Below are 115,343 nucleotides of genomic sequence, written 5' to 3'. Positions count from 1 at the left end.
TCGTATAGGCAGAAGAAGTCCCTCGATACCAAACATCATCTTGAACACCTACCCATTGTTTACCATCAAAAATCACTAATGATTGAACTCTTTCACCTTTTGGGGCATCTGCGTGGTACTCGAAGTTTAAATTGTAAGTGTACGGATAACTGCCAGATCCAGTGCCTTCTACGCCATTGTTGAGTGCATTATTTATCGCGCCTTCAAGTGCACGGCGAATAGCGCTGCCTTTTACATCGTAAAAGCCGATAGGAACGGCAAAAGGCAACAGCCGTCCGGCAATGTCTGCCACTGTGATGTTGCCAGGGTTCAAAGAGGTTCGCACGCCACCCGCATTATGAATTGCAAATTGAACGTCATATCCACGTTTGTTTAAACAGTGCAGAAATGATCGGGCAACGGAGGAAGCCAACTCACTCTCACCAAATTCATCGGGAATTCTCACATGACGCTTTTTGGTGTCAACACTAGCAATGACTTGTGACTGTAACTGCCTGACCTGAGGAATATATTTATCGCTCAGGATCGCTTGAGTTTCCGGGTGTTTCTTACAAACCACGACATTCGGTTGACCATGGATGAAGTCGCACGCGGTTTCGAATACATCTTGGTCGAGCTGTTGGTTTAGCGTCGAGTCCCAAAAAATACGTCGACCAAGCAACAGTTCATTTTGTCCACTCAACATCGTTGCTTTACCGTGTTCATCAAACTCAATGACGCAGTGCCCCATTGTCAAAGCATGGAAACCCGCTTGCACCACATAGGTATCATTAATTTTGATACCGTAGGGATCGTCTTGTCCTAACCCTATTGATGAAAAATCACCTTGCAACCGGTGGCTGTGTCCACCAACAATTATACCAATACCTGCGACTTGCTCAGCTAACTCTAAATCACCTTCATAACCTAAGTGGCTCAGAAGAATAATATTTTTTATACCTGATGAATGGATTTGTTTTACGGTCGCCTTAGCGGTTTCAATAGCTGAGTGAAAAGGCGTGTCTGCATCAGGGTTTGCGATGTCGCTCATTTTATCTATGGATAATCCGAAAATCGCGACCCGCTCGCCATGGAATTCTTTAACAATGTATTGAGCGCTCTGTGTATCCGGTTGGTAACTATATACATCCTTGCAATCACTGATACGGTGAGGTTTTTTAAGCGATTCATTGGATAAATCCCAGTTGCCAGCAAGCAATGGGAACTGAGTACGTTGGCAAAACAATGCAACTGGCTCATTCCCCATATCTAATTCATGATTGCCTAACGCCATTGCATCAATCTTTAATGCGTTCAATAAGTCGGCATTGGCTTTGCCTTTAAATAGTGAGAAATACAGCGTGCCTTGGAAGCAATCTCCGGCGTGGAGGAACAACATCCCGTGACCTTGGCGCTGAGCATCATCTCTTAACTGCTCGACTCGGGTTGCGATACGAGAAAAGCCGCCAGCACTGACATAAGGCTCTAGCGTGAGTTCATTGTTTATCTTAAGCTTTAACTGTAATGACGTTGGTTCAAAGTAGGAATGTGTGTCATTGATGTGTGCCAGTTTGATTCTCACTGGCTTATGATTGTTATTCATCTTCATCTTCTCTTTTTTCATTCCTTATAATAATAAGAAGTGAATCATGACAGAATCATGAATTTTATGAAACTGCGATTTAGGATTTCATGTTTAAGTGATCACGATGCTGTCCCCCGGCTTTGAAAGCAAGCCTCGCTTGTAACGGTCTCTATTCAGTAAGAGGCTCTCGTAATTTTGTGAACTGAGCTTAACTCAAAAATTTCGAATTCATATATGCTTAGGAGTAGCAAAATAACTCTCGATAATTCAAATAATTGCAAGGAGGATTGAGATGAGACTAGAACGCATCGAAATCTCCGGGTTTAGAGGCATCAAACGCCTTTCACTCTCTTTTGACGAACTCACCACGCTTATCGGTGAAAACACGTGGGGCAAATCATCATTACTCGATGCCCTTTCCATCGCATTACCTGCCAATGGCTCATTGTATCAATTCAAACTGAAAGATTTTCACGTTGACTACTCAATTTCTCATCCACAAACACAACACTTACAGATCATTGTTTGTTTTAAAGCGCAGGATAAAAACGAAGTAAAAGCGGGACGCTACAGACGCATAAAGCCTACATGGTGTACCAACGAAGATGGTGAGCAAGTCATTTACTATCGTATTAGTGCGTCTCGCGATGAGCATGGCATTAATACAGAGTACGCGTTTTTGGATCATAACGGCAAACCCAAAAAACTTCACCACTCAGAGAAACTCGCTATTGAGTTAATGACACTTCATCCTGTAATCCGACTACGTGACTCCCGACGCTTCCCTGATTTAAACCATGTCAACGGCGATGGTAAAAATGCTCGGATTGAAAAACGAATCAACAACACCTGTCGACGCTTATTGGCCATGCCTGGCCATGTGAATAAAGGTGAGATTCGTAGTAGCCTCGACTCAATGCAAACGCTTGTTGAACACTATTTCGCGTTCAGAAGTGTCAGTAAAGGTAACCCACGCAAACCTCGTGATGGTCTTTTCTATACAAGCCCTTCCTCTGATAAAGGTTTGAGTCAGTTCTTGAAAGAAACCAATGACAAACAAAGCCGCTTGCTCTTAATGGGGTTACTCAATGCCTATCTTCAAGCTAAAGGCCCCACCGATTTAAGGCGCTGTGCGAGACCAATACTGATCATTGAAGATCCAGAAGGTCGACTGCATCCAACTCATCTAGCGAGAGCGTGGTCCTTATTGCAATTGTTGCCAATGCAAAAGATATTAACCACCAACAGTGGCACGTTACTCGGTTCTGTTCCACTGTATTCAATTCGACGTTTAATTCGGCTATCAGACAGAACCATCGCTAAGAGTTTAAACTCAACAAAGTTTGGTCGAGACGAGTTGCGCCGAATTGGTTTCCATATTCGTTTTCATCGTTCAGGAGCATTATTTGCGCGGTGCTGGTTACTTGTTGAAGGCGAAACCGAAGTTTGGCTTTTTCATGAACTGGCTCGTCAATGCGGGTATGACTTGGCTGCCGAAGGGGTTCAAATCGTTGAGTTTGCTCAATCAGGTCTAAAATCACTCATCAAAGTAGCAAAAGAGTTTGGTATTGATTGGCATGTCGTTACCGATGGCGACCCAGCAGGGAAAAAGTACGCGCATGCAGTACGAGCACAGCTCGACCATGATCAGGAAAGGCATCGACTTACGGAATTACCCGACCGAGACATCGAGCACTTTCTGTACAACAATGGGTTTGAACTTTTCTTTAAGGACATCATCAAAGTTCCTCATGACCACCCTATCCCTGCTAAAAAAGTCGTAAATCGTGTTTTGAAAAAACATGCAAAACCGGACTTAGCTTTGGCTATTGTTTCTCATTGTGAAGAGAAAGGCATGGAGTGTATTCCTGTTCTTCTGCGCTGGACACTTAAACGCGTTGTTACCATGGCCAACGGCAATACATGAGTTAGGCGTATTTTGCACTCAGCGTATTGTCTTGTAATACAAAAAAAGCACACCAATTTGGTGTGCTTGTATCAAACATCATTAATTTTGATTAAGGGTATTGAGAGGGATAAAACTCAATACACAGTGGATACCAATAAGATCGGGGGTTCACTACTGTTGTGCTTGCTCAGCAAGCGAAGATGAAGTAGCGGTTGATTTCGTATGCAACCATAGCCCTGTCGCTTTCATTAGATAGCCAAACACACCACCTAGCAACAACGATGGAATAACAAGTTGCCAGTTTCCATCAGCCGCAAATGTTGCGCATGAACCAATAAAAGTACCAGGGATGTACGCGAGCCAAGCCTGTTTAGCTTGAATACACATGAAGAATGCCACAATAGCGGTAATCACATAGCCAATAATTTCCAACCCAACGTAAGTGGAACCGTGAATAATTACCATTGCCCAGAATACGCCTGTCATATTGGTGATTAAGCTGATGCCTAGTCCTTTCAATCCGCTCGTTGGCGCTGCAAAGTAGCTCGTGCAACCTAAAAAACCAGCCCAAGAAAGCAAACCTAAAGAGATGGCGATCCAACCCCATACGCCAGATAAAATTCCAGTAGTGATAGAAATAGCTAAAAGTGTCGTCATGGTAGTCATACCTACTCGGCTATTATCGTACCTATATGGTTCAATAACTGCCTTCATACATTGAAATCAAGGACACATGTTAGATACATCAGCTCAGCTTATCGGTGATATTGATCACAATAAGATATTATTATTTTCACAATTTACATTAAAAGTTTGACGCAACCGATAAATCAACAGATTTAGGGAATAAACCCAACTCATCTCGTAGGCATGTTTAATCAACCTTTAAAGAACTGAAGGCTTCCCTTTCATCATTCGCAGTCCCTCTCTTTTAATGCAGTCGACTAATGGGTTTTCTGCCATATCTGAACGCCATATAAATGAAAGCGTCCTTTCCATTTTTAACTCAGGTACATTTAATGCCACAAGATGACCTGCTTCTATATATCGCTCCACATCTAAATACGGTAAGCAAGTAAGGTACTGACCATTAGCAACTAAACTACGTAATACCGGAACATGTTCATATTCGCGCCACACATCCAAATCTTCAATAAGGTGGTGAATGGAACTATCAAATGTTTTTCGTGTGCCAGAGCCATGCTCTCTTAGTACCCACTTCGCTTGCTCTAACTGCGCAAGGCTAACAGACTGATTACGAGCAAAAGGATGATGAGAAGCTGCGACAACAGTAAGATGATCACGACACCATACTTCTTGGTGTAAACGGTTATCATCACAGCGCCCTTCAATAATCCCTAAGTCATACTTGTAATCTAATACCCCATCAATCACCCCTTTTGTACTTTGTACACCGAGGGAAATACGCATTTCTGGAAAGTCATTATCAATGATACTAATAAGGTCGGGAACTAAGTGCTCTGCTGGTGTTTGACTCGCTCCCATACGAATCTCACCACTCAATAAATGTTGCTCATAGAAGCCCATTTCAATCTGCAATGCGTCTTGTAGCAAGCGTTTTGCTTTTGGTCGTAACCACATCCCCCAATGGGTTAACGCCATTTGCTTGCCTTGCCTCTCAAACAACGGCCTGCCAAGCATCTTCTCTAATTGCGCAAGCGACATACTCGTCGCTGATTGTGTCAAAGCCAATTTTTCTGCGGCTTGGCTTACACTGCCGGTATCTGCAACTGCGTCGAAAACCGCTAATTGCTTAAGTGAGTAGCGCAAAGTGTCCTCCATTATTAGTGGGTATTTCCCAATCCCCACAATTGTTAAAGCATGCCCCAATAAGCAATAGAGTTCATTTTACCTGGCCCCGTAAAGTTATCAATTAATTTGATGAGGTTTCTAAATATTATCAATTTTACCTTACTAACCGTTCTCCCTATTCTGATTACGCGGTTCGGGAACACCGCAAGCCTCAATGGTTTTGAAACCGAAGTCGTTGAGGCTCTTAATAAAAACAACAATTTCATTTTTGAGTTAATAACCAAGGATTTTTTATGCGATTACAAATTAAGGAGTCAATATGGCGGTGACCAGTTCTCAAAATCACCAGTATTTTTCTCCAAAAGAGATGATGGTTGAAGCGGAAAAATTTGCGTTAAGTAAGGCAAACAAAACCAGCAGTATGACATTAAGCCTCGCGATTATGGCCGGCGCGTTCATCGGGTTAGCATTCTTGTTTTACATCACGGTGACCACCGGCAGTACGGGCGCTGGTTGGGGCTTGAGCCGCCTAGCTGGTGGACTCTCATTTAGCATGGGATTGATCCTCATCGTGATCTGCGGTGGTGAATTATTTACCAGCTCCGTCCTATCCAGTATTTCTTGGGCCAATAAACAAATCTCGTTCGGTAAGATGCTTTCGATCTGGGGCAAAGTTTACGTTGGTAACTTTATTGGTGCGATGTTCCTACTTGCGCTGGTTACTGCTGCTGGTCTTTATCAGATGGATGGCGGTCAATGGGGATTAAATGCGCTTAACATCGCACAACACAAACTTCACCACACTCTCATTCAAGCGTTTGCACTCGGTATTCTCTGTAACCTGTTGGTCTGCCTAGCGATTTGGCTGACATTTAGTTCTGCAAATGCAATGACAAAAGCAGCAATGACAATTTTGCCTGTGGCAATGTTTGTCAGCAGCGGTTTTGAGCACTGTGTTGCGAACATGTTTATGGTTCCACTTGGTATTGTTATCGCGAATTTTGCACCTGAATCTTTTTGGGCATCTGTCGGTGTGCCCGCGTCACAATACACAGACCTAAACATTAGCCACTTTATTACCGCTAACTTAATTCCTGTCACGCTTGGCAACATCGTCGGCGGAGCGGTATTAGTTGGCCTTTCAAACTGGTGTATTTTTCGCCGACCAGAACTAAAAGCAGCGAATATTTCTTCTATCACTACAACTACAACACTGTCGTCAGTTAAGGATTTCACCATGAAAAATGCCTCTTTTGTTAAAGACATTATGAACCCAAAACCAATCACCATTCGTGCAGAAACGCCAATTGCAGCCGCGCTGGATGTGTTACTTGATAACAACGTAACTAGCGCACCTGTTGTAGACGTACAAAATCGATTAGTTGGCTTCTTCTCTGCTCACGATGTGATGGTAGAACTATGGTGTGAGGACTACATTCCGGTGAAAGACCAAAAAGTCGTCGACATCATGAGCCGAGATGTGGTCGCAATTGACGCTGGTGATCGCCTCGTTGATGTTGTGGAATTCCTATGTATCGATAAAGAGCAGTTGTACCCAGCGAGCAGTATGGGTATTGCTACTCGCTTGACGTCTTTGTCTCTCGAAGAACGCGCTAAAAGTATCAAAGTAAGTAAGCCACAAGTGCTTCCTGTGCTTGAAAATGGGCAGATGGTCGGGGTGGTTACTCGTACTGAAGTATTAAAAGCACTACGCCCGATTTTTGGTGAGCGTTTAAACCTAGTGGAAAAAAGCGAGTTAGAAACAGCGTAATTCGCTAAACATTTACAACGTTTATTGGCTTTCAATCGCTATCACTGACGGGTTTATCGATGTTAGTGATGTGATTAAGATAATAAAAAAGCGCTCTTCAAGTGAAGAGCGCTTTTAGTGTATCTAAAAGGAACTAATTACTTCTTAATACCTTCGATATGAAGTTCCATATCGACGTAGCTTGAAGCACCCATTACTGGGATGTCAAAGTCAGCAAGCTCTAGGCGAGTGTTGCCAACAAAGCCAGCGCGCTCGCCGCCCCATGGGTCACTGCCAGCACCAACGAATTCAGCCTCAATAGTAATAGGCTTAGTAACACCGTGTAGCGTTAGATCACCAGTTACATCTAGTTTGCCATTGCCTTTATCAACCACTTTTGTGCTCGTAAAGGTTGCTTCACTGTATTTACCAGCATCGATGAAGTCACCACTACGAATGTGTTTGTCACGTTCAGCATGGTTTGAATCTAGGCTGGTTGTATCAACAACAACATTTACTTTTGAGTCAGCAATGTTGTTTTCATCAAAAGAAAAGTCACCAGAAAATGTATTGAAACGACCTTTGATGAAACTGTAACCCAAGTGGCTAACTTTAAAGTTGATTGAAGCGTGAGCACCTTTGGTATCGATGACATAATCTGCAGCTTGCGCACCAAATGGCAGTGCCATAGCGATAGCTAATCCTGTAGCGAAAAGTGACTTTTTCATTTTGAAGCTCCTAACATTTTTCTTAATGTGTTGTCTTTATCGATAAAGTGGTGTTTTAGTGCAGCAATAGCATGTAAGCCTGCAATCAGGATGACTGCCCAAGCTGCATAGAAGTGAATCTCACCTGCAATATCTGATTGGCCTGGGAATAACTCTCCCGCTCCTGGCACGGTGAACCAATTAAACACTTCGATGCCGCGTCCATCAGACGTTGAAATGAGGTAACCTGAAACAAAGATGGTGATCAATAGTAGGTACATGACACCATGCGCTGCTTTAGCAGCAAGCACTTCGTAACGTTTGCCTTCTACCTTTGGTGACGCCGTCACATGTTTCCATACGATGCGTGCCAAAGTTAAAATAGCGAGTAAAATACCGACAGAGCGATGGTAATGCGGCGCAGTTCGATACCATTCGCTGTAATAGCTAAGGTCGACCATCCACAAACCCACTGCAAATAGACCAATAATGCACAGCGCTGATAACCAATGCATCACGCGTGCAGTAAGGTTGTAATTCTTTACCAGTGTATCCATCTCAAGTTCCTAGATATATTCCTAAGTTAATGCTGAGCAAGAAACACTACATTAACCTATTTACGTCATATGAAACAGATTATTTACCATCATTTACATCTAGCCAATGGTACCGTATCTATCAAGTTGTTCGAATTTTTTGAAGGAACTTTAAATCGTTTGTAAAACTGAAACTTACAGCTTAACTTCTTGTTCTATCTCATACAGCTCTTCGGAAACTTCTAACATTCTGCGTTCAACCAGTAACTTAGCATCTTCAACACCCTTGTTATAATAAATTGGTCCTAGTTTTTCTGTAATAAAATCAATTAGAAACTCACTATCGAACTGTCCAATTTCAACATCTAGCTCGTCTTGCATGTAATCTTGAATGGCGGTGGCCAACGCCTCTTTTTGTGCGCGTTCTAGCTTTATCATTTTTTCCCTTTCAAATTTTTGTTCAACTTCTGCTTCTTTCGTGTTGCTCTATTAAAGATTAGACACGGTCATTTGTGAGAAATTTGGTGTTTAGATCAAGAAGTTGCCGAAGTAAATTAGTCTATTCTCAAAAGACTATGCTAACCTTTTGCAGTTCGTTTTGTAATTATTAAGGGATATTCTTTGCTACTCGACCTAGTTATTCAAAGTGTTAATGATTTTCAAGACGACTGTCTTAAGCTGTGTGAAAAGCATTACCCTGCGGTGCATAACCAAGGCATGAGTGAGCATCATCTTGGTCTCGCGTTTTCAAGAAGGATGGAACATACTTTTCGTCACTTTGGATACAACTGCGTGATAAAGCCAATCGAAGTGTTGGATTCTCCAGACCTTCCCCATCACTATCGAATTTCATCCGACATCGGCACTGTCTGGGTTCTGAGTCACCATATGGTCAGTGCCGGAAAATCTTGCCGGGAAAACTTACTCTCATCAATTACGGAATGGCAGAGTGAATATGGCTATGCCTTACAGCCTAATGACCTACTCTTTTTGGTTTGTGATCATTGGATAAGTCGCAGCAAAACGAGCCGAGAATTGCTTCATTGGTGGATGGGGGAACTACCCGATCAGATCAACGAATACACAGAACAAGGAATCACACTGTACACCAGCGAGTCGCAACTCACGCAATCGTTGGACACTCGATTCGGTATTAGCCCTTGTTACATTAAGTTTGGGCATCCTTTACGGCGTTCGAACAAACAGCAGTTAGTCAGAAAATATTTGCAGTTGTATGCCGTACTGCAATGGTAGCATCAAATTGAAGTGCTGAGATTATCAATTATTTCATCAATTTGTTTGATGTCACTCGACAAACCTACCCATCCATTACCATCGTTCTTGCTTGAGTTAATGAGCACACTTAGATTCATTGCCAATGAAATAGAAAAATTAGCGCGATAACGCTGATGTTGAGACATTGATTTAGGTTGTGGTAACAATGATGAGCATCTCGCAACTACTTAGTTGCATCCGGAAACAAGCCGACGGGCAGTATATTGCGAAATACGCGAACTTCACTCTCCGCAGTGTCTTTCAACCCATATATAAGAACGATATTTCCATCGTTGGCCTTGAAGCACTGGTAAGAATTAGCAATGCCAATGGCAACATGGTTAGGCCAGATCAGTTTTTCCAATCCAAAGCGACTCCCACTCAAGATTTGCTCAATGTTGAACGCTTAAGTCGCCTAATCCATATCAAAAATTTCTCTCAGTCTCGCTTTCACACAAAACAATTGTTTCTCAATGTATTACCGGTAGCGGCAGAGATACTAGTCAAAGACATCACGTATAACCGACTGCTAAAACAAACCATTTATGAATCGCATTTGATGAATGAACAAATCGTCATGGAGTTACTTGAATTGAAGGTGGAGGATGAACTCTCTTTGTCTCAAGCTGCTCGGGAGTTAAGTCTTGAAGGATTTAAATTAGCGATTGACGATTATGGCGTCAATGCATCGACAACTGAGCGAGTGAGAAGCGTTTGCCCAGATATAATCAAGATGGATCGCTCTTTATTGCTAAGGTATGAAAACGGTGATTTTAAAGCGCTTAACGATGCATTATCACTCGCAAAAGCGTTATGCTCTAAAACCGTTATCGAAGGAATTGAAACCGAGCATCAACTTCGCTTAATGAAAAAGCTCGGTTTCGATATGTATCAAGGGTACCTACTTGCTATCCCCCAAACGTTAGACGCCTATGAAGAGGCAAAAACAGCCTGACTATGTAAGAACAAAAGTTTGCGCGGTTTAGCGAGAGCTACGTGATTTACCACGATTCTTATGAATCGCCAATTTTGCTTTTAGCTTACGCTTCTCAGATGAACGACTACGACGACGCCCACCCCCATTTTGTTCAGGCTCAACTTCTTCTACAAGACTTGGTTCGAAACCTGCCAGCCATTCTTGGGGTAAGCGTTGATCAAGCAGATTCTCGATAGCTTGCAACAAGTACTCCTCATCTCTACTCATCAGAGAAACCGCCAAACCTGACTTTCCTGCTCTTCCAGTGCGGCCAATTCGATGGACATAATCTTCTGCTTTGAATGGCATATCAAAGTTCACGACTTGTTCTAGCTCTTGAATGTCTAACCCTCGTGCTGCCACATCGGTTGCAATCAAAGCACGTACCTTACCTTGTTTAAATTCATCCAAAGCTCTTTGGCGGGCACCTTGTGATTTATCGCCGTTGATAGAAACCGCTTTGATGCCATCTAACTTGAGCTCTTTCGCTAACTCATCACTGCCTTGCTTCGTTTTTGTAAATACAAGCACTTGCTGCCAATTCCGCGAGCCAATTAAGTACGCTAGCAATTCACGTTTCCGTTTTTTATCCACTGGATAAACCATTTGTGTTACCGTTTCAGCAGTCGTATTTGCTGGTGAAACTTCGACTTCAACTGGCGATTCCATGAGTTTATACGCTATAGTTTTGATTCGCTTCTCAAATGTCGCAGAGAACAATAGGATCTGTTTCTCAGCAGGCAAACGTCGGAAGATGCGCTGCAAGTCAGGCCAAAATCCCATATCTAACATACGGTCGGCTTCGTCTAACACGAGCATACCGGTTTTAGAGATGTTTACGTTACCATTAAACAGGTGATCCAAAAGGCGGCCTGGCGTGGCAATCAAAATATCAGCGCCCTCTTCTAACTTTCTCTTTTGTACGCCAATGCTTGTACCACCATAAACACACACGATGCGAAGTTCTGTTTCTGCCGAGTACTGATTCAAATTATCAAATACCTGCTGTGCAAGCTCGCGTGTTGGAACCAAAATCAATGCTTGAGGTGTGCCGTTAAGTTTCTTTTGCTGAACGGTTTGTATGATAGGTAAACCAAACGCAGCCGTTTTTCCCGTACCAGTTTGTGCAGCAGCAAGTAAGTTTTTTCCTGCAAGGACGTGTGGAATTGACTTTTCTTGCACTGGTGTTGGCGTCACGATATTTAGATTGCCTAGCGTCTCGATTAGCTTTTGTTCGATGCCTAAATCAGCAAAATTAACAGACATGTGTAACCTCATTATTTTTGGAGCGCAGAGTTTACCAGAGCCCCTAAAGCCATACTACTTTTCTATCTCATTGAGTTGAGTCATTAAGCTGTTGCTGAAAATCATACGACTGGCGCAAAACATCTCGATAAAGTGACGAGAACTTCTCTTCTAATTCAGTGTAATCACTTTCAATCACTTTAAATGTTGTGGTTAAGTCTGCCATTCTAGGACTTCTTTGCGACATCCGATGTAGTGCAAATTCTATATTGTCTAGATCTTGATAGGATTGAAGCCATCGGCCATGCCACATTCTGCTGTGGAGCACCAAAAAACGTGGCGGCAAATGTTCATGAACCTCTCGGTTTACTCGCTCGTATGCCGTTTTTACAAAGTGTTCGAGAGACACGGAATGAAAGTCGTTCCAGTGTTTTGCGAGGCAATGATCCCAAAACATATCTAAAGCGATAGGTGCAAAACGTCTCGCAACACCAGTGAAATGAGGCTTACATTCGTTGACGATTGGATGATGGTCAGTAATACGGTCAACAAATCTATGTAATCTGATGCCATTTGAGATATCGCGATCATACAGCTTGCTTGGATCTCCTTTTACGAAGTCTCCAAGCAAGTTTCCCAATAAATGGCTGTTACTGTGTTCTGCGATATGCAGGTGGGCTAGAAAGTTCATTCGACGCCAGTTTTGGCCTCTAGGGCTTGGTGTGACATGAACCTAGTATAACGTCAATTACGACGAGATGAGAGTGTTCCGCTATTCGGCTTCGTTGTCTGAGCCAACGTATTCCGACAAGATAATGCCAATTTCAAGCGCATCTAGCAGCTCTAGGCTCTCATCGTTTTGGTATTGGTCGCTCATTGTGACCTCCTTTATTTTAAGCTCTCTTGCTTTTACTTGCTGACGGCCTGGCTCTTGCCATATCCACATCAGCAACTCCTTTTTATAGTCTTTATATGACACATTCATGACAGCGAGAAGTAAAGATTTAAAAACCTATGAGCATAATCAAAAGTAAACGATTGCAATTAGATTTCATATCCGCTTAACACTTTAGAGAAATGACTCTTTTATCAACATTCATGTCAATTTAAAGATATAACATACTGTTATAGGCGTCCTTAGATCTCATTTCTTAAACTAAATTTAGTATTCGTTACATATTTTGCTGATTAACTTCGCATATTTTGTTTCGATATAGCAATAGATTTGGTCAATATCTTTTATCTCTAATGGAGCTTTAAATGAGAGAAGTTGAGTTTAGAACGATAGACAGGCTGTTTATCAAGATGTCTATCAACGACAAAATGTGGGTTATATTCCTACTATTTTTAGTAGCCCTCACTTCAGTGGCTGGAAGCCGCTACTTCAATGAAATACAACAATTTGAGCAGCAAGCCATCTCGGCGAGCGAAGCGAAGCTTTCTGGTATCGTTGATGCTCAATCAAACCGCGCTACAGAAATTGACGGCGTATCGAAATCGAACCGCGTAAGCGAGAGTTCTTTTGTCGATGGGTCTGTGACCGCTTATGCCAAGTTGCATTCTGGAGAAGTGATTAAGCTGACTCAAAATGTGTCCACACAATACGAATCGTTAAAATCATCAGCTCTATCGTCACTATTACTCAGCTTCTTATGGGTTATTCCTTTTGCCCTATTCTCTTACTGGGTGGCAACGTTTATCGGAGGAGCTCTTTGGGTTTTATATACAACAACCGAAAAAATTGGTGACGGTGACTTAACCTCTCGTCTTGGTTTCCATCCAGGTCGAGATGAATTCGGTACCATCGGCTGTGCGCTAGACAAGTCTATGGATACCTTAAGTGAACTGGTTAATAGTGTTAAAAATAATGCAACGATGTTGAGCGAGACATCTTCTGCATTCGAAAAAGATATGCAGTTGAGTGAAACCCAGATATCTCATCAATATCAAACGCTTGATTCAGTCGCGACGGCAATGGAAGAAATGACAGCCTCTGCAAAGGAGGTATCAAGTATTTCTCAACAAGCAACGACGCAGTCAGACCAAGATGCCCAGAAGATCGAACTAAGCAGAAGCCGTGTACAAAACGTGATTGGCGAGATAGAGACGTTATCTAGCTATATTGAACAAGCCTCTACGTCAGTAACCAATTTAAACGAGAATACGACGCAGATTAATGACGTGATCACAACGATTAACGCCATTTCAGAACAAACTAATCTGTTGGCACTAAACGCAGCAATCGAAGCAGCCCGTGCTGGTGAACAAGGTCGTGGATTTGCAGTGGTTGCCGATGAAGTACGTACATTAGCAAGCAGAACTCAACAGGCAACAGTAGAGATCCAAGCCATGATTGAGAAGCTTCAAATAGAGAGTCAGAACATTGCTTCAATCACCAACCGAACCGTTCAGCAAGCTCAAACCAGCAGCCAGCTTATTGATGAAATCGGCCATGATGTTACCTCTATTGCCGAGTCAGCACGCTCATTAATGGACATGAGCATTCAGATTTCCACATCTGCTGAAGAACAAAGCGCAGTGGCTAACGATATTGCATCGGAACTTTCAGAAATTCGTAGTCAATCAAGCACAATCAGAGAAGTGGCGGAGCAATCTACCGCTGGCGTCGCTAATCTCACGCAAGCCTCCGTTTCTCTTGGTGAGATATTACAACGCTACCGCACCGCATAACGTTGTGGAACTCATGATCAACAAGGGCTCCTTAAGGAGCCCTTTTCTTTAAACCGTGTTCAACTATTACCTTCGATATTTCCTACGACATCCAAGTGGATATTTGAAGTGAATCTCAAGTTCTCGCTGTACCGGATGAAATAATGTTCTTAAACAAAGCGTTCCGCTATGCTTGATCTTGCCAATTCCAATTTGCTGCTGGAAAACAATATGAATAATTACAAAGACACAAAAGACATAGAGAACCTGAATTGCCCACTCTGCCAAGGAGATGAATATCTCATTTCATCGGATGGCGAGAAATTCACATGCGCTGCTTGCGGATTTCATACAAAAAACTTCTCATCTATCCAATGTCTACATCAAACGCCTTACCTACAGTCTAAACTTAAGCACATCCACAGCTTGAGTCCGGTTTGCCATTAGTAGGTCAAACAGAGCAGCCACACAGCTGCTCTTTTAATTCATCTAAATGATGGATGCGAATTACACGCTCGTCATCAACACGATTGATAGCTTCACCATTAAATAACTGTACCGTTTTGATACCGGCGTTTAATCCCGCCTCAACTCCTTTAGGAGTGTCATCAATATAAAGACAGTCACTTGGTAAAAAGCCCATACTCATAGCACTGTACATGATTAAATCGGGCTCAGGCTTCCAACTATTCGCATCGAATGCCGAGAACACTTTCCCTCGGAAAGCATCGAGTAAACCGGTTAACTCCAAAGCGTATTCAATTTTATCTTTAGGTCCATTAGACGCCACACAATATTCGATACTATGCGAATCTAAAAACTGAATTAATCGTTTTGCTCCATCCATCGGCTGTAAGTGACGCACAAAAAGGGACTGGACTTCTTCTCGGTATTGCGGCTCTAAAACATCAATTGGGACTTTGATATCTTTCAATTCTTTAGTATCTAAAAGGATGTCAGCGAGCTTTCCTCCTTTAAAGTGAGAAACGCACTCTTCCATCGTTAACTCAGCTCCATGCTGGTTAAATACATTGACGAGCGCTTGGCAACACAGCCTTTCACTGTCGACCAACGTACCATCACAGTCAAATATCACGCACTTAATATTGGTAATTGCCATAGCCATCTCCAGACGTCTTAAAGGCTCAAGCCCAAGCTGATTTTAAGAATGTTTGGATTAATCTTATTTGAGTTTGGGATTGTTGAAACGACGAGCTTGGCATTTCATGGAAATAGAAGGGAGCAATTACAGTTTTTCTAAGCAAGATCACCCAACGTCATCTTGCTTTACTTTTTATGCACATTGATGTGTAAGTTAGTTTTCGATAACCACTGAGTCTAACAGTTTTTGCTCGGTGCTTAGTCTTTTAGCCAGATCAGCCACAAACGAGCTTTTGTATTTTGATTCAGAAACAGCAACATCAGAGATGAGTGTATTTCCTTCGAGATGGCTAACAATAGCAGCACCAATTGGGACTCCTGATTTAAAACCAACATATAATTCAAAATCTGGCGTGAGGATAATCTGTGTCAGATATTCAATGATCATATCTTTATCATACTGCTGTTCCCAGCGCTGAGATTGCAAGATAGAGAACATAATGGTCAGTCGATGAAAATCGACCAGAAAAATGTCGTCGGGGTTAAATTCAGAGTCACTTTCCAGTAGTGTGTCTTTGTCGACTACTTGATACGTTGCTTTTTCTAGCGTTTTGAAATAGACATCGCGCCCTTTCAAACTCTCTGGTGTCGGAAATTCAACTTCGACCAGATCATACAGCCATGTATTTTTACGCTCGATACTGGCTAACTGTTGTTCATTCATCTTGATACCTTCGTTTAGAGCAGTACATTAGCATGAAGCCCGCAACAAACCTAGCGCACATAGACCTTTCCGTGGCTAAATTTTGTTTTAGGTGCAAACCTCTGATAGATTTCATCAATATCTTTCCTAGTTAAGGACAAAAATAATGAAAAAGATGCTGTTAAGTGCATTGCTTGCTACTACTCTAGTTGGTTGTTCAGATAACGATGTTGCTGACGTGGGGCTCGGTTGGTTTACTTTGAAAGACATCAAAGTCGGTGAGTTGAAAGACGAGGTGGTAACAGGTGTCACATGTCACATCGCCTCTATCGAAGCGGATTTCAGCTTAGCAGATCCAAGTGATAGCTCAATATCATGTCGTCAGACTGGCGAAATCACACCGGAAATGATTGCAAAAATAGATAAGAGTAAGTCCGGTGAAATTGTATTTAAGAAGTCAAAAAGCATTTTCTTCAAAACAATGAAGGTTCGCCGTATTTATGATGCCGATAACCAAACCTTACTCTACTTGTCTTATACAACAAAAGAGACCGATGGTAGTTTTAAGCATAGCCTTTCGACAGTCCCACTTTGGGGTACCAAGGCTTACGTTGAGCCAACTGAAGTGAAAAAGTAACGCGGGTAAATTTAGTTAGCGCGGAGCAGGCTCTTTCCGGGCGCTGCTGAGCAACAAGTTTAAAAAACAACCCATTGCAATGCGACAAGCGTCATAAATTGCAGCTGCTTTGGTTGCTATTTACTCAGCTCGCTGATTTTTTCAGCGAGCAGACTTCTTTGTAATAAATCGCCACGATTTTCATTTTTTTGTGATACAATCCCGCCTCTTTTTTTTCTCACTCAAGAACAAGCATGAAGTTTCCTGGTCAGCGTAAATCTAAACACTACTTCCCAACTCACGCTCGAGATCCATTAGTAAACCAAATCCGACAGGCACCTAAGCTATATCGCCCAACTATTGTTGGTGTCGGTCAAACCATTGTAGATATCGAAGCACGTGTAGATGACGCGTTTTTAGAGAAATACAACCTGAGTAAAGGACATTCGCTCGTTCTTGAAGAAAGCAAAGCAGATGCACTTTACGAAGAACTGGTTGAGCAAGGCCTGATCACACACCAATACCCAGGTGACACGATTGGCAATACTCTTCACAACTACTCAGTTTTAGCCGATAGCAAATCCGTTTTGCTCGGTGTGATGTCTAAGAACATTCAAGTCGGTTCTTTTGCTTACCGCTACCTTTGCCGTACGTCTTCACGCATGAACCTTAACCATTTACAAACGGTAGATGGCCCTATTGGTCGCTGCTACACCCTAATTTCTCAAGACGGTGAGCGTACATTTGCTATCAACGAAGGTCATATGAATCAACTACTTCCGGAAAGCATTCCTGAAGAGATCTTTGAGAAAGCATCAGCCCTGGTTGTTTCTTCTTACCTAATGCGTGGTAAAGAAGAAGATCCAATGCCTAAAGCGGTACAAAGAGCGATCGACTTTGCTAAGAAGCACGATGTCCCTGTTGTACTTACGTTAGGGACAAAGTACGTTATCGAAGGTAACGCACAGTGGTGGCAAGAATACATTCGCGAAAACATTTCTGTTGTCGCTATGAATGAAGAAGAAGGTGCGGCGCTAACAGGTGAAACAGAGCCGCTAGCTGCTGCTGATAAAGCACTTGAATGGGTTGATCTCGTACTGTGTACGGCAGGACCAAATGGTCTGTACATGGCTGGTTACACCGACGAGAAAGTAAAACGAGAAACCACACACGACATCCTTGAAAGCTCCCTCGAAGCCTTTAACCAGTACGAGTTTAGTCGTGCGATGCGTAAAGAAGACTGTCAAAACCCAATGAAGGTCTACTCTCACATCGGCCCTTACCTTGGTGGACCATTAGAGATTAAGAACACTAACGGTGCGGGTGATGCAGCCCTTTCAGCCTTACTGCATGACATGGCAGCAAACTCTTTCCACCAAAAAGAAGTGCCTAACTCAGAAAAGCACGAAGTACGATGCTTAACCTACTCCTCGCTTTCTCAGATCTGTAAATACGCAAACCGAGTAAGCTATGAAGTGTTGACGCAGCACTCTCCTCGCCTATCGCGAGCGCTTCCTGAACGAGAAGATAGCTTAGAAGAGACTTATTGGGATCGTTAAAACGACAGCTTTAAAGCTGAAAATATATCAAGGTCACCATTTGGTGGCCTTTTTGTTTTTACCTAGCACTGTAACGAGTAGATTTTGTTAGTATGTCGCACAATACGAAGCAGTAAACTCTTTACAAGCCTAACCGAAACAGTACCATCACCAAGCAGACCTTTGCCTCACAATAATACTCGTTATAACTCAGGTAGTTTTTCAACGCTACCTGTGTGCCACTTTGGGGATTCTCCATGCAGTCAGATATCGAAATTTGCCGAAACACACCACTTTCTTCTATTGATGTTATCGCGGAAAAAGTAGGACTATCGCCCGAAGAGTATGACACTCACGGGAAGCACAAAGCCAAAGTCCACCCAAAATGTTTGGAACGACTCAAAGCAAATGATGACGGTAAACTTGTACTCGTCACTGCGATCACGCCGACTCCTCTTGGCGAAGGAAAAACCGTTACGACGATAGGCCTGGCGCAAGGTTTAGCAAAGCTTAATCAATCTGTTATTGCATGTATAAGGCAACCTTCGATGGGACCTGTCTTCGGTATTAAAGGTGGCGCTGCGGGCGGCGGTTATTCTCAAGTAGCTCCAATGGAAGAGTTAAACTTACACCTTACTGGTGACATTCACGCAGTGACAGCGGCGCACAACCTTGCTTCAGCCGCTCTTGACGCTCGCTTGTTCCATGAACAACGCGAGGGTTATGATGCCTTTGAATCACGCACCGGGTTAAGAGCACTTAAAATCGACACGGCCAGTATTACTTGGAAACGAGTGATGGACCATAATGATCGTGCACTACGTAAAGTCAAAATTGGCCTCAATGATGCAGGAAAAACCATCAATGGTTTCGAGCGTGACGAAGGGTTCGATATTTCAGCCGCTTCTGAGTTAATGGCTATCATTGCACTAGCCAAAGATTTAAAAGATTTACGTCAACGTATTGGGAAAGTTGTCGTAGCGTACGATTTGAACGGAAACCCCGTCACTACGGAAGATCTACAAGTTGCAGGAGCAATGGCAGTAACACTAAAAGAGGCGATTGCACCAACACTGATGCAAACTCTAGAAGGTGTTCCTACGTTGATCCATGCAGGTCCATTTGCAAACATCGCCCATGGAAATTCATCCATTATCGCGGACGATATTGCGCTAAAACTGTCAGGTTACACGGTAACTGAAGCCGGTTTTGGTTCGGATATGGGATTTGAGAAAGCGTGTAACATTAAAGCTGCTGCCGCCAACAAAGCTCCTGACTGTGTAGTGATCGTAGCAACATTACGCGGCCTCAAAGCGAATTCCGGACACTACGATTTACGGCCAGGTATGGCTGTTTCAGATTCCATTTTTAATCCGGACCAAGCAGCATTGGAGGCTGGGTTTGAAAATTTAAAATGGCACATAAATAACGTTCATAAATACGGTTTACCTGCTGTCGTTGCCATTAACCAGTTTCCACAAGATTGTGTGAAAGAACTTAAAGCTCTTGAAGATCTGATTCACCAATTTAATCCCGAAGTTAAAGTAGCCATCAGCACCGCTTTTTCGCAAGGCGGACAAGGCGCAACGGAACTAGCTCAACATGTTATTGATGCGTGTACCACGCCTGTAGAGTTTTGTCCGTTATACAACAAAGAGCAATCATTACTCGAAAAGCTCATGGCAGTATGTGAAGCGGGCTATGGAGCAACCAATATAGAAATGACTCCTATCGCGACTGAACAGCTCAAACATTTTGAAAATCTAGGTTTTAACAACTTAGCGGTTTGCATCGCGAAGACACCACTATCTATAACCACGGACTCCGCAGTCAAAGGCGCACCAACTGGTTTTACCGTCCCAATCCGCGAGCTGCGCTTGTGTGCGGGCGCAGGATTCGTTTATGCATTATCTGGTACCGTGATGACGATGCCAGGCTTACCTGATAAACCCGCATTTATGAATTTAGATCTTGATGATGAAGGAAATATCATCGGTCTCTCTTAGTGCAGTGATAACGTATCGCTATCAGTGAAGTGAGCATATTCATTAAGTGAGTGGTCTACTTACCTATCCACTCACTCTCAACAACTGTGAAAAGAGTTGTCTCAGGCCTTCTACTCTTGAATTGTTGATACAAAGCTCTCCTGCCTTACATCAACGCGCCTGTTTTAGACCTTTAGAGTTAAGACGCTAACCCTAAGCCTTGTTTAGCCATAGTTATTAAGCTAGAAAACCCTATTTATCTTCTTGTTTTGTCGCCACTTTACATTGTAAATCCATACTTGTTGACTTCTCCTTTCTACAATTTTGCGCCAATTTGATGCACGGGCTATTTAGCGCTTCACTAATATGGTGCAGTTGTCTTACAGTGAAATTTTAACCTCCTTGATTTTTAAGGAGATATTCTATGGCTCGATTCTTGTAGTAGACTTTTCACTAATAAGCACATTAGCACATGCTTTTCAAAACCTCTGCGTTGCATACCACCTCCTTCAGGTTAGCACCGTTTTGATGCATGTCAGAAAAGGGAAAGGGAATACTATGGAAGACGCACTCGCCGTAATTTTAGCAGGAGGGATGGGGTCTAGACTCAGCCCACTCACCGATGACAGAACCAAGCCAGCCGTACCTTTTGGCGGAAAATATAGAATTATAGATTTCACACTAACCAATTGTTTACATTCGGGTTTACGCAAGATCCTTGTTTTAACCCAATATAAATCTCATTCACTTCAAAAACACTTACGAGACGGCTGGTCGATATTCAATCCAGAGCTAGGCGAGTACATTACTGCTGTTCCACCACAAATGCGCAAAGGTGGTGCATGGTATGAAGGAACCGCCGATGCGATTTATCACAACATGTGGTTGCTATCGCGAAATGATGCAAAGTATGTGGTTGTGTTATCCGGCGATCATATCTATCGAATGGACTACGCCGCAATGCTTGAAGAGCATAAAGAGAAAGGTGCTAAGCTCACCGTTGCCTGTATGGATGTTCCCGTAGAGGATGCTTCAGCATTCGGTGTAATGGGCACCGCAGAAAACGGGCTCGTTACTTCGTTTATAGAGAAACCTGAAACCCCACCTACTCTTCCTGGAAGCGCGACCAGAAGCCTTGTTTCTATGGGAATATATATCTTTGATATGGATGTTTTGAAAGAAGCGCTTGAAGAAGACTCAAAACTCGATTCATCAAGCCATGACTTCGGAAAAGACATCATACCTAAGCTGATTGATACCGAATCCGTTTACGCTTATCAATTCTGTGGCAGTAAAGGGCGCGTCGATAAAGATTGCTATTGGCGCGACGTGGGTACCATTGACTCCTTCTATGAAGCGAATATGGATCTACTAGAACCTGTGCCGCCAATGAACCTTTATCAGTCCAATTGGGCGATTCGTACTTACGAGCCGCAGTTTCCACCAGCTCGTACTGTATCGTCGGCCACGGGTAATGAAGGCATTTTTATTAACTCCATCATTGCTACCGGTGTCATCAATTCCGGAGGCTCAGTACAGCACTCCATAATCTCCTCTAACGTACGCATTCAAGATAGTGCAACGGTAGTCGATTCCATCATTTTTGATGACGTAGAAGTCGGTGAAGGAAGTCAGTTGGTCAACTGCATAGTTGATAAACATGTTCGTATTCCGCCACATACTCAAATTGGCATCAACAAACTTGAAGATGCGAAGCGATTTAAAATCTCAGACAAAGGTATTGTCGTCATACCCGAAAGTTACCAATTCGATTAAACGACAAACTATCACAACAAAAAAGCGCACGATAATCATCGTGCGCTTTTGTTTAAGTGCCCGTAAACATTAGGCTATAACAAATAATCCATAATAATTAGATGTTACATACCGTTGACCAGCTACCATCTGTACCCGGTTCAGCCGCTGTCCACCAGTTCGCTTGGTAAACCACACCGTTGTGGATGATCTTATCACCTTGGTTAGCGTGGCTTGGATTACCTGCCCAATCCGTTTGTGGCAGAGCTGGGTATGTCACTAAACCTGTCGTATCACACGTACCTGGTTCAGTGGTACCACCACCCGTGCCCGCATTGAGATCACCAATTGGTAGATCTGGCTGTTCAAACTTAAACGCAAACTCTTTACCACCAGAAATCACTGAGTAGTTAGCCGGACCAGAGATTGGTAGGTAGTAAACCATATCAAGCTCGTAAGTGCCGCCCGCCGGCAAGTCTTTCCATGCTGGTAGAGAGAACGACACACGGTGCATTACGCCATCTAAGCCACCAATGTTGTTTGCTCGAGTATGTCCAGAAGCAATCACTTTCAAACCACCACCTGATTGGTCTTTCGCGTTGTCCGGCGCAGATACTGGGATATCGAATTGGAATTCAGTACCGCCAGGGATCGCTTGACCAGTGTTATTTGTAAACGTGATTTTTGGGTTAATTGGGTAGTTTTGGTCGCCAACTTTGAAGCCGCCAACACTAACAGTAATGTCTACTGCTTCAGTTGGTGTTGGACCAGTCGCTACTTTGTTACCGTAAGGCGTCGCAGACTTAAACTTGTCGTAGATAGCTTTGGTCATAGTGTTACCCATGTGGTATTCACCATTACCCGCCGCACAAGCTTGTTCAGTTGCATCTACTTCCGTACGATTACCATTTGCATCCAGTACGTAACAGTTGTAGTCACCGGCTAGTTCCCAGAACATGATACCGCCGATCTCTTTATCGATAACGTAATCGGCTTTCACCTCGATAGAAGCTTTATCTTCCGTAGATAGGAATACGCTCTTCTCCGCGTTCCACAACCAAGGTGCTACAGCAACGCTATCGTAATGACGAGTATAAGTACCAACAAACTTATCTGAAGGATCATTAACTGGGTCAAGACCGTAAGCAGCTGCGTAAGAGCCCCATATACCGTTTTCTAGGTTCTTAGCATGCCACATTGGGTTAGAACCAGCGCCCATTTCGTTTCCTTTAGGGTCGGTATCATGCCACATGTTGTCGATACCAATAGCGCCGTGACCACAGTTGTTCTTCTCACCTTCACCTGTGCCCGGTTGGCACTCTGCTTGGTTTGGTAGTGCCGCTCGGCCCCAAAGGCCATTTTCACCACCAGTAACACCTTGCCAACCACGGGTGTAGTAAGGAACACCAATGTTAATACGACCTGCTGGCATAGAACCACGGAAGTAATGGTAAGCCCAGTCTGTGTTCAAGTAACCGATACCACCGTATGCAGCAGTGCCGTATACGTTCCACTGCGCTAGCTCAGAGTCTTTACCTGTATCGAATAAAGCCGCGTTATGACCAACGTGATCATTCCAAGCCCCATGCAAGTCGTAAGACATGATGTTTACGTAGTCTAGGTACTTAGTTACATCGAAGGTTTCCATCCCACGTAGCAAGTAACCTGAAGATGGTGCTGCGATAGTCAGCATATAATGAATACCATCTTGCGCGGATGCCGCATCAAGTTTCTCACGCAATACTTTCATCAGCTCTTGGTAAGACGCCCATAAATACTGACGACGTGGTTCCATGAAGTCTTTGTCGTAAGGGTTACCAGCACCAGCCATTGAAGTCGGGTATTCATAGTCGATATCCAGACCATCGAACTTGTACTGACGCATCATTTCAACGGCTGAAGTTGCGAACTTCTCAATACCAGCATGATTAATAGAACCGTCCGCATTCGTCGTCATGGTGTAGAAGCCACCATCAGCTACACGATCGCCGTTCGTATCGAAGTGACCGCCCGTTTCAGCCCAACCACCAATCGAGATTAGCGTTTTAACATCATGTTTTTGCTTGTAAGTTGCTAGTGCACCAAAATGACCTTTAAAACCAAGAGCGGGATCTACCTCAACGCCTGGCCAAGTTTTACCTGTAGCAGGGTTGTTAGGATCATTTACGTCGCCAACGTTTACTTTGCCGTCAGAACCAATGCTCACAAACGCGTAGTTAATGTGAGTAAGTTGTTCCCAAGGAATGTCTTTAACAAGGTAAGTCGATTGTGGGTCGTCATCTGATCGCCAACTGGTGAAGTAGCCGATTACACGACGTGGGTGATCAGCCCCCATTTTCTCACGGCCTTCTTCGTCATAAATAGAACAGTAAGGAACATCTACACCCGTTGTTTGATAAAGACCATCAGGACGACAATTAGATGTCACTGCGCCGCCGTTTACTGTTAACGTCGCAATTGCAGAATCTGCTGTTGCTCCAGCATCATCGGTTGCTCTCGCATAAACACTTAATGAGCCAGCTTGTGAAGGGGTTACATCCAGCGTGTATGGCGCTGTTGTAGCAGTGCCAGCAAGCACACCTGCAACATAAAAATCAACTTTAGCAACGGTACCATCCGCATCCGTAGCATTTGCAGTCAGTGTTACGGAACCACCCAGGTCAATAGAGCTCGCAGAAAGCGCGACATCCACTGTCGGCGCTTCGTTACCAGGTTGCGCTGATGCCACAGTTAACGTCACAACACTTGCCGTACTAACGGCACCTGCATCGTCATAGGCCTTGGTAGAGAACTCGTGCTGTCCTTCAGTTGCTGTCCACGATGCAGCATACGGCGCAGACGTTGCCTGACCAACTAATACACCATCAACAAAGAACTCTACTTTGCTAACAGTCCCATCAGTATCTGCCGCATCTGCAGCTAGGTTAACAACATCACCCGCAGTCACAGAAGCCGACGCAGAAGGCGATGTCAGAGTAACCGTCGGGACTTCATTCTGAGGTGGATCAACCGGTCCAGTGCCATCACAAGCGCCAAGTGTTTCCCACTCGCCCCACTCACCAGATTGCGCTGGATTGTTGTTTTGCGTCCAGTAACGCGCTTTATAAGCATTACCTTCATGCTGAACTTGGTCGCCACCGTTATAAACTTTTGATGATTGCCAAGTTTCTAGAGGGGCACAGTCAACTGCTGCGTAGCTATTGAAGGCCATAAGACAAGAAGCGGTGAGTGTGCTTAGTGTGAACACGTTTTTCACTGCGTTGCCGTTTTTAAGGTGCATAATCGCTCTTCCTTAAGTTATTGTTAAAACAATACTAAATGCGCTAAACGAAGCGCATCTATACTTTTATTTCGACGTAAAATAACTTAAGTACAAGTTGGTGATTTCACACTATCTATTTACGAGTTTTCCACACCGCCTCGCAACAATCCACTAAATGATTGCAACAACGTACCTATTATTTGGCACCAGTAACTAATTTTATAACTCAAATAAATATGTCACTCGCAAATTAATAAAAAAGGTAAAAAAAGTCACCATTTTGAAATAAAGATCACTAAGCCTTTGTTGACCTTGGCGTTTCATTAAAATGCCGCTTGTACTCGCGACTAAACTGTGATGGGCTCGTGTAACCGACCATTCTCGCTGCATCATTAACACGTCTCCCCTCTAACTGGATCAATTCGCGCGCTTTGTTAAGTCGAACTTTCTTAATATATTGCAACGGAGATTCAAGCGTGACATTGCGAAATGCTTGATGGAAAGCAGACACACTCATGTTGGCTTCTTCAGCCAATGCTTGTACGTTCAACTGTTCATGATACGCTTGATGCACGCGATTTAGTGCTTTAGCGACCCTCGCGTAAGAACCTTCTTGATGTGCTAGGTCAAATAAGACATACCCCTCTTTGCTCACCAAAGTACGATACACAATTTCCTCAAGAAGCAGCTCGCCAAGCATGATGACATCAAGCTCGTTACACATTGCTTTCATTAACCGCTTGCACGCATCCAACATACCTTCATTCATACGTACCGACTTAAGGCCGCAACGGGTTGCATCCAGACACTTATTACTGAATTTCTCAGCCTCTAATTTTTTAACGAGTTTATGAAGAAGCGTTGGCGAAATATCTATCGAAATGCCAAGTAAAGGCTCATTGTTTGTCGCAAACGCTTCGCACTCTAGTGGCATGGGAACCCCGACAACAAGGTAATCTTCGGGCCCATATTGCACTGGTGTATCACCAATATGAATGTTCTTATGCCCTTGACCCAATACGATGATGCCGGACTGATAGACAAACGGCTGGCGATGATTCCCTTTGCTACTGCGATAAAACCATACGCCATCTATCGCTGTTTTCTTCATACCTTCTAGGTCATGCAGCCCCTGCTTTTCAATATATTGCTGCATGATATCTGCGAGAGTGTGCATTAGAGCGCTCCATCAATGACCAACGAGTTTGGTCTCTATTATCGTTTCGAGCACTATACTTCCTCTCGACTTTAACTTTCTAGCTCAAGAGCATTAATTTTGTAGAAATAGGCAAATTATTTGCAGAAATCGACCTGTTAACGATCGTTAATCAGGACTAATATGCATGTATTCAATCTCCTTCACTGGAAGCAAGAGGGCTAATAATGAACTTTTCTTATGTAAACCCAACCAAGATTTTCTTTGGTCAAAAACAAATCGCTGCAATCAAAGAAGCTATCCCATCCGACCAAAAAGTTTTAGTGGTATACGGTGGTGGCTCCATCAAAAAAAATGGCGTGTACGACCAAGTAGCAGAAGCTCTTGAGGCACATGAATGGCTAGAGTTTTCAGGTGTTGAACCAAACCCAACCAAAGAAACACTCGATAAAGCAGTCGCAATGGTAAAAGAGCATGGCGTTGACTTTATTTTAGCGGTAGGTGGTGGTTCAGTCATCGATGGCTCCAAATACGTAGCAGCGGCATCAAAGTATGATGGTGATGGTTGGGATATCATGATTGGTAAGCACCAAGTCACTGAAGCGACGCCTCTAGCTGCAATTTTGACATTGCCAGCAACAGGCTCAGAGTCAAACATGGGCGCAGTTATCACTAAAAAAGAAACTCAAGACAAACTTCCGTTCATGTCTCCAGCAGTGCAGCCAAAATTTGCCGTGTTAGACCCAGATGTAATGAAAACACTGCCAGAACGCCAGCTTATCAACGGCATTGTTGACGCATGGGTGCACGTATGTGAGCAATACTTGACGCTTCCTACCGGTGCAATGGTTCAAGATGGTTACGCAGAAACACTGCTGAAAACTTTAAAAACACTCGGAGAACAGTTTGCGGAACGAGACGACGATATGTGGCGCGCAAACTTAATGTGGTCTGCTAACCAAGCATTGAATGGGTTAATTGGTAGTGGCGTTCCACAAGACTGGGCAACACATATGATCGGCCATGAATTAACGGCTCTATGGGGCGTTGATCATGCGCGTTCTCTTGCAATTGTCCAACCGTCGTTACTTCGTAACCAAATGCAGTTTAAGCGCCCTAAGTTAGAACAAATGGGTCGCAACGTATTTGGTCTTGAAGCAGGTGAGGATTTAGCAGAGCGCACAATCGAATCTATCGAAGCGTTTTATCATCAACTTGATGTCGCAACTAAGCTCGAAAACTATGGTGAGAGCCGTGAACAAGCTATCGATGCCATCATTGATCAACTAAACAAACACGGCATGACTGTTTTAGGTGAAAACCAGGCGATCACACTTGAACGTAGCCGAGAAATCTTAGAGTTAGCTGTCTCATAACTGCAATAATTCTTCACTGCCCTTCCTAGGGTTTAACGGTATTGTGACTTAACAGTCACAATACCGTTTTTTTATGCTATTTTGTAAGCCACATCACGTTCAAAACGAGGAGGCTTCTAAAAACAACGATTCCCTCCAGACAAAAAATCGGCCGTGTTGGTTAGTAAAGAGACAACTGTCCAGCTTTACACAAATAAAAATAATTGAGATCAAAGAACGAGTTAACTCGTTAATTAAGTTTTGATTTGTTGTAGTGATGTACTACATAATTTTGTCTGTTCGAGAAAACACTTTATGTGGCTAGTTGTTGTCGTATTAGCATTCATACATATCATCAGTATCCGTAAAGGCTCTAAATGGCTCTTTTACGTTTCTAAACCATTACCAGTGCTCTGTATGCTTGGTATTTTAATTCAGTCCCCGGCTTACCCAATGCCATATGCGCATTGGATTTTGATTGGCTTATCGCTCTCGTTGCTTGGTGACGTGTTATTAATGCTCCCTAGAGACAAGTTCATTACAGGATTAGTGCTCTTTTGCTCTGCCCATCTCTCCTATAGTTATGGTTTTGCCATCATGTCAGCGTGGCATTTTACACCTTGGCTCCCAATTGCCTTGTTCGGACTGGGTATATGCGTCTATTGGTTGTTCCGACCGGATCTCGGTAAAGAGAAACGGCCAGTTGCCAGTTATATATTGGTACTGATGACTATGTGCTGGGCTTCGATCGAGTATTATTTGAGTGGGAAAACACAATCCTCCTCCTTTGCAGTGCTCGGAAGCTTTATCTTTATTATCTCTGGCATCGTATTGGCTTTCGAACGCTTTGGAGGACGGTCAATATTTTCACGACAAGTTGTCATGGTGACCTACTATTCTGCACAGACATTAATGGTTATGTCTGTTGTTGCGATTGTTGTTCGTTATCCGTATCTCGTTGAACTGAGTTAGTCATACTCTAGACTGCACCAACATTAAAGAAACATGGATGTATCTTGTAAGCGATCTGAATAGAGTCTTAAAATCATCGCCTAAACATTAGCTTATTCTTAATGAAATTACGCGCACAACTTGCTATTGTAAAAGGATATTTTTCCGTTATAGCGTGCCCCTTTGAAAGAGAATACTCCCGTCGTTGAGTTTAGCGACGTAAATAAGTGGTATGGCGATTACCACGCTCTAAAAGACATCAACTTCTCCGTGCATTCTGGCGAGATCGTCGTGGTGTGTGGCCCTTCAGGTTCCGGAAAATCAACGCTCATTCGTTGCATCAATCATCTTGAATCGATTCAAGAAGGCCAGCTTCATGTGTTCGACCAGCCTTCTCACGCAAAATCTCTCAAGCCCGGTAAAATCGGCATGGTGTTCCAACACTTTCACCTTTTTCCTCACTTGACTGTACTGGAAAACCTCACCTTAGCGCCGATTCGCACACACAAATTATCAAAACAAGAAGCTGAAAAACGCGCAAGACATTACCTAAAGCGAGTCAATATTGAAGAGCAAGCGAGTAAGTATCCTATCCAGCTTTCTGGCGGTCAGCAGCAACGCGTCGCGATTGCCCGCTCCTTGTGTATGGAACCGGATTTACTCCTGTTTGACGAGCCAACTTCAGCGCTTGATCCGGAAATGATCAACGAAGTGTTGGATGTCATGGTTGAGCTGGCTCAAAGCGGAATGACGATGATTTGCGTCACGCATGAAATGGGATTTGCCAAAAAAGTAGCGAACCGCGTGGTATTTATGGATGAAGGCCAAATCGTGGAAATGAACTCTCCAGTCGCCTTATTTGAGACACCACAGCATCCACGCACCCAAGCATTTTTGAACCAAATTTTAAGTTACTGATGATAGTTCGCGTAATCAAACCTGTCCTTCAAGCTTTACTGCAAATGACGCTCCTCTTCATAGCGATTGTGTGGGTGTTGGACTCTGGTGCCGACGCTATGGGCTATCAATGGCAATGGGAGCGCGTACCTGATTACATCGCTTTTTATGAAGATGGAGAATGGTGGCCGGCAGAACTTATTGATGGGCTATTGGTCACGCTTAACATCTCGGCTATTAGTCTATTTTTTACCTTAGTATTAGGGTTGGTTACCGCGTTACTAAGGCTTAGCGATTCGAAAGTCGGCAATGTTATTGGTACCACTTATGTCGAAGTAATACGTAACACGCCGTTGTTGGTGCAAATCTATTTACTCTACTTCGTGTTTGGCCCCGTGATTGGTTTGGACCGATTCAGCACCGCCGTTTTGGCATTATCCCTTTTCCAAGGTGCCTACACCGCGGAAATATTCCGTGCAGGTTTAAACAGTATTCCTAAAGGGCAATTCGAAGCAGCACAAACTCTCGGGCTATCACCGTTTTACACCTACAAAGACGTAATTTTGCCTCAGGTTTTACAGCGCACATTACCGCCATTAACCAATGAAGTGGTTTCTTTGATCAAAAACTCTTCCATTGTAAGCGTGATGGCGATTTTTGATCTAACAACACAGGCACGCAACATCGTCTCAGAGACGGCGATGCCGTTCGAAATTTGGTTTACCGTGGCAGCAATTTATCTTGCTCTCACTCTGTCACTTTCTGGCTTGTCTGCATGGCTAGAACACAAACTCGGAGCCAGTTGGCGCAAATTATAAGGAGATAACATGAAGTTATTCAAAGCGACCATTACTGCATTATTAGGGCTAGCCATCACTATGCCTACAATCGCGAAAGAAGATGTCGCCACACCCAATGTAGATCAAATCAAAGAACGAGGCACTTTGCGCGTTGGTATGTCAACATTTGTACCTTGGGCAATGCGTAACAAGCAAGGTGAGTTAATCGGTTTTGAAATCGATGTGGCCAAACGCTTAGCACAAGATTCAGGTTTGAAAGTGGAATTCGTACCAACTGCGTGGGATGGCATTATTCCCGCACTACTGGCGAAAAAGTTCGACGTGATCATCGGTGGCATGTCGGTTACGCCTGAACGTTCCAAAAGCGTGTTGTTTACTGAGGCCTACTCGCACTCAGGCGTTCAAGTAGCAGCAAACAAAGAACTCGCCTCTGATTTTAGCAAATTCTCCGATTTTGACTCACGACGCGTAAAAATTGCGGCTCGTCGCGGCGCATTCACCGTTCAAGTAGCCAGAGAAACCTTCCCGAAAGCGAAGATTCTGCAATTTGATGACGATGCGCAAGCCTTCCAAGAGGTGCTGAATGGTAACGCCCACGCGTTCATTGCCTCTAGCCCAAAGCCAGAACATGAGACAGTGAAACACAGTGACAAGCTATTCCTTCCATTCTCTGAGCGACTATCAAAAGGTAACGAAGCCTTTGCGGTTCGCTTGGGGGAAGAAGATAAAAAGGCCTTTTTCAATAAATGGATTGAAGCAAGAACCCAAGATGGATGGTTAAAACAACGTTATGAATACTGGTTCTCGACATTAGATTGGCAAGATCAAGTCGCGCAAGGCCAGTAATCTAAATGGCTCGTGGACGCCGCGAGCCTATACTCTCCAATCATCCATTTTACTTTTCCATAACTTATCGGAGTCAAATTTTTGGGCGAACACACTACCACTCGCACAGCACCCGCGAAATCCAGCACAGGCTACCTTTTACCGCAATTAAACACACTAGACTGGGTACTACTTGTTATGTGCGGTATCGGTGGTGTTTGGCTGTACCATCGGTCCGCTGTTGGTGTGCATTATTTGTGGCAGTGGAAAGAGGCGCTTGAATTACTTTTCACGCCTAGAGCAGATGGTGGTTTGCCCTACTTCTTCCAAGGTTTGATTTCGACGTTAAGGCTCAGTATTTGGGGCATCAGCTTCGCATTAGTGTTTGGCACTTTGTTAGGCTTAGCACGCTTCTCTCGTTCCGTTTGGTTGCGCACACCTGCCAATGCGTTTATCCAGTTAGTGAGAAACATCCCTCCGTTGGTGTTTGTTTTTATTTTCTACTTTTTCATTTCTAACCAATTGATCCCGTTACTCGGTTTGGAAGATCTTCTACGAAACTACAACGGCGAACCAAATGCGCTACAGCGCTTTCTGTTTGGGCCTTCGAACCTTTGGGAAAACCTTGCCTCTGGCGTGTTATGTGTCGGCTTACTCTCTTCTGCCTACATTGCAGAAGTTGTGCGCGGTGGTTTACAAAGTATCGACCAAGGTCAGTGGGAGGCGGCTGACTCATTGGGCTTGTCTCGGTGGGTGAAATACCGATTTGTTATCGCGCCACAGGTGCTTAAATCAATAACACCTGCACTTGCCGGTCAAACTATCTCTTTGGTGAAAGACACCTCTATTGTTTCACTGATTTCGATACAAGAAATGACGTTTGTTGGGACAGAGATGGCAAATTCATCAGGGTATATATTTGAAATTTGGCTGATTGTCGGCTTTGCTTACTTCTTAATCTGTTTTGGTCTGTCACTTATTTTTCGCCATATTGAAGCAAAATCGGAAGCCATTTCAAATTAACTCAACCGCATATGTAATTAGGCACATTTGATTCTTCAAATCAGAATTGCACCCTGTTACATTGGCAAGATGCTAAATTTTCGGCGTTTTTCATGGAGTTAAAGAATCAATCCGACTACGAGCGATACATAAAACAAGATAATCTTGGTGAATATTACGTAGTTCTCAATCAATTCACTTTTCACAGTGTTTATCAGCCAATTTTTGATAGACGCCAACGTATTATTGGTATGGAAGCCTTACTGCGTATTCGTGGCATTGATGGTTCCCTAATTCGTCCTGACGTGTTTCTGGCCAATAATGGTCTTGATCCCTACTTTCGCTTATGTGTAGAGTTTTTATCCAGAGCAATGCACATTCGAAATTTTGCACGCTATTTCGCGGGGACGCCGATCAAACTGTTTCTTAACGTCATGCCTCAAACGCTACTCACACTAACCAAAGACATGGGCTTTAAAGATAACGGCCTGCTTTACAAACGCCTTTCCGAACTTGGTATGAGCCCAACAGACGTAGTTTTTGAAGTAGTCGAAGAGTCATGCGGAAATACGGATTTATTAATCAAAGCCGTACAGTTAATGAAAGCGAATGGTTTTATCTTTGCTATCGATGATTTTGGCGCCCAACATTCTGATATCGCACGTGTTCAGCAGCTCTGCCCTGACATCATCAAAATCGATCGTTCCTATTTGCTAGACTACTGCGCCGGAGAAACCTTTTCCATACATAGCGCCGTTGATCTAGCGGATCATATGGGAGCAAAAGTCATTATAGAAGGGGTTGAAGAAGACGTGCAGCTACAAGCTATGTATCAACTTAATTTGGATTATTACCAAGGCTTTTACTTAGGAAAGCCTTGTGCCATTCATCACTGGACAGATAGCCTAAACATCGAGACGACAGTGCATTAACACTACCCACTTACAGCACAGTGAAACCAAAAAAGCGCCGATATAATATGCTCGGCGCTTTTTAGTTTTACTCAGATGTCACTTATTTAGTTAAGCGTTCATTTCCCTAGAAAAAATCAATAGAATTACGTCCGCTCTTCGGATCACGAGTGGCTTGCGGTTTGTCTTCTTTTCTGCCTTTCTTAGCAGACTGAGACAACGCTTCTTTCTGCGCTTTACGCTCTTTATGTGCCGCTTTACGGCCTGTTGATTTAGGCCCAGAGGCTTTGGGTGACTTACTTTGACGAGACTTATCTTTACGAGAAGACTGTGCTTCTTTTTTCGCTTTCTTTTCTGCTTTTTGCTCTGCCGTTTCAGGTTCGGTTACTGGCGCATCGCAAACCACAACATAATATTCCTGGTTAAACTCAAAAAAGTCACCATCATACATCTTGCGGCGCTTACGTGTTTCTAGTTCACCATTCACCGCGACGTAGCCTTCCTCGATGATATGTTTTGCTTCGCCGCCACCGCTGACCAAGTTTGCGATTTTAAAAAGCTTGTACAGTTCGATTGGATGCGCATCAACATCGATGCCAATCGCTTCGATCTCAATCTCTTCGCCTTCTAAATACTCTTCGTGGTCGTAATCTTGGGTCATGTTACTTACTCTTACTATTTGATGCCCTGAAGTTTAAACGCAATGCTTAAAAATAGAAACCTCTGCCGATGTTCAATCACCGATTCGCCTTGGCGTTTGAGCACCTCTTAACCCATTTAACTTGTCGCTCGTTAGCTTGTATATCGATGCGTAGCTCAAACGAAGCTGCAATTACGCAACCTGAAGGTATATACTCTCTAAGTTATTGTTGAAAAGAGCGAATACTTTGTCTCAACCAAGTAGAATTACCTTTGTCACTGCGAACTTGTTTAATTTTGTCGCACCGCCTAACGCCTACTATGATTTCGAGAACATATACTCGTTAGAGCAATGGCGAGACAAACTTTCGTGGACGCAACGTCAAGTCGAAAAACTGGAAGGCGACGTGATTGGCTTACAAGAAGTATTCAGTATCGAGAAGACCCAGGCATTCTTTTCAACCATCGGCTACCCCTACTTTGCGACCGTTGACACCCCACATGTTGAGGATGAGTACATTTACTCAAGCCCTGTTGTGGCAATCGCATCTCGGTTTCCAATAGAAAAAGTACAAGCGGTAGAGTTTGACTTAGCAACGCTTGAGCCTTTTGGAGTAAGTGTTGTTCCAGAGTTCAGTCGCAAACCTATCTATGCCCAAGTAATACATCCTGTACTTGGTCATATCGCCGTTTACGTAACGCACCTGAAATCTCAACGCCCGGCCGACTCAGAACAACCAGAAACGTCTAGCACGATTATTGGGCGCTGGTTATCCACCCAGCAAAGAGGCTGGGAAGCAGCGATGTTAAGAGACGCGATGCAAAAGAGGTATCGAAAAGAACCAATGCCGACAGTGTTAATGGGCGATATGAATCAACCTATCACTCCTATCAGTGTTAATAGCGCATTGGTATCCAACACTGGTGACAGTGTCACTGAATTACAACTCAAAGATGGTTGGATATTGCAAAGTGACGCTCAGAAGGATGAACGCCCCGTCACGCACTATCATTTTTCCACTGGGAACGTACTCGACTATATCTTGCTCTCACAAGAGTTTGACACCTTATCAGATATATCGGTTGCCGAGGTTGTTGACTATCAGGTGTCTAACCAACATCTGATCAACCCGATTTATGACAGAGATAAAAACGCCAGCGACCACGCATTTGTGGCGCTGACGGCTGAAGTAAAGCTTTGAGCAACCTATTTAGTTACTTAGTGACGTTTCACAATTTTACGCGGGATAAGTTCTACGCCAGGCTTGTAACGCTTAGCGGAAGCGTTGAGTGCTAACTCCATTGCGCTGTCCGCGATCAACTCAAACTGTTGAGGCAAAGAGTTGATTTTCACAGGCAAGAAGTCCAGCAGTCGATTATCACCAAATGTCGCTAAACGCACCTTTCCCATCAGTTCTGGTTTTTCTAGCATTACATCCAACACACCTTCTAACAGTGTGTATGACGTTGTAACAATGGCATCTGGCAATGCGTTCTCTGTTAACCAACTCTCTAAGACTTTCTTGCCTTCTTCCCGGGAGAAGTGTTGTCCATAACCCACTGTTGCCGTTTTACCACCTTGTTGAGAAGCAGATAGAAAACCGAGCTCACGTTCTTTTGAGACTTGAAGATCTTGCAATGCACCGATTAAGCCAATGGACTTAATATCCTCTGACAGTACTGACTGAGTGAGTTCAAGTGCGGCATCAAAATCTTCGCTGATGACACAACAAAAGTGCTCATCATCCATTGGACGGTCTAGCGCGATAACTGGCGTACCAGAATTTTGCAACTTAAGGTAATACTCGTTTGCAGTGGGCATACCACTTGCCACAAACAACGCATCAATGCGACGACTGACTAATGCTTCCGCCACCTTTTGCTCTGTATCAGGATCATCATCAGAGCAGCCAATCAAAATTTGGTATCCCGCTTTCCGGGAGTTCTGCTCTATCAGCTTTGCAAGACGCGCATAACTGGTGTTCTCTAAGTCTGGGATGATAAGCCCAAATGAGCGTGAATTACCTGCCCGCAAGGAAGACGCCGCATGATCTGGCTTATAATTGTACTCATCTACAACGGCCATCACCTTTTTCTGAGTCTTCTCGCTGATGCGGTATTTCTGCGCTTTTCCGTTAATCACATAGCTTGCAGTTGTCTTAGAAACACCCGCTAATTTGGCTATTTCATCCAGTGTCATATTCTAAACCTTATTCTGTGCGCGCGATCATATTAATACATCAACGATCTTTCGATAAGTTGAATTATAAGCTGAACCGATTCAGTATAAAAGCTGAAAGGATTCAGCAAAACTTAAAAATTGACGTAAATCACCCGAACACGCAACAAACCAATTTGTGAGCTAGGCTATAGGACAGCGGCAAAGGCTCGTTTGTTAACGTCAGTTTTTAAAACAGTTTTTCTGAGTCTTTTAAAAAATTTACCAACAAGCTGAATCGATTTAGCTTGAAAGATAAAAGGTTTGAGGATTGAGTAAGCGCTCAGAAGAAGCGGCGTTCAAATTCTCACACAGAATACATTTTTAAATTGATACCTTAAGGCTGGAGAAGCACCATGCTTAAGCTAAATAAGAACGACATTACCCTCTCGCAATCAGCGACAGATAAGTTTGAAGCAATAAAGAGTATTGCTCATAGCCTGACTGATAAAGGCCTAGTTGAGCAAGGTTACGTTGAAGGCATGCTAAACCGTGAAAACCAAAACTCTACGTTTTTGGGGAACGGTATTGCCATACCGCACGGTACAACCGACACTCGTGCAATGGTGAAAACAACGGGTGTTGCTGTGCACCACTTCCCACAAGGTGTCGACTGGGGTGATGGCAATACTGTGTTCGTCGCTATCGGTATCGCAGCTAAATCTGATGAGCACCTTGGCATTCTTAAACAGCTCACCAAAGTGCTAGGCGCAGATGGCGTAGAAGAACGTCTGCGTAATGCAAAAAATGAAGACGAAATCATCGACCTACTGCACGGTGATGTTCAGCTTGAAGCAGACTTTGACGCTTCTTTAATTCAACTGATGTTCCCTGCGAGCGACATGCTACAGATGAGTGCTGTTGCTGGTGGTCTGTTGAAAAATACGGGATGTGCTGATAACGAATTCGTTGCAGATCTCGTTACCAAACAACCAACTCACTTAGGTAATGGCCTGTGGTTAATTGGCAGTGACAAACATGTCACTCGCACAGGTGTGTCATTTGTCTCGACGGCAAACGACTGCGAATATGAAGGTCAAAAAGTGCGTGCACTTGTCGCGTTCGCGGCATGTAACAATGCTCACCAACCTATCCTAAAAACGCTTTCTAATATTGTGTTTAACAATGAACACGGCAAGCTTTTAGATGCATCAGTAGAACAGATTCTTGCTTTGTTCAAAGGTGAAGAAGTCACAGCTGCATCTTCAGAAGAAGGCAATACCGCTGTATTTAAAATCAAAAACTCTCACGGCCTACATGCTCGTCCGGGGGCAATGTTAGTCGCAGAAGCGAAAAAGTTTGAATCCACTATACGTGTTGCCAACCTAGACGGAGATGGAAAAGCAGTAAACGCGAAGAGCCTAATGAAAGTCATCGCGCTGGGCGTTAAGCACGGTCACCAACTTCAATTTACAGCAGAAGGCCCTGATGCGCCGCAAGCCTTGGAGTCTATCGGAAATGCAATCGCTTCTGGCCTTGGTGAAGGTTAAGGATCCGATATGACAAACAAAACAAATAAGGTTGTCACTATTACGCTCAACCCGGCATTGGATTTAACAGGTTCAGTAAATGAACTAAACGTTGGTTCCGTGAGCTTAGTACAGCAAAGCAATCTCCACGCTGCAGGTAAAGGTGTCAACGTAGCAAAAGTGTTGAGCGATTTAGGCGCAGATGTCACGGTTACCGGCTTTCTTGGTAAAGATAACCCTGAGCTATTCCATCAGCTTTTCAATGACATCGGCGTTAAGAATGAGTTTGTAGAAGTACAAGGTGCAACTCGTATCAACGTCAAGCTCGTTGAGGCTAATGGAAACGTTAGTGACATTAACTTCCCTGGTGTTCAAGTTACGGCAGAAGAAATCGCGCGCTTTGAAGAAACCCTATTCCGCCTTGCTGAAACACACGATTACTTTGTATTGGCAGGCAGCCTACCGGGCGGTGTTACTGCAGAGCAATGCGCTGCATGGATAGAAGCACTGCATCAACAAGGCAAAAAGGTGTTGTTCGACAGTAGCAAAGCCGCATTGAAGTCAGGTATTGATGCTCACCCATGGTTAATTAAACCTAACGATGAAGAACTTGGTGATTTTGTTAGCGAACATCTAGCAACACCTGAACAGTGCCAAGCTGCAGCGCAAACACTGAGCGACAAAGGCATAGAAAACATCGTGGTTTCTATGGGACCTGACGGTGTTATGTGGCTCAACCAAGGCGAATGGCTTAGTGCAAAACCGCCTCGAATGCATGTCGTGAGCACCGTTGGCGCAGGCGATACGCTGGTCGCTGGCTTGTGTTGGGGCCACATGCAACTGATGCCTAAAAACGATTTATTGCGCTTCGCTACAGCACTTTCTGCTTTGGCAGTTAGTCAAGTTGGCGTAGGGCTAACCAGTCAGGAAGAACTGGAAAATATCAAGCGACAAACTGAAGTTAGCGCGCTTTACCCTATTACAAACTTAGAACAAAACTAAGGAACAGAAGGTTATCGTATGAATATTGCCATTATTACTGCCTGTCCGAGCGGTGTAGCAAATAGCATCCTTGCGGCAGGATTACTAGAACAAGCCGCCGCAAAATTAAACTGGAATGCCAAAATAGAATGTCAATCAAGTGTGGTTGAACCAACACTATTGACGGAAGCTGACGTTGAACAAGCAGAAGTCATTGTCATTGCGGCAAATACTAGCGTCGACACTTCTCGTTTTGTAGGAAAAAAGGTTTACCAAGCGGAAATTAGCGAAGTAGCAAAAGACGCAACTGCGTTTCTCCAGCAAGCGGTTGAAAACGCCACTTTACTTGAAAAAGCAACCACACTTGCAGCCCCTATCACTACAGATACAACATCAGCATCAAAGAAGATTGTTGCAATCACGGCATGCCCTACTGGCGTTGCGCATACCTTTATGGCGGCAGAAGCTTTAGAAGAAGAAGGCAAGCGTCGTGGCCATCAAATCAAGGTGGAAACTCGTGGTTCAGTTGGCGCTAAAAACCAACTGACTGAGCAAGAAATTGCAGACGCCGATCTGGTGATCATTGCTGCGGATATTGAAGTGCCACTTGATCGCTTTAACGGCAAAAAGATGTACCGCACGAAAACAGGTCCAGCTCTGAAGAAAACAGCCGAAGAGATGGACAAAGCATTCGAGCAAGCCACGGTGTATCAACATTCTGGTTCAGCTAACTCTTCATCTTCCACCGAAGAGAAAAAAGGCGCTTACAAACACCTAATGACGGGTGTTTCGCACATGCTTCCTGTCGTCGTTGCAGGTGGTTTGATCATCGCTCTATCTTTCGTGTTCGGTATTGAAGCATTTAAAGAAGAAGGCACACTAGCAGCAGCCTTGATGAACATTGGTGGTGGCTCTGCATTCGCATTGATGATTCCTGTACTTGCTGGTTACATCGCGTTCTCAATTGCTGACCGTCCTGGTCTGGCTCCTGGTCTTGTTGGTGGCATGCTAGCAAGTTCAACGGGTGCTGGTTTCCTAGGTGGTATCGCAGCTGGCTTCATTGCCGGTTACGCAGCGAAACTCCTCGCAGATAAGGTGAAACTGCCACAATCGATGGAGGCGCTTAAACCGATTCTGATCATTCCATTTGTAGCAACATTGTTCACTGGCCTTGTCATGATCTACATCGTAGGCGGCCCAGTTTCAGGCATCATGAACGGCCTGACTGACTTCCTAAACAACATGGGATCTGACAGTGCAGTACTACTGGGTATTATCCTTGGCGCAATGATGTGTTTCGACCTAGGAGGCCCGGTAAACAAAGCCGCTTACGCATTTGGTGTTGGCCTTTTGGCTTCACAAACTTACGCGCCAATGGCGGCAATCATGGCCGCAGGTATGGTTCCTGCGCTAGGTATGGGTTTAGCGACCTTCATTGCGAAGAACAAATTTGAACAAAATGAACGTGAGGCAGGTAAAGCATCATTTGTCTTGGGCCTTTGTTTCATCTCTGAAGGCGCAATTCCATTTGCTGCGAAAGATCCAATGCGCGTGATTCCATCTTGTATGGCAGGTGGCGCACTTACTGGTGCCCTATCGATGCTATTCGGTGCGAAATTAATGGCACCACACGGCGGTCTATTCGTGCTGCTAATTCCTAACGCAATTTCACCAGTATTAATGTATTTAGTGGCTATTGCAGCAGGTACAGCGGTAACTGGCTTTACTTACGCATTCTTAAAAAGCAAAGCAGAAGCGAAACAAGAAGTCGCAGCTTAATTAGAGCGACTCCGGTTAACAATGCCACCCTCGAATTTGGCATTTAGCACCTCCCTTTAATTCCGGTTAAGGGAGGTGTTTTTTATTCCGCAGCCGGAACGGCTACAATGTCTACTTCCCCACTGCTCATATCCACCGTTGCTTGATAAGCGCTATGCGGGTCACCGTAGTGCTTGAAGGTAAAGTGGTAAACGTTAGCTGGCGTCCACAAGGTTTTTGAATCTGCGGGCAGAATGTCATAGCCGTCTTGCTGATAAAGCTCTGTCGCCATTACATTTGCGATTGCCGCCTGCTGGTTAGCGTCTCGATCCACCTTTGGCTCTAGTGACGGGTTACTTGGATAAGATTCACCGTTGTAACTCATGAGTCGATATGAGCCATTACTCCAAACGATAAAGTCCTGCCAACCATTACTGTAACTGTCGGCTAGTACAATAGGCGTGCGAGTTACCGACATTCGATTAATAACGTTTCCCTCATTATCAAACATATATGCAGAGCAGCCACCACTACCACAGAAATAGCGATCTTGAAGCAACACTATGTGTTCTGCCTTTCCGTCGCTGTTTAGGTCGGCGCTACCCGATAGATAACGTAGGTTGTCTTGCTCGAGCGACAGCCCTTCAGGGGCTAAAACCTTACTATCAATCCAACTGGAAATGACTTCGGCACTAACACTGTTAATTTTAGGGGCAGGTTGTTTGGTTTCTGTCGGCATGCTATTCGTCGCGGTGCAGCCAACCAAGGTGAAAGAACCAACGAAGAAGAGTCCGTTTAATATGCGCTTATTCATGTAATCTCAATCTTTGATGTGTCGTTACATCAGTATACGCATGATTTGCATTGTAATCGTAAGAAAATCATTAAAATCAAGCAAATGAATGGTTTGGTATGTATTAGTAAGATCAAAAAAGCCCCGAAGAAAACCTTCAGGGCTAGGCAGGAAGCTGGCAAATAGCCAGGAGTCCCTATGCAGTGGTCGGTTTTACCCTAAACAGAATTGCAAACATCACTGGCACCACTATCAGTGTCAGTACAGTAGCAAAACCAAGACCTGCCATAATCGTTATTGCCATCGAGCCAAAGAAGGCGTCGAAGACCAGTGGTATCATCCCCAAGATAGTTGTTAGGGCAGCCATACTTACCGGACGAACGCGGCTTATCGCACTATCGACAATCGCGAGGTAAGGATCTTTACCTGACTCCAACTCAAGGTTAATTTGGTCAAGCAACACAATACCGTTTTTCAAAATCATGCCACTTAGGCTTAACAAACCAAGGAATGCTGTAAAACTGAACGGCATGTTCGTGGTAAGCAAACCAAAAGCAACGCCAATGATCGCTAACGGAACGGTGAACCAAATTACCAACGGCTTTTTGATTGAGTTAAACAATAAAATAGTAATGATGAACATCAACAAGTAACCCATCGGCAATGAACCGAATAGGCCTTCTTGTGCATCTTTGGATGATTCGTACTCACCACCCCATGTGATTTCGTATCCTTCTGGAACATGCAATGCCATCACTTTAGGCTGTACACGAGCAAATAAGCTTGCTGCCGTGTCGTCACTCAACACATCATGGTCCGCGAGAACGGTTAACGTACGCTTACGGTCACGACGCTGAATTAGCGGCTCACTCCAATCCAGTTGAACGCCATCAATCACTTGATCAACCGGAATATACGTTTGCAACGAAGGACTCCAAATGGTCACGTTTTGTAGTGATTCAAAATCTACGCGTTCTTCTTCAGGAAGGCGTGTCATAATTGGCAACGTATGTGTACCATCACGCAAGTAACCTAAGGTGCTACCACCAAACGCCATTTGCAGTGTGCTTGAAAGATCTTCTTTCGAAATACCTAAGCGACGAGCTTTAGACTCATTGAAAACGGGTACAAGTTCCTTGGTGCGCTCTCGCCAATCGTGACGAATGTTTCGGGCACCAGGGTCGGTATGAAGGATGTCTTCAACTTGCACCGCCAAGTCACGTAAAACTTGTGGATCAGGGCCAGTAATACGCGCTTCGATCTTAGACGCTGGTGATGGACCAAATTCCATCAATTTAAACTGGAACGTAGGCGCATCAAATGTTTTCGCCAGATTCTCATCTAACTTATGCAGTAAACCAAACATTTTCTCACGATCAGTCGCGCGAACTTGGAACTGCGCGTACGCTTCGTAACTTTTTTCTGGTTGATAGGTTAAAGCAAAACGCTGTAGGCCCTGCCCAATCGAAGCAGAAACAAAGTCAATATCATCTTGCTGACGAATGTAGCTTTCGACCTCTTCAGCTTTTTTAATCGTTTCACGGATGTCAGTACCCTCTGGCATCCACATATCCACGTAGAACATCGGCGTATTCGATGGTGGGAAGAACTGCTGTTTTACATTACCAAATGCCACGACAGCACCCACTAATAGCGCCACCATGCCAGCAACGGTAAGCCAGCGGAATCGCAATGCAAATTTCAGTGATGCCCCAAATACGACAAACAACCAGCCTTTATAAGGATCATCTTCGCTAGTACCCTGCTCTTTGTTTTCCTCTTTCAACAAAAGATCGGCAAGGAAAGGCGTCAGTGTAATAGCGGTAATCCAGCTTAAAAATAGTGAGAAACACAGCACCCAGAATAGAGAGCCCATGAACTCACCTGTCGCATCTTGCGACAAACCGATAGGTGCAAAAGCCGTAATTGCAATAACAGTTGCGCCCAGCAAAGGCCATTGTGTTTGCTTTACAATATCGACAGCCGCTTGAACTTTGGTACGCCCTTTCTTTAGGCCAACCAATATGCCTTCCACGACAACAATCGCGTTATCAACCAGCATACCTAAGGCAATAATTAACGCGCCAAGAGAAATACGATGCAGTTCGATGTTGTTGTAATTCATCAAAATGAAGGTACCAAATACCGTCAATAACAACACAACTCCAATGATGACACCACTGCGTAAACCCATAGTAAACAGCAACACAATGATTACGATCGCCACTGCCTCCGCTAGACTAATTACAAACGCTTTAACAGATTCATCCACCTCATTGGCTTGGTTGTAAAAGTAGTTCATATCGATGCCAGCAGGCTTGATAGACTCAAGGCTCGCGAGCTCCGCATCCAAACGTTCACCAACCTCAACCACGTTCACACCCGATGCAAACGAGATACCGATATTAATCGCTTTTTGACCGTTAAAGAGTACGACGTTGCTTGGCTTCTCTTGAATACCGCGAGAAATCGTTGCTACGTCTTTTAGACGAATTAGATTTCCTGTGTCACGGCCATGAATGATCAGATTTTCTAGTGCTTCTACAGTGTTTAAGGTGCCGCTTGGGCGAATAACAAGGCTTTCGCCATTGACCATCACTTCACCTGCTGAAACCACATTGTTTTGCTGGTTCAACAAGCTCGAAACCACATTCATGTCTAAGTTCAGTGCAGCAAGGCGATCAAGTGAGATCTCAACGAATAGCATTTCTTGCTGATCGCCCGTGATGTCTACCTTACCAACACCATCAACAAGCTCGATTTCACGGGTCAGGTAATCCGCATAACGTTTCAGCTCTACATAGTCGTAATCGTCACCAGTGAGCATTAACATCACGCCATAAACGTCACCGAAATCATCAATGATCTGTAAAGACTGAACACCTTGAGGCAATGATGGTCGTAAATCATTAATTTTACGGCGCATTTCATCCCAAATTTGCGGCAGTTCATCAGGACCATAGTCCATTTCCATGCTCACCGTTATTTGAGACATACCATTAGAAGACGTAGAGGTAATTTTGTCGATATAAGGGAGTTTTCGAATCTCTTTTTCTAGAGGATACGTCAGCTCTTCTTCAACTTCTTTTGACGTCGCGCCAGGGTATGTTGAGATGATCATGGCATCTTTGATCGTAAATGCCGGGTCTTCTAATCGTCCAAGCTCCAAAAATGACGTTAAACCACCAACAGCAAGGATAATAATGAACAACCAGCTGATGACTTTGTTTTTTATTGAATACTCAGCAATGTTCATTATTGGTTATTCTCCACAACATCCACATGTTTACCTTCGCGTAATTTACGCAGATTTGAATTAATCAGAATATCGCCCTGGCTAACACCTGACGACACAATGGCTCCATTGCCATTCACTTGAGAAATCATGACAGGCACTCGTGTGACAATGTCACCTTCTTTTTTCCACACAAAGAACTCATTCCCTTCACTGCCTGCTTGAAGCGCCGTGACAGGAACACTGTAACCATCAATAGAGGTAATGCCCGCCTTCACCATATCGACCAAAACGCTTACGCTGGTTCCCGGCAATATCTCTGTTTTTGGCTGTGGCATCGTCAAGTACATTTCGTAGGTTTGAGTTTCAGCGTTGGGTTCACTTGTGTGCTCTAAATAGTCCAAAGCAAATCTGCCATCGATGCCGGAGAAGGTTGCTCTAGGCTTGTAGCTCATGCTGTCTGAGTTTGGGTCTACCATCGCTAAAACATTGTCGGAAAGCTCAATACGCACGTAAACCAAATCGTTTTGGTATAGGTTTAACACGGGTTCACCAATTGCCACACGCTCAAAACGTTCTTTGAAAACATCAGATACTTTACCGGCGAACGGGGCGAATAAACGGGTGTAATTCAATTGATTGGTCGCGTTATAGAAAGTAGCCTCAGCTAGCTCTTTATTGGCGGTTAGCTCATCAAGTTCCGCTTTTGAAATCATTTGACGTGCATGCAAGTCTTCACCGCGTTTAAGCTGACGAATTGCGAGTGTGTATTGTGCTTCTGCGTCATTCACGGCTTGCTTCTCTTTGCTATCATCTAGCTTTGCGATCATTTGCCCCTGCTTCACAACGTCACCCGCTTTAACCAATACGTGCTGAACTTCCCCAGCGCGGCGAAATGCCATTGGCGTTTGCTCTGCAGGCACTACTATGCCTTTGAACGCGCGATGTTGACTTTCTACTGGTGCATCCACCGAGATAGTCGACACAAAAAGTGGCTGCTCGACGATAGCTTGGTTTTCATTTTTGCACCCTGTTAAAACTGCAAGTGCAATCGCAGAGATCGTAAGTAGAGAACGTTTCATTAAATGCCTCCCTCACGAACCCAAGCTTTCACCACTTGTCCTTCAACCAGTCTCTCAACACCAGCAATAACAACGTAATCATTGTTATCAAGCCCGGCTTTCACACCACCTGCTGCGTCAAGTGACACAGTGACTTTATTGACCTGCTGCGTGCTTCTGTCCATTACCCAAACTTCACCTTGCGTCCCATTTTTGTTGACCCAAGCAGACTGAGGTAACGTCATCGCGTCCGATACATGTTGTTTAGCAATGTGTACCTGCCCAGTCATACCTGTCAGCAAATTGCGATCTTCTGGTCGAGTGATGGTCACGATCGCCTCATAACTATTGGTATCGATGTTTGGCTGCGTCGAAATTTCTTTAAATTGCCCAGGGATACGTTTTCCTGGCTCGCTATCCATCGTCACCCACATATCGGAGTTTTGCAGTGACTCAAGTGATACAGATTCCGCATAACTTACTGGCAAGGTGAAAGATACATCCAACGTCGTGTTATCAATGAGATTCAAGATCTCCTGCTTCTCTGCTACTACTTGAAACGGGTTGACATAGGTATATGACACAATGCCATCAAACGGTGCGTGAATTTTGGTATAGCTCAAATCGGTTTTAGCTTGTTCGTAGTTCGCCAATGCCGCTTTATATTGAGTTTCTTTCTGATCGTACTCATCAGTACTAATGAGTTTTTTTCCGTAAAGGTTTTTCGCGCGGTCCCATTGTGTTTTCGCTAACGCGTACTGCGCTTGAGCGGCATCTAACGCAAGCTGAAGATCTTTAGGGTCTAACGTTGCGAGCACTTCACCTTTTTGGACTTTTTGACCCATGCGTACACGTAATTCATCAACCTCTCCACCAACCTGAAAAGAAAGCTGCGCGCGATGTGTTGCATCAATACGCGCTAAAAAGGCGTGCGAGTCTTCAAGTTCTAGGTCTTTCACCGCCAGTAATTTTACAGGTTTGATTAAAGGTTCAGACGGCTCAGAAATGGCTTTATTACACCCAGTTAGCATCCCAGAAAGACTTAATGTCACCACTGCGCCAACTAAAGTGCGCTTTAAATATTGTTTTCGCACCCGCTTTCTCCGTAGGTTTTATATATTACACAGCCGTGCAGTATAAGCAGAATTTGAAATTGATCAACATATTTTCCAGGTGGATAGCAAATTAATTAGTCAAAGCGTTCGGTTTCTGGTAAAAGTAAGCGCGTGATTAATATTCGGGAAAATTCGAACTATGAATGAAAGAAAGCAGGGGCGTAGAAGTGCTGAAGCAGCAGAACAAACTAAGTGTCTGATCCTTAAAGTGGCAGCAGATATGTTTTGTGAACTTGGTTACGAGCGTGTCTCGCTGCGCAATATCAGTGAAAAGGCTGGTGTTTCACATAGTTTGATCCGTCACCACTTCGGCAGCAAAGAGAAAATCTGGCAAGCGGTTAGCGATGCAATGGACGAGTTCATGCAGTGCTATATGGCTGAACTCATCAATGAAATGCCGGAGAACACACCTTCGAATAGAAAAATTTATCTGTTTATGGTTCGCATGCTAGCATTTGCTCTCGTCAATCCTCATCCAGTACAGATGATCGCCGATGCCATTCGACAAGGCGATGACGGTGCTCTGCTGCAGTATTTCTTAAAGTCAAAAGATGAGTTCGCTGCGATATTTACCGGAATTTTCGAGCAGTACAACAGCGAAAACCCTAATGCACAATTTGATCAGTGGGAATCAAAGTGGCAAATGTTGATCTTCGCACATGGTGCTGTCAGTCTCGCGCCAATGATGCAAGAAACATGGCCGGATATTGCAGATAATCGCGAAAAACTGCTGATCAAGCATTGGGAATTGTTTAATACCATTATGGCCTCTCAATTTGGGATCCCAAAAGAAGAGATGATTCATCCGGAAAAGCTTGAAGATATCGTTATTGATATGTGCTGTACTATTGATGAAGCAGTAAACTAAAAGTAAACAAGCGAAAAGAAGACATAAAAAATGCCGAGCTACAAAGCTCGGCATTTTTGTTTCAATTCGTTTTAACCACGGTAGTAACGTTGTGGTACGAACGGCATTTTTTCAACTGTCATTGGTAGCATTTTACCACGCACTTCAGCGAACACTTCAGTACCAATCGCCGCCAAATCCGCACGAACATAACCCATTGAGACTGGCTTACCTGCATTCGGACCCGCCGTACCGCTGGTTACAACGCCAATTTTAACGCCGTCAGCATCAAACAGTTCAACACCTTCACGCACTGGCGCTTTGGTTTGACCTACTAGACCCACACGCTTACGCGCCACATCTTTAGTCTCAATCTGCTTAAGAATAATGTCTGCGCCAGGGAAACCACCTTCACGTTCACCACCAATACGACGAACTTTTTGGATACCCCATAGCAAGCTCGCTTCAACAGGTGTTGTTGTTGTGTCTAGGTCATGACCGTATAGACAAAGGCCACACTCAAGACGAAGTGAATCACGAGCACCAAGGCCAATCCATTCAACTTCATCTTCCGCAGTCAGTTTACGTGCTAGCTCTTCCGCTTTGTCAGCAGGAACCGAGATTTCGTAACCGTCTTCGCCTGTATAACCACTACGAGAAACAATGCACTCGGCGCCTAAAATATCGACTTTACGAATATCCATGAACAGCATTTCAGAAACTTCTGGTGCAAAACGCGCCAATACAGCCGCCGCTTTAGGGCCTTGGATTGCAAGTAGAGCTCGGTCTTCGATAATTTCTAGCTCAACACCAGATGGTAAATGCGCTTGTAGGTGTGCGATATCTTGCGCTTTACATGCTGCGTTCACAACCACAAACAGATGATCGCCTAGGTTAGCCACCATCAAGTCGTCCATGATGCCGCCCTCTTCATTAGTGAAAAAAGCGTAACGCTGTTTACCAGACTCAAGATCCACAATATCCACTGGAACTAATGTTTCTAGGAACGCAGCTGCACCGTCACCAATTAGGCGAAGCTGTCCCATGTGAGAAACGTCAAACAGACCTGCCGCATCACGAGTATGTAAGTGTTCCTTCTTTACGCCTAGAGGATACTGAACAGGCATATCGTAACCCGCGAACGGGACCATTTTGGCACCAACTTCAACGTGAAGTGCGTGTAGTGGTGTTTTCAGTAGTTCTTGAGTCATTTTCGTCTCCATTTAGATAGACCCGAGAATGCTATCGGCATTCGATGTGTTTCCAATAATAAACATGGCTCATTCTATTTTGCACGAACAAGACGTAGATCGACTTGCAAAAGTGTGACTCTTAACATTTTAATCACAACAAATCGTACAAAAAAAGCGCTTTAATGAGCAAGTTCTCATCAAAAAAGCGCCTTTTCATCATAACGACCACCAACAGCAATCGTTTGCTTTCACTATAGGAAATTTACAAGTATTTATCACTATTTGGCTGTCACCCACAAAATGAGCGCATCTTCCTCGCTAACACTGGTCAACATATGTCCCATATTTGCATCGTAATAAACGCTGTCTCCCTCGCTTAAAACAACAGGTTCGTAAAACTCAGAATAGAACATGACCTCACCAGATAAGATAAGCAGAAATTCTTCGCCATCATGACGAACCCAGTCTTTATATTCATCAAAACTACGAGCTCGAATTTGGCTCTTAAACGGCATCATTTTCTTATTGGAAAGTTGTGTCGCGAGCAGTTCATGTTCATAAGTTTGTGTTGGGTGTGGTTTACCTTCATTCTTCTTGGTAACATCCCTACGCCCTGTCGCTACCTTTTTTCTAGGTGGTTCAAATAGTTGTGGCATGTCAATTTGTAAGCCAAGTGCCAATTTTTGCATCGCTTGAAACGTCGGGGAGATCTGCTCATTTTCTATTTTGCTCAGTGTAGATCGAGCAAGCCCGGTTCGCTGACTGGCCTCTTCTAATGTGATACCGAGTTTCGAGCGGATATCCTTAATACGCTGGCCCAGTTTTAACGGCTCGATATTTTGGTCATGTTGCTCTTTTGCCAACGTCATCGATGGGTATTCATCGTAAATACTTTCTGCCATAAATCCCTCTATAGATATCCATATTTTTTGTCTTACTCGCATTGTGCATGAAGCACATAGTGGATAGAAGTCCACCAAGTGAATTAAACCGTGCTCTTGTTAACAAATTTTGAAATCTTGTTTCCTATAGGAAATTTTTGGTTGATTGTTCCCGTCACAGGCGCTATGTTACCAACTTGTTAGATGTAGAGATGCATATTTCCGTAAGAGATTGGTAAAGGAAACACGCAATCCAACGGAGTTTTTGCCCAAATTTAGGGCCGGATGTTCACTCTGTTCTGCTACGCAGTTCAGCTGTTTTTGAGGACAAATGAACCACAACCGCAAATCATAACTCATCTATTGCGGGTTCATTTTCAGATTTGGAAGGTCAACTACCATGAATAAGAGTTACCCTAACCACAGCTTGGAAAACTTTTTCTCTACCAACCTCTCTGCGACAGATGATGCTGTCTTTGCTGGAATTCAAGCGGAATCCGCTCGCCAAAACGAACAAATCGAACTTATCGCTTCTGAGAACATTGTTTCTAAAGCGGTAATGCAAGCTCAAGGCACATGCCTAACAAACAAATACGCTGAAGGCTACCCAGGTCGTCGTTACTATGGTGGTTGTGAGCACGTAGATACAGTGGAAGCCATTGCTATCGAACGCGCAAAAAAACTTTTCAATTGTGAATACGCAAACGTTCAACCACACTCAGGCGCACAAGCAAACGGCGCAGTAAAACTAGCACTGCTTCAACCTGGTGACACCATTCTTGGTATGTCTTTAGACGCAGGTGGTCACCTGACGCACGGTGCACGCCCTGCACTTTCTGGTAAATGGTTTAATGCAGTTCAATACGGTGTTGATCGCGAAACACTGGAAATCAACTACGAAGATGTTCGTGAGCTAGCACTTGAGCACCAACCTAAAATGATCATCGCAGGTGGTAGCGCTATTCCACGTACTATCGACTTTGCAAAATTCCGTGAAATCGCAGACGAAGTAAATGCAATTCTTATGGTCGACATGGCACACATCGCCGGTCTTATCGCAACAGGCGCGCACCCTAGCCCACTGCCACACGCACACGTTGTTACGACTACAACACACAAAACATTGCGTGGCCCTCGCGGCGGTATGATTCTTACTAACCACGAAGACATCATTAAGAAAATCAACTCAGCCGTATTCCCTGGCCTACAAGGTGGCCCACTGATGCACGTTATCGCAGCCAAAGCGGTCGCATTTGGTGAAGCGCTTGGCCCTGAATTTAAAACTTATATTGATTCGGTGATCAATAACGCAAAAGTCCTAGCGGAAGTATTGCAAACTCGCGGTTGCGACATCGTAACTGGTGGCACAGACACGCACCTAATGCTGGTTGACCTTCGTCCGAAAGGGTTGAAAGGCAATAAAGCAGAAGAAGCTCTAGAGCGTGCTGGGATCACATGTAACAAAAATGGCATCCCATTCGATACAGAGAAGCCTATGATTACATCGGGCATCCGTTTAGGAACGCCTGCGGGTACAAGCCGCGGCTTTGGCGCTGAAGAATTCAAACTCATCGGTAATTGGATTGGTGACGTACTGGACGGTTTAGTGAACAACCCTGAAGGTGACGCAGAAGTTGAAAAACGCGTTCGCAAAGAAGTAAAAGAACTTTGCAGTCGCTTTCCTCTATACCAGTAAACGATTTTTTAAAATCATAATAATTCCTGACAAGTTATTCGGAGATTAAGCAATGGACAAAACACTGAAGTTTGCAGATAGCCACGAGTGGGTACGTGACAACGGTGACGGCACAGTAACAATTGGTATTTCTGAGCATGCACAAGAAATGCTAGGTGACGTGGTATTCGTTGACCTACCAGACGTAGAAGACGAAGTTGAAGCAGGTGAAAGCTTCTCTCTCGTTGAATCTGTAAAAGCAGCGTCAGACATCTACGCACCAATCACTGGTGAAATCGTAGAAATCAATGAAGAACTAGAAGACAGCCCAGAGCTAATTAACGAAGAGCCGTACGAAGGTGGCTGGATCGTAAAAGTGAAGATGTCTGATGTATCTGAACTAGATAACCTGAAAGACGCAGACGAATACCTAAACTCTATCGAAGAAGAGTAATTAGGATGTGACGAAAGCTGTTCCCTAGCCTGTTTAGAGAACAGCTTTTTTTCTAGGTTCGGACGTATAATTTAATTTATCAGTAACGCAAATCCGTTACCCGAACCAAGGAGTAGGTAAAGGACAATGACTGAATTACTTCAAAGCCTCAGCACACAAAACGAGTTCGTTGCTCGCCACAATGGACCAAACAAATCTGACCAACAGAAAATGTTGGAAGCGATCAACGCAGTTAGCCTAGATTCGCTTATCGACGAAACCGTACCAGCACAAATTCGCCTAGAGCAACCAATGAGCTTGGCAGAAGCGAAAAGCGAAGCAGACATGCTGGCAGCAATGCGTAAGTTCGCCGATCAGAACCAAGTTAAACGTACATTCATTGGTCAGGGTTACTACAACACCTTCACGCCGAACGTGATTCTACGCAACGTGATGGAAAACCCGGGCTGGTACACTGCTTACACCCCTTACCAACCAGAGATCTCACAAGGTCGTTTAGAAGCACTTCTAAACTACCAACAAATGGTGATGGATCTTACTGGTATGGAAATCGCGAACGCGTCATTGCTCGATGAAGCAACGGCAGCAGCAGAAGCGATGACACTTTGTAAGCGTGCGGGTAAAAGCAAGAGCAACGTATTCTTCGTTGCTGACGACGTTCACCCACAAACCATCGAAGTGGTAAAAACTCGTGCGAAATTCATCGGCTTTGAAGTCCTAGTTGGTTCTCTAGAATCACTACCAGAGCAAGACGTATTCGGCGCACTAGTTCAATACCCAGGCACAACAGGTGAAGTTCGTGACCTAACGGACATCATCGCAAAAGCACAAGCGAACAAAACGCTAGTAACCGTAGCGACTGACCTATTGGCTTCTGCCCTACTGAAACCTGCGGGTGAAATGGGCGCAGACGTAGCAATCGGTTCAGCACAACGTTTTGGCGTGCCGATGGGTTACGGCGGTCCACACGCTGCTTTCATGGCAACGCGTGATAAGCACAAGCGTACAATGCCTGGTCGCGTTATCGGTGTTTCTATCGATACCAACGGTAACCAAGCACTGCGTATGGCAATGCAAACGCGTGAACAGCACATCCGTCGTGAAAAAGCGACATCAAACATCTGTACTGCTCAAGCACTGCTAGCGAACATGGCGTCTTTCTACGCGGTTTACCACGGCGCAGAAGGTCTACGCACGATTGCTCGTCGTACGCACCACATGACAGCCATCCTAGCCGCTGGCCTAACTAAAGGCGGCTTCGAGCTTGCTCACAACAGCTTCTTCGACACCATCACTATCAACACAGGTGCACAAACTGAAGACCTATACGCGAAAGCACTAGCCGCAGACATCAACCTACGTAAGTTGGGTACTCAGCTAGGTGTGAGCTTCGACGAAACCACAACCGTGGCAGATGTAGAAGCCCTATTCGCAGTATTCGGTGTGAAAGAAGAAGTCGCAGCACTATCAACTGAAATCGCAGGCAACGAGTTTGCAGCCATTCCAGAAGCATTGCGCCGCACAACAGAATATCTAACACACCCTGTGTTTAACACGCACCACAGCGAAACACAGATGATGCGTTACCTAAAACAGCTAGAGAACAAAGACTTCTCACTCACGCACGGCATGATCCCACTGGGCAGCTGTACGATGAAGCTGAACGCAGCAGCGGAGATGATTCCAGTAACTTGGCCTGAGTTTGGTTCGATCCACCCGTTCGCACCAGCAGAACAAGCAGCTGGTTACGCAGCACTCGCAAAAGATCTTAAAGAAAAGCTATGTGAAATCACTGGCTATGACGCATTCTCACTACAACCAAACTCTGGTGCATCGGGTGAGTACGCAGGTCTTATCGCGATTCAACGCTACCACGAAAGCCGTGGCGAAGGTCACCGCAACGTATGTTTGATCCCAAGCTCTGCGCACGGTACTAACCCTGCAACAGCATCTATGGTGTCAATGAAAGTGGTTGTGGTTAAGTGTGATGAAGAAGGCAACATCGACATCGACGACCTAGCAGCGAAAATCGAGAAACACAAAGACAACCTATCAAGCATTATGATCACTTACCCTTCTACGCACGGCGTTTACGAAGAGAAAGTGAAAGAAGTGTGTGAAATGGTTCATGCCGCTGGCGGTCAGGTTTACCTAGACGGCGCTAACATGAACGCGCAGGTTGGTCTAACATCACCAGGCTTCATCGGTTCAGACGTTTCTCACCTAAACCTACACAAAACCTTCTGCATCCCGCACGGTGGTGGCGGTCCGGGTATGGGTCCTATCGGTGTGAAATCTCACCTAGCTCCTTTCTTACCAGGGCATATTGAAGACGGTGTAGAAGGCGCAGATTTCGCAGTATCAGCAGCAGATATGGGTAGCGCTTCTATCCTACCTATCTCTTGGGCTTACATCGCAATGATGGGCGAACCTGGCCTAACAGATGCAACAAAAGTAGCAATTCTGAACGCAAACTACGTGATGGAAACACTTCGCCAACACTACCCTGTTCTTTACCGTGGCAAAAATGGCCGCGTAGCGCACGAATGTATTATCGACATTCGTCCGCTGAAAGAAGAAACAGGTATCAGCGAAGAAGACATCGCGAAGCGTCTAATGGACTACGGTTTCCACGCGCCAACTATGTCGTTCCCTGTAGCGGGCACGCTAATGGTTGAGCCAACGGAATCGGAAGATCTAGAAGAGCTGGACCGCTTCTGTGATGCGATGATCGCTATCCGCGAAGAAATGGAGAAAGTGAAAAACGGTGAATGGCCACTGGATAACAACCCACTTGTTAACGCGCCACACACACAAGTTGATCTTTCAGCTGAAGATTGGGACCGCCCTTACTCTCGCGAGATTGGCTGCTTCCCGTCTAAAGCGACCAAATCTTGGAAGTACTGGCCAACGGTAAACCGCGTAGATAACGTATACGGCGACCGTAACCTAATCTGTTCATGCCCAAGCATCGATAACTACGAAGATTAATTTTTGTAGTCTCTAAATCGACAAAGGCGAACCGTTTGGTTCGCCTTTTTGTTTTTGGTGTGCCGCCCTAACACTTGTTGATACATCGAGAAGGAATGATGGCTAGTTATTGTTTGCACAAAAGTGATTTAGAAATACAGTAACTTCTGAGAACCTTTGAATTAGCACTAATATCTCAGAGCCTTAAAGGCTTGTTGGAAACTCCTCATGAACACTATGCTATGCAGGTGCTATGTAGTTTCTAGTTCAGTTGCAGTAAGTCCCATTTATTACCATAGAGATCTTGGAACACCACCACTGTCCCGTATTCTTCCACACGAGGCTCTTCATTAAATACAACACCATTTTTCTTCATCAACTCGTAGTCACGCCAAAAATCATTAGTTTGCAGAAACAGGAAAACACGACCACCTGTTTGATTTCCTACTGCATGCGTTTGCTCCGGTGTACTCGCTTGAGCTAAAAGTAGGTTTGTACCATTGGAGTTTGGAGGAGAAACTTGAACCCAGCGTTTACCACCACCTAGGTTGGTATCTTCAACCAGAGTGAATTGAAGTTTTTGAGTATAGAATTCGATAGCATCGTCGTAATTTTCAACGACTAGAGCAATGTTTCCGATTTGCTGCTGAACAGTTTTGGCCATGATGATTTCCGCTGTGTCAAAACGCTAATTGTACTCTATTTTGAGACTTTTCTAGAAAGCACATAACGCCTTGCAAATGTGTAAGGCACACAATACGAATGCTTACGCACGGCGCCTTTGCCACTAGAACCTACAAACAATATAGCTGCCACCAGTGTCGAATCTTGATTGAGCAACTTATTAAAGCCTTAGCTATAACTCAAGAGCAAATCTCTAACCTAATAAAGAAGGCTGCTCGTATACCACGGTATTATAGTTCTTCTAGTTTTCCCTTAGCTAAATCTTCTTGTTGCTTAAGGAACATGAAGAAGTTTGCCTCACTGATAAACGGGTTACCGCTTGTGCCGAGCTTCTTCCTATTTTCAAAAAGGAAATTTTTATGTGGATGGTTCGAAAGGTTAACGTTCACAATAGGTGCCTGTAGTGAAATTTTTCTAATTTTCTCCATGCTAGTCAGGAACTGGCCAATAACTTCTGGATCATTGCTACTTACGCTATGCCCACCAACGATAAAAGCACGATATTGTTCGCCATTATCTTCAACAGTGAAGTCTAAGGAATAATCACCTTCCGTGTGGCCAGGTGTGAGATAGAACTTAAACTCATGTCCACCAATAGCCATAGAGCTATCGCTTTTTATCTCTATGTCTAAATTTGGAGGAAGGAACTTGTTCTCACCTTCGCTTTTGTTTGATTGCTGTATAGATAGTTCATGAGCGCTTTTGGTCATCACGACTTTGGAACCATACTTCTCTTGAAGTAACTGGGCGCCTCCAACGTGGTCAGAATGCCCATGAGTTACCAATATGTGCGTTATTGGCTTATCTTTTAGCCCTAGCTTCTCTAGGTTGATAGGTATCCACTCAGAGTAAGGGAAGTCAAGCGTATCAATGATAACAAGTCCGTCGTCTGTAGCAATGGCATATGATGAGACCCACTTGTCTCCTACATAATAGACATTATCAAACATCTGAAATGGTTCTACATAACCGTTCTTATCATTCATTGCTGGAACATATTGACTTAAGGAAGCAAAAGACGAAGCACTGAAAAGTAAACCTACAATAATTTTTTTCACGAAATCACACACAAATATATCCTTAATAATTTCTTATAGAACCTCGCGGATGAGAAAGCTCTAAACGATTTTCAGACGCAAATACAACTGCAAATACTTTCTACTTAGCTTTAGTTTTAGCTGACCGAATCACTTGTAAACTCGAATCCCATTAACTGCCTATGTATTCATGATTCTTTTAGAGGTTAAATAAATGAACTCAATTGAAGCAGAGTCATGAAGCTTCAATTGAGGTTACCGGCACAGCACAATGTGATAAACCTCTTTCAAGCAAACATTTGAATGCGATTTTTCCAATTTAAGACATGTTCAATAAATGCATCAACTCTTGCAGGCCTTTTATCGCGGTCTCGATACATAATGAATACTTCTTTACCCGAGCATTGCCATTCTGGCAACAAAGGCAGCAGGTTATGTTGATCATGATTTAGCTCATGAAAGTAATAGGTTGGAATCCACGCAATTCCTAAACCATGGATGACGGCGTCTCTAACTAGCAGTACATCATTTGAAGTGAATTGAAACTTTAGCGGATGATCAAATGTTTCATTGGTGATTTGATTAACTAATTTCCATTGGCTGTCGTTGTTTACCGTAATTAGGCGATGATGAACAAGTTGTTCTGGATGGGTAATCGGTTGGTGTTGTTCTAAATAGCTTCGTGATGCACAAAGCGCAAATGGAATCGACCATAATTTCTGAGCAATCCAGTCTTGTTCAATAAGATCACCAAGACGAAAACTAACATCGACACGGTTAGATACAAGATTGATTTTTTCATTCTGTACATCTAAATCGATACATATCTTCGGATGTTGCTCTGCAAATTCATAAACGCACCGCTTTAACCACATCTGTGTCATGTTAATTGGCGCTGATATTTTGATCGTTCCGCTTAAAGACTGACGCTCAGTCGCAATTCTCGATGTCACATTATTTAAGCTAAGAAGTAACGGCTCACAGAGTTGATAATATTTTTCGCCATCAGTTGTTAACGCAAAGTGGTGTGCACTGCGGTTAAATAGTCTGCAATTTAAGTTTATTTCCAGCCTTTTTAACTTCCGGCTTAGCGTGGCTAACGGGACATTAAGACGCTCAGATGCTTGTGTTAGGCTTTGATAGCGAGCAACAGAAACGAATAACAAAAGGTCATCCAAAGAGTGACGTTCCATATTTGGGATTAACCCTCTTAAATTTGGCTATTAAAAATCAAATATGAAATATATAGCATTATCGCGTCAAGTTAATTTTTATCAGGAAGATCTATGTCTAAGCATTTATCAATTTGGTGCGGTGTTGTTGTCGCTATCTTTTTTTGGTCTAGTAACTTTAACGTAATAAAGGCTATTAATAGCGATGTCTCTCCTTTGGATTCAGCGACGTTACGATTTTCCGTTGCAGCTTTAATACTCTTACTGATAAGAGGAACTAAACGCTCTCCATATGGAGCCAAACTCACACGAAAAAGTATGTTGTCGTTGTTTGTTATAGCAACCGTGGGTGTAACTATCCAAAACTTCTCTATTTTCTCTGCAATGAGCTTTACTACCCCAGTTAACGCAGCGGTTGTTCAGGCAAATCTACCACTTGTCACTATCTTGTTGTCGGGCTTTATTCTCAAAACTTCCATTTCGGTTAAAACTATTTTAGGTGCACTAATCAGTTTTTGTGGAGTGGTAATCGTCATTACAGGGGGAAATATTCATTCTATTAGCAGCAATAGTAATATTGGTGATCTATACATGTTATTTGCTTTAATTAGTGGGTGTTTATACACAATTCTAGCGAAGCGTTTAACATCTCATATCCCAGTAACTCAGCAGTTACGTTGGGTGTTAAGTATTGGTGCCATTCAAATGGTCGCTATAGCGATGTACCACGGCGACTTTAGCCGTAGCTTAAATGCCATAACATTTAAAGACCTATCACTAATAGCGTACATGAGCCTGTTTGGCACTTTGATCGCTTATTACTTTTGGATGAAAGGTGCTATCGTTCTTGGTCCAGATAAAATGTCTCCATTATTTAATATTATGCCGGTATTCACTCTACTGATTTCGTTCATTTCTGGTGAGCAGGCTCAATGGGAAAATGTTTTAGGCGTCTTTATCGTTGCGGCTGGCGTGTATATAGGTAACTCAGCACCTTTTGCTCGTTTACGGAAGGTGGTGGAGTAAAAATAGACGCCAACCTTAAGTCGCATTATTTAGAGCAATACTTTGTTAATTGGCATAAGTTTTCTTGGTTTCCAATAGGTACACTTTTCGCTTTCGTCGTTCACTCTTTTATCTAACTTTATTGAGTGCATGTCGAAAATCTTCAATCTTTTGCTAAGAGCGTTTTTTACTATGTAAAAAACAGAGGAGAATGACCATGAAAAAACGACTCAACTATATTGAAGTAGCGCCAAAAGCAATAGAAATCCTATACGCTCAGGAAGCTTACTTCCATGAACAATTTAGCCAATCAGAAACTATGAACATGATCATATGGGAACTGGTTAAGTTACGCATATCGCAAATCAATCAATGTGCATTTTGTATCGACATGCATAGTAAAGATGCGCTTAAGTTAGGTGAAAAGCCGGAACGCATATGGGGGCTTAGTGCATGGAAAGATATGCCATTCTACAGCGATGCAGAACACGTTGCACTAGGTTGGGCTGAATTACTAACTGCTGGCCTACCAGTAGATGATGATAGCTATCAGCTGACCTTGAATACCTTTGGAGAAGAAGCTATGGTCAACCTAACAATTGCGATCAACGCGATCAATAGTTGGAACCGAATAGTTAAGGCATTTAAGCCAAAGGTTGGAGTCTATAAACCTCGATAATTCTATTTGACGGTTCTTACTTGTAAGCCACTGCTTATACCTCAACTTAATAGGATGAAAAGTACATGTGTATCACTTTCTCATTTAAGTTGAGGTTAAATAGGATGATTCATTTGAACTTAGAATTTGATATTTTAAAACCTCAAAAGGCTTTAGCTGGCTATGTTCAAGCCATTTGGTCAGCATCCGTCAAACCTGATACGACGCAAACCGTACGTAAACAATTACTCAGTGATGCTGGTACAGGTGTGGTATTCATTTTACAGAATGAAGTACAAATAGATGGTGAGTGGCAGACGCCGGGGGTTGTCCTACTGCCTATAAGCATTCTGGCACATCAGGTCTGCCTACCGCCAGGCGCGGTGATGACTGGCGTACGCTTTCATCCTGCTGTTGGTTATCAACTATTTGGTAAACGTCTAGAACAGCTATTGCGGATTCAAGACGACCACCCTTTGGCTTCTTCTGCACTAGCAACATTTGAGTCTCTGCAAACAGCTCGTTCGGCATATGCAAGGATTTCTACGTTATATCGCTGGGTTCAAACACTGATTGAGGAATATGAACCGCAGTATGTCGGCCACATTATTGAACAACCTACAGGGACCATCAGTCAGCGCCAGAGAGAGCGCAATTTTCAGAAATGGTTGGGGATTACTCCTAAACATTACCAACGCATTAAACGAGTGAAGCACACTTTAGAGCAACTCCGAGCGCAACCCGATCTTACTTTATCGGAATTGGCGCTGGAGCAAGGCTTTTCCGATCAAGCACACATGACTAGAGAGTGTAAGCAGATTGCGCGCATGACACCGAAGCAGTATGTCCGAAAGAGAAACCTCTAAGCCTTATTAGCTTTCTACATCAAACCCAATTGATTCAGAACCGACGATATACTTGCTACAATGTTCGATCATATATCACCTACTTTTTAGAACGCTCATTCCAGCTTGATATGAGCTGGTTAGCTCGCTTTTGATGCCGCGTGCTGCTCTACCATAAACGCGATCACTTCTTCGTTTAAGCAAGATTTGCTGATGTATTGGCGTTGTTTACCAAGGTGAAGGATAAAGCCCAAATCAGTTTGTTCGAGTTGGTCGATTTCATTCCAAGCGAGGCTGCGGTCAACTTTACCGCTTTTGTAGCGCACGCCATCTGCATTCACTTCAAACACCACTTTACTGCCGCGGCTTGAGCTGATGGTTTGACGCCACAGCCACCAAGTTCTTTTGAAGTAAACGCTGCACGCTTCAATCACACTCAATACGATAAAGAACCAACCGACGTAACCGTTAGGTAGCAGTTCAAACTCCAATAAAACCACACCAAAAATTAGAAAGAGGATCCCTTTCAAATACGCTTGCGGGAACTTAACTGGCTGGCTAGTTTGATCATAACACTCAGCAAAAAATGGCTTGTCGAGTGTGTATTCTGTAGTGAATTCGAAATCTTTAGACATGTATGGTTACTTCAAGGCTTCTGTAAATGAGTATTCTTGGTTGCACTCTTGCAACGCGAGCATTGTAGCGCTTCTCTGGCTTTATCTTTAGCCCTTTTGATGCTGTTTTGTAAATCAATGATAACGAAACATTAGAAGACCTCGGTGCACTCGCCAAGATCAAACAAGGCGAACCATTTGCCTCGCCTTGTTAATTAATGACCTATATGACTTATGAGGTTTTCTACTTTAGAGGGTCGTTGTCTGGCAATGCACTGTGTATCCAGACTGCCAGTCGGTGTTTGATGCTTGCGCCGTCTAGCTTGCTTTCCGGTAATGGGGTGATCTGTTTGGCATCAACCAAGAATAGGTAAATCGCTTTTACTCTTAGAGGTTGTGGTGACTGAGGAAGGTCAAAGCCTTGTAGCTTCGCCATCTTCCCACCAATCTCTAGTGCCTTCTTAACCAGTTTGTCTTCATTGTGAAGTTTGGAGCTTTTTGACATTGATAAATCCTCTTCTTCGCTTCAATTAAGAATACATGAAGTGTCGCGTATGGCGTGTTAGTAAGCTCGCATATTGATAAGTTTATGCCTTCTTACCGAGTAACTGATTGAAAAACGACCTTAATTCGTCATCACCAAGATTGAGCAGGTAGTCACCAATATACCATTCAACAATCGATTGATTTGGATGTGCCGTGACTTGCGGGTTACCAAACCAAATGCCCTTTTCCGTGGCAAACGTGTGTTGGAGTTCTTTCAACTCTTCGCAGCTAAATGGCAGGATAAGGTGCAACATGTTTGCTCGAGGTGCTGCCGAACGGCATTGCTGCAGACACTACATAAGGTGTTCTATTAATGATTTATTTAGAACAAAGATCCTGTTCACCGTAAACGAGCCATTTCGGCAAATATGCGGTTTCTGGAATTGTCCAGCCATACTTATCGTATGCCAATGCAGCAAGACCAATCAGTTTCAAAGAAACATTCCCTTTTGGCGAATAACGAACATCTTCATTCATGTAGAACTGGTAATGCGCCTCTAACGCATCTCTCAGTGCTTCTTGATAATGCGCCTCATCGCCATCGATAATGGCAACAAACACATTCACAAATGGAATAAACAAAGAATGTACATAGGGCACTCTGGTTGATTCTAAGTATTGCGGAGAAGATTTCTCCATCACAGTTTGCAATAACTCAGGTAACGCTGATGAATTGCTAAATACACCGTTAACGAACTCGACTAGCGCAACATCGAATGGATCTTTTAAACGCACTAACGACTCATCCATGATGGTCATCAGCTCTACGCCGCGCCAATCTCTCGCGGCCATCGTTAAACAGATTTCATCCAACCAAGCATCCATCGTTCCCCCTGCAACAGAACGGTTACCTACTTCCGAAAAATGTCGGTGCCCAACGAAGAATTCAACAACTTGCTCTGAATGATTGGCCAGCAAGTACACGTTATTCAGTAACTCAAGCGCCCTTTTTATGTAAGCTGGCGAGGCCTGATGTTGTCCGAATTCGGAAGCGGTGAAGAATGCCTCAAGCGAATCCCAAGCATCGCCTTTCATTCTTTTAAGAGGTTGCTGATAAAAAGATTGTTTTTCATCAAGCATTTTTTCCCAAAAACTATAGAAACGTTCGTCTTCTTCACGAAAAATACGCAATTTTCTTTCTTCAGGTATCTCTAAATAGTGATTTTTCATTGGTTCCATCGTTCCCTAGCCTCGCATTATAAGTTGTTCTAATTTTTGCCGTGATGATAATCATCCTCAAAATCAAGCATTGAATGATGCCGAAGTTGTTTTATGAAATCAATTTATAATCAGTATCTTATATCGAAAAGCAATACTTAATTGAAATGAATCGAAAAGCCGCCTGTGTCCAGTTAGTTGTTTTGTAACAAGGTTTCGGCATAAGGCTACGATGATTAACTGATGTAGCCGATCAGATCGTAACTTCCTGATTTAGTTCCATCGAATTACGCAACAAAGCCCAATGATCTTGTAGATTTGTTTTGTTCGCTCAAACAGAGCCCGCAGCTGCGCCAACCTTTCATCGAACGGCATTGCCGCAGACACTACATAAGGTGTTCTACTAATGATTTATTTAGAACAGAGATCATGCTCACCGTAAACGAGCCACTTTGGCAAATATGCGGTTTCTGGAATTGTCCAGCCATACTTATCGTATGCCAATGCAGCAAGACCAATCAGTTTCAGAGAAACATTTCCTTTTGGCGAATAGCGAACATCTTCATTTATGTAGAACTGGTAATGCGCCTCTAACGCATCCCTCAGTGCCTCTTGATAATGTGCCTCATCGCCATCGATAATGGCAACAAACACATTCACAAATGGAATAAACAAAGAGTGTACATATGGCACTCTGGTTGATTCTAAGTATTGCGGGGAGGATTTCTCCATCACAGTTTGCAATAACTCTGGTAACGCTGATGAATTGCTAAATACACCGTTAACGAACTCGACTAGCGCAACATCGAATGGATCTTTTAAACGCACTAACGACTCATCCATGATGGTCATCAGCTCTACGCAGCGCCAATCTCTCGCGGCCATCGCTAAACAGATTTCATCCAACCAAGCATCCATCGTTCCCCCTGCAATAGAACGGTTACCTACTTCCGAAAAATGTCGGTGCCCAACGGAGAATTCAACCACTTTGTCTGAATGATTGGCCAGCAAGTACACGTTATTCAGTAACTCAAGCGCTCTTTTTATATAAGCTGGCGAGGCCTGATGTTGTCCGTATTTTGAAGCAGTGAAGAATGAATCAAGCGAATACCAAGCGTCGCCTTTCATTCTTTTGAGAGGTTGCTGATAAAAAGATTGTTTTTCATCAAGCATTCTTTCCCAGAAGCTGCAAAAATTTTCATCTTCTTCACGAAAAATACGCAATTTTCTTTCTTCAGGTATATCTAAATAGTGATTTTTCATTGGTACCCTAGCCTCGTATTATAGTTGTTATAATTTTTCGCCGTGAAGATGTTCATTCTCAAAATCAAGCAGTGAATGATGCCGAAGTTGATTTATAAAATCAATTTATAATCAGTATTTTATATCGAAATTTAATGCTTAATTGAAATGAATCAAAAGGCCGAAAAACATTTGAGATATAAGGCTAATGCGCAAGCCACGATGGGTAAGCCAGAACGTACCTGTCCATAAACAATGGACGACGAACACTGACTTTGTGGAGTAAAGATAAACAGATATTCACCATTGCGTTCGCCTTTCTTTTTCTGTCGCTTTCGATAATACTCTTGCGCAATATTACTCAGCTGGAAAATTTTATGCCTCAAGCAAACTCTGTGGTCGTACTCGACTTTGAAACCACAGGTCTCTCTCCTACTTTAGGTGATCGCGCAATAGAAATTGGTGCAGTAAAGTTAGTCGATGGCGAGGTTGTCGATAGTTTTCAGCAACTCATGAATCCCGGTTTCAGAGTGAGTTCTTTCATTGAGAACTACACCGGCATTACCAACAATATGTTGCGATCGGCACCAAGCTGCGAAGAGGTAATGGCGTCATTTAGTGAGTTCATTGCAGGCGAAAACCTTATCGCTCACAACGCGTCCTTCGATAAACGATTTTTAGATGCGGAGCTTGAACGAATCAACTGTGGTTATTCGGGTGAGTTTGCTTGCTCCTTACTAGTGGCAAGACGGCTCATTCAAGAAGCCCCATCACATAAGCTAGGTGAACTTGTTCGCTATAAAAATATCGACAACGACGGTGTTTTCCACCGAGCACTAGCCGATGCGCAAATGACAGCCAAGCTTTGGCTCTTAATGGTCGAAGGGATAGAAAACTCAGGCATCGAAAAACCAAGTTTTAAGTTGATGCAAACGGTCAGTAAAACAGCCAAAGGAAAAGTCGACCTGCTACTCGCCAAAAGCCGTGCGTAACACCCTCCGAACTAAAAGCGGATTCTAGTCTCTTCGACGTTTAAGTGATTTTCGATATACATGCGATATTGGTTATCCCAGTTAATTTCCTGATCCGAAAGCGGTAGTTCGCTGGTCTCACCAACCAAACTGGCTTACTATGCCAGGTACCTAAAACGCTTTGTGAGTCACTCATGAGCAGAAAAAATAACAAAAATCTCAGCATTCTTCTTAAACTCAACACCTTTGTTTCACCTTATAAATGGCGTGTTGCTGCTGCCTTAGTTGCCCTAATCGCAACAGCCAGCCTAACGCTATCCGTCGGCTACGGCGTGCGCATTCTTATCGATCAAGGCTTTGCTCAGCAATCATTGCAAGAGCTTACCAATGCGATTCAGTTTATTGTCGGTGTCACATTGTGTATTGCCATTGGGACTTTCTTTCGCTTTTACCTTGTCTCTTCCGTAGGTGAGCGCGTTAGTGCGGATATTCGCCTTGCGGTGTTTAACCATGTGATTACGCTGCATCCGAGCTATTTTGAGACTAACAGTAGCGGCGACATAATGTCGCGCCTGACTACCGATACCACATTGCTGCAAAGCATTATTGGTTCATCGTTCTCGATGGCGATGCGTAGCGCTTTGATGTGCTTTGGGGCCATCATAATGTTGTTTGCCACTAACGTTAAGCTCACGCTGATTGTGCTTGCTTCTGTGCCTTTGGTTCTGGTTCCGATTTTGTTTTATGGACGACGAGTGCGTGCGCTCTCTCGCAAAAGTCAGGATTCAATGGCCGATGTCGGAAGCTACGCTGGAGAAGCGATAGAACATATTAAAACCGTGCAAAGTTTTAGCTCAGAGTCGCATGAACGAGCGGCTTTTGCTGTCGAGGTGGAAAAAGCTTATGAAGTAGGCAGACAGAGAGTAAAACAGCGCGCGATCCTAATATCAGGCGTTATTGTGATTGTGTTCAGCGCGATTTCAGGCATGCTTTGGGTAGGCGGCAGCGATGTGATTCACGGAAAAATGTCTGCGGGTGACCTAGCCGCATTTGTGTTTTATGCCATTATGGTTGCCTCATCGACTGCAACCATTTCCGAAGTCATGGGTGAATTGCAAAGAGCCGCAGGTGCTACCGAACGGCTGATTGAGATCCTTCAAGTAGACAGCGATATTAAAGCGCCGAACAACTATTTGCCTGTCCGTTCCGACATGCCTGCTGAGGTTAACTTTAATTCGGTGAGTTTCAACTACCCTTCTCGCCCAAATCAACCAGCAATCAAAGAATTAAATCTAACCGCTGAACAAGGAAAAGTACTGGCGTTAGTCGGCCCTTCTGGTGCAGGTAAAACAACACTATTCGAACTGCTGCAACGATTTTATGACCCACAGCAAGGGCAAGTGTTGTTTGGTGGTGAAGATATTCGACAGTTCGACCCAAACGAGCTTCGACGCCAAATGGCGCTCGTACCACAACAACCAGCGCTGTTTAGCCATGATGTTTTTCATAATATTCGCTACGGTAATCCTGAAGCGACGGATGAACAAGTTATCGAAGCCGCGAAAAAAGCCCATGCCCATGAGTTTATTGAGAAGCTTCCCGAAGGCTATCACAGCTTTTTAGGCGAGCGCGGCGTTAGGCTATCGGGCGGACAAAAGCAGCGCATTGCGATTGCTCGCGCGATTCTAAAAGATCCAAAAATCTTACTGCTAGACGAAGCTACCAGCGCCCTTGATAGTGAAAGTGAACATCACGTTCAACAAGCACTTGAAGCTCTAATGAAAGGACGCACAACGCTGATTATTGCTCATCGTCTTTCGACTATCCAACATGCGGATAAAATTGCGGTGCTCGACAATGGCGAGTTAGTCGATGTTGGTAACCACCAATCATTAATGCAAAGCTGTGAGTTGTATCAGCGACTTGTGGCATTGCAATTTAAGCACTTGGAGTAACGCCTAGTTAAGCGTTCAAAAGTAAGCAAAGGCGGACCAAATAATTTAATAACAGGAGTTTAACGATGTTTTTGTGTCAGTCCAGCGAGCCTTGGCGAGACTAAGAATCTAGCTCTGAGTGGTTAATGAGATAATTTAGACCATGAAGAGCTAGGATAGAAGATCCCACATCATGTCCCATCGTCGCTGTACAAGGTGACGAAATACAAAAGATGCCACTCGCAGTTAAACGAGCGGCATTAAACCAAGCAGCTCGCCTTTTAACAAAGGAATTCCAGTAACCAGCGTATTCTCCCTTCAACTAGAAACACTCGTTCACAACTACCATATAAAACCCAATCAGCTTCACTTGTAACAATTCAGGTTTCAAAAATAGGAAATCATTACTGAAAAAGTTTACCGCGTTTTGTGTTGCTATCTATGGTTACAATATTCGAGACATCAATGCCTTTAAACCAAGCAACACAAAAGCGGCACCGATATGAACAGCGAAGCGAATCAACTATTTTCTTATCTATGTCAGCGATACGATGCGCTTTCTCAAGAGCTTGAGTCTCGCCCTTTTCCTGAATTTTCTGAGACTATTACTCATCCTCTTGGGCACTGTTTAGTCCGTTGCCCAGCAGGTAGCCAACGCTTTTCTATTGTAGCAGTCAACTTTGCACCCTCCGTTCGCGGGCAAGGCGTGCTTACTGCATTTATCGACTACATCAAAAGCAATCCTTACCACTACCAAGGTGTTGAGGTTGCAATCATTGAAAACAAGAACTTAGCTAAACGGCTTTTGTCTCTTGGCTGGAAGTACAAGTCCCTGTTTGGCAAGATTTTCTTCGCTAGCAAGCCGACCCTAGTAAAGGACTTTCAGTCTGCGTAATAGTTATTACGAAACCGCATCGACATCCAAAGTAAAACCATCACTCAAAATCCGTAAGCATGTTGAAAAAAACTTGGCGATCTTCTGCAGTACTTCCTCGATGAGCAGTGTATTCAACGTGCGCGTCTGCGCTGGCTTTTGGGGATAGATTGATGCCCCATAACGCATTAATTTGGTTTGGTACGATGGAATAACGCATATCAACAATTCGCATTTCATTATTCGGATCCGTCGCTACAAAACCGTTTGAAAACCAACGGAAACGTTCGATGTCTCTTGCTTGTTGCGATTGCGGGTTTAGCCACGGAAATTGCTCTTTTATATTTAACTTTGGAGTTGATTCGCCAGGGTAAATTTTTATTGAACGCCCCACCCTTACGGCATCTACATAGTAGCTCTCTTCCGTTTCATAAATTAGTTTCCAAACCAAAAGATTGCTGAAACTTGGTTTGGCTTTTAATTGTATAGCGTTGTGTTGTCGCTCTTTGACGATTTCCCAACCAGCTACTTCTGCTCTATCTCGTTGTATCGTTCCAAGACTTAGGTAAACCAGGCACCATAAAAATGCAATGCGGGCATAGTTTGGGCTTCGCTTCAGTGCAACAAACAAAAGCAATATTAAAATAGGGAGTGTGAACGCGGGGTCGATTACCGAAATAGTGTTCCAAGCATAACGCGTGTTGCTTATCGGCCATAGAAGCTGTGTTCCATAACTGGTGCATGCGTCTAATAACGCATGGGTACTATAACCAAGCGCGCAGTAAAACCAACTCTGCCGGAAGCTTAGTCCTCGCTTTTTTGCGAACAATGGATACAACAACAAAGCACAAATGAAACTACCAAACGGGATAAACAAGAGCGAGTGAGTAAATTGGCGATGGTATTCCAAATACAGCAAAGGATCAGTTGAAGAACGGATTAGCACATCTAAATCCGGAGCCATCCCAGAGACCACGCCCAACACGCCAACAACTGCAAGGTTTCGCTTGTTGCTCACCGCCAGTGGCAAAGCTGCACCCAATAAACCTTGCGTTAACGGATCCATCGTTCACTTCCTTTAGATAGATGAAGCTCAGCTGGAAAGCGTACACGCTCAATAGTCGGTTCCAATTTAAAAACCAGAAGGTTCTTCGACATAAATTATCCGCATTTAAGTGGAAAATAATACACGACTTAGTCATGCATTTGCTTGTTTAGCAACAAACACCTTGATTTAGTGTAAGAAGGAATCACGCCGTTCGCTAGTGAACGAACAAATCTGAGTCTAGGCTTGTTTGGTATTTCAAACCCGAAGGTTTATCTGACGCGAAAAAACAAGGCGATCCAAATGGCTCGCCTTGTTTCTAATTTACTGAACGATAAACGACAGGTGTTTAGTCTTGAGGATTCTCTTTCGCGTTGATTTCAGCGTAAGTGTGCAGCAGCTCCGTCAATGTTTTTACCCACGCAAAAACATCCGAAGGTGCATTTTCGATTAGTTTTTCCACTAGCGCACAGTGTGTTTCTAGCGTGATGGCCTCTTCCAAACGGAATGAGATCGCGTAGAAATGCCAAAGCACCAATCGCGTCATTCGCTCGCTATTTTGCTTTGCGTTGTCTGAGTCATCAAACGCTTGTTGAATTTCACTCAGTGCGATTGCTGTCATGCGTAGCATTGCATCAAGACGTGCAGACAACATGCGGTCTTCACTATCCACTTCTTCTTGATCAAAAGTGAACAGCTCATTCATCACGTCTTCTGGCACCATTTTACTGATCATACGAGCACTAAACTCTTCCAGCTCATGGCGAGGCATAGTTACAAGACAATCGAAGGTGTAATCACGAAGCATAAAATCACTCTAGGTTAGAAATCAATTTCAGCCTCGCATTCTAAATATTGAAATTTCAATTGCCAGTGTTAATTTCTATCCATCTACGAAAAACTACAAAACACCGTTGATTGCAATACCAACACCAATCCGCTGCTGATTATGATCATAGTCGATCAAGCTCTTACCATAACCCGCTGAGTATTGTGCGTACCCCTGAACTTTGCCCCAAATCGGAAATGACACACCCAGTTCTGCAAAACCCTTATGTGTTTGAAAGTTCTGGCGACCTAAAAAGGTAAACTCGTAACCATTCCACTTGTAAGCACTCGATAGCTCAAAGTGTCCCATATAGTCTTCGATATCCGGGTTATCATCACCTTTGGGATCATTAGGCGATGTCTTTTCATCTTCAGGTATACGCCACCAAGGCTGGATAGAAACCGCAAAATTGTCTTTTGCAAAGGTTAAGTTGGCATAGACACGGTTCCAACTGCGCGATAGCTCCTGTCTCTGACCGTTAGACTCATGTTCAATACCAAAACCTAACCAAGTCGAACCATCAAGTGGTTTCCAGTCTGTTGGGGTGTAGTAAAAAAGCTCTGGACGATAATTGGTTTCACGGAATGGACGAGATGCTGCACCCGTGTATACCTGCCAAAATGATTTAAGAGTCATTCCAAAAAACAGACCATCTCCATCAAACAACAAGTCATCATAGTTCATTGGTACTTTAAAACTGATTTGGAACTCCGCCTCTTCCTTACGCAGTTCATCGCCGTATTTGGTGTCGGCATACGCGCGTTTATTTACACGATCACTGTATGTAAACGGAAGAATATAGTTAACGCGATGCGCGACTAGGCTAAACGGTTCGAACGCGTTTTCTCGTTCTGATTCCAAACGCTTGTCGACCAAACTTTCCTGAAGTTCTTCAGGCTCTTCAATTTCTGGATCTGCGGGCACTGTGCTGGTTACTGTGTCAAGCTCACACTCCGCGCGAATGCTCTTTATGGTTTCTTCACCTTTGCTTTGCTTTATTTTGTCTAGCAAACATAAATCATAAGCACTGGCTGTTTCTCCCATCGCAACTGGCGCTGCCAATAAACTCAGTATTGATATCCCTGCCACTTTTGAAGCCATCTGAAACCCTTAATATTCTTTATGTCAAATCAGATAATTTTAGTTTTTCTTGGTAAACCGTTTGCCATTCTGACGTTAAGGCAATGTTAAATGTCCGCCGACTTTACGTCTTGTATAAATTCAACAGACTTTAGACATATCGGTCAACTATGATCAAAGCGCAAAAAACAACCAAGAGTTGAGCATCATAGATAAAAACCACTCGTTTGCATGATGCTCATGTTCTCTATGCAAAATACTGGCTCGTAACTTTGATTGCAAACCCGGCTATGAATAAACCCAAACCATAACCCAAATGCGCCAATGTGCTAAGAAAACGGGCTTTCCAAGGTGTTGGGGTTTTACTCGCAGCAAAACCAAATCCTAGACAAGGTTGAATGACCAAAAATGGGAAGATCAACGTTACCACGCCTGTAATTAAGCTGGGCATTAGACTGGGCTCTACCAACCAATGATGACCAAAAACAGTAACGTGAGCCAAAGCGAAAGTAACGCCGATGGCATAATGCAAAAACCAGCCAAGTGACTTTTCTCCCGGCATCGCCTCTGACGCCATAATTGGCGCATGCATAAACTTTCCTTGGGGCATGTACAAAACCCAGCGCGCAACCAACGCATAGTTTAATGAAGGAATACCAAACACTCTCCTTTGTAACCATGCCCATAAATCCATTATCAAAGTGGCACCAATCCCTATTAGCACCGCTTGCAATCCCATTAAAAGCAGCATTTTTCTCTCCTCAAGTTTTTGATTTGTTAAGGTCTTAGTTGCATGCTACAACTTAAAGCCAACTTGAAGTCAATGGGGAATAATATGGATATTGCAGAAGTGGTTAGAAAATCAGGATTGCCGACTTCAACGCTCAGGTACTACGAACAGCTGGGGTTAATTCGCTCGATAGGAAGGAATGGATTGAGACGCCAATATTCACCAGAGGTACTCAATACACTCAATTTAATTAGTTTGGGGCGTATCGCTGGAATATCGCTTAACGAAATGGCAGAAATGTTGAATCAATCAGAAGTTTCAAAGCCATATATCGATCGTGACTTACTAACGAAAAAGGCACTTGAGATTGATGAGCAAATAAAACGTTTGAAAGCGGTGCGAGACAGCCTAAACCATGTTGCCACCTGCCCTCATGAGTCACATATGGACTGTTCTTCATTTCAAAGGCTTATGAAGGTCGTAAAGCGTTATGTCCCCCAAAAGCAGAGATAAACCGCTCTCCCTACCGTCCTATTCTTGATTTACAAGGAAGTAACTCGCGGTTGTGAGTTACTTCCTTTCATATTACTTAGCTTGCGATTTTACGTACTTCTTCACTTTTTTCATCGCCATTTTTTGCTTTAACGGTGAAAGGTAATCAATGAACAAGTTACCAGATAGGTGATCAATTTCGTGCTGCATCACAATCGCCAAGAACTCATCGCTCTCGATTGTAATCGGGTTGCCATCACGGTCTAGTGCAGAAACAACAACTGACGTGTAACGCTCTACATCTGCGTAGTACTCAGGAACAGATAGGCACCCTTCTTGACCAAGTGCTTTGTTTTCTCCGCTCACCACTTCTGGGTTAACCAAGATTAAAGGATCATTGCGTTCGTCAGAGATATCGATGACAACAACCGCCTCTTTTCTGCCTACTTGGGTTGAAGCTAAACCGATACCATTGCCCGTTGCGTAAAGTGTTTCTAGCATATCGTCTATCAGCGTTTGTACTGTCGATACATCAGTGACTTTTTCTGCTTTTACTTTAAGCCTTGGGTCTGGAATGGAGAGAATTTCGAGGACTGCCATACTTACCTTTCATATCTATAAATCGTAATTCGTGGAGAATTATACACACGTTTCTCGATACATAAACCTGCTAAGCTATCTTGCGCACAAGGCATAAACCATTAACTCAAACGACAACACAATAAATGGGTTTGCCTTTTAAACAAAAAATCCTACAAACAGGAAACTAAAACGCCAGCACATTATGGCTGGCGTCTTGTCATGATCCTAATTGAATCGTTTGTTGTATTTTATCTACTGACTTTCCTTGGCTTTGAGTAATACTCTAATCGCCATTTTCTCACCACTTTTTAAAATTAAGTAGGCGATGCCAATCGTTATTAGCATTATGATAGCAATAAAAATACTTACCCCACCGAGCTCAGATAATAAATAAAACGGAGAAATATCTAACGACATTAAGATAAGAGAGAACACTACCAAACTTGCTAAAGTCCACAGTAAAACAGCATACCATCTTGTTTTTGATGGCATTACATCTCCAGTCTTGTAGCCGAAGTAATAACCAACACTCATGGCTGGGATTAACGTGCTAAGAAAGCCTGTACCACTCATTTCTATCCCAACAATATATTCAATGGCCAACAGCAATGCAGCCCAACAAACGGACGCCAGACACAACAGAGACGTAACAAGAAGTACCGATGGTGGCTGGTTTATTTCTGATTCTGAATAGTTATTTTTTAATTCCACTTTCATTTCTTTCCATTTATTTGAATAAAATAAGCGTTTTAGATCATGCTTCCGCTTGGACAACCTAGAGAAACAACACCACAAGAAATACAACTTGTAGCTTTTTAAATAGTTTTATTTTCATTTAACCTAGATTCCAACTAACTGTTATTTTTAATAACTAAACCCTCTCTCTCAAATTGTATATTCAATAAGCTTACTCATATGGACCCAGTGCAACCATGTTAATACGTTCTATGTATCAGAAACAATTCATTTATTTCCAATGACACTAGTGAGATCATGCGACGTGATTGGAATCTCACTTAAGTTTTCATGGACCTATAGCGCTGAAAATTGAAGCCTCTACCTGTCATAGAATAAAAAGCCGTCAAAACCAGTTGGTTCTGACGGCTTTTTATAAGTGCCCAGGGATCATTACCTACACAATTACTGCTTGAAGCTTATCTAGTGACAGACCTAGATAGCTAATAGTCATCCTTGCTATCGGAGGACTTTATTGGCTTTTACGCGGACTTTAACTAACACATCACCATCGACCAACCTAAGGTCGAATATTGGTGAATGTCGCGATGGTGACTCCATCACTTTGTGACGACAACGATTTTACGTCTGCGCTAAAGTAATACGGATTAAGTGGCATTTTGCTCTCTGCTGGTCGCGCGTAGTAAAGCTTGGCAGGCTGTTTTGCCATTTGTTGCGCGTACAAATACCCGACCAACGCATGTTCAAACTGGTGGTAACCATTTCCCCAATGGAACGCTTTGGTTGATTTAGGGCTTAGACCGACGCCTCCATATTGATGATCCACCCATACATCCATAAAAGTGGGTAACGTGTATTGAAGCGTTTCTTTCATCGAACCATCAACAAGGGAAACTGTCATCGCCGCTTGATCGAGCTCTGCCCATTCCCAAGACGAGCTATAGTGCTTGTATGGTCTTGATTGCCAAGCAGGAATGCTCTCTTGCGTCCATTTACTCTGCCATTCTGGTGAGAAAAGCGCTTTGACTTGCTCAAAGTTTTGCTGGTATTGCGCTTGTTTAAGTGTGTGTTTCATTCCTTTGAAACCAAACTCTGTCCAATTGGAATTCTCCAACAACTGACCAGTGAGATACGTCATCCAATACGCTTTGACGGTGTGTCCAAAATCATTGTGTTTCGCATCTGGCATCATTACCGCTTTGTGGTGTATCGCGCCATAAAAGCGCCGCTCTTTGTCGGAGTGGTAGTTATCCAGCATCACTTGCGTCAGCCACTCCAGATCTTGTTTCCACTTGGCTTGCGCTGGTTCTGGTAAAAGTGGCGCCGTTAACAACAGGTAGCCATTAATTTGGTCAAGTTGAGCGACTAGCTCTTGCTGCTTCGCACTTTCCCCATCACCGTCTTTCAAAACCCAAGCCAGACCGCGATCATCGCTTCGTCGGTATTGTTTAAATATAAACGCTTGCTGGTCGATAAGCGCTTGTTCGACCTTTGGATCTTGAGTCAAGTAGTAGTACATCGCCAAACCCACTAAGGCGTAAGCTTGGTCTTGAGAAGTTCGTTGTTGCCACTCCATCCCCGGTTTCCCACTACGCGTAAAGCTAACAAACCCGCCGTTTTTCTCATCTTGTAGATGATCAATCAGGTAATAAGCCCCTTTCTTTGCCAGCTCTAATGCTTGCTTGTCACCCGTAAGATGAAAAAGTACGCCATAAGCGTAAGTTTGGCGCGATTTCATGCGGGTGTACTCGCGATCGAAGTGCGGGCTAATCCACCCTTTGTTTAATTCTTCACACGGCTTTTGTGGGTCGAGAATGACACCGTTATCACAACGAAAAGTCGGAAAATTCCCCGCAGGTTGCCCATGCGCGCTTTCCATCATCCAATATGGGGCTAGGCCATTCGTCACATGGTTTAACCAATCATCCCCCGAAGGCAGCTCCACATCAGCAAAACTGTTCATACTCATCGTTGCGAGCAATAAGGTAAGATATTTAAAAGACATAATGCTCAATTAAGTTATTGAATTTTATCCAGTATAAATAACTCCCTTTACGCATATTGTTGTCGTGCTCACAATCGCCTTACGCATTTGTTTGCGTCAATCATCTTTCAGCCTCGTTCGATGACTGAGCCGCGAATAAACGCTACTCTGTCTTCGACTGACATTTTGGGCACTTCGATCAATTGATAACCAAATTTGTGATAAGCGTTGACCATCTGTTGATACGTAGCCACCGCTTCAGAAAAATCTTGCTTTCGCTCTTCGTCGTTGCTGAATATCGACGTCCACGGTGGAAAAATGAATACTTGAGAATGATAACGAAGCGTCTGGCAATGCGTGATGAGCTCATGCGAGATTGGCAGTTGTTCCAACTTACTGTAGCCATATACGTCCGCAATACTGCGATCAAAAAACACATTCCCTTGGTGGACATTGAAAGCTCGGTAATTGCTCACTTCTGCCTTCATCATTTCGTCTCGAAAAGCTTGTTTGTCATTCCAAGGTAATGCTGAACCGTGATTGGCAACCTGCGTTTGTATCACGTGACGACCGGTTTCTGGCGCGCAGATAAAGCCTTGTGTTTTTAGCTGTTCGATTACCGAAGTTTTCCCTGCACCGGGACCACCAGTGAATACGATGAGTTTATTCAAAATTGTTTCCTTATTTTTTGTTTGAGTGAAGTAATGCGTATACAGCCAAGAAAATGGGCATCATCTGGCGTTTGAAATTGGCATTTGGCACGCCAGCGTTAAGCGAGATCGGTAGTGGGAAATTTGGGGAATAGAACTGAGCAGTGAAGAGATTTACAAAGTAAGAACCGAAACGACGTGTTCATCGGTTATGGAAAACGGAGGAATGCTGAGCGAAGCAAGCTCGCCCAAAATACTGGGTTGGGAAATGGTGCGATTGGTTCTGCTGGTTAACGCGTCAATTGGATATCTATATCAAGAAAATGGCACCTAAGCCTAAGAACGCAAAGAAACCGACGACATCGGTAACGGTCGTCAATACTACCGAGCCAGCCACGGCGGGGTCAATGTTAAACTTTTTCAACGTGAATGGTATCAACGTACCCGATGCCGCGGCCGCCAAACTATTGAGGAAAATGGCACAGCAAATAATAAGTGCCAATGGCCAAGAGTCAAACACCATGTAAACGACACCCGCGATCACCAATCCCATAATTAAACCATTAATGGTGGCGATTTTTAATTCCTTATTCACCAATAGCTTCAAGTTACTTTGGTGCAAGTGGTTTAGTGCGATACCTCGAATGGCCACCGCTAAGGTTTGGCTACCCGCGATGCCGCCCATGCTCGCCACGACAGGCATTAAAATAGCAAGCGCAACGACTTGCTCGACCACATTATCAAAAATACCAATGATGGCAGAGGCAACAAAAGCGGTCAGCAAGTTAATCACTAGCCAAAGTGCTCTTAGCCTTGTCGCCACGCTTAATGGTGTGAACAAATCTTCTTCGCTTCGTACGTTTTCTGCCACTACAGCTTGTAGGCTGAGTTCGCGCAACGTAATCGCGATGGTCGCCATCGACAAGACGCCCATAATTTTGCCACCAGCCATGATAGGAAACCAATGTGCTCCACCATCAATCGAGACTTGTTTGCTGACACTTTGAATCGTTTGAATATCTTCTAGGATTGGCGTAACTACGGTCAAGTCGGTAAGTTTGATATGATTCTCGTGCAGCAACAGGGTTTGCGGCTCTATCGTACCAATCACACCACTTGCATCACGCACAATAATCAACCGCACTGGACTTTGCCCGCGTTTTAGCAGCTCGGTTTTGATGCCTCCTACGCTGTTTTTAGGGTTTGCGACCAGAAAGTGAGGCTCGGCATAACGTCCAACTTTGTTGTCTTCATACGACAATGCTTGTTGGATATGCGCGACAGACTCTTCACTTTGATCAATAAGGTATTCATCTACAAACTCGGTCGGTAGAAAGTCCGCAAAGATGATCAGTTCTGAATCCGTTATGTACGTCAAGCGTTCATGTTGTAAGTCTTTATTGAGTGATTGATGAATGTGCTTGGCGGTGTCGTATCGGAGCAAATTTAATACCGTCCAATACTTCTCAGGCGGCACTGCTTCTATGACACGTTTACGGTAAGCAATGTTGACCGACTCCAAAATGTTCGCAATCTGTGCTTCTTGATAGTCTTTCAAAAAGCTCAAGTCTTCGGTCGATTCTATCGCTTTAATGATCTCAGCAAGCAAATGTGGCACTTTGCGGTTAATTTGCAATTGGTTGGAATCTATCATTACTTTTACCTATAGCTTTCACTACCACATTCGCCGCATTGACGATATGTGCTATCCGAAGGCATGAATTCTTGATGTTAAAATTCTAGGCGATAGTTGACTTAATTGCGGAATTTATATTTCGCTCGCAGAAACAAAACGCCTCTGCATCAGTTCATGGTATAGACTTGAATGTGTGTCAGGCTCATTCGCCTTGTTTGATAATGGAGTAATCAATGGCACCTGTATTTTTTCTGACTCAGCAGGCCGCCTTACCAAGTCGTAAGGTGCTTCGTAAAGTGATTCAATTTTCGACAGCGCTGGCCCAGCCTATTGTAGTTTTAGTGGAAGACCATCGCCGAAGTGAAGATCACGCATTCGCTCATTTTCTCAGTTTCAACTCTGACCATATAGAAAAAAGACAAGCTGAGTTTGAAGCTTGGACCTTAAAGTTCAACGCATTAATTTTCGAACTTTGTGAAGAAGAAGAGCTTGAAACACCAACGCTCTCTTACGAGCATTTCAAAGGGAGCCATTGGGTTGAGCAAGTTGCGAAACGACTTGTTGACCACACTGACTTACTGCTCGTGGGACACTTTAACAAACACGAGATTCAAACGATGCTCACAGAACTAGCACAACAAGATTGCGACTTGTTGCTACTGAGTGAGCGGTCATGGCCTTCTCACGCCAACATGCTTTGTGCAATCGACCCACTTCATCGAGGGGATGAAAAGTCGATAGTAGATAAAGCCATCGTCTCGCGAGGCTCAAAATTAGAACAAACCTTAAGCGGGAAAATGACGCTCGTTTACTGCCGATACGTCGCACCATACCTCTCTCGCTATCGTGCAGAGATATTAAGCAATCAAAAAGCAGGCATTACAGATTTTATTAGTGCGCAAAAGTTAACGCGAGTTCCATTACTATTACCGGAAGGAAACCCTGAAACGGCGTTACCAAAAGCAGTTAAGCAATCACAAGCGTCGATTTTGATTATGGGAGCATGTAAACGAAGCATGTCATCTCAATTTTGGTCTGGCAGCACTGTAGACACGTTACTTGATCAACCACCTTGTGACCTACTGTTGGTCAACAGTTCCAAGGGCTGACTAGGTATTCCCTATTAACCAACCCTTTCAATACCAAGCGCAGTTATTGGCTCTTTACATCTTCTAACTGCGCGGCTTCATGCTCTGCGTTCAAGGCTTGTTTCTGCTGCTGTTTTATCTCATCCCAACTGCGTCCCGACTCAATCGCAGATACACGCTGATCGTATTTGTTGCAGGCTCTTTCGAGTACTTTCTCAGGATCTATACCCTTTTCTCTTTCCAGCGCTTTTAATACGTTAAGATAGTTCCACAACACATCGCCTAACTCGTCTTCCAAATGACAAAGGCGATCCTCACGAATCTCTTCGCGGACTTCATCAACTTCTTTGCCAATGGCCTCCAGATAAGTCTCTACGCCTTTAAACCAAGTATTGGTTTGGTCATATTGAGATTTTCTCGTCGCAATTGCATACAGCTCATCAAATTTCTTCATTGCCTCTCCGTAGAACACGTTTTTATTTATGCCTTTTTAGGACGAATAAACTTCCCTTTAGCCGTCACTCTAACTTCGCTATTGACCCGTAATTGAGCCACCAGTTGATATATACCGCGTCGTTCACCTTCACAGTGTGCAGTAATCGTGACTCGATCATCTAACTGAATAGGTGCATGGTAGCGCACATCCAACTGCGCCGTAAGGGCTTGAATGTCTCTAGATAACAAACAATGCGTCATTGCACCATCGAGAAGCGAACTGGCAATACCACCATGTAACAGGTCTGTGTAACCTTGATGACGCGGTAAAACGTGAAACTCTCCGACAACAGAGTCATCGGCTAGGTATTGGTAGTTCACGGCCAAAGAGTTCGGATTCACATTAATTGAAGAACAAACCGCACATTGATGATGAGATTCGTGAGTGTAATGACAGTAGCTGTTTGTGGACATGATAGTTACTCGGTTTCTCAAAAGAGTAATTAGCATATGCCAACAATTAAAAAGAAACGGCGAGTAATCTTTGTTTGCATGTTGCAGGGCCAGCAACCTCGCTTTTCATAACACTAAATAATCATTTTAATAATTAACGATAATTTCCAGTTTATTTAGAGTGGCGATATGGTTTGCATAGTGATTACGCAACGTTATGAAAAGGCGACTTATGAAGTTTCTCCACACGATGATCCGTGTAGCTGACCTAGACAAATCTATCGAATTTTATACAAAAGTTCTGGGAATGAGTGTTTTGGATCGTTTTGAAAACCAAGAATACCGTTACTCACTGGTGTTTGTTGGTAACCCTGATCAACCAGATGGCGCGACCATCGAGCTAACTTATAACTGGGATACCGACAGTTACGACTTGGGTAACGCATTCGGACACATGGCACTGGGGTCTGAAGATATTTACGCCGCTTGCGAAAAAATTAAAGCGCTTGGTGGCAACGTTACTCGCGAGCCAGGTCCAATGAAAGGCGGAGAAACTCACATCGCGTTCATTAAAGATCCCGATGGTTACCAAATCGAACTCATCCAAACTCAAAAATAACGAGGTTTCCTATGACAGATGCATTATTTCAACCCATTCAACTTGGCTCTCTCTCATTAAAAAACCGTATCGTTATGCCTCCGATGACGCGTTCTCGTGCTTCTCAACCAGGTAATATCGCTAACGACATGATGGCGACCTACTATGCTCAACGTGCTGAAGCGGGCCTAATCGTTGCTGAAGGCACACAAATTTCGCCAATGGGTCAAGGCTATGCATGGACACCAGGCATTTACAGCCCAGAGCAAATTGCTGGCTGGAAAAAAGTAACTGATGCAGTGCACGAGAAAGGCGGCACTATCTTCGCGCAATTGTGGCACGTTGGTCGTGTGACTCACCCTGATAACATTGGCGGTGAGCAACCTATTTCTTCTTCTGCGCTAAAAGCAGAAAACGTGAAAGTATTTGTCGATAACGGCACAGACGAACCGGGCTTTGTCGACGTGGTTGAGCCACGTGAAATGACCAAACAAGACATCAAGAACGTTATTGAAGAGTACCGCCAAGCCGCACTAAACGCGATAGAAGCCGGATTCGATGGTATCGAGCTTCATGCAGCGAATGGCTACTTGGTTAACCAGTTTATCGATTCTGAAGCGAATAACCGCACCGATGAATACGGTGGCTCTATTGGAAACCGTCTGCGTTTTCTTGGTGAAGTGATAGAAGCGATGACGCAAGCCATTGGCGCTGAGCGTGTTGGTGTTCGTCTTGCGCCATTCACTTCGTTAAATGGCACCGTTGATAGTACGCCAGTCGAAACCTACACCGCCGCTGCAGCGCTGCTTGATAAACTCAATGTGGTTTACATTCACATTGCAGAAGTGGATTGGGACGACGCGCCAGACACTCCGCACAACTTTAAAACCGCAGTTCGTGAGGCGTACAAAGGTACACTGATTTATGCCGGTCGTTACAACGATGAAAAGGCGCAACACGCGATCGAAAGTGGTTTAGCTGACATGATTGGCTTTGGCCGTCCGTTTGTTGCAAACCCCGACTTACCAAGCCGCATCAAGCATGGCTATCCACTGGCAGAACATGACCCTGCCACATTGTTCGGCGGCGGTGAAAAAGGCTTAGTGGACTACCCTGCGTACCACGCGGGTTAATTCATCTACGTAAAGCTGATTCGCAACTCGCGACAAACCAATAGCGAAACCAAAAGAACCTTGCTCTTCCCCCCTGTAACGCCAAGATGCAGGGTTCTTTTTAGGCAAGCCATCAGAATTAACGTCTTTGACAAGATGTACAACCTCGACACGCAGAGCGAGTCTTTTTACTGAGCAAACTGCGTTGTACTTTACAGTAAGCATTCTTTAAAGCACGACGACCTGAAAACCAATCATCCGGTTTAGTGAGGATTGAGTAGCCGTGAAACCTCTTAACCAACTCGGTTCGATTGTTTTCGATAAATCGGCTATCAAACTCGATGTCGAAGTAATTCAAAGCCTCTTCGATACAAGTAAAGCTGGCAATTTTTTCCTGAATCGTATTCTTTGTCATCGTTTCTTTAGCGTAATCATTTTCAATGAAGTCTAAGTGCCTCGCGCTTTACGTTCTTTGATTTAGCGCTTCTTAAGATCATTCTTTATGGGTTTTCCATATTGAAATTCAATTTGGGAATTCGTTAACCCACCTAGCATTTTCATTTTGACAACCACTTTAAGACACTGATTTAAATAAACATTATTTCTGGTTCATATTTTGCTCTACTTCATTAAACGGAATGTTGGAGCAACACGATATGACTTACAGAGCAGAAGTAGACGGATTAAGGGCGATTGCTGTCACGTTGGTGATTTTGTTTCATGCAGGAGTTGAGCAATTCGCTGGTGGCTTTATTGGCGTCGACGTGTTTTTTGTGATCAGCGGCTATTTGATCACCACCATCGTGATTAACGACTTAGAAAACCAGAAGTTCAGCCTTGGTGATTTTTATGAGCGACGCATTCGTCGCATACTCCCCCTCTTACTGGTGGTGATCGCCGTCAGCTATTTGATGTCTTGGTGGCTATTTTTGCCGCAAGCACACAAAGACGTTGGTCAATTTGCAGTGTCTTCCATTCTCTCTTCATCCAACATTCTTCTGTATTTGAAAGGCCACAATTACTTCGGTTTAGAAGATCAAGCCAACCCGCTGTTCCACACATGGAGCTTGGGCGTTGAAGAACAATACTACATTGTCATTCCTTTGCTACTCATGCTACTCGCTCGTGGTAAAAACGCGTTTTACCTGACTTTTTTTATCACGGTATTTGTGCTGAGTTTGATGACTATTGTCTACGCGAGCAACGATCCTGATTTCGCTTTTTACATGATCTTCTCTCGCGCTTGGGAGCTGGCAACCGGTTCATTACTCGCATTAGTGATGAGAAAAGTCCAAGTTCAATCTAACGATACTCTAGCAACCATTGGCATCGTTTTGATATTGGCTTCCGCGCTTTTATTTGAAAAATCGCAAGATGGCGCGGGCATTACGCTGCTGGTGCCGGTCATCGGTAGCGCGTTGGTGATTTTGTTTGCCTCTAAAGGCAATGTCTGCGGTAGATTACTGAGCCTAAAGTGGGTCGTGTTCGTCGGCTTAATCAGCTACAGCTTATACTTGTGGCACATTCCATTATTTGTCTTTTACCGCTACGTGTTGGACACAACACAAGACATCAATATCCCGCTTTACGTGATCGCTCTTTTTGTACTGTCTTACTTCACTTGGCGCTTTATTGAAAAGCCGTTCCGTAGCCGAAAAGCCATGAGCATGCGCACTGTGTCCGCGGTTATTGTGTTGTTGACGTTGCCCTTGCTAACACTCGGCGTTATCGGTCATCAAAACGGTGGTTTTCCAGAAAGAAGCGCATTTTTCGAGGCCATGCGCGTTAACAACGGTTATGGTTTAGATTGCAACGGCAACACCAACGTTAACGATGTGTGCTCGTCTGCGCCGCAGCCCGCCATCGCTGTGTTAGGCAATAGTCACAGCATGGTTTACGTGAAGCGTCTATCTGAAGTAACACCAACTGGCGTGGTGCAACTTACTCAAGATTCCTGTGCGGTCGGTTATGTCGACATCCTAGAAGCTGCTGGCTCAATTTCTTGCCGACAGTTCTTCAATGAGGCTGTCGATACCATTCTAAGTACCCCTTCCATTCGTCGCGTTGTTATCTCTTCTAATTTCAATAAAGAGCTTTCACAAGCCGATTATGAAGCATCATTAACCAAATTATTGAATGAACTGAAAGGAAAGGAAGTGGTCGTTTTCGGTCCAACCCCTTCTGCACCGTTTGCGGTAGGAGAATGCCTTTGGAAAGCGCGTTTGTTTGGCGAGACAGAAGAGTCTGCCTGCGACTTTTCTCCCAAACAACATCACCCTCAAAACGTGGCGAAGTTAGTGAACTACTTTGAGCAATTTGAGCACGTTGAGTTTGTCGACTTGACCGATGCCATTTGCAGAAATGGCGTATGTCGAATGAGAGTTGGAGCAAACAATGCGATGTATACGGATGACAGCCATTTATCTTACAAAGGCGCTGAGTTGGTGCTTGGGCATTACCTCAACACTACAAATGAAGCGCAACAGTTCACTTACGACCGACAATAACCAAGGAAATAAACTTTTATGCTTCAGCGCTTATCTCAGGTAAGCGCTGAATGCTTTAAAGCAAGACAAAGCTAGGCGTCTATTTGAAAATGCGCGGATCAAACGCGAAATCGAGCTTTTCGGCTTTCTTGATGATCTCTTTCATTTTGGGATGATTTGGATTCACCACGTAGTTTTTATCACGAGGTGAAATCGTTGAAGGCACTTGCAGCGCGGCAAACTCTGGATGAGGATCATTGAGAAACTGATCACCAATGTACTGCGTAGACTCGCTCGCCGGTATTGCCCGCCACGTCACAGGGAGATCTTCTTCATCTAAGGTGGCGATGAGGTATTCTGGCATTTCAATACGATATAAATCGTAAAGTTTGGTGATAGCAGGATCGTTGTTTACGTGAACAAATACTTCCAACGAGCAAAGGGATTCCGATTCAGAGAAGTAGAGGGCTTCGGTTCCTTTTGAGTTCCATCGCCCTCCAAACAACTTTGCGCCAACGGGGCTGAATGGCGTGTCAGCAAATTTCTTTTGTGTGAGACGATAGAGCTTCATATTACGAGAATACCCCGTGCTCTAAACGGCCGATCAAATCTTTTACGATTTCAAAATCCACCGTGGTCGAGACCATATCAAGTGGACGTTTTCCACCTAAGCCGTACACATTCTCTCTCATCCATTTTAACGCGCGCTCTTCGTCGTCAAACAGTTCTGTCGCGAGTTTCAATAACATCGCTAATCGATAGATTGCATCACTTTCTTGCGTATTGAAGCGCTCATCGTTTTTTAGACGACGCTTGATCGTGCTAACAGGTATCAATGTGACGTTTTGAAACTCACTCTGAGAAAGCTTCACACGCTCAACAATATTGCGATACACCTTTGGCTCAAAGCCTTTGTGAACCGCATCAGTGCGACCTGTTTCAGCGTCTTCAATACCCAACATAAACCAGAAATTGGCTTTATGAGGTTGTTTCGGTTTGAAGCTTTTTAATGCTGCAGTTGCCATATCAAGCTCCTATGGTTCATATGGTCCAGTTATTATGGTTCAAATGAGCTTAACTTTCAATCAAAGTAAAAAGATAGGTAAAGAAAAAGGCGAGCTTTTCGCCCGCCTCTCTTACTTATTCATCAACCCATTTACCGACGGGCATCGTTTCACTTATTGCAAGTCAAAACGATCCGCGTTCATGACTTTCGTCCATGCGGCGATGAAGTCATGGATGAATTTTTCCTGATTATCATCTTGCGCATACACTTCCGCATACGAACGCAGGATCGAGTTTGAACCAAAGACAAGATCCACTCGAGTAGCCGTCCACTTCACAGCGTCGGTTTTACGATCACGGATTTCATATTGATTAGCACTCACTGGTTTCCACGTATATGCCATGTCAGTAAGGTTCACGAAGAAATCATTCGACAAAGTGCCTACTCGGTCAGTAAATACGCCCTCTTTTCCACCGCCGTAGTTACTGCCTAGAACGCGCATACCACCGATAAGTACCGTCATTTCTGGCGCCGTTAGCCCCATAAGCTGAGCACGATCTAATAAAAGCTCTTCTGGCTTAACCGCGTAGTCTTTCTTCAACCAATTTCGGAAACCGTCAGCAACAGGCTCAAGTACTTCGAACGATTCCACATCCGTCATCTCTTGGGTGGCATCACCTCGGCCTGGCGCGAATGGTACGGAAACATCATGACCTGCGGCACGCGCAGCCAGTTCAATACCTACGTTACCAGCAAGCACGATAGCATCTGCAACACTACAGCCCTCTTCTGCTGCTATTTTTTCTAACACCGCAAGAACACGTCTTAGACGTTCAGGTTCGTTCCCTTGCCAATCTTTTTGCGGAGCCAAGCGAATTCTCGCGCCATTTGCACCGCCTCGGCGGTCAGAGCCACGGTAAGTACGCGCACTATCCCACGCCGTACTTACTAACTCACTAATGGATAGGCCACTTGCTTCGATTTTTGTTTTTACTAAATCAACATCGTAGTCTGTCTTACCTGCGGGCGTTGGGTCTTGCCAAATAAGATCTTCGCTTGGCACATCAGGGCCGAAATAACATGATTTTGGTCCTAGATCGCGGTGTGTCAACTTAAACCAGGCACGAGCAAAAACGTCATCAAAGTACGCAGGGTCATTTTGGAACTTTTCTGCAATCTTACGATATTCAGGGTCCATTTTGAGCGCCATATCGGCGTCGGTCATGATTGGATTGTAGCGCTTAGAACCGTCTTCAACATCGACAGGCTTGTCTTGTTCTTCAATGTCGATGGGCTCCCATTGCCACGCGCCGGCTGGGCTCTTTTTCAGTTCCCAGTCATACTTAAATAGTAGGTGGAAGTATCCGTAATCCCATTGTGTAGGGTGTGTTGTCCAAGCACCTTCAATACCACTCGTTACCGCGTCACGGCCAATGCCACGTGTTTTGTGATTAATCCAGCCAAGACCTTGCTCATGAACGTCTGCTGCTTCGGGCTCTGGGCCAAGGTTTGCGGCATCACCATTACCATGACACTTACCCACCGTGTGACCACCAGCTGTGAGCGCGACGGTTTCTTCATCGTTCATTGCCATTCGCGCAAAGGTCACTCGCATGTCATGTGCTGTTTTGAGAGGATCTGGGTTACCGTCTACCCCTTCAGGGTTCACATAGATAAGACCCATCATTACCGCAGCAAGCGGGTTTTCTAAATCTCGCTCACCAGAGTAGCGGCTGTTATCAGCGTCACTTGTGGCTAACCATTCTTGCTCAGACCCCCAGTAAGTGTCTTTTTCTGGGTGCCAGATGTCCTCTCGTCCAAACGCAAAGCCAAAGGTCTTAAAGCCCATGGATTCGTACGCCATGTTACCGGCAAGGACAATCAGGTCTGCCCAACTTAGTTTGTTGCCATATTTTTTCTTGATTGGCCATAAAAGGCGTCGAGCCTTATCGAGGTTAGCGTTATCTGGCCAAGAGTTGAGAGGAGCAAAGCGTTGGTTGCCTGTAGCAGCACCGCCACGGCCATCCGCAATACGATAACTGCCCGCTGCATGCCATGCCATTCGGATCATTAAACCACCGTAGTGTCCCCAGTCGGCAGGCCACCAGTCTTGGCTATCAGTCATTAAATCTTTTAAATCTTTTTTAAGTGCTTCGACATCTAGCTTTTTCAGTTCTTCTTTGTAATTAAAGTCCTGACCAAATGGGTTGGTTTTGGAGTCGTGTTGATGCAGGATGTCTAAGTTCAAGGCATTCGGCCACCAATCCATCACCGACTTATCTGTAGATGTTTGCCCACCATGCATAACTGGACATTTACCTACCGAACCGCCGTTTGCTTTGCTCATATAATGCTCCTTCGTGTCGTGGTTGTGGTAACCACTCTTTGTTATTCAATAAATCGAATATCCACCTCAAACAGCGTAGTTCATACACTGTTTTTTTAGTTAACGCCAAGTCAAAATTTCAAACATTTCAGCGAATAAATAATTGTTATCAAACATGTACCTATATGCAGAAAATATGGATAGAGATCAGTTTAAGTCCATACCTGAATACTTAATCCCAGACAGCCTCGCCATGTTGTGATCCCAGGTCGCTAAATCATGATGACTAAATTCACTCAGAGCGTGATGACCACAAGCCCTCGCCATGACTTTCATGAGCTCGACCGAGGATTCGAAGAAATTTTTCAGTTGCTGGGATGACTTTTCAACGTCGAGACGCTGCCTCAAATCGGCATTTTGTGTCGCAATGCCTGCCGGGCAATTATTGGTGTTGCAGATGCGAGCCGCGACACAACCGATCGATTGCATCGCACTGTTTGCTATCGCTACTCCGTCTGCTCCAAGTGCCAACGCTTTGACAAAATCCGTAGGAACTCGCAACCCACCGGTGATGATTAATGTGACGCGGTCACTTGCACCTTTTTCATCTAAGTACTTACGTGCACGAGCTAACGCAGGAATGGTGGGCACACTAATATGGTCACGGAACATAGTTGGCGCCGCACCCGTGCCACCACCGCGACCATCTAAGATGATGTAATCAGCCCCAGCATCAAGCGCAAACTGAATGTCTTGCTCAATATGGTTGGCACTGAGTTTAAATCCAATTGGAATACCGCCTGTGATGCCACGAACTCTGTCAGCAAACTTTCTGAAATCGTGAGTAGTGTGAAGATCTTTGAACGTTGGTGGTGATATCGCTGGTTGTCCCTCGGGGATGCCTCTCACCTGAGCGATCTTACCTACATTTTTATTTGCAGGCAGATGACCACCCGTGCCCGTTTTTGCTCCTTGCCCACCTTTAAAGTGAAACGCCTGAACATTAAGAAGCTTAGATTCGTCGTAGCCAAATTGAGCACTAGCAAGCTCATAGAAATACCGTGAATTAGCGGCTTGTTCTTCCGGTAACATGCCACCCTCACCAGAGCAAATCCCAGTCCCTGCCAACTCTGCACCTTTTGCTAGTGCAATTTTCGCCTCTTCAGAAAGTGCGCCAAAACTCATGTCCGACACCAACAAAGGAATGGCGAGTCTGAGCGGCTTACGCGCGTTTGGTCCCACAATCAACTCGGTAGACACAGGAACGTCTTCCAACAACGGTTGTGTCGCCATTTGCGCCACCATAATTTGTATAGCATCCCAATGTGGTAGCAAATGCCTAGGAACCCCCATTGCAGCCATCGGACCATGATGACCGAGTTTAGAGAGTCCTTCTCTCGCTAATTGGTGGATAAACTCGAGGGTTGGTTCTTCTTGAGTAGCAGACGCCGTTGGTTTGTCTCTTTTCTCTCGCTTTTGTTCCGGTCCCTCTTTACCGACTTGCTCTGCGGTAAATCGCTTGTGTGTACCATCACAAAAAGGAGCATTGGCGGTATGCTTACATTGGCAGAGATAGGCATCTTCGTCTTTTTCCGCACTAAAGCTCATTGGCTTTAAGCCGGTTCCCGAATGAGACCCATCGCAGTAAGGTTGTTTTTTAGAACGCCCACATCGGCAGAAGTAATATTCTTGCCCAGCTTTCAACTCTACTTTGATCGGCTTGTTATCAGCGATGATTGGCTTGCTCATGTTGCCCCCTATTTATTATTGTTAACCATGCTTTCTCGCTGGCTTGCAATAAGCGTAGAACAGGAGCGTAAAGAGCGTCAGTGTCGCCGAGTAAAATGCGCGATTGTCGCCCGACTAACCTATACTTTTTATGGGTCTCATACACGTGGAGGCTATATGACGATTGCAACCCGATTAGATGAATATTTGACTGAGCATAACATTCACTTTCAAACCGTGAATCACAGCCACAGTCATAGCTCGCTACAAAGTGGTGTTGCAGCAGGTGTGCCTTTAATGAATATCGCAAAAGGTGTGATTCTAGAGGATCATGAAGGGCGTCATATGATGGCGGTCTTACCTGCCAACAACAAAATCAGTTTGTCGCGATTAAACGACGAATTTAATGCCACCTTCCACTTGGTGAAAGAGCGTATGGTTTACCGACTCTTCACCGATTGTGAACACGGCGCTATTCCACCGATTGGTAGCCCTTACCACATGTCGACAGTTTGCGATGAAAGACTGGCAAACTTGGAACATGTCTACCTTGAAGCTGGCGATCATGAAACTCTGATTAAGCTGGACAGAAAGGCGTTTAAAGAACTGATGAACGACTGTAGATATCTAAGATTCAGCAGTGAAGTTCTGCATTAAACTTGCCAAAATCTCTCGACATTTCCTGAACAAGGCTCTTTCAACAAGAGCCTTTATTTGTTGTGTTGGTAGCACGCGAAGGAAGTTTCTCGAACTTTGCTGCCCAGCGTTTCAGAGCATATAGAAACAAAAAACCGCCTATTCGGGCGGTTTTTTTATCAATCAAATCATAATTATTATCGAACAAAGATCTTTTGGATCGCTTTTATCGCCATAGCCCTACGGCGCATTAATACGCTCGTTCTTGGCAACCATTTCGGTGTGTAAAGAATGGTTTTCGCATGACTAAAAGTTCTGAATCCTTCCTCTCCGTGATAATGCCCAATACCCGATTCACCAACGCCACCAAAAGGCGCATCTTCAGCGCCAACATGTAAAACCGTATCATTAACGCCGACGCCACCACTGTGGGTGTTGCGTACAATATGTTTGATGGTCGATTTGTCGTCCGACATAACATACAGCGCAAGTGGTCTTTGGTGCTGATTAATGTAGTCAATCGCTTCATCAACGGCATTGTAGGGCTTAACAGGTAGAAATGGCCCGAAGATCTCCTCTTGCATGATTCGCATATTCGGCGACACATCCGTGACCAAATGAGGATACAGAAGTCGTTCCTCTTGGGGCGACGCCTCAACAGTGTGAAGGTTAGCACCTTGCGCTTTTGCATCCTCAAGTAGCGCAGTCAAACGATCATATTGTCGTTGGTTGACAATATGGGTCAGCTTTTGATTCTTGTTGGATTTTAAATAGAGCTTTTCAAAACGTTTTAAGAATAGCGAAATGAACTCTTCGACACGTTCTTGCGGTACAAACGCGTAGTCAGGCGCGACACAAATCTGGCCTGCATTAATGCATTTACCAAACAAGACAGCATCAACGGCTTTCTTCATGTCTGCATCTTTTGCAATGATCACCGGGGACTTTCCACCCAACTCTAACGTCACCGGGGTAAGGTTTTCCGCTGCCGCTTTTGCCACTGCGCGACCAACACTCGTAGAACCCGTGAACAAAAGGTGATCGAATGGCAGTTGGCTGAATGCTTGTGCGACGTCTGCTTCACCCTCAAAAACTTCGACATACTCAGACAACCCACGGCAAATATCGACGATGACTTTATTGGTTTTTGGCGTAAATTCGCTGAGCTTCATCATCACGCGGTTGCCAGCAGCCAATGCTGTCACTAAAGGCGCAAGGCTCAAAATCACAGGAAAGTTCCACGGTGAAATGATCCCGACGACACCTAACGGTTGATACTGAACGGTGACTTTAGAAGGTGCGAGCAATAAGCCGGATTCGCGCTTGCTGGGTTTGCACCATTTTTTTAGTCGTTTGAGGGTATAATTAATATGCGAGACCGTTGGCAAAACGTCGGTCATGGCGGTATCAAATTCTGAGCGATAGCCAAAATCGTCACTTAACGCTTCAACCAAAGCTTGTTTGTTCTCAAGCAGCGATTTTTTTAACAAAACGAGGCGCTGTTTACGTTCATCCAAACTAGGATAAGGCTCGGCTGCATATGCCGCTTTTAAGCGTTCGAGGCTTTGCTGTAACAAGTTATCTACTTCAACCTCTGTGATTGCGTTCATGATGCTTCTCCTAGCCTAGTTTCTGCCAATGACGCCCCAAGTTAACACGAGCGCAACAATGTTACTATTGTAGCGCTCGTGAAGTTAGAGTTCGAACTCTGATTAAAATATTTCTGGGGTGGATACTACATCAAACGTAGTTCATAAATGCCTAGTCGTTGAGAGCGGTCAAGCATATCGAACTCATGATCAACGTATTCTTTTAATGTGGCGCCTGCACGCTCAGCAATATTGATGCTAGCGATGTTATCTTCCATACAATGGAACTGAATGAATTGTGCGTGCCCTTTCTGCTTCAAAAAAGGGATCAATACTGCGAGCACTTGATCAATCACACGATGGCCTCGCCCATTGTTGGCAAGCCAGTAGCCAATTTCAGTAACACGCGTATGTGAATCCACACCTTTAATGCCAATAACACCCGTAAGCTGCTCATCAAAATAAATTGCACACCAGTGGGAATCCAGCGCGTTACTGTTCACTCGCTGGGAAATGTAGTTCACGGCCTCTCTATGATTCGTGACAGAATCCGTCCAAGGTAGATAGCCCTCAAGGCTCTCTCGGTGAGTGTTCACAACCTCTAGTAAAGCGGACGCGTGTTTCGTGTTGAGGGGCTCAATTGAGACCCTTTGCGAGACGGAAAAACGCTTCTGTAAGTGATTTCCTTGATACGTCTCTTGGCATGTGACTTCATCCATAGATGTTATTCCTTTTTATTGTGAACGCTCAGCGCAAATCCTAACGCTTCATTTTATGAGAACAAACCTCTCTATAAAAACTAATCAAAGCCGTTGCCGTTCATTTAGCCCTTTTGATCGATCAGCGTAAATGGCGTTAGTGATGCCACATCTACATAATGTTTCCATACATGTTCATATAGGTGATGCTGATTGGCAAACGGAGCCAGCTGCTTAGCTTCTTCAAGCGTACACCAGCGATACTCTGTATGCTCTTCGTTAAGAACAACTGATTGGTTAGGCGGACAAAATAGCACAAAACATGGGATAACCATGATACGGTTATTTTTTGCTTCGTAGAACTGCTCTAGGAAGTCTGCTGTATGTAACTCAACTTGGTCAATTAGTGTCTCTTCTTTTAACTCTCTTAAAATGGTTTGCCACCCGGCTTCACCCGCTTCGATACCACCTGCAACATGGCACCAATAGCCACCTTTTACGCGTTTGAGTAACAGCATTTTTTCTATGCCATCAATTTTTGAAATGACAACGCCTGAAACATGCGTTGCTTTTATCGGGATCATGTAAGCTCCTTAAATATCGAGTTTTTATTGTTACGCTGAAGAGAGGCAGATTAATTGCTACGTATTCTACTGTTTATTCATCTTGTCGACAGAAGTGTTTGAGTTGAGAGGATTTAATCGCTAACTAAGTATGCTAAAGTGAGATCTGTCGCAACAAATGAGCAGTAAAATGTCCAATTCATTCAACACTATGATTCCCATCGGTGTGCGCTTTATGGTGCTTTCCGCGTTCGGCTTTGCTCTGATGTCGGCTACAGTAAAGCACGTCGGCAACTACGGTATCCCCGTTTTTGAAATCGTTGCAGCAAGAGCGCTCGTTTCACTTATCATTAGTTATCTCGATGTAAAGCGAAAACGAATTTCTGTATGGGGCAATAATAAGCCATTACTATTTGCACGCGGTGCTGTGGGTACGATGGCTCTGATGTGTGTATATTATTCAGTGACCACCTTACCTTTGGCAGAAGCGACGATATTCCAATATATTCATCCGGTATTTACTGCACTACTCGCCGTATTTTTCTTGAAAGAGCGCATCCAGCCGTCAACTTTCCTTTGTATTGCGTTGTGCTTACTCGGCATCTATATCATGGTAAGCCCAGAAACTGGGCAAGGCTCAGATAGCGCTTTACCAATGTTTAGCGTCATGATTGCGATCTTAGGCGCATTTGGTAGCTCAATTGCCTACGTCATTGTCAGAAAACTGAGTCAGACAGAAGACAGCTCAGTGATCATTTTCTATTTCCCGTTGGTTGCTCTCCCCGCTTCACTCTTACTGATTGGCGACGATTTTGTAATGCCCGATCTATATCTGACTTTCATGTTGGTTCTAGTTGGTGTCTTTACCCAAATTGGACAATTGGGGTTAACCAAAGCGATGCAAACTCAACAAGCGGGTAAAGCCTCCGCTTATTCGTATATCCAGATCGTATTTTCTGTGTTGTTGGGCATCATTTTCTTTGGCGAGGTTCCGATCATTTGGACGTACGTCGGTGGCGGTCTGATTGTTACAGGCGCATTAATTAATGCGTTTGGTCATCACTTACGGTTACCTTTTATTAAGCGCAACGCTTGATATACCTCGCCAGAACCGTAAACACGACATTTAGAAAAACAGCCAGAGTGACTCTGGCTGTTTTGTGTTTAGCCTAACGTTAAGCTGATATTTTTAACCCTGCGATACCAGCGACAATCATTAGCAAGCTTAAGGCTTTGATAAGTGTTGCTGGCTCATTGAACAGATAAATACTCACGACTGCCGTGCCTATTGCGCCAATCCCTACCCATACGCCATAAGCAATGCCTAAAGGCAAGGTTCTTAACGCAATGCCAAGCAACCAAAAGCTCAATAACATAAAGACAATAGTGAATGCCGAAGCACCGAATTTGGTAAACCCTTGTGAATATTTAAGACCGACAGCCCATGCGATTTCACACAAGCCCGCAATGAAGAGAATTCCCCAAGCCATGTCACATTTCCCAACGAGATGGGGTCGTCCCCGAGAAAAGATAGAGCGGTGAGGTCGTCCTCACTTCTGATTGACTGCTTATTATATACAGAAATTTAAACATAAAAAATAAAACACGGCGATAAGCATACAACTCAAACATCTCATGCACGCTTAAATTCTACGCTTTTCTTTTTAACGGTGGCGGACTCTCTATTTCGCATCAATAACGACACCGTTTTTTAACAATTTACATATAACCTTCTGGTGTTGAAAGTGTTGCATTTATTGCACAAATCACACAAAAACTAATTGAACATGTAAATATGAAAACGTTTGTGTGACTAATATCGCTTAAAACAATGACTGATGACTTTAATATTCAGCCGAATTAATTATAAGGTATGACGTACCCATGAAAGCAATCAAAACCTCTATCGCTGTCCTTGTTGGCGCCGCTCTACTATCTGGATGTAATGACGATACTGAATACGTCAATGTTCAGCCTAAAGAAGTAAAAATAGCGACTTACAACCTCTCTTTTGACCGCGCTACCTTCGAAACTTTGGTAGATGAAATGCAAATTGAACCAACGCAGCAAGCTGCGTTGGTCACCTCTTATTTAGACGGTTCAATCGCAGCCGAAGACAAAACCACTGCGGAAAAAGTCATTCAAATTCGTAACGTTGCAGCAATCATTCAAAAGAATCGTCCTGATGTTCTCATGATGGCGGAATACAACAACGATGGAACAGGTGAAAACAAAGCAGCCATTGAAGGATTCCAGAAGAACTACTTGTCTGTCGCGCAAAGTATCGATGGCGCGGGCGGTGAAGCAAACCTTGAGCCTATTGAATACCCTTATGCTGAATCTTATTCAACCAATACAGGGTTGTTGAGTGAGTTTGATCTCGACAACAACGGAACCGCAGGTCAAATGCCAGGTGATGCATGGGGCTTTGGCATGTACCATGGTCAATATGCATTTGCCCTTATGTCTAAGTATAAAATTGACACGGCAAACACACGTACATTCCAAGCATTTAAATGGAAAGATATGGAAGGTGCGAAAATTCCAACCATTACTATCTGTGACGGTTCGCAAAAGATTCCAGACGGCATGAAGTGTGGTGATGAATGGTACTCAGCGGAAGAATGGGATCAAGTGCGTCTATCTTCGAAAAATCACGTCGACGCGCCAATCATCATTCCAACTCGCAATGGCGAGGAAGTTGTACACTTGTTGATGTCTCATCCTACTCCACCAGTATTCGACACCGGTAAAAACAAAGCGCAAAACGCAGCAGAAGTGGAGTTTTGGCATCATTACATTCAAGGCAAAGACTATTTTTACGACGATGCGGGTAAAACAGGTGGCTTAACGAACGGCGCTAAATTCGTAATGATGGGTGATCAAAACCTTGATCCAGTGGCTGGTGACGGTATTAGCTCTGTAATGCAAGAGCTGCACAACGATCCATTGGTTAACCAAACCGTGATGAATGGTGAGCTTTACCCAACAAGCTTTGGTGCAGCTGAACACGCTGTTGACCGCAGTTCAACTCACCCATATCCGAATCGCATCACTTCAACGTTTGGCTTAGGGGTAGACTATGCCTTGCCTTCAGCAAATTTGAATGTAATAGACTCTGGTGTGTACTGGTCAGCGTCTTATGAAGAAGGCCGTAAACTATTTAACGATGCACGTATCGGTAAGTATGGTGATGGTAAGGATGTATCTTCCGACCATCGCATGATCTGGATTAAAGCACAGTTCTAGACTGCATAAAAAAAAAGCCAACCACAAGGAGTCGTGATTGGCTGTATATATTTGTGAACAAGATGGTTCACTAACAACGTCAGTTGGCTAGGTGACCCTCGGCTTAGAAAGGGTCACTCATACTAAAGCATGAGGCGTGCCAACTTTTAAGCGCACAAAAACAGGTTGTTATTTAATCACTTTCATTAAAACTTAACCAATAGCTACTGTTTGCTCACAGAATAAATTGCAATTTGCAAACTACCATTGGCATTTCGCAATAAACCTGATCTTTAGCTCTTGCTTTTATTGCTTCCTAGCTAAGTCGCGTGCAAGGATTAACGCAAGTCCGAATACTTGCAAGAAGAGTCCGATATTCTTGTACCAAGCGATCTTTTCATCCTGCTTTGCCATTACCTCATTGAGCTCTACATTCTCAATGTAGTAATTATCGATGCGGTCTCTATACGAAGCTTGTGCCTGATTTATCTTTGACATTAGTTGAGGAAGTTGATCAATTTTTATTTCATCCGACTCGTTGAGAACCCAAGAAGATAAATGCCCTGCTAATACCTCTTCTAGCTCTAAAGGTATCGCTACGCTCTGACTTATGTGCACATGCAGCAGTAAAGCTTCTCTTTTCCTTTCTAGGGTTTCCACACTGTTCCATGCGAGTTGGATGGAATACAAGTTTTCTGCTGTTTGCTCTGCGAGCTGCGAGTGCTGTTTACCCAACTTATCAAGGACTAAGCTAGTAACGATGATCGCGCCAATATTCAGTGCTAATCCAATCAGAACGAGTACCCAAGGTGGTGGAATGTAACGTCGCAGACTTACCATAACTTATCGTATGGCAGGTAAATCATATTTAACACAACCAATGAAAGTATCACCAGAAATGTCACCTGCATCCCTCTAATGCGCTTTTTCAAGTCTTTTTTCAATATGCCTTTAGCATGAATAACTCGACCAATTACAAAAATAATACCGGTGAGATGTATCCATGTTGGGTAAGCACTATTGAATTCTAAAAGTGCCATTAAAATCAGGGTGATGGGGATATATTCTGTCGCATTGCTCTGGGCACTACGAGCAATTTGTAGAGCCTCTACCCCACCATCGGCATAAGCAATTTGATTTAAGCGACGTTGCTTAATTACTTGAACAGCCAACCAAATAATGAGTATTGCGAGAATGTTGGCATACAGAGCTGTGATCATATGTCGTCCTTCTTGATCTGGTTTTCACTTATATAAGCGTGTCACTTGGCTATAACTATAGCGGTATCATTATGATAATGCGTCAAATAATCTCAAGTTATGATTTCTACTCGGAAAAAAACGAAAGCCAATGCTTCATGACATTAAAAATGCCCTCGAATGGAGGGCATAAGAATAAAGAAGCTAATATGTGAGAATATTGAAACCACTATAAGGGGTGTTTGACCAGCTTTTTGCGCCGATGCCCTTTGATAATACTTTCAAAAATTGTGAACAACAGCCCTGCCCAAATAAATGCAAAGGTCACCGCTTTCACTTCGTCAAACAACTCGCCAAAAAACATAACTGCCAACACAAACTGCAAGCTTGGTTCGATGTATTGCATTAGACCGACGGTTGATAAATTAGTTATACGTATTGCGATAGAATAAAATACGAGTGGTAAAAGTGTGATAGGTGCACTGCCAAAATACAAAAGCAATGTTGTGGTATCTGTGCCCGAAGCCAGTTCACCAGTTGCCCATTGTTTATAGAGCAAATATGCGAGTGCAACTGGAGTCAGTAACAACGCCTCAACAAACAAGGTTGTACTCCAGTCATAATTTATCTTCTTCTTGTACAGCCCATACAAAGCAAAGAACAACCCCATCGTTAGTGCGATAACGGGTAGCTGACCATAGTGAATCACTTGATACATAACACCAATTGTTGCCAACACTATTGCAATAAGTTTGCCTTTTGAGAGCCTATCCCCAAGAATAAATACGCCCAGCGCAACAGATACTAATGGTCCAATAAAGAAGCCTAAGCTGGCATCGATGACCCGATGATGGGTCAAAGCCCAAGTGAACGCACTCCAAGAAATACACATCAAACTGCTCGCCACAAACGTGTACCACAAGGATTTTTTATCAAGCCAGATTTCTTTCCAATTCAGCCCTCGACGGGTTATCCCAAGTACAATTAGAAACCCGACAGGTACAGACCCAATGATTCGCCATGCTAGCAACTCATCCATAGAAGCATTTGGTAAATAACGATAATAAATTGGTAGCAATCCCCAGATCACAAAGGAGAATGCTGCCATAAAAGTGCCATAACGAGTGTTATTCATAAAACTATCGCCCATCTAAACGACCAATTTGGCGTAAGTAAACAAGTCCGCCATACATAAAAAGGAATGCAATCCCGCAGTGACTTTATGATGCAGATGGCATTATTGGCTCAACGCTTGTACGACGGCGGTAAAGCCACTCACAAAACACAACATAAGTGCCCCAAACCGAATCTTTTCTTTTGGTAACGACTGGGTAGTTTTCATTGCTAGCCAGTAACCAAGCGCCGCAGCAGGTAATAGAGGAATAGTAATGACCAAATGATGCAATGTGAAGAAGCCCACTGGGATTTGTACTATTAGTGAAATAATCGAACTGAAAACAAAAAAAGCCGATAAGTTGCCGCGTAACTGATTTGCTTCTTGATGCTGCAACAATAACGCCATCGGAGGGCCTCCAATCGCAGAACTGGTACCAAACAACCCAGAAAAGAAACCAGCACATGTCATACGCGAAGGCGTAGGCTCACCCCGAAACGGTAAAACACTCACCAAGACTGCAAACAGCACCAACAAACCAATCCAAAGCGTGAGAGTTTGTGTAGATACAAAAAAGAGTAGCAAGCCACCAGCAATTGATCCCGGCACTCGCCCAATCAACGCCATCTTTAAGCCGCCGATTTCAACACTACTGCGGTGCTTCATCGCATTCATCAACGAAATAAATAACGCGACTAAACAGATTGGCGCAGGAACATATTCTGGCGCCCAAAGAATCAGTAAAGGTGCGGCAACAATAGCCAAGCCAAAACCGATTGCGGTCTGGACATAAGAGCCAAGAAATATCAAACCTATTGCAAGGAAGTTTATCGAATCGAATTCCATTTAGATTATTCTTATATTTGAAAAATAAACACAAAACCAAAGCACATTCGCATGATGAATACCTCAGGCATACTGCGATATGAATTCCGCGTAGCATTCATCAAAGTGAATAAAAAGACAATCCATTTGTGCGGTTCGCCCTCATTTGCATTTTGTATTTCATTCCGCTGATGTACATGTTTGCTTACATCGAAGAGGATTCATGCTCGCCTGTTCACGCAGCATTTCTTCAGCGGAATTAATGACCTCTTAAAATCTAGCAGAATTAGACCCGTGAATTCTCCATTGCATTTAATGGATTCAGTCAATTAGTGCGGCGTCGGTATAGCACTTTACAACTCACCTCTTTATACTACTGATCGATTTATCATTACCGTACTTATTTACACAATAAACAAGTGTACGGTCAGTGTTTTTCTACCTTTAACTTGCTGTGAAAATAATATGAAAAAACAAACGGGATTTACTCTAATAGAGTTAGTCGTAGTTATTGTCGTGCTCGGTATTCTTGCTGTCACTGCCGCGCCACGCTTTTTAAACCTTCAAAGCGATGCACGTGAAGCTCGTTTGGAAGGAATGAAAGGCGCTATTGCATCAGCATTAGGCGTAGGTTATGGGAAAATGGCGATTGCAGGGTTGGAACATTATCCATATATATCAAATAAACACACTGACGCAGGTTCAGGTAAGGGCCCAGAAAGTCTGCCTTTCTCAAGCTGTGAGTTAAATGGCTCTCTTAGCTGTACATTTAGGTACGGTTACCCAGATGCAGATGAAACAAGCTTAGCTCTATTAGTCTCGGAACTTGAGAATCAGCACGGTGATAGTGACTGGAAAATTGTTCAGACTAACAACATTAAAGTCGTCATTTCAGCAAGAGATGGTAAAAATAGTAGCCTAACTCAATGCGGAATTTTATATGGGCCGCCGCAGACTCCAAACGAGAGTTACACCTTAGAGATTCTTCCCTGCCCTCAATAAAAATAAGGCTGCCAATCGGCAGCCTTATTTGTTTCATCTGATCGGTTTTTTACGCAAAGTTAAACACGTATTTATCCATCATATTCACCATGCGGCCAATCTCTGGCTTGGTAATCGTATCATTTGCGCCAAGAGATAGTGCTTTCGCTCGGTTATCCTCACTCATCAATGACGAGAACATAATGATCGGCATTTCATGAAACGCTTCGGTATCGCGTAGTCTCTTCACTAAGTGCATACCATCCATTCGAGGCATTTCTACGTCCGTAACCACCGCATCTAATAGCTCTTTAACTGGCAAGTTTTCTTCTTTCGCGACCTCGATCAAGCTCATCAACTTCTCATGCGCCTCACCACCGTCTTTACATGTGATCACATTGTAACCTGAAGAAGCTAATGTATCTTGGATCAAAGAGCGAATAAAGGCTGAGTCATCCACCACCATGATCGTTTTAGCATTACGCTTACCAACCATTCTCTGGTTGAGATCCACCGACTTGTCCCCTTTCACATCGTATTTTTCCATACTCAGTTCTGGGTTGATGTCTGCGATGATTTTTTCAAAGTCGAGAATCATGATCAGGTTGCCTTCTTTACGGACAACGGCTACTACACAATCTTGTTCGCCCGCTTCCAAAAACTGACTTGGTGATTCCACATCATTCCAAGAGATACGATGAATACGCGAAATGCTGTCAATTAAGAAGCCATTGGTCATTTTGTTGAAATCCGTAACGATTACAAACTTGCGCTCCAGATCTTGTCGTGTTGGCACACCTAACCAACCAGCTAAATCCACTAAAGGCGTCAGTACATCTCTGGATGAGAACACACCAATCATATGAGGTTGTGCGTTTGGATAATCGGTTGTTTCTGGCACGCGAATCACTTCTCGTACTTTCGCAACGTTAATGCCGTAATAACAAGTTTTTGTGCTGCCATCTGGCAATGTTTTTTCTAAATGAAACTCGATGATTTCAAGCTCATTGGTACCACTTTCTGTCAAAATGGTGCTGGTTACGTTACTCATAAAGCCAATTATCCAACCAAAAATACGCATCAGAAAAAGTTTGATGCAAACGCCATGAGAAGCCATTCTCTGGCTAAAAATCCAAAAGTCCTTTTTAGTCGTTACAACAAAATTTGTAAACCATCAAAAGGACGGCTAACGCACATTTCCATACCAAACCATGTAAAATTGTCTCATTTTTGAACACGACATTATGAGTGGCCAAAGTGCGAATTAACACCTCCACTTTTAGCGGCAGAGTCAATGAAAAGTTTAGAAATAATTTGAAGTGATGTTCAGCGTCAATAGCCAAACCTGTCCAACAGATATCAGTACAAAGTTGGCTAGCGTGCTCATGCCTAGTGTAGAACAAGCTCTCTCCAAGTGGCTTGGTATAAAACTGCGCTTGCTAACACACGGGTTTAAATCGAAGCGCTAGAAACATTACAAGAAAATCTGAAGGCATAGAACACTGAAAGAACACTTTCAGTTTGTTAGTTTTCTGTCAACGTAAGTTTCAAGCAATCATCCTATCACTAGGTATTTCAATACCTGACATCGCTATTCCCATAATCAAGACACTGATTTTCACTTTTGGAAAGAGTCATTTTCCTTCCTCTTAGCAAGGTTTTTCCTACAATCCTATTCATCCAATTGCGCTGTCGCCTGACAGCACACTAGTTGATGTATTAGGTGAGGTTCACTTTGAATAATGTTCTTATTATCGACGCTCAACCATTGTATAGCGAAGCACTTGCTTCTCTAGTTGAATCTGTAATCAACGCAGCTGAAGTGATTCAAACCACTGACAGTGCGGAAGTGATGGATCTTGTCCGAGGCCAAAAGATTGATTTGATTATTTTAGACGTAGTACTTGGCGACCGCGATGGTATGCGTTTAGCCAAAAACATTTTAGCGACGGGATATCGTGGCCGACTGTTATTTGTTTCTTCACGTGACTACTCGAGTCTTTCTAAAGCAGCGTACGAAATGGGCGCAAATGGCTTCTTAAGCAAACATGAAACAAGAGAGACCATTATTGACGCAATTGTGAGTGTTTCACGCGGTTACTCAATGTTTAAGTCGACTCACACACCATCGTCGGGTAACGTAACACTTTCAAATCGCGAAGCCATGGTGTTCCATTATCTTGTACAAGGCTACTCAAATAAGAAGATTTCTGAACAACTTTCACTCAGCGCTAAAACAATCAGCACCTACAAAACGCGTATTCTGAAAAAGTACCATGCGGACACGTTGATTGAACTTCTGCATACTATTCCTCAGTCAGAAAACATTGAGTTTTGCCGCTAAGCGCTCATGTATTTTGCAATAGCACCGATTAACAACTGGTGCATTGCATCATGTCTTAAGCTTTGCTTCACCTGTACAACCACTTTTGGCCAGCCATCTGGGTAAAAATGCTCTGGCACTCTTATAAATTTATATCCATCAATTGGCGCCTGATATTCAAGTAATACGGTTGCGGCGCTTTTTTGCTTAATTAGCTTCAATACGCTGCTTACGTTGTCTAGAGCCGCAATACGGTTGATGACCATACCGTGGCTTTCCATTGCACGCTTAACGAGCTGCTCTTTCTCTTTCCAACCGATAATCTCTAACATGATAAAGGGAAGTTTGGCCGCTTCTTCCAGGGTGGTAATTCCCAGCTCTTCAGGGACAACTACCACAGCAGGCGCATGGCCGATGAACTTCTGATAAACAGATTTCGGAACATCCTCGTTGAAGTAATGTAACTGCGCATCCACTTTGCCTAGGATTATCTCTTCTATCGTATACTCTGTAATCGTTGCTATCGAAATGTGCGCCTTGGGAAACAGCGCCATTAAATCCATTGCAAGTAAATGCCCAAATGAGTATTGAGCGGTTTGCGGTAAACAAATGGTGATGTCTTTTTCGTAATTTTCCGGTTCAAACTCATCTCTAATTAGACAAGTTTCAAGCTTCTCGAGTGCATCGGAAATTTTAGGTAATTGACGTTTTAAATAGTCCGTTGGTTCCATGTGATGAGGATGCCGAGTAAACAATTCATCGTTTAGCTGGAGTCGCAATCGGGCAAGGTATTTGCTAATTGACGCTTCACTCTTCCCCATCGCTTTCGCAACGGGCTTAAGCTGACGGTGCTTATCCAGTAAGACAAGTATTTTAAGTAAGTTTAAGTCGAGATCTTTGTTCACGTGCGACACCAGATGTAAGGTCGAGAATAAATAGAGCAATCACTATTTGTTGACTGCTCTAATATAAAAGACCACTCATTCTGTTTGGTCAAATTAATCAAACAGTTATGTCATGGTTATGTTCCGTAACTTGGCATTTAGTCAATACTAGACCTGCTTAATGGGACTTTTGTCTGTGTTTTTTCATCTCATAGAGATCTTCATCTGCACGTACAATAACGTCCTGAAGCGTTTCGTGTAATTCATTCGCCGCGATACCAGTACTCACACTAACTTCGATATCCAAGGTCTTTAGTCGGTTATCTTTAACGACACTACGAAGCTTCTTCGCCAATATTGAAGATTGACTGATACTGCAACCCGGCAGAATCGCAACAAACTCATCACCACCAGTTCGAACTAGATAATCACTATTTCGAAACACTTTAGACATAGCATCAGCAATAATCCCAATAACTTCGTCCCCTACATGGTGACCGTAATGGTCATTGATTCGCTTGATCCTATCGCCATCTATTGCAATGACGGAATATGGCGCGGTTTCCAAACGACGTTTGAACTCGCTATCTTGAAAAACTCTGCGGTTAAACAATCCCGTTAAATCATCTTTCGTCACGTTCGTCAGTGCTTTCGCGAGGCGAAGTTTGCTCTCTTTAGATTCATAAGCTTTGTTGTAATACGCTAAGGTTACGAAAAAGAAGATGATAAACAAGAACACGTAATCCAATACAATTTTACTGAATGGGTACATGTAAACGATAAGATTGTTGTTGTCTGCGACATATGATTGGGTGTACGCGAATGATGGAAAGGGGTAGCCAGCGAAATAAATCACCATTTGTTTGTTCCCATTCGCTATTTGAACATCCACCGCTTTCCCATCATTATAAAGCGGCGAGAGGTATAATTGTTCCGAGAACTCTCCCACTAACTCACCTTGAAAGTAAACCGGACTCATGATGCTTATCGCCATGTCATCGGAGTATGTCGTTTTAAATGGTAGGGAAAACAATACCCGGTCCGTTAGTTGCTCTTTCCACGCGGCTAACACACAAGAATAGTTACTTTTACACCAATCAACATCAAATGTGGCTTTCACTCCCTCTAGCGCTTCAATCGGTCTCTCTAAGATGAGTTTGTTTCCAGTATAAGAACGAAAATACATAACGGCATTTTGTCGATTGAACGCATTTGATAAATACGCTTCAGCCTGATGAAGCGATTTCCGTGCAACAGCTTCAACGTAATTGAGTTTTTCATAAGGTGACAGGGAGTAAATCGCATCTTGAAAGCTCAGCTCTGTTTGCGCTTCTACTTCACTCACGCTCATGCCTTTGTATTGCTCGAGCTGCGCTTCCGTCAATAGCCCCATGAGAATTACTTTTTGTTTTATTTTGGCTAAATTATTCGCGTAAGTGTTGAACTGCTTTACTTCATAAGAAATTAACACCGCACCAATCATTGTGACAGAAGTGACGAATAGTAATGTTGCGATGAAAAGAGACAACGCGATACTTTTAAGTGTCATGATGCGGTCTTACGCCCCCGCCACTCTTGTTAGCTCAACAATGTTCTTTACGTTAAATTTATCCAATAGACGGCGTTTGTATGTGCTGACTGTTTTGTCACTTATTGATAGCACTGAAGCGATTTCTCTATTGGACTTTCCTTGTAGTAAATACTTCATTACTGCACTTTCTCTGCTTGAAAGTTGTGGCATTTCTCGAACGCTGTTAACAACTTGCTTAAATTTGAAGAAGGTATACCCCTTCTCTACCGCTTCTATCGCGTCTTTAAGAATGTCGTGATTTTCCGATTTACACACATAGCCATCAGCGCCAGAACGAAAAGCCATTTGGCTGTACATTTGGCTAGTTTCAGCGGAGAAGAAAATGACTTTGCCTTCATAACCATGGGATTTGATACGTTTGTAGAAATCAAACCCATCGCAATCTGCCAAGTTCACATCTAAGATCAACAGTTGAATTTCTTCCTTTTTCAATATTTGTAATGCCATCTTCGCTGATGTTGCAGTAAATACCCCATTTGTTTTCCCTAACTCTTCCAACAACGACTTGATTGCAACACAAACGAGAGGATGATCGTCAAAGATCAAGTAATTCAATTTATTCATATCTTTCATTTAGTATGGTTATGGCTTCTAGTGGCATGGGTTTATCAATGTAGAAGCCTTGGCAAAGATCAATCCCATACTCACGTATCGCTTGCAGTGTGACTTCGTCTTCAATACCTTCCGCGACCAGTCGTATATTCAAACTTTTCGCTAACGCGCAAATAGCAACAACGATGTTGCGTTTTTTGATGTCGCATTCGACACCTTGTACAAACGAACGATCGATTTTTAACTCGTTGAATGGCAGTTGAGCCAGTTTTTCAAACGTTGATGAACCCGTGCCAAAATCATCTATTGAGACAGTGACACCGTTCATCCTCAACTTGAGTAAATTCTTGTACAGGGACGCGCTAGTCTGAAATGTATCTCGCTCTGTAATTTCAATGGTGATTTGTGATGGGTCAATCTCGCTCTCTAAACATTGCTGTAAAAAGTAATGAGAGAACGCCGTATCTTCTAAGTTTTCATGGTCTACATTGATGGATACGTTTTGCGTCAATCCGCGGTGTTTCATGTCATAGATAACATTACTCAATACAGCTTGAAACAACTCTCCAGAAAGGCGGCAACGCTCTACAATTGGCAAAAAATAATGAGGGGGTAACACACCATAAATAGGATGATTCCAACGCGCGAGCGCTTCATACCCAAGCACTTCCCCACTTTGCACATCGACTAAAGGCTGGTAATAATTTTTCACTCGCCCTTCAGCCAGAGCAAACAGGAATTCTTGATCTTCCACTTCAATAGGTTGAGCAAAGCTGACTTGTTTCGCTTTTTCATCTTTTATTTTACCCAACAAATCAACGACTTCATTTTCATCGTATGGCTTAGGCAGCTTCCCTAATACTTCAAAGCTAAATCCCTCGCACATGGCTCTTACCGCAGAAATAATGGTCAATTCCATTGCACTGACCAGTACAACTTGCCCCTGGTACTGGACTTTATCGAGCATTTCCATCATATCGATGCCGTCTTTTCCGGGCATTTGGATATCACAAAAAATTACGTCAAAATGTTGTTCCTGCACACTCTGAATAGCAGCATCCACACAGTTAAAAGGGATGACTTGCGCGCAATAGCGATCCAATATTTGCGTAAGTATTGTGGTTTGTAGCGGATGGTCATCAATCACCATCACATTAAATTGTGTATTCATTTGTCTCTACCCAATAGTTTATGTTTTCGATCTCCTGCTCGATTCGTAAAATTAGCTCCGCTGTTCGCCTGTCAAACTCCGCAGCAGTAACTCGTTCTGCCTCAATGCAAAGCTCAGTCAGCATGCTTACCCCTATCGCCCCAACCGCTCCTTTGATGCCATGAATGACCCGTTTTTTGTCTCGCTCAGTCGATGCGGCGTTTAAGTTTTTTATATCTGTAGACATTGATTGACTAAACACGCGCGCAATCTCTTTTGCGTCCTGTGCTTTGAACCGTTTAATCCAGCCGGGCAGCCTACCCCTCTCTTTTTCGCCAATAAATGGAATCAAAACGGTTTTTAATTGATTAAGGTCATAGGGCTTGTAGAGCACATCATCAATGCCGATATCCTGTGTACGTTCAATGGCAAGACGAGCATCTTCTGCTGTCACACCGATGATTGGAATTGCTTTAAACTCGGAGTTTTTCACGTGCCTAACAAGCTCATAGCCATCCATTTCTGGCATATGAAAATCGGTCAGCAGCAACACAACGTTTTCATCTTGGTTGATGTATTCCCATGCTTCGCGGCCGTTATTCACAATGACAGGTTCGATTCCAAGTTCATGAAGCTGCATTGCTATCACACTTTGGTTAATGGGATTATCTTCTGCGACCAGTACCGTGCCGAGAACCCAAGAAACCACTTCTTGATTTACGTCACTAAGCTTGGTTTCTTGCTGCGTTTGGCTGAGCAAATTGAACAATGTATCTGGATATTGAATCTCTCTTAGCGTAAGACTGCCAAGTACCCTTTGTTCGTCACGCAGCATTAGGCCATTAAAACTGGCATCGCTGTCGTGTATAGGGTGAAGGTTCGCCACCATTGTTTTTAACGTCGCTGGACGCATTTTCCACGCGTCACACCACTGGCGAATATTAAGTGGTAAGCTCTCGCTATACGTCCAGTTCAAACAAACGTCTGGCTCAGAGTCGCAATGCTCAATTGGCAGTCTGACAGTAATCGTCGTGCCCAAGCCAAATTGTGAATCGATGTAGAGCACGCCGCCCATGCAGTCGATCAATCGGTCAACAATGCTCAGCCCCAATCCAGTACCGCCATATTTACGCGTAATAGTGTCATCCGCTTGAACAAAAGGATTGAGAATGCCTTCGAGTTGGTCATCCGTCATGCCGATACCTGAATCCGCCACTTTCAAAATAAGCTGCTTTTCATGAAGAATGACACTGATTCCAACCTCTCCTTCGGCAGTGAATTTCACCGCATTGGAGAGCAGATTGGTGGTAATTTGCACCAATCGCAGCGCGTCGATTTCAATGAAAGCATTCGAAAATGGTTTGATTGTCACTTTGTAATCCAAACCTTTCGCAAGCGCTCGTGGTTCAAAGCTTCGAAACACATCGCACAAGGTTTTAAGCAAGTCGGTCTTAACTGGGGCGACGGTTAAGTGCCCTGCCTCTAACTTTGAATAATCCAGTACTTCGTCTACTAGCGTATTCAAATGATTGAGCGAGCGTATGGCTTGGGCAATTAACTCGCGATTTGAATCTGCCGTCACTTGGCGATTTAGCAAATCGAGGATGCCGTGTGCTGCCGACAATGGCGTTCTTAATTCGTGACTCATGGTTGCCAAAAAGTTTTCGCGCGCACGTACCGCGGTTTGCGCTTCTTTTTGCGCATCGATTAACGCCTGCTCACGTTCTTTTTGCTGGGTAATATCTTGAATAACAGTCAGTACAAACTTGTTCTTACCGCTAGGAGAAGCGATGACTTTGCGTTCTCGATATACATGTTTAATATCAAGTTCACAGCCCGACGAGGCAACCTCTTCTGAAATACGCTTTCCAGCAATAACAGTGGTTAGTTCATCAAAATTATTCACCAGAGGAGCGTGCGCAGAATCACTTTTCAACTTACATTGTTGGCACTGTTTACTGTTGTAGTTGGCACAATTGCTCATCTCCATATGGTTATTTTCACTATGGATAAAAACCAAGCTATTGATCTCTTTGATGATGTCCATCAGCCATTGCTTTTCCGCTTCCTCATTGTCAGCATTAAATTCGGCTAACCTCACTTTAAGTCGCATGTGAGATAAGATGAAATACGCCGCAATTAACATGAGACAGAATATGAATGAACCAGCAACAACAAATGTAGCGATCTGCTCCGCGTCATAGCCATAAGTCAGTTTGAAGCTTCGGTGAGAACGCAGCAGTTTTTCGATCTCGTTAGAATCAATGGTTTCGATGATGCTGTTCAACATGTGTTGAAGTTGTGTATTGTGGTTTGCAACCGCAAATGCATTAGAGAACGTCAAAACCTCCTCCGCATTGATCACCAAGCCATCGACTTGATCTTGTGCAATCATGTTGTGAACGATGTCGTCAGGAATGTAAGCCACATCCAAAACGCCCGATTTCAAATCGGTAAGCAGCTTTTTCAAATCATCATAATGATCAACTTGGCCTTGTTGCCAAGTGCCCAAATGAACTAACCCTTGCTTTTTCAAAGTGAGCAGAATACCCGCTTCTTTCAGTGCAGATTTATCGCGCTTGCTCTGCTCCGTTTGGATAGCCACGTAATTACTGTGCATGAATGGTTTAGTGAACAACCAATCTGACTTAGGTAGCTCACCCACATAAGAGATGGGGACTATATCGGCATCAAATGCCGTTAATCCGTTAGAAAGGCTCGACGTCGGCTTCACATACTTAAAGCTCAAGCCAGTACGAGACTGCAATAAGTCGACAAAATCTGGAAAGAAGCCATCTAACTCGCCCGTTTGCGAATCTCGGTAGAGAAACGGATAAGCTTCGTCACTGCTGCTGTAAGTTATCACTAGTTTGTTTTGATGATTACGTCGGTAATCTACCAATAACTTATCACTGATATGGTAAGGATTTTTCGAGGCGACGGAGCGAATGTTTTTTCCATTTTGCTCCCACTGAAGGATTTTGTTGATGTCATCGATCAGACTCTGTTTGTCCAACGAAGCGATAAAACTCACCTCTTCGTTTTTCAACCAACTGGGAATATCGACAACCCCTTTTACAATGTCATTCAAATCCAAATATTGGGTAATACCAACATAAGTGTAAATCAGCGCGTTCGCTTTACCTCGCTTAACTTCATTAAACGCCTCTAAACGTGTTTTAACGTAATGTATCTTATCGATACCGCGTTCAGTGAGGTTGTCACAATACACACTGCCCTCAACACACACCCATTTAAGATCACGCGCATCACTATCTCGGTAAGTGGCATTCCGATACCAAACAGCGATAGTGCTCGAAAAGAAAGGCATCGAAAACAAGAAACGCTTTTCTCTTGCTGCTGTTTTACTAAATCCAACCGCACCATCAATCTTCTTGCTTTCGACATCCGCAAGTAAAGACGGAATATGCTTGTAAGTCCGAAGTTCTAACTCATAATCCAAAGCTTTAGTAATGTTAGACAAATACTCAAGACTAATTCCGTACGAAGGACCAACGCTACCGTCAAACGAGTCTTTAGCTTCGTCTTGCGCAATAACACCAACGATGACCTTCGGTTTAGGACTCTGTTTGGCAGTTGAGCAAAAAGAACTCGCTAAAAAAATTAAGGCGACGGACGATACCGTAATACTTCTAAGAATACTGAGCATGACTGCTTCCTCTGAATGGAAGCTCAGACTAGTTTTTGTCAGATAAAAGTCAAACTTCGCTCAATAGCGAAATAAAAATAAAGCTTTGATATAAAATCAAAAAACCAAAATCCGTCAGAACAATCTGACAACACAATCCACCTTTGACTACACAGCGTTTGCGTTCGGTCTCTCACCCAGACGGATATTCACTGCGAGTCGGTATATATAAGAGATGTGTGCTTTTAGGTTTGCACGCCATAGCTTTTTACTTTCATCTTGAATGATTCATCATCATTCCATGATAAACTGACGTATTAACATGAAAGAAAGCTCAACTCCGCGGTTTCGAGCAGCTTGAAGTAAACACAGTTTTAGAAAATGCGTTCTAGTATTGTATTACTCAAGATTCACATTGCTACTTTACAACCGCTGGAGCATTAGAAAAATTAAGGTATTAAATTCAAATGGTTAATAACTCAATCCAGTGGTTTCCTGGCCACATGCACAAAGCACGTAAAGAGATCGAAGAAGCAATCCCTCAAGTGGATGTGATCATCGAAGTACTGGATGCTCGTATTCCTTTCAGTAGTGAAAACCCTTTGATTTCTCAAATCCGTGGTGACAAACCTGTCGTTAAAGTTTTGAACAAACGTGATTTGGCCGATCCAGAATTAACTCAACTGTGGATTGAGCACTTGGAACAAGAGCAACATGTAAAAGCAATGGCGATCACGACTTCTGAACCACAAGAAGTGCATCGAATCATGGAGCTTTGCCGCAAACTTGCCCCACACCGAGAAGAAATTGGTAAAAACATTCGCACCATGATCATGGGCATCCCAAACGTTGGAAAGTCGACGATCATTAACACCCTCGCAGGTCGAACAATCGCTGTAACAGGTAACCAACCCGCGGTTACACGTCGTCAACAACGTATCAATCTGCAAAATGGCATCGTATTATCTGATACTCCAGGAATTTTATGGCCAAAAGTGGAAAATCCACACAGTGGCTTCCGCCTTGCGGCTACTGGCGCGGTAAAAGATACAGCGATGGAATATGACGAAGTCGCATTCTATACCATTGAATACCTAGCAGCTCATTATGCAGATAAGCTTAAAGAGCGTTATCAAATTGAAGAGCTTCCAGAATCAGATATCGAGATCATGGAAGAAATTGGTCGTCGCCGCGGTGCACTACGTGCAGGTGGACGTGTTGACTTGCACAAAGTATCAGAGATCTTATTGCACGAACTTCGTCAAGGCACTTTGGGCCAAATTACATTAGAACGCCCAGAAATGATCACTCAAGAGCTGATTGAAGTCGAGATTGAAACCGCCCGTAAAGAAGAAGAGAAAGCGAAGCGTAAAGAAGAGCGTCGTAAGCGCTATTTACGTAATAAGCGATAAGCTTGTCTCTTATCTACTCATGTTTCAAGGCGCGATTTTCGCGCCTTTTTTGTTATCTAATGCGCCCATTTTTTTCACTTTTCAAACTTTATATTCCTCATCCAAAATCCCAGATATGAAGCACGAAAAAACACCGCAAAATCGCCGTATAAACTTTAAGCACAAACTAGTTTAGACCCCGGGCCCCTATAGAGTTACAGCCACCATCCAACCCTCAAATGTCGAGTTTGCAAGGGTCTGCAAACTTATGCAACCTGGTTAGTGACACTCTCCCCAAAATCCGCAATATGAATAAGTGTCAGCGCTGGCGTTTTTCCATATGAAGAAGAGATTTATTATGAGTGAAACTATACAAAGCAAACCACTTCCCTCCTTTATCGAGGAACGCCTAGATTTTTATATTCAAGATCTAATCGAACCGAATGAGAACAAAAAACACCTTGTTCTTGGTAAACGCCCACCGTGTAATGCCGTTGTCCTGCAAAGCAATGATTACCTTGCACTGTCTCATAATAAGGAGATTCAAAACGCGCATCGTGATGCGATTTCCCAGCACGATGACAACGTCGTGATGTCCGCGATTTTCTTACAAGATGATGAATCGAAACCTGCATTTGAAACGCAACTAGCCAGTTTCGTTGGTATGCCTAGTTGTCTACTTTCTCAATCTGGTTGGGCTGCGAATGTCGGTTTATTGCAGACTATTTGTGCACCGAACATACCTGTGTACATTGATTTCTTTGCACATATGTCTTTGTGGGAAGGCGCACGTATTGCCGGAGCACAAATTCATCCGTTCATGCATAACAACACCAGTCACCTAAGAAAGCAGATTTCACGTCACGGTTCAGGGATCATTGTTGTGGATTCGGTTTACAGCACTATCGGGACCATCGCTCCTCTACGTGATATCTACGAAATAGCACAGGAGTTTGACTGCGGCCTGGTTGTAGATGAATCACACTCTTTAGGTACACACGGTCCACAAGGTGCGGGGATACTGCAGGGTCTTGGCTTAACTCATAAGGTAGATTTTATTACCGTTAGTCTTGCCAAGACATTTGCTTATCGTGCTGGCGCGATTTTAGGCCCAGAAAAACTGGCGAAGACGCTTCCGTTTGTGGCGTACCCTGCAATATTTAGTTCTACCGTATTACCGCAAGAGATCATTCGGCTAGAGAAAACACTGGACGTCATAAGAAAATCAGATGATAAGCGAGATATTCTGTTTGAAAGAGCCAAGTCTTTAGCCGTTGGTTTAAAACGCATTGGATTTACTATTCGCAGTGAATCACAAATTATCTCATTAGAATGCGGCAACGAGAGAAACACTGAGCGAGTCCGCGATTTTCTCGAAGAGCGAAATGTTTACGGCGCAGTGTTTTGCCGCCCTGCAACTGGAAGGAACAAAAACATCATCCGTTTTTCAGTCAATGCCGACATGACAGCTGCTGAAGTTGATCATGTACTCACTGTCTGCCAACAAGCATTTGCACACCCTGACTTAGAGTTTGTATAAGTTAGTGTGTAGATAAAACTAAAGAGCTCAACAGTTTTGCTGAGCTCTTTATTCGTGTTATTCGTTGTGAGCAACTCGCCTCAAGAAAACAAGTCGCGAATGATTAGATCCAGTTTGCGATTTTATCGAACAAGCGATTTTTATCCGCCGGTTTTACGATGAAGTCAGACATACCCGAAGACCCAATTTTGTCCAACGTGACAGGTGAACTATCCCCTGTATGTGCAATAATAGGTACCGACGCATAGTTTTTATCCGAGCTTCGAATTCGCCTAGACGCTTCTACACCATCCATAATTGGCATTTCGATATCCATCAGAATGAGATCAACATCTTCTTGCTCTAGTGTATCCAGAGCCTGCTGCCCATCTTCTTTCTGAATCACTTCAAAGCCTTGCTTTTCAAGTAACATTGCCGTGAATTTACGCAAAGATTCATTATCATCCACGACCATAATTGTGCGCTTATTTGAATTATCTAACGTCACCGAGGCCGTTGGTGTCGATACATAGCTTGAATCATATAAGAGACGCTCAATAGTTAGTTTAGTATTCAATAACCAGGCTTGCGTTTCGATCCAAATAGGTTCATATGCAGCCTTGCGTGCTCTCTGAGTCGGATGATGCTCAAAAAGATAAACGATGCGTGCTTCAGTGAAAGACAAGAGAGATTCTAATCTATCCAATTGGTTTGCTCTTGGATCTAAGCTCTCAAGATCGATAAAAATCAGATCGAATTCGAACTCGTACTCTTTCTTTTTGAGTACTTGGTTGGCATCTAAAATCGTCGAGTCAAAGCCCATAAAACGGCTAATATCTGTTACTTTAGACACCAAGATATCTTGGCTAGTCACCGTTAGAATGGTTTTGAGTTTAGTCAGATCGTTTTTGATTTCAGTAACGGTATCAGATGTCGTTAGTGGGAAAGTTAATGTAAATTGAGACCACTCCCCTAACTGAGATTGACACTCAATGTTCCCCCCAAATGAACGCATGACTTTTTTACAAAACGGTAGACCCAAACCATAACTTCCTGATTTGCCAGTGGTGTAAAAGTCTTGAAAGATATTGCGTAGAACATCAGGAGCAATGCCAGCACCATTATCGGTTACAACAATTTGATTAAAGCGTTCTGAACTTATCATGGATACATGTATGTGAAAATCTTCAGATTTACGGTGATGGAAGGCATTCTTGAAGAGGTTATACATAACGTATTTAAGTAACGTATCACTACCTAGAAACTCAAACTCACTTCTCGCATCCAGCGATATGGCAAATCGATCAGTGGCACGTTTATAACTGAAGCTTTCAATTGCCTGTTCAACGACCGAGTGAACTGAATATTTTTTGAAGCTAGAACGAGAAACTCGATTTTCATCAATCGAAGTTAGCAATAAATCGATGGTTTCATTACCCGATTGGATAATGTTCATTGCATCCTGACTCACTTCACGTAATAAGGTGACATCCTCTACACTCATGACGTACTGCTCTTTTCCTGCCTCTTTCATGTTGGGCAAGATCGACTGGATAACATCTATTGAAGTGCAAAGCCCACTCAACGGGTTACGCATTTCATGTGCGATCCCTGCCCCGAATGATTTTGCCAGCGAGACTTTCGCTTCATGTTCAACTTGGTTACGAAAATAGAACAAATTACCGAAGACATAAATAAACAGAAAGATTGGCACATGAGTCCAATCCATGGTCAAGTCAAGATGGAACCCTTTTGCAACCCAAGCGAAGAATGTTGCTAAACCTATCCCAGCAAAGGTTTGAGCAAACATGACCCTAGTAACATGAACCAGTAAAATGTGTAAGAAAATTGCAGACATAAACGACATAACCCATACATTGGACCAGTCATTCATCAGTAACATATAAAAAAAGAAAAACGGTAAGCACAGCGTTATCGTCACTTGGTAGTAAATAGGAACATAATCTCTCCAAGTCGATGATAAGCGGTTTCTAAAAATGATGCCGAAAAACAATAACGAGCAAAACAATCTAAGAGATAAATTTTCATAAGCCTGTGGAAAGGCAAACTCCCAGACAAAGTAGTACAGCGGAAAGCCAAGAAACCCCATCCAGCCAACGAGAGTTAGGTTTGGTTCTGCATATTGATAAACCTTACGTATCGAGTCCATATAATCTGTTTTGCTTACTCCGCCTGACGCACAATAGTGTGATTTTGATTCACTTTTATCGTTTTATTATTAACTAATTATATATTAATCATCATTTATAAGCAGCGCGAAATGACGTAAACAGCTCGCAATACTTATCTTTAGTTTCAATCTTTTAAGACAGCTACACTTGATTTACAACCAAATAAACAAAGTTGCATATAGTTTAGTGCAATTTTGCGATAATCGCTCTGTATCCAATTGGATGTTAATCTCATTTTGTGTAAGAAACTTAAGTCGCGCCTTTGGCACGACTTTCCAACGATTCAAAAACAGCACTCACCGCATATAGCGTGGTGAAGAACAATTGGCTTGGGGTGTGTTATGAATTCTGTCCAGATAAAAAATGTCATTTTTGATGTAGGTAATGTGTTGGTACGCTGGTCTCCAGTAGAAATCGTTCGCTTAACATTTGGTGGTTCCGTAGAATCAGAGAAAATGGCTCAGATGCTATTTTCATCACAAATCTGGAAAGATTTAAATAAAGGGACGATCTCCGAAAGGGAAGCAAAACAGCGTTATCAACGTGAACACCAAGTAACGACGGAAGAAATGGACCGCTTCTTTTATTATGTAAAACACACTCAAATATTACTTTACGGCAGTATAGAGCTGTTAAAACGAGTAAAAAGAGCCGGATATGGCGTATATGCGCTCACAGACAACATCAACGAAATTGTGGAACATCTTCGTACTACCTATGAGTTTTGGCCACTGTTTGATGGAGCAATCATCTCTTCTGAAGTTCAATTACTAAAACCACAAGCGGAGATCTACCAAACTCTACTTTCAAAGTATCAGCTTAACCCCGAAGAGACAGTATTTCTTGATGACATGCCTTACAATGTTGAAGGTGCCCGAGCAGTTGGCATGGCTGCTATTCAGTTTGAAAATGCTCAGCAATGTGAGCTCGAACTAAAAGCCATGGGGGTTAACTTCTAGAAAGCTTTCAATAAAACATAACGTTAGGGTGCATAAGTAAATTACCACCTTCT

102 protein-coding genes and 2 pseudogenes (1 of these 104 running past the window's edge) are annotated in these 115,343 nt (G+C 43.6%); 43 read left to right on the top strand and 61 right to left on the bottom strand.

Annotated elements, in window-relative coordinates; all coding sequences use genetic code 11:
- Window positions 1-1,588: the 5' portion of a bifunctional UDP-sugar hydrolase/5'-nucleotidase gene (locus KJB35_RS19555; protein WP_171342931.1), read on the bottom strand. Its footprint begins 155 nt before the window's first position; the window shows 1,588 of its 1,743 coding nt (coding positions 1-1,588); the start codon lies at window positions 1,586-1,588; its stop codon lies beyond the left edge, outside the window.
- A gap of 268 nt (window positions 1,589-1,856) precedes the next feature.
- On the opposite strand from KJB35_RS19555, the gene KJB35_RS19550 reads away from it, so the two are divergent.
- Entirely contained in the window at window positions 1,857-3,491 is a 1,635-nt protein-coding gene (locus tag KJB35_RS19550) for an ATP-dependent endonuclease (protein ID WP_047103581.1), read from the top strand.
- Window positions 3,492-3,644: 153 nt separating this feature from the next.
- On the opposite strand, the gene KJB35_RS19545 is transcribed toward KJB35_RS19550, so the two are convergent.
- Both KJB35_RS19545 and KJB35_RS19540 read right to left on the bottom strand, forming a co-directional pair.
- Window positions 3,645-4,130, bottom strand: coding sequence for a DUF1097 domain-containing protein (locus KJB35_RS19545; protein WP_171344619.1), 486 nt, complete (start codon window positions 4,128-4,130; stop codon window positions 3,645-3,647).
- 228 nt (window positions 4,131-4,358) lie between these two features.
- Window positions 4,359-5,264: a LysR substrate-binding domain-containing protein gene (locus KJB35_RS19540; protein WP_005376369.1), complete on the bottom strand. Its 906-nt coding sequence runs from the start codon at window positions 5,262-5,264 to the stop codon at window positions 4,359-4,361.
- A 301-nt stretch (window positions 5,265-5,565) separates the two neighbouring features.
- Between KJB35_RS19540 and focA the strand changes: the two genes are divergently transcribed.
- Window positions 5,566-7,017, top strand: coding sequence for a formate transporter FocA (gene focA, locus KJB35_RS19535; RefSeq protein ID WP_158159351.1), 1,452 nt, complete (start codon window positions 5,566-5,568; stop codon window positions 7,015-7,017).
- A gap of 137 nt (window positions 7,018-7,154) precedes the next feature.
- Here the strand turns inward: focA and KJB35_RS19530 are convergent, their stop codons facing one another.
- The 3 genes from KJB35_RS19530 to KJB35_RS19520 all read right to left on the bottom strand — a co-directional run bounded on the left by KJB35_RS19530 (window position 7,155) and on the right by KJB35_RS19520 (window position 8,677).
- Window positions 7,155-7,724: a YceI family protein gene (locus KJB35_RS19530; protein WP_017634178.1), complete on the bottom strand. Its 570-nt coding sequence runs from the start codon at window positions 7,722-7,724 to the stop codon at window positions 7,155-7,157.
- Window positions 7,721-8,260, bottom strand: a complete 540-nt coding sequence (locus tag KJB35_RS19525) for a cytochrome b (RefSeq protein WP_025767789.1) — start codon at window positions 8,258-8,260, stop codon at window positions 7,721-7,723. Before KJB35_RS19525 ends, KJB35_RS19530 begins: the two co-directional genes overlap by 4 nt.
- Window positions 8,261-8,434: 174 nt before the next feature.
- On the bottom strand, window positions 8,435-8,677 hold the full coding sequence (locus KJB35_RS19520) for a DUF2164 domain-containing protein (protein WP_005390155.1): 243 nt from the start codon (window positions 8,675-8,677) through the stop codon (window positions 8,435-8,437).
- A gap of 183 nt (window positions 8,678-8,860) precedes the next feature.
- Here KJB35_RS19520 and KJB35_RS19515 point away from each other — a divergent pair, with 183 nt between their 5' ends.
- A complete protein-coding gene (locus tag KJB35_RS19515; protein WP_005376385.1) occupies window positions 8,861-9,493 on the top strand; it encodes a hypothetical protein in 633 nt (210 codons plus the stop codon).
- A gap of 187 nt (window positions 9,494-9,680) precedes the next feature.
- Window positions 9,681-10,469, top strand: coding sequence for an EAL domain-containing protein (locus KJB35_RS19510; protein ID WP_017634180.1), 789 nt, complete (start codon window positions 9,681-9,683; stop codon window positions 10,467-10,469).
- Between the two features lie 27 nt (window positions 10,470-10,496).
- On the opposite strand, the gene KJB35_RS19505 is transcribed toward KJB35_RS19510, so the two are convergent.
- From KJB35_RS19505 to KJB35_RS19495, 3 genes are all read right to left on the bottom strand, one after another.
- Window positions 10,497-11,756 carry a DEAD/DEAH box helicase gene (locus tag KJB35_RS19505; RefSeq protein WP_005376383.1) on the bottom strand — a complete coding sequence of 420 codons (1,260 nt, stop codon included), beginning with the start codon at window positions 11,754-11,756 and terminating at the stop codon, window positions 10,497-10,499.
- A 67-nt stretch (window positions 11,757-11,823) separates the two neighbouring features.
- Entirely contained in the window at window positions 11,824-12,426 is a 603-nt protein-coding gene (locus tag KJB35_RS19500) for an ACP phosphodiesterase (protein WP_053303599.1), read from the bottom strand.
- 81 nt (window positions 12,427-12,507) lie between these two features.
- Window positions 12,508-12,681: a hypothetical protein gene (locus tag KJB35_RS19495; RefSeq protein WP_017820948.1), complete on the bottom strand. Its 174-nt coding sequence runs from the start codon at window positions 12,679-12,681 to the stop codon at window positions 12,508-12,510.
- A gap of 314 nt (window positions 12,682-12,995) precedes the next feature.
- Between KJB35_RS19495 and KJB35_RS19490 the strand changes: the two genes are divergently transcribed.
- Entirely contained in the window at window positions 12,996-14,426 is a 1,431-nt protein-coding gene (locus KJB35_RS19490) for a methyl-accepting chemotaxis protein (protein ID WP_005376380.1), read from the top strand.
- Window positions 14,427-14,856: 430 nt separating this feature from the next.
- Here the strand turns inward: KJB35_RS19490 and KJB35_RS19485 are convergent, their stop codons facing one another.
- Together KJB35_RS19485 and KJB35_RS19480 are read right to left on the bottom strand one after the other, a co-directional pair.
- On the bottom strand, window positions 14,857-15,525 hold the full coding sequence (locus KJB35_RS19485; RefSeq protein ID WP_054575167.1) for an HAD-IA family hydrolase: 669 nt from the start codon (window positions 15,523-15,525) through the stop codon (window positions 14,857-14,859).
- A 195-nt stretch (window positions 15,526-15,720) separates the two neighbouring features.
- Complete coding sequence (locus KJB35_RS19480) at window positions 15,721-16,230, bottom strand: hypothetical protein (RefSeq protein WP_005376378.1); 510 nt, start codon at window positions 16,228-16,230, stop codon at window positions 15,721-15,723.
- A 145-nt stretch (window positions 16,231-16,375) separates the two neighbouring features.
- Between KJB35_RS19480 and KJB35_RS19475 the strand changes: the two genes are divergently transcribed.
- The 4 genes from KJB35_RS19475 to glgC all read left to right on the top strand — a co-directional run bounded on the left by KJB35_RS19475 (window position 16,376) and on the right by glgC (window position 22,124).
- Window positions 16,376-16,846: a CreA family protein gene (locus tag KJB35_RS19475; protein ID WP_005397614.1), complete on the top strand. Its 471-nt coding sequence runs from the start codon at window positions 16,376-16,378 to the stop codon at window positions 16,844-16,846.
- 233 nt (window positions 16,847-17,079) lie between these two features.
- Window positions 17,080-18,384 (top strand): inosine/guanosine kinase, encoded by a 1,305-nt coding sequence (locus KJB35_RS19470; protein WP_005376376.1) that lies wholly within the window; start codon window positions 17,080-17,082, stop codon window positions 18,382-18,384.
- Window positions 18,385-18,620: 236 nt separating this feature from the next.
- Window positions 18,621-20,369, top strand: coding sequence for a formate--tetrahydrofolate ligase (locus KJB35_RS19465; RefSeq protein WP_054575166.1), 1,749 nt, complete (start codon window positions 18,621-18,623; stop codon window positions 20,367-20,369).
- Between the two features lie 537 nt (window positions 20,370-20,906).
- Window positions 20,907-22,124, top strand: a complete 1,218-nt coding sequence (gene glgC / locus KJB35_RS19460) for a glucose-1-phosphate adenylyltransferase (protein ID WP_033906540.1) — start codon at window positions 20,907-20,909, stop codon at window positions 22,122-22,124.
- A 97-nt stretch (window positions 22,125-22,221) separates the two neighbouring features.
- On the opposite strand, the gene KJB35_RS19455 is transcribed toward glgC, so the two are convergent.
- Both KJB35_RS19455 and KJB35_RS19450 read right to left on the bottom strand, forming a co-directional pair.
- A complete protein-coding gene (locus KJB35_RS19455) occupies window positions 22,222-25,383 on the bottom strand; it encodes a chitinase C-terminal domain-containing protein (protein ID WP_047103561.1) in 3,162 nt (1,053 codons plus the stop codon).
- A gap of 277 nt (window positions 25,384-25,660) precedes the next feature.
- Window positions 25,661-26,542 (bottom strand): AraC family transcriptional regulator, encoded by an 882-nt coding sequence (locus KJB35_RS19450; RefSeq protein WP_047103559.1) that lies wholly within the window; start codon window positions 26,540-26,542, stop codon window positions 25,661-25,663.
- Window positions 26,543-26,748: 206 nt separating this feature from the next.
- On the opposite strand from KJB35_RS19450, the gene KJB35_RS19445 reads away from it, so the two are divergent.
- The 7 genes from KJB35_RS19445 to KJB35_RS19415 all read left to right on the top strand — a co-directional run bounded on the left by KJB35_RS19445 (window position 26,749) and on the right by KJB35_RS19415 (window position 33,283).
- Window positions 26,749-27,897 (top strand): iron-containing alcohol dehydrogenase, encoded by a 1,149-nt coding sequence (locus tag KJB35_RS19445; protein ID WP_047103556.1) that lies wholly within the window; start codon window positions 26,749-26,751, stop codon window positions 27,895-27,897.
- Window positions 27,898-28,191: 294 nt separating this feature from the next.
- A complete protein-coding gene (locus tag KJB35_RS19440) occupies window positions 28,192-28,848 on the top strand; it encodes a lysoplasmalogenase (RefSeq protein WP_005376394.1) in 657 nt (218 codons plus the stop codon).
- A gap of 162 nt (window positions 28,849-29,010) precedes the next feature.
- Window positions 29,011-29,745, top strand: a complete 735-nt coding sequence (locus KJB35_RS19435) for an amino acid ABC transporter ATP-binding protein (protein ID WP_017820955.1) — start codon at window positions 29,011-29,013, stop codon at window positions 29,743-29,745.
- A complete protein-coding gene (locus KJB35_RS19430; protein WP_005376396.1) occupies window positions 29,745-30,542 on the top strand; it encodes an amino acid ABC transporter permease in 798 nt (265 codons plus the stop codon). The genes KJB35_RS19435 and KJB35_RS19430 overlap by 1 nt, the downstream gene beginning before the upstream one ends.
- A 9-nt stretch (window positions 30,543-30,551) precedes the next feature.
- Window positions 30,552-31,370, top strand: coding sequence for a transporter substrate-binding domain-containing protein (locus KJB35_RS19425; protein ID WP_285356561.1), 819 nt, complete (start codon window positions 30,552-30,554; stop codon window positions 31,368-31,370).
- 81 nt (window positions 31,371-31,451) lie between these two features.
- Window positions 31,452-32,372 carry an amino acid ABC transporter permease gene (locus KJB35_RS19420; RefSeq protein WP_047103552.1) on the top strand — a complete coding sequence of 307 codons (921 nt, stop codon included), beginning with the start codon at window positions 31,452-31,454 and terminating at the stop codon, window positions 32,370-32,372.
- 92 nt (window positions 32,373-32,464) lie between these two features.
- Window positions 32,465-33,283 (top strand): EAL domain-containing protein, encoded by an 819-nt coding sequence (locus tag KJB35_RS19415; RefSeq protein WP_047103549.1) that lies wholly within the window; start codon window positions 32,465-32,467, stop codon window positions 33,281-33,283.
- A gap of 106 nt (window positions 33,284-33,389) precedes the next feature.
- On the opposite strand, the gene KJB35_RS19410 is transcribed toward KJB35_RS19415, so the two are convergent.
- Window positions 33,390-33,923 carry an RNA-binding S4 domain-containing protein gene (locus KJB35_RS19410; protein ID WP_047103547.1) on the bottom strand — a complete coding sequence of 178 codons (534 nt, stop codon included), beginning with the start codon at window positions 33,921-33,923 and terminating at the stop codon, window positions 33,390-33,392.
- A 226-nt stretch (window positions 33,924-34,149) separates the two neighbouring features.
- Here KJB35_RS19410 and KJB35_RS19405 point away from each other — a divergent pair, with 226 nt between their 5' ends.
- Window positions 34,150-35,103: an endonuclease/exonuclease/phosphatase family protein gene (locus tag KJB35_RS19405; RefSeq protein ID WP_042520803.1), complete on the top strand. Its 954-nt coding sequence runs from the start codon at window positions 34,150-34,152 to the stop codon at window positions 35,101-35,103.
- A gap of 17 nt (window positions 35,104-35,120) precedes the next feature.
- Here KJB35_RS19405 and cra read toward each other — a convergent pair whose 3' ends face one another.
- Window positions 35,121-36,101 carry a catabolite repressor/activator gene (cra, locus tag KJB35_RS19400; RefSeq protein ID WP_042520802.1) on the bottom strand — a complete coding sequence of 327 codons (981 nt, stop codon included), beginning with the start codon at window positions 36,099-36,101 and terminating at the stop codon, window positions 35,121-35,123.
- Window positions 36,102-36,475: 374 nt separating this feature from the next.
- Between cra and fruB the strand changes: the two genes are divergently transcribed.
- From fruB to fruA, 3 genes are read left to right on the top strand one after another with little or no spacing between them, the layout of a single operon-like run.
- Entirely contained in the window at window positions 36,476-37,609 is a 1,134-nt protein-coding gene (gene fruB, locus KJB35_RS19395; protein ID WP_054575160.1) for a fused PTS fructose transporter subunit IIA/HPr protein, read from the top strand.
- Between the two features lie 9 nt (window positions 37,610-37,618).
- Window positions 37,619-38,590 carry a 1-phosphofructokinase gene (gene pfkB, locus KJB35_RS19390; protein WP_054575159.1) on the top strand — a complete coding sequence of 324 codons (972 nt, stop codon included), beginning with the start codon at window positions 37,619-37,621 and terminating at the stop codon, window positions 38,588-38,590.
- 18 nt (window positions 38,591-38,608) lie between these two features.
- Window positions 38,609-40,348, top strand: a complete 1,740-nt coding sequence (fruA, locus tag KJB35_RS19385; protein ID WP_005376409.1) for a PTS fructose transporter subunit IIBC — start codon at window positions 38,609-38,611, stop codon at window positions 40,346-40,348.
- 82 nt (window positions 40,349-40,430) lie between these two features.
- Here the strand turns inward: fruA and KJB35_RS19380 are convergent, their stop codons facing one another.
- The 4 genes from KJB35_RS19380 to KJB35_RS19365 form a co-directional block, all read right to left on the bottom strand.
- A complete protein-coding gene (locus KJB35_RS19380) occupies window positions 40,431-41,141 on the bottom strand; it encodes a hypothetical protein (protein WP_054575158.1) in 711 nt (236 codons plus the stop codon).
- A 175-nt stretch (window positions 41,142-41,316) separates the two neighbouring features.
- Window positions 41,317-44,376 (bottom strand): efflux RND transporter permease subunit, encoded by a 3,060-nt coding sequence (locus KJB35_RS19375; RefSeq protein WP_053349132.1) that lies wholly within the window; start codon window positions 44,374-44,376, stop codon window positions 41,317-41,319.
- The gene (locus tag KJB35_RS19370; protein WP_017820964.1) at window positions 44,376-45,437 is read right to left on the bottom strand and encodes an efflux RND transporter periplasmic adaptor subunit; all 1,062 of its coding nucleotides are present in this window, start codon (window positions 45,435-45,437) and stop codon (window positions 44,376-44,378) included. The genes KJB35_RS19375 and KJB35_RS19370 overlap by 1 nt, the downstream gene beginning before the upstream one ends.
- A complete protein-coding gene (locus tag KJB35_RS19365) occupies window positions 45,437-46,510 on the bottom strand; it encodes an efflux RND transporter periplasmic adaptor subunit (RefSeq protein ID WP_017820965.1) in 1,074 nt (357 codons plus the stop codon). Before KJB35_RS19365 ends, KJB35_RS19370 begins: the two co-directional genes overlap by 1 nt.
- Window positions 46,511-46,670: 160 nt before the next feature.
- Here KJB35_RS19365 and vdeR point away from each other — a divergent pair, with 160 nt between their 5' ends.
- A complete protein-coding gene (vdeR, locus tag KJB35_RS19360) occupies window positions 46,671-47,399 on the top strand; it encodes an efflux transporter transcriptional repressor VdeR (RefSeq protein WP_005376423.1) in 729 nt (242 codons plus the stop codon).
- Between the two features lie 71 nt (window positions 47,400-47,470).
- On the opposite strand, the gene gcvT is transcribed toward vdeR, so the two are convergent.
- Window positions 47,471-48,589, bottom strand: a complete 1,119-nt coding sequence (gene gcvT / locus KJB35_RS19355) for a glycine cleavage system aminomethyltransferase GcvT (RefSeq protein WP_017820967.1) — start codon at window positions 48,587-48,589, stop codon at window positions 47,471-47,473.
- Window positions 48,590-48,849: 260 nt separating this feature from the next.
- Window positions 48,850-49,473: a helix-turn-helix domain-containing protein gene (locus KJB35_RS19350; protein WP_005376429.1), complete on the bottom strand. Its 624-nt coding sequence runs from the start codon at window positions 49,471-49,473 to the stop codon at window positions 48,850-48,852.
- Between the two features lie 379 nt (window positions 49,474-49,852).
- On the opposite strand from KJB35_RS19350, the gene KJB35_RS19345 reads away from it, so the two are divergent.
- From KJB35_RS19345 to gcvP, 3 genes are all read left to right on the top strand, one after another.
- Window positions 49,853-51,148: a serine hydroxymethyltransferase gene (locus KJB35_RS19345; RefSeq protein ID WP_005376430.1), complete on the top strand. Its 1,296-nt coding sequence runs from the start codon at window positions 49,853-49,855 to the stop codon at window positions 51,146-51,148.
- Between the two features lie 52 nt (window positions 51,149-51,200).
- On the top strand, window positions 51,201-51,581 hold the full coding sequence (gene gcvH / locus KJB35_RS19340) for a glycine cleavage system protein GcvH (RefSeq protein WP_005376432.1): 381 nt from the start codon (window positions 51,201-51,203) through the stop codon (window positions 51,579-51,581).
- A gap of 126 nt (window positions 51,582-51,707) precedes the next feature.
- Window positions 51,708-54,572, top strand: coding sequence for an aminomethyl-transferring glycine dehydrogenase (gene gcvP / locus KJB35_RS19335; RefSeq protein ID WP_285356575.1), 2,865 nt, complete (start codon window positions 51,708-51,710; stop codon window positions 54,570-54,572).
- Between the two features lie 241 nt (window positions 54,573-54,813).
- Here the strand turns inward: gcvP and KJB35_RS19330 are convergent, their stop codons facing one another.
- The 3 genes from KJB35_RS19330 to KJB35_RS19320 all read right to left on the bottom strand — a co-directional run bounded on the left by KJB35_RS19330 (window position 54,814) and on the right by KJB35_RS19320 (window position 57,465).
- On the bottom strand, window positions 54,814-55,215 hold the full coding sequence (locus KJB35_RS19330) for a VOC family protein (RefSeq protein WP_005388788.1): 402 nt from the start codon (window positions 55,213-55,215) through the stop codon (window positions 54,814-54,816).
- Window positions 55,216-55,465: 250 nt separating this feature from the next.
- Window positions 55,466-56,293 (bottom strand): MBL fold metallo-hydrolase, encoded by an 828-nt coding sequence (locus KJB35_RS19325; protein WP_225452537.1) that lies wholly within the window; start codon window positions 56,291-56,293, stop codon window positions 55,466-55,468.
- 266 nt (window positions 56,294-56,559) lie between these two features.
- Window positions 56,560-57,465, bottom strand: coding sequence for a LysR family transcriptional regulator (locus KJB35_RS19320; protein ID WP_033906526.1), 906 nt, complete (start codon window positions 57,463-57,465; stop codon window positions 56,560-56,562).
- A 93-nt stretch (window positions 57,466-57,558) separates the two neighbouring features.
- On the opposite strand from KJB35_RS19320, the gene KJB35_RS19315 reads away from it, so the two are divergent.
- From KJB35_RS19315 to KJB35_RS19305, 3 genes are all read left to right on the top strand, one after another.
- Window positions 57,559-58,470: a DMT family transporter gene (locus tag KJB35_RS19315; RefSeq protein WP_047104114.1), complete on the top strand. Its 912-nt coding sequence runs from the start codon at window positions 57,559-57,561 to the stop codon at window positions 58,468-58,470.
- A gap of 196 nt (window positions 58,471-58,666) precedes the next feature.
- Complete coding sequence (locus tag KJB35_RS19310; protein ID WP_047104117.1) at window positions 58,667-59,128, top strand: carboxymuconolactone decarboxylase family protein; 462 nt, start codon at window positions 58,667-58,669, stop codon at window positions 59,126-59,128.
- A 104-nt stretch (window positions 59,129-59,232) separates the two neighbouring features.
- Window positions 59,233-59,973, top strand: a complete 741-nt coding sequence (locus KJB35_RS19305) for a helix-turn-helix domain-containing protein (protein WP_213907022.1) — start codon at window positions 59,233-59,235, stop codon at window positions 59,971-59,973.
- 119 nt (window positions 59,974-60,092) lie between these two features.
- On the opposite strand, the gene KJB35_RS19300 is transcribed toward KJB35_RS19305, so the two are convergent.
- The 6 genes and pseudogenes from KJB35_RS19300 to KJB35_RS19280 all read right to left on the bottom strand — a co-directional run bounded on the left by KJB35_RS19300 (window position 60,093) and on the right by KJB35_RS19280 (window position 63,533).
- On the bottom strand, window positions 60,093-60,587 hold the full coding sequence (locus tag KJB35_RS19300; protein ID WP_005388773.1) for a YcxB family protein: 495 nt from the start codon (window positions 60,585-60,587) through the stop codon (window positions 60,093-60,095).
- A gap of 223 nt (window positions 60,588-60,810) precedes the next feature.
- Window positions 60,811-61,071: a DUF5062 family protein gene (locus tag KJB35_RS19295; protein WP_005376453.1), complete on the bottom strand. Its 261-nt coding sequence runs from the start codon at window positions 61,069-61,071 to the stop codon at window positions 60,811-60,813.
- Between the two features lie 82 nt (window positions 61,072-61,153).
- A pseudogene (locus KJB35_RS19290) lies at window positions 61,154-61,378 on the bottom strand (Low-specificity L-threonine aldolase); the annotation flags it as partial.
- Between the two features lie 52 nt (window positions 61,379-61,430).
- Entirely contained in the window at window positions 61,431-62,291 is an 861-nt protein-coding gene (locus KJB35_RS19285) for an immunity 49 family protein (RefSeq protein WP_285356583.1), read from the bottom strand.
- A 282-nt stretch (window positions 62,292-62,573) separates the two neighbouring features.
- Window positions 62,574-62,681, bottom strand: a pseudogene (locus KJB35_RS28445) (threonine aldolase); the annotation flags it as partial.
- On the bottom strand, window positions 62,682-63,533 hold the full coding sequence (locus KJB35_RS19280; protein WP_285356585.1) for an immunity 49 family protein: 852 nt from the start codon (window positions 63,531-63,533) through the stop codon (window positions 62,682-62,684).
- A 356-nt stretch (window positions 63,534-63,889) separates the two neighbouring features.
- On the opposite strand from KJB35_RS19280, the gene KJB35_RS19275 reads away from it, so the two are divergent.
- From KJB35_RS19275 to KJB35_RS19265, 3 genes are all read left to right on the top strand, one after another.
- Complete coding sequence (locus KJB35_RS19275) at window positions 63,890-64,504, top strand: PolC-type DNA polymerase III (RefSeq protein WP_213907686.1); 615 nt, start codon at window positions 63,890-63,892, stop codon at window positions 64,502-64,504.
- 173 nt (window positions 64,505-64,677) lie between these two features.
- The gene (locus KJB35_RS19270) at window positions 64,678-66,438 is read left to right on the top strand and encodes an ABC transporter ATP-binding protein/permease (RefSeq protein WP_213907687.1); all 1,761 of its coding nucleotides are present in this window, start codon (window positions 64,678-64,680) and stop codon (window positions 66,436-66,438) included.
- A 481-nt stretch (window positions 66,439-66,919) separates the two neighbouring features.
- Entirely contained in the window at window positions 66,920-67,312 is a 393-nt protein-coding gene (locus KJB35_RS19265) for a hypothetical protein (RefSeq protein WP_053307648.1), read from the top strand.
- 40 nt (window positions 67,313-67,352) lie between these two features.
- Here KJB35_RS19265 and KJB35_RS19260 read toward each other — a convergent pair whose 3' ends face one another.
- The 4 genes from KJB35_RS19260 to KJB35_RS19245 all read right to left on the bottom strand — a co-directional run bounded on the left by KJB35_RS19260 (window position 67,353) and on the right by KJB35_RS19245 (window position 70,996).
- Window positions 67,353-68,357: a metal-dependent hydrolase gene (locus KJB35_RS19260; protein WP_262639931.1), complete on the bottom strand. Its 1,005-nt coding sequence runs from the start codon at window positions 68,355-68,357 to the stop codon at window positions 67,353-67,355.
- A gap of 328 nt (window positions 68,358-68,685) precedes the next feature.
- Window positions 68,686-69,144: a hypothetical protein gene (locus tag KJB35_RS19255; RefSeq protein WP_005388759.1), complete on the bottom strand. Its 459-nt coding sequence runs from the start codon at window positions 69,142-69,144 to the stop codon at window positions 68,686-68,688.
- Between the two features lie 93 nt (window positions 69,145-69,237).
- Complete coding sequence (locus KJB35_RS19250; RefSeq protein WP_262639930.1) at window positions 69,238-70,266, bottom strand: phospholipase A; 1,029 nt, start codon at window positions 70,264-70,266, stop codon at window positions 69,238-69,240.
- Window positions 70,267-70,492: 226 nt separating this feature from the next.
- Window positions 70,493-70,996 (bottom strand): DUF2938 domain-containing protein, encoded by a 504-nt coding sequence (locus tag KJB35_RS19245; protein ID WP_025767821.1) that lies wholly within the window; start codon window positions 70,994-70,996, stop codon window positions 70,493-70,495.
- 84 nt (window positions 70,997-71,080) lie between these two features.
- On the opposite strand from KJB35_RS19245, the gene KJB35_RS19240 reads away from it, so the two are divergent.
- Entirely contained in the window at window positions 71,081-71,488 is a 408-nt protein-coding gene (locus KJB35_RS19240) for a helix-turn-helix domain-containing protein (RefSeq protein WP_021707542.1), read from the top strand.
- Between the two features lie 72 nt (window positions 71,489-71,560).
- On the opposite strand, the gene def is transcribed toward KJB35_RS19240, so the two are convergent.
- The 5 genes from def to KJB35_RS19215 form a co-directional block, all read right to left on the bottom strand.
- The gene (def, locus tag KJB35_RS19235; RefSeq protein WP_005388756.1) at window positions 71,561-72,067 is read right to left on the bottom strand and encodes a peptide deformylase; all 507 of its coding nucleotides are present in this window, start codon (window positions 72,065-72,067) and stop codon (window positions 71,561-71,563) included.
- A gap of 234 nt (window positions 72,068-72,301) precedes the next feature.
- Window positions 72,302-72,766 (bottom strand): ABZJ_00895 family protein, encoded by a 465-nt coding sequence (locus KJB35_RS19230; protein WP_017635325.1) that lies wholly within the window; start codon window positions 72,764-72,766, stop codon window positions 72,302-72,304.
- Window positions 72,767-73,304: 538 nt separating this feature from the next.
- Window positions 73,305-74,750: an AGE family epimerase/isomerase gene (locus tag KJB35_RS19225; protein ID WP_213907688.1), complete on the bottom strand. Its 1,446-nt coding sequence runs from the start codon at window positions 74,748-74,750 to the stop codon at window positions 73,305-73,307.
- Between the two features lie 107 nt (window positions 74,751-74,857).
- On the bottom strand, window positions 74,858-75,400 hold the full coding sequence (locus tag KJB35_RS19220; protein ID WP_213866371.1) for an AAA family ATPase: 543 nt from the start codon (window positions 75,398-75,400) through the stop codon (window positions 74,858-74,860).
- Between the two features lie 289 nt (window positions 75,401-75,689).
- The gene (locus KJB35_RS19215) at window positions 75,690-77,033 is read right to left on the bottom strand and encodes a magnesium transporter (RefSeq protein ID WP_005388752.1); all 1,344 of its coding nucleotides are present in this window, start codon (window positions 77,031-77,033) and stop codon (window positions 75,690-75,692) included.
- 215 nt (window positions 77,034-77,248) lie between these two features.
- On the opposite strand from KJB35_RS19215, the gene KJB35_RS19210 reads away from it, so the two are divergent.
- Entirely contained in the window at window positions 77,249-78,124 is an 876-nt protein-coding gene (locus KJB35_RS19210; RefSeq protein WP_213907689.1) for a universal stress protein, read from the top strand.
- A 43-nt stretch (window positions 78,125-78,167) separates the two neighbouring features.
- On the opposite strand, the gene KJB35_RS19205 is transcribed toward KJB35_RS19210, so the two are convergent.
- Entirely contained in the window at window positions 78,168-78,557 is a 390-nt protein-coding gene (locus tag KJB35_RS19205) for a MazG nucleotide pyrophosphohydrolase domain-containing protein (RefSeq protein ID WP_005376487.1), read from the bottom strand.
- Window positions 78,558-78,583: 26 nt separating this feature from the next.
- Window positions 78,584-79,012, bottom strand: a complete 429-nt coding sequence (locus tag KJB35_RS19200) for a PaaI family thioesterase (RefSeq protein ID WP_104976129.1) — start codon at window positions 79,010-79,012, stop codon at window positions 78,584-78,586.
- A gap of 211 nt (window positions 79,013-79,223) precedes the next feature.
- Between KJB35_RS19200 and gloA the strand changes: the two genes are divergently transcribed.
- The gene (gene gloA / locus KJB35_RS19195) at window positions 79,224-79,610 is read left to right on the top strand and encodes a lactoylglutathione lyase (protein ID WP_005376490.1); all 387 of its coding nucleotides are present in this window, start codon (window positions 79,224-79,226) and stop codon (window positions 79,608-79,610) included.
- Window positions 79,611-79,621: 11 nt separating this feature from the next.
- Entirely contained in the window at window positions 79,622-80,722 is a 1,101-nt protein-coding gene (locus KJB35_RS19190; RefSeq protein WP_104976130.1) for an alkene reductase, read from the top strand.
- Window positions 80,723-80,840: 118 nt separating this feature from the next.
- On the opposite strand, the gene KJB35_RS19185 is transcribed toward KJB35_RS19190, so the two are convergent.
- Window positions 80,841-81,116 (bottom strand): nitrogenase-stabilizing/protective protein NifW, encoded by a 276-nt coding sequence (locus KJB35_RS19185; protein ID WP_158159344.1) that lies wholly within the window; start codon window positions 81,114-81,116, stop codon window positions 80,841-80,843.
- 241 nt (window positions 81,117-81,357) lie between these two features.
- Here KJB35_RS19185 and KJB35_RS19180 point away from each other — a divergent pair, with 241 nt between their 5' ends.
- Complete coding sequence (locus tag KJB35_RS19180) at window positions 81,358-83,208, top strand: acyltransferase family protein (protein WP_158159343.1); 1,851 nt, start codon at window positions 81,358-81,360, stop codon at window positions 83,206-83,208.
- Window positions 83,209-83,287: 79 nt separating this feature from the next.
- Here KJB35_RS19180 and KJB35_RS19175 read toward each other — a convergent pair whose 3' ends face one another.
- The 4 genes from KJB35_RS19175 to KJB35_RS19160 form a co-directional block, all read right to left on the bottom strand.
- Window positions 83,288-83,758 (bottom strand): RES family NAD+ phosphorylase, encoded by a 471-nt coding sequence (locus KJB35_RS19175; RefSeq protein WP_005376497.1) that lies wholly within the window; start codon window positions 83,756-83,758, stop codon window positions 83,288-83,290.
- Between the two features lies 1 nt (window position 83,759).
- A complete protein-coding gene (locus KJB35_RS19170; RefSeq protein WP_017820987.1) occupies window positions 83,760-84,212 on the bottom strand; it encodes an antitoxin Xre/MbcA/ParS toxin-binding domain-containing protein in 453 nt (150 codons plus the stop codon).
- A 153-nt stretch (window positions 84,213-84,365) separates the two neighbouring features.
- Window positions 84,366-86,540, bottom strand: a complete 2,175-nt coding sequence (gene katG, locus KJB35_RS19165; protein WP_158159342.1) for a catalase/peroxidase HPI — start codon at window positions 86,538-86,540, stop codon at window positions 84,366-84,368.
- A gap of 186 nt (window positions 86,541-86,726) precedes the next feature.
- On the bottom strand, window positions 86,727-88,268 hold the full coding sequence (locus KJB35_RS19160) for a glutamate synthase-related protein (protein WP_158159341.1): 1,542 nt from the start codon (window positions 88,266-88,268) through the stop codon (window positions 86,727-86,729).
- Between the two features lie 156 nt (window positions 88,269-88,424).
- On the opposite strand from KJB35_RS19160, the gene KJB35_RS19155 reads away from it, so the two are divergent.
- The gene (locus KJB35_RS19155; protein WP_005376501.1) at window positions 88,425-88,904 is read left to right on the top strand and encodes an aminoacyl-tRNA deacylase; all 480 of its coding nucleotides are present in this window, start codon (window positions 88,425-88,427) and stop codon (window positions 88,902-88,904) included.
- A gap of 176 nt (window positions 88,905-89,080) precedes the next feature.
- Here KJB35_RS19155 and KJB35_RS19150 read toward each other — a convergent pair whose 3' ends face one another.
- From KJB35_RS19150 to KJB35_RS19140, 3 genes are all read right to left on the bottom strand, one after another.
- On the bottom strand, window positions 89,081-90,493 hold the full coding sequence (locus KJB35_RS19150) for a coniferyl aldehyde dehydrogenase (RefSeq protein WP_151515627.1): 1,413 nt from the start codon (window positions 90,491-90,493) through the stop codon (window positions 89,081-89,083).
- A 125-nt stretch (window positions 90,494-90,618) separates the two neighbouring features.
- Entirely contained in the window at window positions 90,619-91,191 is a 573-nt protein-coding gene (locus KJB35_RS19145; RefSeq protein ID WP_047101443.1) for a GNAT family N-acetyltransferase, read from the bottom strand.
- 104 nt (window positions 91,192-91,295) lie between these two features.
- Window positions 91,296-91,754, bottom strand: coding sequence for an NUDIX pyrophosphatase (locus KJB35_RS19140; protein ID WP_005376504.1), 459 nt, complete (start codon window positions 91,752-91,754; stop codon window positions 91,296-91,298).
- 169 nt (window positions 91,755-91,923) lie between these two features.
- Here KJB35_RS19140 and KJB35_RS19135 point away from each other — a divergent pair, with 169 nt between their 5' ends.
- Complete coding sequence (locus KJB35_RS19135) at window positions 91,924-92,829, top strand: DMT family transporter (protein WP_199266785.1); 906 nt, start codon at window positions 91,924-91,926, stop codon at window positions 92,827-92,829.
- Window positions 92,830-92,908: 79 nt separating this feature from the next.
- Here the strand turns inward: KJB35_RS19135 and KJB35_RS19130 are convergent, their stop codons facing one another.
- Complete coding sequence (locus KJB35_RS19130; RefSeq protein ID WP_005376506.1) at window positions 92,909-93,223, bottom strand: multidrug efflux SMR transporter; 315 nt, start codon at window positions 93,221-93,223, stop codon at window positions 92,909-92,911.
- 394 nt (window positions 93,224-93,617) lie between these two features.
- Here KJB35_RS19130 and KJB35_RS19125 point away from each other — a divergent pair, with 394 nt between their 5' ends.
- Window positions 93,618-94,982: an endonuclease/exonuclease/phosphatase family protein gene (locus tag KJB35_RS19125; protein ID WP_054701772.1), complete on the top strand. Its 1,365-nt coding sequence runs from the start codon at window positions 93,618-93,620 to the stop codon at window positions 94,980-94,982.
- A 285-nt stretch (window positions 94,983-95,267) separates the two neighbouring features.
- Here the strand turns inward: KJB35_RS19125 and KJB35_RS19120 are convergent, their stop codons facing one another.
- The 4 genes from KJB35_RS19120 to KJB35_RS19105 form a co-directional block, all read right to left on the bottom strand.
- Entirely contained in the window at window positions 95,268-95,801 is a 534-nt protein-coding gene (locus KJB35_RS19120) for a DNA mismatch repair protein (RefSeq protein WP_213907690.1), read from the bottom strand.
- Window positions 95,795-96,181 (bottom strand): MAPEG family protein, encoded by a 387-nt coding sequence (locus KJB35_RS19115; protein ID WP_005376510.1) that lies wholly within the window; start codon window positions 96,179-96,181, stop codon window positions 95,795-95,797. Before KJB35_RS19115 ends, KJB35_RS19120 begins: the two co-directional genes overlap by 7 nt.
- A 208-nt stretch (window positions 96,182-96,389) precedes the next feature.
- Window positions 96,390-97,295: an EamA family transporter RarD gene (rarD, locus tag KJB35_RS19110; RefSeq protein ID WP_064369681.1), complete on the bottom strand. Its 906-nt coding sequence runs from the start codon at window positions 97,293-97,295 to the stop codon at window positions 96,390-96,392.
- A 102-nt stretch (window positions 97,296-97,397) separates the two neighbouring features.
- The gene (locus KJB35_RS19105) at window positions 97,398-98,120 is read right to left on the bottom strand and encodes a sulfite exporter TauE/SafE family protein (RefSeq protein ID WP_285356607.1); all 723 of its coding nucleotides are present in this window, start codon (window positions 98,118-98,120) and stop codon (window positions 97,398-97,400) included.
- 444 nt (window positions 98,121-98,564) lie between these two features.
- Between KJB35_RS19105 and KJB35_RS19100 the strand changes: the two genes are divergently transcribed.
- On the top strand, window positions 98,565-99,101 hold the full coding sequence (locus KJB35_RS19100; RefSeq protein ID WP_136977162.1) for a prepilin-type N-terminal cleavage/methylation domain-containing protein: 537 nt from the start codon (window positions 98,565-98,567) through the stop codon (window positions 99,099-99,101).
- Window positions 99,102-99,150: 49 nt separating this feature from the next.
- On the opposite strand, the gene KJB35_RS19095 is transcribed toward KJB35_RS19100, so the two are convergent.
- The gene (locus KJB35_RS19095) at window positions 99,151-100,131 is read right to left on the bottom strand and encodes a chemotaxis protein (RefSeq protein WP_025998672.1); all 981 of its coding nucleotides are present in this window, start codon (window positions 100,129-100,131) and stop codon (window positions 99,151-99,153) included.
- 684 nt (window positions 100,132-100,815) lie between these two features.
- Between KJB35_RS19095 and KJB35_RS19090 the strand changes: the two genes are divergently transcribed.
- A complete protein-coding gene (locus KJB35_RS19090) occupies window positions 100,816-101,424 on the top strand; it encodes a response regulator transcription factor (RefSeq protein ID WP_017821556.1) in 609 nt (202 codons plus the stop codon).
- Here the strand turns inward: KJB35_RS19090 and KJB35_RS19085 are convergent.
- The 5 genes from KJB35_RS19085 to KJB35_RS19065 form a co-directional block, all read right to left on the bottom strand.
- Window positions 101,421-102,308 (bottom strand): LysR family transcriptional regulator, encoded by an 888-nt coding sequence (locus KJB35_RS19085; protein ID WP_213871078.1) that lies wholly within the window; start codon window positions 102,306-102,308, stop codon window positions 101,421-101,423. The two genes, KJB35_RS19090 and KJB35_RS19085, sit on opposite strands and share 4 nt — an antisense overlap.
- Window positions 102,309-102,465: 157 nt before the next feature.
- Window positions 102,466-103,836, bottom strand: coding sequence for a GGDEF domain-containing protein (locus KJB35_RS19080; RefSeq protein WP_005376517.1), 1,371 nt, complete (start codon window positions 103,834-103,836; stop codon window positions 102,466-102,468).
- Window positions 103,837-103,845: 9 nt separating this feature from the next.
- Window positions 103,846-104,442, bottom strand: coding sequence for a response regulator transcription factor (locus tag KJB35_RS19075; RefSeq protein ID WP_017635347.1), 597 nt, complete (start codon window positions 104,440-104,442; stop codon window positions 103,846-103,848).
- On the bottom strand, window positions 104,435-105,601 hold the full coding sequence (locus KJB35_RS19070; protein WP_017821555.1) for an EAL domain-containing protein: 1,167 nt from the start codon (window positions 105,599-105,601) through the stop codon (window positions 104,435-104,437). Before KJB35_RS19070 ends, KJB35_RS19075 begins: the two co-directional genes overlap by 8 nt.
- Window positions 105,585-109,250 (bottom strand): ATP-binding protein, encoded by a 3,666-nt coding sequence (locus KJB35_RS19065; RefSeq protein WP_213907691.1) that lies wholly within the window; start codon window positions 109,248-109,250, stop codon window positions 105,585-105,587. Before KJB35_RS19065 ends, KJB35_RS19070 begins: the two co-directional genes overlap by 17 nt.
- A 446-nt stretch (window positions 109,251-109,696) precedes the next feature.
- On the opposite strand from KJB35_RS19065, the gene ylqF reads away from it, so the two are divergent.
- Together ylqF and cqsA are read left to right on the top strand one after the other, a co-directional pair.
- On the top strand, window positions 109,697-110,641 hold the full coding sequence (ylqF, locus tag KJB35_RS19060) for a ribosome biogenesis GTPase YlqF (RefSeq protein ID WP_005376521.1): 945 nt from the start codon (window positions 109,697-109,699) through the stop codon (window positions 110,639-110,641).
- Window positions 110,642-110,978: 337 nt separating this feature from the next.
- On the top strand, window positions 110,979-112,160 hold the full coding sequence (gene cqsA, locus KJB35_RS19055) for an alpha-hydroxyketone-type quorum-sensing autoinducer synthase (protein ID WP_005376522.1): 1,182 nt from the start codon (window positions 110,979-110,981) through the stop codon (window positions 112,158-112,160).
- A gap of 103 nt (window positions 112,161-112,263) precedes the next feature.
- Here the strand turns inward: cqsA and KJB35_RS19050 are convergent, their stop codons facing one another.
- A complete protein-coding gene (locus KJB35_RS19050) occupies window positions 112,264-114,309 on the bottom strand; it encodes a response regulator (protein WP_136977170.1) in 2,046 nt (681 codons plus the stop codon).
- Between the two features lie 363 nt (window positions 114,310-114,672).
- Between KJB35_RS19050 and KJB35_RS19045 the strand changes: the two genes are divergently transcribed.
- Window positions 114,673-115,290 (top strand): HAD family phosphatase, encoded by a 618-nt coding sequence (locus tag KJB35_RS19045; RefSeq protein ID WP_017635351.1) that lies wholly within the window; start codon window positions 114,673-114,675, stop codon window positions 115,288-115,290.
- The last annotated feature ends 53 nt before the right edge of the window (window positions 115,291-115,343 follow it).

The organism is Vibrio sp. D431a (assembly GCF_030248655.1).
In the GTDB taxonomy this organism is placed as follows: domain Bacteria; phylum Pseudomonadota; class Gammaproteobacteria; order Enterobacterales; family Vibrionaceae; genus Vibrio; species Vibrio alginolyticus.
This window is presented reverse-complemented; position numbering and strand designations above follow the sequence as displayed.

Coding starts and splice junctions, on each gene's coding strand:
- KJB35_RS19185 (WP_158159344.1), bottom strand. CDS start 81,116: ATGACAAAGAATACGATTCAGGAAAAAATTGCCAGCTTTACTTGTATC.
- KJB35_RS19485 (WP_054575167.1), bottom strand. CDS start 15,525: ATGGCAATTACCAATATTAAGTGCGTGATATTTGACTGTGATGGTACG.
- KJB35_RS19330 (WP_005388788.1), bottom strand. CDS start 55,215: ATGGCCAAAACTGTTCAGCAGCAAATCGGAAACATTGCTCTAGTCGTT.
- KJB35_RS19170 (WP_017820987.1), bottom strand. CDS start 84,212: ATGGCAACTGCAGCATTAAAAAGCTTCAAACCGAAACAACCTCATAAA.
- KJB35_RS19350 (WP_005376429.1), bottom strand. CDS start 49,473: ATGGCAGAAAGTATTTACGATGAATACCCATCGATGACGTTGGCAAAA.
- gloA (WP_005376490.1), top strand. CDS start 79,224: ATGAAGTTTCTCCACACGATGATCCGTGTAGCTGACCTAGACAAATCT.
- glgC (WP_033906540.1), top strand. CDS start 20,907: ATGGAAGACGCACTCGCCGTAATTTTAGCAGGAGGGATGGGGTCTAGA.
- KJB35_RS19080 (WP_005376517.1), bottom strand. CDS start 103,836: ATGACACTTAAAAGTATCGCGTTGTCTCTTTTCATCGCAACATTACTA.
- KJB35_RS19120 (WP_213907690.1), bottom strand. CDS start 95,801: ATGGTAAGTCTGCGACGTTACATTCCACCACCTTGGGTACTCGTTCTG.
- KJB35_RS19200 (WP_104976129.1), bottom strand. CDS start 79,012: ATGTCCACAAACAGCTACTGTCATTACACTCACGAATCTCATCATCAA.
- KJB35_RS19240 (WP_021707542.1), top strand. CDS start 71,081: ATGGATATTGCAGAAGTGGTTAGAAAATCAGGATTGCCGACTTCAACG.
- KJB35_RS19375 (WP_053349132.1), bottom strand. CDS start 44,376: ATGAACATTGCTGAGTATTCAATAAAAAACAAAGTCATCAGCTGGTTG.
- KJB35_RS19105 (WP_285356607.1), bottom strand. CDS start 98,120: ATGGAATTCGATTCGATAAACTTCCTTGCAATAGGTTTGATATTTCTT.
- cra (WP_042520802.1), bottom strand. CDS start 36,101: ATGACACTGGATGAAATAGCCAAATTAGCGGGTGTTTCTAAGACAACT.
- KJB35_RS19135 (WP_199266785.1), top strand. CDS start 91,924: ATGTCCAATTCATTCAACACTATGATTCCCATCGGTGTGCGCTTTATG.
- KJB35_RS19190 (WP_104976130.1), top strand. CDS start 79,622: ATGACAGATGCATTATTTCAACCCATTCAACTTGGCTCTCTCTCATTA.
- KJB35_RS19270 (WP_213907687.1), top strand. CDS start 64,678: ATGAGCAGAAAAAATAACAAAAATCTCAGCATTCTTCTTAAACTCAAC.
- gcvH (WP_005376432.1), top strand. CDS start 51,201: ATGGACAAAACACTGAAGTTTGCAGATAGCCACGAGTGGGTACGTGAC.
- KJB35_RS19520 (WP_005390155.1), bottom strand. CDS start 8,677: ATGATAAAGCTAGAACGCGCACAAAAAGAGGCGTTGGCCACCGCCATT.
- KJB35_RS19490 (WP_005376380.1), top strand. CDS start 12,996: ATGAGAGAAGTTGAGTTTAGAACGATAGACAGGCTGTTTATCAAGATG.
- vdeR (WP_005376423.1), top strand. CDS start 46,671: ATGAATGAAAGAAAGCAGGGGCGTAGAAGTGCTGAAGCAGCAGAACAA.
- KJB35_RS19150 (WP_151515627.1), bottom strand. CDS start 90,493: ATGAACGCAATCACAGAGGTTGAAGTAGATAACTTGTTACAGCAAAGC.
- KJB35_RS19480 (WP_005376378.1), bottom strand. CDS start 16,230: ATGAATGAACAACAGTTAGCCAGTATCGAGCGTAAAAATACATGGCTG.
- KJB35_RS19525 (WP_025767789.1), bottom strand. CDS start 8,260: ATGGATACACTGGTAAAGAATTACAACCTTACTGCACGCGTGATGCAT.
- gcvT (WP_017820967.1), bottom strand. CDS start 48,589: ATGACTCAAGAACTACTGAAAACACCACTACACGCACTTCACGTTGAA.
- KJB35_RS19285 (WP_285356583.1), bottom strand. CDS start 62,291: ATGGAACCAATGAAAAATCACTATTTAGAGATACCTGAAGAAAGAAAA.
- cqsA (WP_005376522.1), top strand. CDS start 110,979: ATGAGTGAAACTATACAAAGCAAACCACTTCCCTCCTTTATCGAGGAA.
- KJB35_RS19140 (WP_005376504.1), bottom strand. CDS start 91,754: ATGATCCCGATAAAAGCAACGCATGTTTCAGGCGTTGTCATTTCAAAA.
- KJB35_RS19180 (WP_158159343.1), top strand. CDS start 81,358: ATGACTTACAGAGCAGAAGTAGACGGATTAAGGGCGATTGCTGTCACG.
- KJB35_RS19470 (WP_005376376.1), top strand. CDS start 17,080: ATGAAGTTTCCTGGTCAGCGTAAATCTAAACACTACTTCCCAACTCAC.
- katG (WP_158159342.1), bottom strand. CDS start 86,540: ATGAGCAAAGCAAACGGCGGTTCGGTAGGTAAATGTCCAGTTATGCAT.
- KJB35_RS19115 (WP_005376510.1), bottom strand. CDS start 96,181: ATGATCACAGCTCTGTATGCCAACATTCTCGCAATACTCATTATTTGG.
- KJB35_RS19255 (WP_005388759.1), bottom strand. CDS start 69,144: ATGCTTCGTGATTACACCTTCGATTGTCTTGTAACTATGCCTCGCCAT.
- KJB35_RS19440 (WP_005376394.1), top strand. CDS start 28,192: ATGTGGCTAGTTGTTGTCGTATTAGCATTCATACATATCATCAGTATC.
- KJB35_RS19370 (WP_017820964.1), bottom strand. CDS start 45,437: ATGAAACGTTCTCTACTTACGATCTCTGCGATTGCACTTGCAGTTTTA.
- KJB35_RS19075 (WP_017635347.1), bottom strand. CDS start 104,442: ATGAATAAATTGAATTACTTGATCTTTGACGATCATCCTCTCGTTTGT.
- KJB35_RS19510 (WP_017634180.1), top strand. CDS start 9,681: ATGATGAGCATCTCGCAACTACTTAGTTGCATCCGGAAACAAGCCGAC.
- KJB35_RS19310 (WP_047104117.1), top strand. CDS start 58,667: ATGAAAAAACGACTCAACTATATTGAAGTAGCGCCAAAAGCAATAGAA.
- KJB35_RS19065 (WP_213907691.1), bottom strand. CDS start 109,250: ATGCTCAGTATTCTTAGAAGTATTACGGTATCGTCCGTCGCCTTAATT.
- gcvP (WP_285356575.1), top strand. CDS start 51,708: ATGACTGAATTACTTCAAAGCCTCAGCACACAAAACGAGTTCGTTGCT.
- KJB35_RS19315 (WP_047104114.1), top strand. CDS start 57,559: ATGTCTAAGCATTTATCAATTTGGTGCGGTGTTGTTGTCGCTATCTTT.
- KJB35_RS19230 (WP_017635325.1), bottom strand. CDS start 72,766: ATGAAAGTGGAATTAAAAAATAACTATTCAGAATCAGAAATAAACCAG.
- KJB35_RS19250 (WP_262639930.1), bottom strand. CDS start 70,266: ATGGCTTCAAAAGTGGCAGGGATATCAATACTGAGTTTATTGGCAGCG.
- KJB35_RS19345 (WP_005376430.1), top strand. CDS start 49,853: ATGAATAAGAGTTACCCTAACCACAGCTTGGAAAACTTTTTCTCTACC.
- KJB35_RS19380 (WP_054575158.1), bottom strand. CDS start 41,141: ATGAATAAGCGCATATTAAACGGACTCTTCTTCGTTGGTTCTTTCACC.
- KJB35_RS19100 (WP_136977162.1), top strand. CDS start 98,565: ATGAAAAAACAAACGGGATTTACTCTAATAGAGTTAGTCGTAGTTATT.
- KJB35_RS19495 (WP_017820948.1), bottom strand. CDS start 12,681: ATGTGGATATGGCAAGAGCCAGGCCGTCAGCAAGTAAAAGCAAGAGAG.
- KJB35_RS19145 (WP_047101443.1), bottom strand. CDS start 91,191: ATGGATGAAGTCACATGCCAAGAGACGTATCAAGGAAATCACTTACAG.
- KJB35_RS19245 (WP_025767821.1), bottom strand. CDS start 70,996: ATGCTGCTTTTAATGGGATTGCAAGCGGTGCTAATAGGGATTGGTGCC.
- def (WP_005388756.1), bottom strand. CDS start 72,067: ATGGCAGTCCTCGAAATTCTCTCCATTCCAGACCCAAGGCTTAAAGTA.
- KJB35_RS19530 (WP_017634178.1), bottom strand. CDS start 7,724: ATGAAAAAGTCACTTTTCGCTACAGGATTAGCTATCGCTATGGCACTG.
- KJB35_RS19425 (WP_285356561.1), top strand. CDS start 30,552: ATGAAGTTATTCAAAGCGACCATTACTGCATTATTAGGGCTAGCCATC.
- KJB35_RS19130 (WP_005376506.1), bottom strand. CDS start 93,223: ATGGCTTGGGGAATTCTCTTCATTGCGGGCTTGTGTGAAATCGCATGG.
- KJB35_RS19260 (WP_262639931.1), bottom strand. CDS start 68,357: ATGGATCCGTTAACGCAAGGTTTATTGGGTGCAGCTTTGCCACTGGCG.
- KJB35_RS19450 (WP_047103559.1), bottom strand. CDS start 26,542: ATGCACACTCTCGCAGATATCATGCAGCAATATATTGAAAAGCAGGGG.
- focA (WP_158159351.1), top strand. CDS start 5,566: ATGGCGGTGACCAGTTCTCAAAATCACCAGTATTTTTCTCCAAAAGAG.
- ylqF (WP_005376521.1), top strand. CDS start 109,697: ATGGTTAATAACTCAATCCAGTGGTTTCCTGGCCACATGCACAAAGCA.
- KJB35_RS19045 (WP_017635351.1), top strand. CDS start 114,673: ATGAATTCTGTCCAGATAAAAAATGTCATTTTTGATGTAGGTAATGTG.
- KJB35_RS19205 (WP_005376487.1), bottom strand. CDS start 78,557: ATGAAGAAATTTGATGAGCTGTATGCAATTGCGACGAGAAAATCTCAA.
- KJB35_RS19545 (WP_171344619.1), bottom strand. CDS start 4,130: ATGACGACACTTTTAGCTATTTCTATCACTACTGGAATTTTATCTGGC.
- KJB35_RS19175 (WP_005376497.1), bottom strand. CDS start 83,758: ATGAAGCTCTATCGTCTCACACAAAAGAAATTTGCTGACACGCCATTC.
- KJB35_RS19500 (WP_053303599.1), bottom strand. CDS start 12,426: ATGAACTTTCTAGCCCACCTGCATATCGCAGAACACAGTAACAGCCAT.
- KJB35_RS19550 (WP_047103581.1), top strand. CDS start 1,857: ATGAGACTAGAACGCATCGAAATCTCCGGGTTTAGAGGCATCAAACGC.
- KJB35_RS19445 (WP_047103556.1), top strand. CDS start 26,749: ATGAACTTTTCTTATGTAAACCCAACCAAGATTTTCTTTGGTCAAAAA.
- KJB35_RS19265 (WP_053307648.1), top strand. CDS start 66,920: ATGAACAGCGAAGCGAATCAACTATTTTCTTATCTATGTCAGCGATAC.
- KJB35_RS19475 (WP_005397614.1), top strand. CDS start 16,376: ATGAAAAAGATGCTGTTAAGTGCATTGCTTGCTACTACTCTAGTTGGT.
- KJB35_RS19275 (WP_213907686.1), top strand. CDS start 63,890: ATGCCTCAAGCAAACTCTGTGGTCGTACTCGACTTTGAAACCACAGGT.
- KJB35_RS19070 (WP_017821555.1), bottom strand. CDS start 105,601: ATGAATACACAATTTAATGTGATGGTGATTGATGACCATCCGCTACAA.
- KJB35_RS19125 (WP_054701772.1), top strand. CDS start 93,618: ATGAAAGCAATCAAAACCTCTATCGCTGTCCTTGTTGGCGCCGCTCTA.
- KJB35_RS19215 (WP_005388752.1), bottom strand. CDS start 77,033: ATGATAGATTCCAACCAATTGCAAATTAACCGCAAAGTGCCACATTTG.
- KJB35_RS19155 (WP_005376501.1), top strand. CDS start 88,425: ATGACGATTGCAACCCGATTAGATGAATATTTGACTGAGCATAACATT.
- fruB (WP_054575160.1), top strand. CDS start 36,476: ATGCTTAAGCTAAATAAGAACGACATTACCCTCTCGCAATCAGCGACA.
- KJB35_RS19305 (WP_213907022.1), top strand. CDS start 59,233: ATGATTCATTTGAACTTAGAATTTGATATTTTAAAACCTCAAAAGGCT.
- KJB35_RS19300 (WP_005388773.1), bottom strand. CDS start 60,587: ATGTCTAAAGATTTCGAATTCACTACAGAATACACACTCGACAAGCCA.
- KJB35_RS19095 (WP_025998672.1), bottom strand. CDS start 100,131: ATGAGTAACGTAACCAGCACCATTTTGACAGAAAGTGGTACCAATGAG.
- KJB35_RS19430 (WP_005376396.1), top strand. CDS start 29,745: ATGATAGTTCGCGTAATCAAACCTGTCCTTCAAGCTTTACTGCAAATG.
- fruA (WP_005376409.1), top strand. CDS start 38,609: ATGAATATTGCCATTATTACTGCCTGTCCGAGCGGTGTAGCAAATAGC.
- KJB35_RS19295 (WP_005376453.1), bottom strand. CDS start 61,071: ATGTCAAAAAGCTCCAAACTTCACAATGAAGACAAACTGGTTAAGAAG.
- KJB35_RS19160 (WP_158159341.1), bottom strand. CDS start 88,268: ATGAGCAAGCCAATCATCGCTGATAACAAGCCGATCAAAGTAGAGTTG.
- KJB35_RS19415 (WP_047103549.1), top strand. CDS start 32,465: ATGGAGTTAAAGAATCAATCCGACTACGAGCGATACATAAAACAAGAT.
- KJB35_RS19210 (WP_213907689.1), top strand. CDS start 77,249: ATGGCACCTGTATTTTTTCTGACTCAGCAGGCCGCCTTACCAAGTCGT.
- KJB35_RS19320 (WP_033906526.1), bottom strand. CDS start 57,465: ATGGAACGTCACTCTTTGGATGACCTTTTGTTATTCGTTTCTGTTGCT.
- KJB35_RS19050 (WP_136977170.1), bottom strand. CDS start 114,309: ATGGACTCGATACGTAAGGTTTATCAATATGCAGAACCAAACCTAACT.
- pfkB (WP_054575159.1), top strand. CDS start 37,619: ATGACAAACAAAACAAATAAGGTTGTCACTATTACGCTCAACCCGGCA.
- KJB35_RS19455 (WP_047103561.1), bottom strand. CDS start 25,383: ATGCACCTTAAAAACGGCAACGCAGTGAAAAACGTGTTCACACTAAGC.
- KJB35_RS19505 (WP_005376383.1), bottom strand. CDS start 11,756: ATGTCTGTTAATTTTGCTGATTTAGGCATCGAACAAAAGCTAATCGAG.
- KJB35_RS19465 (WP_054575166.1), top strand. CDS start 18,621: ATGCAGTCAGATATCGAAATTTGCCGAAACACACCACTTTCTTCTATT.
- KJB35_RS19410 (WP_047103547.1), bottom strand. CDS start 33,923: ATGACCCAAGATTACGACCACGAAGAGTATTTAGAAGGCGAAGAGATT.
- KJB35_RS19225 (WP_213907688.1), bottom strand. CDS start 74,750: ATGTCTTTTAAATATCTTACCTTATTGCTCGCAACGATGAGTATGAAC.
- rarD (WP_064369681.1), bottom strand. CDS start 97,295: ATGAATAACACTCGTTATGGCACTTTTATGGCAGCATTCTCCTTTGTG.
- KJB35_RS19280 (WP_285356585.1), bottom strand. CDS start 63,533: ATGAAAAATCACTATTTAGATATACCTGAAGAAAGAAAATTGCGTATT.